Raw genomic sequence first — 115,343 nt, 5'->3', positions numbered from 1 at the left:
ACCATCCAAAAAATGAAAGGCTTCGATATCTCGTTGATCGACGGACACAAAATTTGTGATCATGGTCTTCCCTTCAGAAAAACTCATTCCCCCGATATTTAGAGAATCAATTCGGATACCACTTCGGACAATTTTCTCAACGTCTTTAGGATTAGTAAATAAAAGCATCACTTTCGTTCGCGCTAAGAGTCCACTCTCAAAGATCTGGATCATCTTTTCAACAGTGATGACATTTGCCATGATCCCTGGTGGAGCAGCTTCTTTTAAAAGAAACTTTCTTAACTTGTCTTTCGCTACTACGTCACTTATGACGATGATACGTTCAACGCCAGTCAATTTAGACCAGACAGTTGCAACTTGCCCATGGATCAAACGATCATCTATACGTGCTAATCGAATATCCATTCGTAAATCTCCTTTTTATTAAATCACTACTCAAAACATCTTCCCACTTCTGTCGGAAGCATTTCCGTTAAGCACACTTTATTAAAAGCAAGAACCGTGCCAACTTTTTAAAGATACACTACTTTATTTAACGGTTTCTTATACAATACACAAAAACGATACACTATTTTAGTGTATCGTTTTTGTGTATATCTTCATTAGTGTATTCTTTTTTCTCCAAATGGTTAGTGATCATTTTCAATAGATAATACACTTCTTCTAACGGAAACTTCACTTTGATCTTTTCTTCTAAATCATTTAGTGGCTCAACAATTTTAACATAGAGCGGATCGTTTTTAATCGAACGATTATCTTGATTTTCTAAAGAGAGCGGTTCATTTAAGATGACACGCTCAATCATTCCCGCCGCATGTAGAACAAGGTTGATCATAAATCCGTATTCTTTTACATCAATGCTTGCTGAATCCATTAACCCATCTGCAAATTTCCAGAGAGGATCGATTAACTTTTCTCCATTGATAAATGTAAAATTATCTGCGATAAATGACACACATGTACTTTTGGCTGTTTCTTCATTTAATAAAACATCTTCGGTTTCATCTAACTCTGACTCTAACAGTAATTGATCTAAAATCACCTCAATGTTTTGATCAATAAATCTTTCCAAAGGAATGAATGGTGCATCGATATGTGGGTCCGTAATCCCAGTCGTCGCAATGATTTGATAATTTTTTTGGATCTTTGGTAGCTTAGTTTTCAAATCAACGATGGACAAAGCAATTACTTCCAATTGAGCTTCTTGTCTTTTACTGACTGCACGCTCGATCAATGATTTGATTCGTTGTGCTGTTCCCTCTCCTGAGGCACAGATCGCCACTACGGCCTTTCGTTGTTTGTCGTCCGCTTCTGCAACATTTCCACTTGAGACTTCAGCATACCCTCGGAAATTCTTCAAGGATTCATAAAGCAAGTCAAGATCTGTTCCCAGCACCGACACTTTACGTACTGTTTCTAAAACTAAAGAAGTCGTGACCATATCGACTGTTCGGACAGGGATACCCGTATCTTGCTGTATCTGAGCATTGAAGGACGCAAGCGAACCCATGTCCACCAGAAGAATCGTTCCACTCCCCTCATCTACTTCTTGCACACTACGCTCAATCCGACTTAAAGCAGTTTTAGGGTCCATGTCTAGTGGCATATCCACTGCCCGGACGTTATCCGCATCTAGCAACTGTTGAACCACTTGCACCATACTGCTTGCGGTACTATTGCCATGTGCAGCCACAACGACCCCGATCCGACCACTTGCTTGATTAGCTCGTAATGAAACAAGTAATACAGTCAAATAGTAATCTTCACTTTCTGGGATCTCCACTTGGAAATACATTTCGATATGTTTCCGTACTTCTTTCGCCAGTGCGTATTCCTCAGGAAAATCAATGGCCATTTCTCGGATATTATCATTTGTATGCCGCTCTTCTCCTAAATGGATTCGTTTTAGAAAAGAGCTGATATGCAGACTCATCGCATAAATAAAATTTTGTTGAAACTCATATGGTAAAGATTGCTTCACCATGAGATAAATCTGATTCGTTACTTCAATAATTTTAGGGTCAACAAATTCCGCCAACTTATTATCTGCATTAAATGAAAAACCGTGATCTTTATAGAATGACTTTAAATGGATATTGATATCTGTTGAGATAAAGTGATTGATTGCTTCTTGGTCCAAGCCATCTGACTTGAGCAAAGCAGCTTTATCACCAATAATGTCATAAAGATTATAAGGCAACTCATAGGAGTCTGCCTGTAACTGCATCACATCATCGTTTGGAAAAACGGTGATTTTAGGATCAAGTATCTTGGATAACTCTGCCATTTCTTTTCGATTACTTGCTAGTTGGATCAAACCACTTCGAATCCCTTCAGTTAAATCATCGATCGTGATCGATATTTCAGGTTTGTTCATGTGGTTTAGAAATCCTCGCGCACATACCAATTGGATATTCGACTTCAACTGTCCAATGTTTCCATAAGTAACACTGCCTATTAGCGCTTTCACAACATCTTCTGTTAAAGAAATTTTTCTTTGCGTACGATTCGCTTCGTGAGCGATCATGATTTTGACTAAATCGATTTTTTCATTCGCTGGACGTCGGTCAAAAGCAGGCAACTTGATATTGATCGGGATACGGCGTACAAATGTCTCAAGTAATGCCGAACCTGGATCTTCAGTCGTTGCACCGACGATTCGAACATTCGCTTCATGAGATTTCGTTGTTTCGCCCAATCGACTATAGGTACCATGGTCCATAAAGTAAAAAATCATTTCTTGTCCTTCGGGTGGGAGTCGATGAATTTCATCCAAAAAAAGCATCCCGCCATCCGCTTGATCTATGATTCCCATTTTTTCTTCTTCCGCACCTGTAAACGCACCTTTGACATACCCGAAAAGATGACTCATCAGTAATTCAGGGTTGTTAGCATAGTCCGCACAGTTAAAGACGATCAACTCTGTGTCTTCTTCCACCACATGGTTGGTTTTAGCAAAATGAAACATCGCATGAGCAAAATAAGTCTTTCCAGAACCAGTCGGACCAGTGATCAAACAGTTCAACCCTCTGGGAGGATACAAAATGGCAGCTTTTGCTTGTTCCACTGAATTTTTCATACTACCATTGGCGCCAATGATTTTGGCAAAAATATCTTTCGTATCTACTTGAAGACTCGTTTTTTTCACGTGAGTCAATTCTTCTTTATAACTAGGTACATATTTGGATAATGGTTTCTCAATGGTCGGTCTTTCTTGATAGACATACCGAACTGGACGACCATCCATTTTCTTTAGTTTTCCTTCACGTACTAATTTGTTGAGATCTTTACTACTATTGGTACGTTGAATACCCAAAACTTCCGCGATCTCTTGGGTCGTTACACCTTGATCGTTTTCATCTATAGATAAATGAGCGGTCTTTTCTTTGACATACGTATAAATTCGGTCAATTCGTTTTGCCAATATTTTCGCCCCTCTTCTCTTGTCCTTAAAACCTAATACTATTGATTTAATCACTATTCGTCAACTATTTATATCAAAAAAGAAAACAAGACACGCTTAAAATAAAAAAGAACATTCGTTGTTTATTTATTAAGCAATTTAGACAAGTCTAAACGTGTACTATTTTTTCAGATAACAGATAACGATTATCTCTTTTTTACTTTGCGCGATATCTTTTTCCAGTTAGAACTAGCGAAAATAGTAAACCAACTATTTTTACAGCCAATCATTCTCCTAACGCAAAAAAAACCTGACTCTGTTTGAGCCGGAAATCATTATTGATTCAGAAAAAATGAAAAAACTCTATCCCTCGCTAGGCAAGGAATAGAGCCAACTGTTCATTAAGCTTCTTGAGCTACTGGATAAACAGACACTTGTTTTTTGTCGCGGCCTTTACGTTCAAAACGAACAACACCGTCAACTTTAGCAAATAAAGTGTCATCTCCACCAATACCTACGTTCACACCTGGATAAATTTTTGTTCCGCGTTGGCGGTAAAGAATTGATCCACCTGTAACTGTTTGTCCGTCAGCACGTTTTGCACCTAGACGTTTTGATTCTGAGTCACGGCCGTTAGATGTAGAACCGCCACCTTTTTTGTGGGCGAATAATTGTAGATTCATTGTTAACAACATGGTCTGCACCTCCTATTTATCATTAATTGTTTTTGTTTGGATATATTCTGGGTTTTCAGCTTCGATCGATTGTAAACCTAATAGGAGATTCTCCAATAAGATTTCCGCAATATTGTTTTGCTCTTGTGTCAATCGTGAAATTACTTCGACGTACAAATAGCCGCCTTCTTCTTCATTCATGTCAACAATCGGTTCAAAACCAGCTAATGATGAAATCCCATTGACAGTGCTGATCGCTAAAGCAGAAACACCTGCACAAACGATATCACTTCCGTAAGGACCGGCATCAGCGTGCCCAGTCAAAGTAAATGAAACGATTTGACCAGCGTCATTTCGTTTAAAAGTCCCTTTGATCATTGTTTAGGCCTTCTTTCTCAAACGCAGATTAAGCGTTGATCGCGTCGATAACCACTTTTGTGTATGGTTGACGGTGACCCTGTTTACGGTGTGAGTGTTTTTTAGGTTTGTATTTGAAAGTAACGACTTTCTTTTGTTTGCCATGTTTTTCAACTGTACCTTCAACTGTTGCACCAGAAACGGTTGGAGCGCCTACTTTCGTAGTTTCGCCACCTACTAGAATAACTTCGTCAAATACAACCTTTTCGCCTGCTTCAACGTCAAGTTTTTCGATGTAGATTGTTTGTCCAACTTCAACTTTTACTTGTTTACCACCTGTTTTAATAATTGCGTACATGCTTTAAAGCACCTCCTTATTTTCATACTTAGACTCGCCATCCAGAGTGACAGGGTGTCCTGTACTTAATCAAACTCATTCTGTGCGGTTGTAGCTGTGGAGACCACAATTACAACATTACTAGAATAACAAATCCTACTATAATAGTCAACAACTTTTTTATTTTGCCAATCATTCGTCAATTGAACGATTTCTTTCTATAATGGACAAGAATAGGAGTTGATACTATGGATTACCCAAAACATTTGATTGACGAAGCAACTCGGCGTATTCAAGGACACCGTGTGGAAGGATTTGTCGCTGGGCAAGGTCCTATCCGACCCAAATTGATGTTAGTTGGCGAAGCCCCTGGTAAAACAGAAATTGAAAATCACATTCCATTTAGCGGCCAAGCTGGCAAAGAGTTGATGAACGCACTAAAATCAGTCGGTTTATCTCGAGATGAAGTGTATATTACTAGCGCTGTCAGAAGCCGTCCTTATCGAATCGTCCAACGCATTAATGGACGGACAAAAAAATCAGAGATCGTTTATCCGAATCGAACGCCCAGTAAAACGGAAGTTTTTGCTCATGCACCAATCTTAGATTACGAACTGCAACATATACAGCCCTCTTTGATTGCCACGCTAGGCAATATTGGGCTACAACGTTTATTAGGTAACGACTATACGATTTCAAAAAATCATGGGAAACTGTATACCGGACCAGTCTTAGAGTTGAATCCACAGCATGATGCTTATCAATTTTCCACTAAACAGTATCGTGTTCTTCCCCTCTTCCACCCGGCGGCCATTTTTTATAATCGAACACTGACAGAAACGATTTTAGAAGATTGGCAAGAACTTGGAAAAATACTTGTTGAAAAAAAGTAAAGGCTACAAAAGAACCAACCAGTCTCTCAAATCATGATCGATTGGTTGGTTCTTGGTTTTAGCGACTAAATCAAGCTAAGATTGGATCTCCTTTGACCAAATCTTGGTTATAACGCGCGATTTTCTTTTGGAGACGTTCCTGACAAGCTTGCATCTCTGCAATTTTTTTTGCCAATTGTTCACTTTCTTCCATAAGAAGATCCCTACGAGCAAGAATTGTTTCATCGCCCGCGCTATATAAACGAATATATTCAGTCAAAGATTCAATCGATAAACCTGCACTACGCATACATAAGGTGAAATCGACCCAACGTAAATCTTCTTCCGTATAATCTCGGATACCTCCGTTTGTTCGGTTCACCGGTGGGATCAAACCGATTCGTTCATAGTAGCGTAACGTATCCGCAGAGATTCCTTTTTCTTCACTCACTTGTTTGATATTCATCCATTCCTACCTCCCGAACGTCTATAAACTTATTTTACCTTAGAACAGGCGGCAGCCACAATTTTTTTAGCGAATCCACTGACTATATTTCACTGTCTAACATATATTGTTTGTGTAAAGAGGTCAGCGCATGAGCCACCGTAAGATGTTGTTCTGTCTTTTGTTTTTCCCAAAGATGTTGCAATTGCTTTTCCACTTCTGGTTGTAACGAGGTGTAAATAATCGTTTGTTCTTTCATAGCAGCTTTTTCTTGAAATTCTTCAAATAAACTTTGCGCCGTCAAATCAATACTTGGCACCCCGCGCATTGAAAAAATGATTCCTTCTTTATCTGCTAATTCTGTTAACGTCGCTTTCAATCGTTCGGCGGACATGAAGAATAAAGGACCACTGATATAAACAACTGCCCAATTATCCAACTTTTTCGTTTCCGGTAAGCTCATTCGCTGCCAGTCGATTTCCTCCACTGAGATCGTGATGGCTGCACTCTTAACAATAAAAAATACACACCCACTAATAATTCCTATAACGATTGCAATACTTAGATCAAAAATCACTGTACACCCCATCGTCAAGAAAAATAGAAGAAGCGCTGACCAGTATCTTTTAGCGAATAGTTCTTTGATCGTTTCCCATTCATTCATATGCCAAGCTGTGACGATCAATACACCTGCTAATGCTGGCATCGGAATGTTCGACATGATTGGTGCAAAAATAAGCATGGATAGAAACAATACGATTGCATGGATCATTCCAGCTACTCTTGTTTGAGCACCGGATTTAATTGCGACACTCGTTCGAGCAATGGCTGCTGTAGCTGGAATCCCACCAAAAAATGGTAACAGTAGATTACCAATTCCTTGTGCGACCAACTCCTGATTACTATCTAACTGACGATTCGCCATTCGGCCTGCCGAAGCACCACACAACAAACTTTCGATCATACCTAACAGTGCAATGCTGATTGCTGGTACAATCACTGTTTGGATCGCTGACAAACTAAAATCACCAAGTACCAAACGGTTACTACTGATCAACGTTTGGGGAATTTCCCCTACGGTCGCAATTGGCCAATCAACGATCATCATCAACGCAGTTGTGAGGATGATTGCCAACAATGAGCTTGGGATCTTTTGCCCCCATTTTTTAGGATAGACCAACATCCCAATAATGACCAAACTTCCCATTAAAATCGTTGGCAAGGAAATTTCAAAGCCTAAGTTTTGATAACTAGCCAATTTTTCCATCACATTGGCCCCTTCTGAATGAACACCGAATAAATTATCGATCTGACCTAAAGCAATAATGATTGCAATACCAGAGGTAAACCCTGTGATGACAGGTGCAGGGATAAATGAAGTCAGCGTTCCTAATCGTAAGACACCCGCAGCGAGTAAAAGAACTCCAGCCAAAAAAGTAGCCAGTAAGACGCCTTGCATTCCTTGTTTTGCGGCAATCGACATCAAGATTGCTGCCATCGCGCCAGTAGGACCAGAAATCTGATAGAACCCACCAGATAAACCACCAATGACTAGACCAGCAATTACAGCAGTGATCAGACCAGCAGCTGCGTCTGCTCCACTTGAAACACCGAAAGCTAAAGCGAGTGGCAAAGCAACCGCCGCGACTGTAATACCTGCTAATAAATCTTTTTGAAATACTGAAAGATTATAACCAGAAAATTCTTTTTTCAATAAACCAATATAATTCTTTAACAACACTACTACCCCATTTTCATAAAAAATTGATAAAATGCACGTTACAGGATAGCATATTTTGTTGATTAAAGTAAGTTTTTTCACAAACTTTCATAATTTTTTTTCAGCAGTTATTCTTTTATATCCTAAAAGAATAACGTAATGAGTGCGATCGCTGCTAACCCACCTTGTTTGACGATGATCAAGCGATCACTAGTAAAGCTACCATAAGCCGCCACCAGCAAAATATAGATCAATAATAGCCCCGTGATTTCTTTTGGTGCATTTGAAAAATAAGCGCCGTACACCAATGCCACACCAAGTAACCCATTATAGATCCCCTGATTCTTAAATAAAGTCTGTACGGACTGACGTCCTAATTCTTCCTTTGGCATGTTGAAGACTCGACTAGTTGTTGCAGATTCCGTCGCAAAAGTTTCAATATACATGATATAAAGAAATTCCAAGGCAACAAGTGTAACTAAAATTTGAGATAATAATGTCATCTGTTTTCTTCCTTTCTAAAATCGGCGATCGACCGTCTTTTTTTAGCTGGATCATTGCTATGAGTACCAACCGAAAACGATCTCTCCTTGATTATAAAGGAACTGCTGTTTTTTTTCTGCAACTTACTCTCAAAAATCAAGAGTGTAACAATACAAACAAGTGACGGGGACATTACTCCTTTTGCATATTATAAAACTGAATAAACGGCGGGAACAGAAGTAACCTCTTCGGAAATAAGGCTAAACATTTCTGTCCCGACCTCTAGCAGTAGTCTTTATTTAGTCATAAGGTCGTGCTTAATAAGTAACAGGTTATTGATTCTCCTCCACCTAGATCGACTGGTTGGCGGCCAAAAATGGTAAATCCTTTTTTTAAGTAAAATTGGTAGTTGCAATTAGAGTCTGTATAGAGAAATATTCGCTTATTTTTATAGCGTCTCTCTATTTCTTCTAACAAGCGTGAACCAATCCGCTTACCCTTCAATGTGGGATCAACAGCAAAATAAGTGACTTCGCCTTCTGGATGAGTGGATGCAAATTCATGATACATTGTTTGATTGGCTTGGTCATAAGTTCCTATCGCCTCTCGATATCCGGTCAATCCCATCAATTTTTCTGCTACGTTGACAAACAAGCGTCTCCCCCATCCAACAGGCACTTTTGTTTCCCCATCGAAGCGAGCAAAAAGAAAGCCGACAAATTGACCGTCTAGATACGCACCTAATGTGACGGTTGATTTCATCAATGCGCCTGTAAGTGCATACTGACGATAGAGATAAAGTGCAATAGGATTTTCTGTATAGCTCGAAAAATTCATCCCTTGTGCTGCAAATTCACTTGCTTTGTTTAAGTCTTTTCTATCAATTGAACGAATCGTTAATTTTTCCATATCCATCTACTCCTTTTGAAACAAAACTTTCTTTCTTTACGTAACTTTATTATAATTACTTAAAAAGTGACTTCCTATAGGCAATGATTCAACATCTGTCCAATAATGAACACTTAGAAAGATACTGTCTAAAAAAGGAGATACAAATGGATCGTCGAAGCAAAAGAACGAAGCACGCAATCAAACAAGCCTTTTTAGATTTAACGAAAGAAAAACCCATCAATAAAATCACGATTGCGGAGCTTTCACAACAAGCAGATATCGGGAGAGGGACGTTTTATACTCACTATGAGGATATCTATGATTTGCGTTCAAAAATCATTGAAGAATCGATTTGTACACTGACAGATATCTTCGATCAAACTTACCCCAACAAAGAGCAATATGACTTTCGCCGATTCGTCCATACTTTAGTCAATCATGTAGATGAGAACAAAGCTGTTTTTCACTTTTTCTTTAATGATTTCATGGATGATGAACTCTCTGTCCAACTTACACAGATCCTGATAAAAAGAGTCATGGACGAAGAACAATTAGATATGAAAGATGTCAAAAATAAAGTAGAGATTCTTTTTTCTATTTCCGGCACTACTAGTGTCCTGACTGAGTGGATCAATGGAAATCTAAACGTGGAGAAAGAAGAATTGATTGCTATTTTAGATGACATCATCACACGGTTTTAATAAAAAAGAAGAACGACTATGCAACGACAATATCGTTGCTAGTGTTCTTCTTTTTTGTTCTTCTTTTTTTCGTAAGTGATATCATTACTCAAGTTGCATCAAAAATTCTCTTTGTTCATCACCTAAAGGGATGATTTTTTTCATAATACGAAACCGCCAGTGCTTTCTGCCAGCGGAAAAACGCCAGACCACGGATAATCCGCCACCTAATGCTACTTGTTCCTCTTCGATCACTGTTCGCTCATACGTGAGATGATCAATAACCTTCGTTTTAAAAAAATTCAAAAATAAAATCGTCACTTTGGTCTCATCGATCAATAAAATCACTTTACTACTGATACTGTCCAAACTCTGAGATTCCGCTAAACAGCGAAACATTCCTGATGATCGATACGGACCTGTTAAACGATCCATCCATTTTTTGGTGATTAACATAAGCGCTTCCCTTTATCCTCTCTTGAAATAAACCCATTCGATTTTCGATCTAAGGAACATCGGTCCTTATTAATCGTCCAGTTGATGTTGTTACTTTATTTTATCATAGATATCTACTTTCCCTATATTGATCCAAATGAAAAAACTTCAAAAAAATAGGTAATGATTAAAAAGATCCTTTTTTCCTTTTGATAAGCAAATTATTCTATTGTCAAAAAAGGCTAATTTACTGAGTACTCGTATTCATTCTATTTTTATCTACTTATTGATGTCTCTAATCAAACGCTAAAAATGACAGCAAATTATTTCTCGATATTCCATCTCAATGTTACAATCGCCCTTTGTTGATTTTATTTATAGGAGGAGTTATTTAATGTTCGCAATGTTTAAAACTGTCAAACTCAATCTGTGGCGGTCACTCTTAGCACTCATTATTTTAATTTTTGCTGATTGGGGAATGATGACATCTTATCCGATCTTCTCAGGTAGGTTAGATTGGACCTTTTTACCTATAGGGGGAGCGCTTGCTTTAATCATACTGATTGGTTGGAACAACACAAACACTTTATTCAAAAAAATCAATAAGAAAGATTGGCGTTGGATTGCTTTTATCCTTATTCTTGGTTCACTACTTTCAGATATTTTTATCTTGACTGGAAAGCTGCTGAATCAAACCATGGCCGCAAATGCTGGTGGAGATAATTAGTACGAAGGGTTAAACGTTGGTGAAATAATCCTATATTTATCACAGCTTAGCGTGAGCCTGATTGGAGAAGAACTTTATATTGCTGCGATTTTTGTTTTGATCTTTCTTTTACTTTCTACATTTATGCGTACTAAATTTTCTATTTGGGGCGCTAGTACGATTTCTCTATTGGTTTTTGGTCTCAGCCATTATGCCGTATACGATGGGAATCTCTATCAATGTATTTTTGTTATTGGTTTGGCTCATGCCCCTTCTCTCTATGCCTGGTTAAAAACACAAAACTTATTGATCCCTATGCTTGCACATATCTTATATGATTTGATTTTACTTTTTATCATTTTACTTTTTGGAATTTGAACCATCGATTTTTTATCCGATCAAGCTAGCACCTTCAACGTTCAGCGATGAATCAATCTTATTTAGCACAAGAGACAAAAAAACCGTTAGAAACAAAAGTTTCTAACGGTTTTTACGTCACAGGAGGGATTCGAACCCCCGACCGTCCGCTTAGAAGGCGGATGCTCTATCCAGCTGAGCTACTATGACAGCTTTAGCGGAACAAAAATAATTATAGATAAATTGAAAGCTTATGTCAATACAAAATAGTTATTTTATGAAACAAAAATTTTTATCGTACTTTTTTCTTACAGTTTTTACTGTAAAAATACAGCCACGATTTTCATATTATAATTTTTTGCTACGATCGACTTGTCATTTTATCATGGAACATGAAAGTCTGTTTCGTCCAACATAGTAAGGCAGAACTTGATTGGATAGATTCCCTACTTTCAACTTCTGCCTTGCTATCAATGAAATTGACTTAGCTACTCGCTTAGCTTAGCTAGCATTCTTTTGAATCTTTACTAAAAAATCTGGCAATTATAAGTCGATTGTTTCTGCCTCTTTCGTGATCAAAATCACACCATCACCCAAAGGTAACAACGTAGAGGTCAAATCCGGATGTTCCATAACCACGCGTAGAAATTCATTCAATTTACGATGGATCGCTCGTTTTCCTCTTGGGATCTCTTCATCTGACAGAAGAATCGTCCCTCCTTGAAAAATATCATCAACCATCAAGACGCCGCCTTTTTTCAATACACGAAGGCATTCAGGCAAGAATTCGATATATTTTGATTTTGCACTATCCATAAATATAAAGTCATACGGACCTGTCAATGTTGGCAAAATATCAGCCGCTTGGCCTTCTAATAATGTCACTCGATCCGTCATCTCTAAACGCTCATACGTTGCTTTCGCTTTTCTGATCATCACGTCAAAGCGATCGATCGTCGTCACATGACCTTCTTTTCCAATGACTTGTGCCATCAGACTAGAGGAAAAACCAATCGCAGCTCCAATTTCAAGTACTTCTTTTGGTTTGATCTGTCCTAATAAAAACTGCAAAAAGACGACCGTCTCATGAGGAATGATCGGCACTTCCGCCGCATGTGCTTCCTCTTCAACTTTCCCCAATTCTCCAGTTAACTGTTTTTGTTTTGTCCGCATAAAATCCAATAACTCTTCTTTTACAACGGGACGATGCATCATTTCATTACGCATACTTCCCCTCCTCTTCCAAACATTATACGAAGAAACCTATCTTTCGACAAGAGGGAGAAGCTGGTAAATAAAAATATGATTATTACATGTCAGAAAAAAAATCAGTTTCTTTCTCTCGACGTTGTTTCAGTTCAAGGTAGGTATGCCAAGCTGTAATGGAGGACAAGCACACAGCGATTCCTAGGAATACCCATTTCATCCAATTGAACGCATGCCGTGAGAACAATAACCCTATGTACGGGATCTTGAATATAGGCGTGCCAATAATATTACGATCTCGTACTGCTTCAACTTCGATTTGCGTTTTTCCATCAGCTTTCGTGTAAAAATACTGGTGTTGATCTTCAATAGCAACGACCCTTCTTGTCACGATATGTTTACCTGAATTTTCATAGTAGGTGATCACATCTCCAACTAAAATCGTATCTGTCTTTCTTTTCTGTACATAGATCAGACTTCCTTCTGCATAAGACGATGCCATCGCTTGGTCATCAATGATATGCGGTGTCAGCCCAAATACTCGAGGGAGCAGCACGACACACAAAATGATCGCTAGAAGAACCACTAACGAAATCGAACTGAAAAAAGTTATTTTTTTATAGATAGGCACATTGAACCTCCTTAAGAAACATTTTATTAAATCTATAATATAATAACGAAATTTTTTTGACAATATTAATACTCAGTTTGAAGATTCTCTATAAAAAAATAAACAAGCAAACAAAAAAAACGATAAAAATAGCTAAAAATTGACTGTTAAATGAAAAAAGTTTACTCTGGAATTAGATAATTTATTAAAGGAGATTTGTCTATGGTTATTTTTAATAACGGACGTAATAAAATTATACCATTCTCTATGAAAATCAAATGGAGCGTACTTATTATATTTGCATCGTTATTTATAATAAGTATCGCTTATTTTTTCATTACCTCTTCACGCCAATCGACAATAAACAAATGTCTCAGATTGATGATTCATGGGTCTATTATTCCGAGCACGATCCTTATTTTCAGTTCGACAGTAACCATATCGACTACATGCCGTCCATCGACAAGAATGAACCATTTATAATGGAAACTACTCTACATAAAGAATTGGCGGATGCCAATCTCTTGATCAAAGGCAATCATCAATGGTTAAGTGTCTCATTAGATGACGCGCTACTCTACAGTCGCTCCAAAGAAAGCGCACGAAACAATCCTGGATTGTCTTTATCGATCATCGATCTACCAGAACCCTATGTAGGCAAGACGTTGAAAATCGTTGTTTCCTCGCCTTATCAAAATTATGCTGGTCTAACACCCAAAGTTTATTTGGGGACCACCAGTCCAATGATCAGCTTCATTTTTTCACAATCGATCCCACAAGTCATCGCGATGATCTTGGCTTTCGTTATCGCCATCGGATTGTTGATCTGGACTAGCTATATTCTCTACAGGCATAATAGATTAGATCGTTCATTATTGATTTTGAGCCTATTTTCTTTCGTGCTTGGATTTGAATCGATTTCGGAAGATATCTTGAGTGGTGTTCTTTTTGAACCAATCGTACATTCGATTTTTTCACACTTATTTGCAATCTTGACTTCTATACTGATTATTTTTTACTATCAGTCCAAAATGACAAACTATCAGAAATGGTATGGTTATTTCTGCTATTTCCAAACATTTGTTTTTGCCAACATCTTGCTTTATGCATTATTTTCAGATTTTGAATTACCTGAATTGATGCCCTTCGCTAGTGTTGTTAGTGTTGTTAGTGTTGTAAGCACTCTAGTTACTTCTATAGCAAGTATCGGTGAAGCATATAAACAAAATCGTTTTTTCACTGTATGTAGTCCTTGGATCGTTTTGATCTCTATCTTTCATTGTATGTTTTATATTCAAACTGCCTTAGGGATTGGGCATTCGATCATCAACTGGTCCACGCTCTTATTTGCGATTCTCCTGATTGTTATTGTCGGATACAATATCATGGAGAATATCATGAAAATCGATAGTTACCATAAAGAACGTCTTTTCTTACAAACTAAAACAGATCTGATCGAAACACATTATGCAAAAATCCAAGCACAGATCCAACAAATCGATCAAGCAAAAAATGACTTTGTTGTACAAATGGAAGAATTGAGTCAATTGATTGATACAAATGAACAAGCCGAAGTGAAAACTTACTTAAAACGGATCGTAGACGAAACAAGACGATTGGATTTGTCTCTTTTTCCGACAGGTCACCAACTAACAAATTTGATTTTGGCTAGATATCAAGAAGTCGCTGCTAAAAAGAATATCAAGGTTGATTTTCACACCCACATCCCAGCTTCTTTACCGATCCATGATGAAGATTTCACACAATTACTCATCCATATTTTAGAGCATTCGTTTCGCGAAACACAAGCCATTGAAAATCCTTTGCATCGAGAAATCTATTTATCGATCCAAGAAATCAATTCTCACATCCAGATCCACTGTGAGCACAGTACACACTATGAGAAAAATATTTTTTCCAAACATGTGACAGAAGAATTGATACGACAAGAACAGTATGACTTGATGATGATTCAGACCACGCTCGACAAATACAGCAGCACCTTGGTCCAAGAAAAAGATAAGTGGGTCGATCGCCTAAAAATCAATATATCCTCTAATTAAAAAAGACCTTCAAAAGCAGTCAACAGGCTGTTTTTGAAGGTCTTATAATCTATTTCAGATTGTCGGGTCTGGGATATTGGCTATTCGTCAGCTTATCACCCTACAACCGAATAAATGATGTTCCAGAAGCGGACATTCAACATTAAACTAAAAAATTGTAAAATACGAAAAACTATTTTTCAATTTTCTATCTTACTTCCTAGGTCAAGACGCTTCTGTCACAACCTTATTTAGTACAATAACTCCAATAAATCTTGTGCTTCGATTGCACCAAAATACTTCTTGATATCGATCGTTTCCACTGCTTCTTGTAAAGTAGCTTTGTCATACTTTATACCTGTCAACACTTGTTCAACATCTTTGATATCTCCTAGACCAAAGAAATCGCCGAAGATTTTTACATCCTCGATTATCCCTTCTGAGACATTCAGATGTACCTCGATCGACCCAATCGAAAAGCGTTTTTGGCGTGAAAAGTTGAAATCTGGTGATTTTCCATAATTCCAATCCCAATTTCGATAATACTGCTCAGAAATTTGATTGATTTTTTCCCAATCTTTTTCTGTCAATTCATAGGTCTTTACGTCTTCTACTGAAGATACGCCGAAAATTTTCAAAAGAATGTCTTCACGAAATTCTTCGGTTGTCATCCCTTGTTTTTCCTCAGGTAAGAATGGTTTGATATTTGTAACTCGTGAACGAATCGATTTGATTCCTTTGGATTCGATTTTTTCTTTTTTCACTTTCAGCGCATTGACTACCTCATCAATGTCTGAATCGAACATGATCGTTCCATGTGCAAACATTCGACCATTTGTAGCATACATAGCATTCCCTGAAAACTTCAAGCCATCGATTACCAGGTCATTACGTCCTTTTAATTCGGCACCTGAAATACCTAATTCGTGTAACGCTTGGATGATTGGTTTAGTCACCTTCGCAAAGTCACGGAACGAATCCCCATCATCTGGCATGATGAAACTGAAATTCAAGTTACCAAAATCATGATATACTGCTCCACCACCGCTTAAACGACGTACCACATGGATGCCATGTTCTTCAACATATTCACGATTGATTTCTTCGATCGTGTTTTGATTTCGACCAATAATGATTGACGGTTCATTGATGTAAAAAAGCAAGATTGGTTCTTCTAATGGCATCTCTTGCAGTAAAAAGGTCTCGATTGCTAAATTTACTCTTGGATCATGGTTTTCATTTGGTACAAAAATCATTCTGCTCGTCCTCCTATATATCAAACACTTTATCGACTTCAGCTAAAGCAACTTCGATTTCTTCTCCAGCCGCTTCTTTTGCTTCATTCTCTAATTGTGTTAGGTCACCGAATTGTGGCAAGTGTGTCAAAACCAGTTTTTTGACTTTTGCCGCTTTTGCGATCTCTCCGGATTCTTTTGAAGTGAAATGCGCTTTGTGTCGCTCATTTCCTGCAAAAAGATACGTGTCTGCCAAAAAGAGATCCGCCTCTTTAGCGAAGGGAATAAAACTCTCTAAATAGCCAGAATCTCCTGTAAAAACAAGTACTTTTCCGGTGGCTCTTTCGACAATACGCATGGCATAACAAACCACTGGATGAATCGTTTCCAAGAACGTGATCGAAAATGGTCCGACTTCAAGTTCTTGGGTTGGATCATATGACACTCCTTGGGACACTCCTGGCATCGTCAATTGTTCAAAATGACTGGCATCTTTCGTATGTCCATAGATTGGTAATAGCTTTTCCTGATCTCTGTTTGGATGCAATTGCCATTCATATTGCAAAACACCTAGATCTGCGATATGGTCATGATGATAATGGCTGATGATCACAGCATCTAAAGCAAGCGGATCAAGATGGTCTTCCAATTTCACAAGCGTTGCGCTCCCTGCATCAATCAACAAATTAAATTGATCAGCTTGCAACAGATAACTCGTCGTTCCTTGTTTTTTATAAGGATATGCACCTAAGCAACCTAAAACGGTTAATTTCATGACTGATTCCCCCTCAAAAACTTATGCTACCACAATTTCTTATTTTCATAAGAAAAACTGCTTATTCGAAGTGAAAGTATTCCATTGGGCTGCCTTTTTCAATACGAGCTTGTTCGTAAAATTGTGCAATCGACACATTGACATAAGCAATTACCCAAAGTAGACCAAAGAACAGCGCAATAAATCCGAGAATATACCAACCAATAAATGAAAGTTGTAGAAGAAGATAGGTCCCAATACGATCTTTCAATAAAAACCAGGCATATTTCAAACTTTGGATAACTGTCAGTTTCGGATAGTCAAACTTTGTCCAAGCAGCAAATTGGAATAATCCTGCAACGATCGTCATCACAAATAGCGACACGAAGAATAGTAAAGTTGTAAAGACTGCAAAACTCAGATCAATCGTAAAATCATTTATCATCCCTTGCGGTGATGCATTTCCATTAAAAAGTAGATTGATATACGTATTGAATCCGCCAATCAAAAAACTAGGCAAAAGTATAATCCCGTTGATTAACCAATTAAATACGGTATTTAAAAGATTGATAAGCAGAATCGGTACAAAATATTCTTTTTGAAAAACAGCAAATAACAGATTGGATTTTGCTCGCCCACCTCTGACCACAACTAATGAGATATAATAGACCCCATAAGTAAACGCAAAGATCAATACGTGTTGGAGCAAAAAATTGAGTATGTTTGCCTGTGTGCTATCTGTTGGGAAGATACCTACAAAAAGCTGCTGGATGATCAACCCAATAAAGACTGAAAGGAAAATGATCCAAGCATTGATCCCCCACTGTCCTTCTAAAGATGCTCGGGCTTTTTTTCGATATTCAGAAACATTCTTCATTACTCATAACTCCTGATTTCTGCTACTTTTTCACTATCCAAACGTTTGACTACTTCAGTAACTAACTTCACTGTATTGAAGTAATCTTCTTCATGGATGATCGATGTATGTGAATGCAGATAACGAACGGGTACCGTGATTGCAATAGATGGCACACCATTACGTGACACATGCATTTGGCCCGCATCTGTTCCCCCACCGGTGATGACAGTATATTGGAATGGAATAGCCATTTCTTCTGCCACTTGGATCACAAAATTCAATAATTTTTTATGTGGGATCATCGAAGCATCGAAAATCAAGATTTGTGGTCCTTTACCTAAAACTGAATCTGCCTCTTTCGGTGTCATCCCTGGTGTATCTCCAGCAGTACCTGTATCTAAAGCAATCGCAATGTCAGGGTCGACCAAATGAGTACTTGTGCGCGCACCTCTTAAACCAACTTCTTCTTGTACATCACTTCCAGCAAATAAGACATTCGGATGTCCTTCTTTTGCTAGATTTTCAAGTACACGTAAAGAAACAGCTGTCCCAATACGATTGTCCCATGCTTTTGCTAACAAGAATTTTCCATCATTCATTCGACGATATTCAATATAAGGAGTGACCATATCACCAGGACGAATGCCCCATTCCGTCGCTTCTTCTTTGCTTGTCGCCCCGATGTCAATAAACATATCTTTGATATCATAAGGTTTGTTACGAACTTCAGCAGTCAAGACATGTGGTGGTTTTGAACCAATCACGCCATGGATGATTTTTCCCTCTTGGGTCTTGATTTCTACTTGTTGTGCCAACATGACTTGGCCCCACCAACCACCAAGTGTTTGAAATTCAATAAATCCTTTATCTGTGATCTTTGTAACCATAAAACCAACTTCATCCATATGTCCGGAGATAAATACTTTAGGGCCCTTGCCAGAATCATGTTTTGCGATGATACTACCTAGACCATCGTAAAAAATATCATCTGTGAACTGCTCTGCATATTTTTTATAGACTTTTCGTACCTCTTCTTCATTTCCTGGTACGCCACGCGCAGTTGTTAAATCAATCAATAATTGTTCTTCATTTTTATTCAAACGCTTTCCCTCTTTTCCATACTTAATAGTAGAATTATATCATTGTTCACTGATTTTTGGGCAGCATATTTGTTTGATTTATGCAGTCATATTATAACACCAGTCTTCTTTTGAATCTGCTAACATCTAAAAAACAACCCATAACATCCCCTCTATTGGGACGTTACAGGTCATTCCTCGAATTTCTTCATTCGTCTTTTATTTTGGTTCCAATGTATCGTTTATTTTTCTGGTAGTGTATCTGGGGTTTGCAATTGCCAATCCTTACTATAGAAAGAATCATCCATTTGATAATGAGACATCGGTTGCTTCTCTTCTAGGAAAGGTTGGATATACTGATCTGCAGTCAACCAGCCTTGCCACCCAAGATGGATCGTATCTTCCATAAAGTAGGGAACATTAGCCATTTTGGTTAAATCTGCGATGTGTTGAAATCCTTGTTTCTTTAATTGATACCTGATTTTTTTAGCAAATCCTTGCAACATTTCTTGAGACAAACCGGTATAATCACTCCACTTTTCATTCACTGGCGGAAGAATGAATAATGCTTCAGTATGTTCATTTGCTAGTTGCTGCAATAATAATTGAAAATCAGAATATTCCTTTGAAAAACGATAATCCCAGTCTTTCTGTGAGTCTTTCAACTCAGCTAAATGGTGTTTGATTCGGGTATTGTAGAAATCATCTTTTAGAGCAAAAGGATTATTCTTAGTTTTACTAGCACCAATCTGCGTAGCGAGCTTATTTAGTTGTTCTTTTTCATAGCTAGTCGGTAATGGTTTAGTCGCTTGATCGATCTGTTTTTGTTTATCCGTCAAACCAATCCCACTAAATAATTCATCCTCACGCTTCAAGATGTTCCATTTATCTTCCAAGCCTGCTAATTCTTTATCATTGGGTTTGATTCCTTTTTGTACTGTACTTAAAATCCGCGTGATGTCTTCATCTTTCGAAACGATTGAAAAACTTAATAAACGTCGCGCGAAATAGCGATCTGAAGCAGTCACTTTTTTTATTGAAAACAGCCAATCCAATGTCTGTAACTCTGAATAGTGGGTACTGAAATAGTCTTCCTTCACCCCGTCTTTTACGAACCACTGAGGAGACACGATGACCACTACTTTTTTATTTCTGAGATCCTTACTAGCTGAGCGCATCATCATGAACTGGCTCAGCGATTGAGTCCCAGGGGCACCTAATAAAAATGGTTCGTAGCTCCGTTGATATTTCTGGGCTAAAACAGAAGGATGAAAGGGACTGATCCTACTCAATTCACTCGAACCAAGAAAAGGCACATACTTTTTTTCAGCAAAAGCTGTATTTTTGATTACATCCCCTCGTAAGACGTTGTCTGACATCGAACTGGCTGCTCTATGAATGATTTCTGGGTCAGCTACATTCACGCGATAGGATGAAGTGAAAAAAATCGCAATCAGTATAAACGCAAGTATCACTGGACCAAAAATCGCAAACAGCTTTTTCTTCATCATTATCCCTTCAATTCGTTGACTTGATCAATGATTTTGTTTGGTGTTGCCCATTCTTCCCGATCAAATTCTGATACAGGAACTTGTACATCAAGCTGTCCATCCAGCTCAACTAATAATTGAACAGATCCTAGTGAATCCAATAAACCTTCACCAAACAAATCGATTTCTTTATTTTCTTTCACTTCATCTGTACCTGTAATCTCTGCTAAAATCGTTAAAACTTGTTCTTCCATATCTATTCTCTCCTTTAAACTCGTCATTTATTTAAAAAATAGTTGATCTAAAAATCCTGAAAAAATCAATAAGCTAGCACATACTGCTTGAAACGTCATGAAAACAGAAAATGCGTGGGTCAAGCGATTGGAAGGAAGTTTTTTCTTCCGTTTTTTCTTATAGCGAATCCATGAATCTGTCACACAAATCAGCGTTGCATGATAGATACCATACAAAATGTAGTACCATGTCAAACCGTGCCAGACACCCATCAATAGAAACAATGCAAAGTATCCGATATTTGAAGTCACGATCTTACTCTTGAACCATTTTTTCTTCATCAAGAAGAACATCAACCGCATATACACGTAATCTCTGAACCAGAAGGACAAAGACATATGCCAACGATTCCAGAACTCTTTGATGTTCCAAGCTAAAAATGGTTTGTTGAAATTGATCGGGGTATCATAGCCCATCAAATAACTCGTACCAACTGCAAACAAACTATAGCCAGCAAAATCGAAAAAGAGATACAAACTATAGACATACATGTAACCCAATAGCCACCATGAGATTCCGCCATGAGCCAAGGCACCTTTTGATACGATGGGTAACAGTACCTGTCCGAGATAATGACCGATGATGAATTTGTATAAAAAACCCATAAACAAATGATGGACCCCTTTTTCCAACATTTCCAGATATTGTTCCTTTGTTGGTGGTTGGAGCTGATCTTTTTCAAATCTTCGATAACGATCGATTGGTCCTGAAGAAATGGTTGGAAAAAACAACAAGAACTGAATATAACGGTAAGGATGATAGGTTTTGATCATACCGTCTCTCATTTCCATGATCATTTGTACCGATTTGAATGTTAAATAGGAAATACCCAGAAAACTAAGCAGTGATCCCTTACCAGATGTTAGAAATGGTGTGACTTTCGTAATTGCTAAAGGTAGAATTGCTAGAACTACCGCTAGATAAAACCATACACTCTGATTTCTTTTTTTTCGATAAGTGAAATAACACCAAACAAGTATACTTTGCCAGACCACATAGCTAATCAAAGCAAGTCCTTGTTGCCAATACGTTCCTCCAAAGCTGATGAACAAGAAAAAGAAAGTTACAAGAACTTGATAAGTTCCTAAACGTTTCTGGAAAAATAGTAGAGAAAAAATGATTGGCGCTAACGCAAAACTCAGTAATAGAAAATAATACGGCTCCGCATAAGGAATCATATGTGGGAGACTCATCACCTATTCACCTCAGCTGTCAATGCTTTTCGATCAATTTTCCCATTGTTCGTTTGTGGCAATTGGTCAATAAACGCCACTTTTTGTGGGATCATATAGTCCATTAGAAAATCGGTCAACCTTTGTTTGATCGAACGTATCAACTGATAATTAGTATCCGGAATCGCTTGGTTCAGTACAACAAACGCCACTAATTGTTGGACTTTCGACCCTTGATATTTGGGAACAACGATTGCTTGATTGATTCGTTCATCTTTAAGCAACGCATGTTCAATATCACCTAATTCAATGCGGTAGCCATGTAATTTCACCTGTTGATCGATTCTTCCCTCAATAAAAAGCAATCCGTCCTCTGCTAAATATCCTGCATCTCCTGTTCGATAGTTTTGATGCCCAGTTACTTGAAAGAACACTTCCTTCGTTTTTTCAGGATTGTTCAAATAGCCTTTTGACACGCTAGGACCAGTAATCAAAATCTCGCCACGATCACTTGCGCCATTTTTCAAAATAGATACGGTCGTATCGGACTTGACATAGCCAATTGGTAATCGTTCATACGTAGCTAATACTTCTCTTGTGATCAATATACTAGAGATGGCTACTGTCGCTTCTGTCGGCCCATACGTGTTGAAAATTTTGGCTGAAGGAAACCGTTCGAGTAACGCTTGCGCCGTTTTCTTCGTCAATTCCTCGCCACAGAAAATGAACGTAGCCAGCTCTGGTAAATGCCCCTCGTCAAAAGATGCGTCCATCAAGCAAATATCGACAAACGAAGGAGTCGATACCCAGATGTCCAGTTTTAATTGTGGTAAAATAGCAAATAATTTTTGAAAATCTTGGACGTTTTCCTTGAATAAAGGCTTGATGATCCCACCAGAAACTAATGCTGGATACAAAGTGAACACAGATAAATCAAAAGAAAAAGGTGCTTGTGCTAAAAAAGCTTGTCCCTCTTTGATTGGAAAGTCGCGCAAGACCCAATCGACAAAGCTCACCAAGTTATCATGACTGATTTGCACACCTTTGGGTTCTCCTGTGGTGCCCGAAGTAAAAATAAGATAAAAATTTTCATCACCTTTCACTACATGCTCAAATGGATAACCAACTATCGAGGCGATGATCGAGCGTAAACAATCTTTTTGGATGATTGGTATATCTGTCCCAATCTCCCAGTCACTTAAACTAATGATCATACTAGGTTGTGCGACACGTAAAATCGCTTCGATCCGCTCCTTCGGTGTTTGGGCATCAATCGGTAGATACGCATGTCCTGCTTTCACTGCGCCCAAGAATGATACCACCATCTCAAACTCTAGATTGCCGAACACGACGATTGGCCCCTTCGTAGTCAAACGCTTCTCTAAGTAATAGCCTAATGCATCTGAGGAGTGCTTCAGTTCTTGATATGTGTGTTGCTCCTCTGCTGTCTGATATGCGATTCTATCTGGGTCTGCTATTCCCCAAAAATCGATCGCAGCCACGATTCCTTTTTTCTTCATCGTTTCCCTCCTAGAATTCGTTATATATAAATGTTCCACCTTGAATATTTTTGTAATGATACAAATAAATGAGTAATAATAGTATCGTCGAATAAACAAGGGTTCGAAGCATAAAAGTTCGCCAATATCGAACCTGTGGTTGCTGCCACCATTGTTTCATCTCTTTTTCCTCCTATTTAGATCCTTAGTCAAATTCTACTCATTCTATCCACAAAAAAACATTTGTTTTACTAACAGAATGCGCTTTACAGCTAACAGTTTTGTCACTAACTAAAGAGAACAAAAAAAGAGCCGTACGAAAATAAATTCGTACAACTCGATTCTGTCCTTCGTTCAGCTAGAATAAGATCCCCTTTTTGCTCTATTTTTCTTATTCCTCAATGATCCGACAATATAAACGACTAGTCATAAAGTAAAAGAGTAGGTAAATGACGATCAATAAGCCACAGACAAAGTATGCCAACCAATAGTCTGCCCCTTCTACATATTGAGAAAACACATTGATGGCAAATACTGCATGAGTGATGCCCAAAATCATTGGTGGAAAAAACATCAACGCATTTTGTTTATAGATCATCCGATTTGTTTTGCGTTGAGCAATCCCTAATTTTGTTAGCAATTGATAATTGGTTCGTTCAATTTCAGCTTCGGATAATTGTCGCACCATCAAGATACTACCGGTTGCGATGATCACGATCATTCCAACAAAAAGGGCAACAAAGATATTGATCCCAATTTGGCGGTCGATGGCACGCAACCTAGGATAGCGCGCATTATAATTCAAACGTGATGTTTGTCCTGTCAATTTATTTTCTGAATATTCGTTTTCCTCTTCTTTAGAAGCATCTGTATGGATCGTCCCAACTATTCCTTGGTCAGTAATCTCATAACTATAATAAATCGTGTGTGTCCAATTAGTAGCTACTTCTTTATTTAATCGTTCGGTCATTTTTTCTTGATTACCGCCAGTCACATTCCAATTGATGATCTGATATTCTAATCCAGTGACACGGTCAAAGACTTCTTGAGCAACGACCAATGTCGGTCCATAATAGGTCATGCCCTCATCTCCTAAAAATCCAGGAAGAACCTGTTGGATCAAAAGTTCTTGTTTATCCGGCAGATAGATCTTTTTCCCATAACTGGAAAAATTACGAAACATCGTTTCTACTGAATCTAACATAATTGCATGGTCTTTCTCTGTAAGTTTGATGTTTGGCAGACTAGGTTTGATTTTGCGAAAGGCGCGGTATTCTTTTTCTGAAATCAAATTGACTGGCTTGATTTCATTGCCACCAGATACCGAACCGATACTCAGGTTATAATAGCTCCCTACTACTTTGTAATGAAAGACTAATTCGTCGCTGATTTTCTGATTCTCTTCTGTTAAGATCGGTCGCAGTTTATCTGCCGTTTGAGTATCTAATTGATAAGAAACAGGCGCATCAATTTCCTCACGATGAGCAATGAGCGTCGAGATTCCAATCATTCCGCCGATCATTGCCAAAGATAGGCCAATAACTAATGTGATCAACGAATTCATTCGCCAGCCTTTTAACAGATGGATTTGTGTATTCCCAATCAACAAAAAATTGGTTCCCCGGTACTTAAATCTCGATTCACTCAACAAATGGAGCAGTAATCGAAAAGAATAACGAAAGAACAGGTAGGTCCCTAATATGCAGACAAACAATATTGAAAAGGGAAAAGCAATCATCAATCCTAGATTGACTTTTTTTTCAAATAGCTGGCTAATTGTTTCTCTGAAGTTCAATGCAGCGAAATAGCTGCTAGAAATCATCAATACTCCGATCACGCCCAATAAACGATGCCTTGTGCGAATACGCAACATTGAACTTTCCACTTGTTCTCTTTCCCCAAAACTACGATTCATGGGATAACTCCAAATCTTCCATAGTGAATAAAGAGAAACTGCCGAAAGAATAACAAAAAATACCACAACGGTTTCAAAAATGGACGGGATAGAAATAAAAAAACGACTAGTAATGTCCATCTTCATCATTCGTACTAAAATCATTTGAAACAATTTTGAGAAAATACTTCCCAATAAAATCCCTAACATACAAGCAAAAAAACCAATGGTCATCGTTTCCAACACATAGATTGATGAAATCTGGAATTTGCTGATTCCGAATAATTGATAGATCCCAATCTCTTTTTGTCTCCGATTGAGAAAAAAGCGATTAGCACTGAGTACGAAAAAGAGTAAGACAACAGTAATGATCCAACTACCAAGCTTTAAAATATTATCTATCGAAACATCTTGACTTGCCCTTCGAATCAGTGATTGGTCATAGGTCATCGCGCTAAATGAGTAATAGATCATCGTCGATAAGGTCAAACTGAAGAAATAGACAAGGTAGCCCCTTGATTGTTTTAAAAAACTTTTTGCGGCTAATTTATAAAGCATTGATTTTACCGCCTCCTCCAATCGTCGCCTGCATATCGATGACTTTTTCAAAGAATTCTTTTCTCGTCCCACGGCGGATCACTTCTGAAAAAATCACTCCATCTTTGATAAATAAAATACGGTTGCAATAACTAGCTGTATAAGGATCATGTGTCACTAATAAGATCGTTGATTTTTCAACTTCGTTCACTGTTTTTAAATAATTCAACAATTCTGTTGCTGATTTTGAATCCAATGATCCGGTTGGTTCGTCTGCGAAAATCACCTCTGGTTCTACTACTAAAGCTCTAGCTGCCGCAATGCGTTGTCTTTGTCCAACTGACATTTCATCAGGATAACGTTTTAGTAATTCTTCGATCCCCAAAAGCTGGGCAACATGTAAAACTCTTCGGTCCATTTCATCTTTCGCCATATTTTCAACAGCCAAAGGAAGTAAAATATTATCTTTACCATTCAATGTATCAATAAGATTGAACGTTTGAAAGATAAAGCCAATTTTTTTTCGTCTGAAATCACTCAATTCATGTTTTTTCATTTTTGTGATTTCATTTCCTTGGATCATCACACTACCCATCGTCGGTAGATTGATCGTTGATAAGATATTCATCAGAGTAGTCTTTCCCGCTCCACTCGGCCCCATGATCCCAATAAACTCTCCTTCTTCAACTGAAAAAGAAACATTGTCTAATACTTTGACCGGTGATTTACTACTTCCATAACTTTTACTTAAATGTTTTACTTCGATTATTTTACTCATGCTAGTCCTCCACCTTTATCCTTAATTGAATAGTAGCACATCCTTTCCTTTTTTTCCCTTTTGATTTTGTCACCTGATCACTCACGAAAATTATCCTGGAAATTTTTTTATTCAATTTTTTTATTCAAAAAAAAATAATTCGTATTTTTCAAAAGCTGATACTGCACGTTTTCACTTTTTTTCACAAGATAATATACACCATATATAGTATACTCATTCAATTATACAGCGATAAAACACTATATGTAGCAGATAATTAGTTGCTCCTTTCTTCAATTTGTTTTATGATAGACAAGAACTATTTTTTGTAGGAGCTGAAGAAAATGAAACGAACAGATCAAGAAATGGCTGTGCTAGAAAAACAGCCTGAAACCAAAAAAATGACTGTCATCAAACGCGATGGACGCGAGGTACCATTTGATGAACAGAAAATAAATGCCGCACTGATCAAAGCAGAAAAGAAAATTCACGGTTCCTTATCTCCTATTACGTACGAAAAGATCCAATCAATCGCAGAACTTGTGATCAAAGAAATCAAAGATCGCTTCGCAAATAACGTAAAAATCTATGAGATCCAAAACATCGTTGAACATATCTTGTTAGAAAAAAACGAATATGCCTTAGCAGAAGAATATATCCATTATCGAACAAAACGTGATTTTGCTCGTAGTAAAGCAACTGACATCAACTTTTCGATCGAGAAACTGATCAATAAAGACCAAAGTGTTGTCAATGAAAATGCGAACAAAGATAGTAATGTATTCAATACGCAGCGTGACTTGACTGCTGGCATCGTTGGGAAATCGATCGGATTGAAATTACTTCCACCGCATATTGCCAACGCCCATCAAAAAGGCGATATCCATTATCATGATCTCGATTACCATCCGTATACACCAATGACAAATTGCTGTTTGATCGACTTCAAAGGTATGTTGAACAACGGGTTTAAAATTGGAAATGCAGAAGTCGAATCACCAAAATCGATCCAAACAGCAACGGCACAGATTTCACAGATCATTGCCAATGTTGCATCTAGCCAATATGGCGGATGTTCTGCCGATCGCACAGATGAATTGCTTGCTCCTTTTGCACAATTAAATTACAAAAAACATTTAATTGTTGCCAAAGAATGGATCGACACACCCGAACGGCAAGAAGCCTATGCAAAAGCAAAAACCAAAAAAGATATTTTTGATGCCATGCAAAGTTTGGAATATGAGATCAATACACTTTTCACTTCCAACGGACAAACGCCTTTTACTTCACTCGGCTTCGGTCTAGGTAAAAATTGGTTTGAACGAGAAATCCAAAAAGCGATTTTACAAATCCGAATCAATGGATTAGGCAGTGAGAAACGGACAGCGATCTTCCCAAAATTGATATTTACACTAAAAGACGGAATCAATCTTAAACCAACTGATCCAAACTATGACATCAAACAATTAGCCTTAGAATGTGCCACAAAAAGAATGTACCCAGATATTCTAAATTATGACAAGATCGTTGAATTGACAGGAAGCTTCAAAGTACCAATGGGCTGTCGCTCCTTCTTACAAGGTTGGAAAGACGAGAACGGTGAAGAAGTGAATGTCGGAAGAATGAATCTAGGTGTGGTTACGTTGAACTTGCCGCGGATCGCCTTAGAAGCAGACGGTGACCAAGAAAAATTCTGGCAATTACTTTCAGATCGCTTGTCGATCATGAAAGATGCCTTAGTTTATCGTGTCGAACGTTGTAAAGAAGCGATTCCAGCAAATGCACCGATCCTTTACATGTATGGTGCATTCGGTAAACGACTATCTCGTACAGATGCCGTAGATGAATTATTTAAAAATCGTCGAGCAACTGTTTCATTAGGCTACATCGGACTTTATGAAGTCGCTGCTTCTTTCTTTGGCGGTGAATGGGAAAATAATGCTGAAGCCAAAGACTTCACTCTAGATATCGTGAAAAAACTAAAAGCCAATGCAGACGCTTGGGGAAATGAATATGGCTATCACTTCAGCGTATATTCCACACCAAGTGAAAGCTTGACGGATCGTTTTTGCCGTTTAGATACAGAGAAATTCGGTATCGTTGAAAATATCACAGATAAGGAATATTACACTAACAGTTTCCACTATGATGTGCGTAAAAATCCAACGCCATTTGAAAAGCTTGAATTTGAAAAAGACTATCCAAAATACTGTTCTGGTGGCTTTATCCATTACTGTGAATACCCAGTGTTGCAACAAAACCCTAAAGCATTAGAAGCTGTTTGGGACTTTGCCTATGACAAAGTAGGATATTTAGGAACCAATACACCGATCGATCATTGCTACCAATGTGGTTTTGAAGGAGATTTCCAACCAACTGAACGTGGCTTTGAATGCCCAGAATGCGGCAATCACGATCCAAAATCATGTGACGTAGTCAAACGAACATGCGGCTATCTAGGAAACCCACAAGCCCGCCCAATGGTCCACGGCAGACACAAAGAAATCTCATCACGCGTGAAACATATGAAGTAAGGTTGTGAAAGAAGCGTTTAGCACTGAGTAATAAGACAGAAAAATCAAAAATAGTTCTTTCATTTTAGATTTTTTTGACTTATTACCGAAGTGTTGCTTCTTGAACACCGTAGATAAGGTTGTGAGAAAAGCGTCCTGACCTGAGCAGTAAGATGGGAAATCAGAAAATAGCTTCTCATATTTTTTGATTTTTCAGCTTAGTGTTGAAGGTCAGCTTTTCGAACACCGTAAATGAGATTGTGAGAAAGTCGTTCAACTCCAAGTCATACGAGAGATAGCATCCCTTCCTCTGGCTATTTTCTTATGTCTCCTACGACCGTCAAGAATTTTTTATAACGGATACCATTTTATAATGAAAGAAGTTTTGCTATGAGAAATCCTAAACCTAAAGAATGGCTGGCTCAAGATTATAGTCATGACTATATCGCCGATTATAAACCGTTCAACTTTGTGGATGGCGAAGGTGTTCGTAATAGCTTATATGTAAGTGGCTGTTTATTTGCCTGTGAAGGTTGTTTTAACAAAGCCGCTCAGAATTTCCGTTACGGCAAACCATTCACTCCAGAACTGGAAGAACAGATCATGGCTGATCTACGTAACGATTACGTCCAAGGATTGACACTCTTAGGTGGTGAACCTTTTTTGAATACGAATGTTTGCCTACGTGTAGTTGATCGAATCCGGCAAGAATTTGGTCACAGCAAAGACATCTGGTCTTGGACCGGTTATACCTTCGATGAATTATTACAAGATTCGGAAGATAAATTAGAACTGCTCTCGAAACTCGATATTCTTGTTGATGGCCGTTTTGAATGGTCAAAAAGAGATTTCAAATTACAATTTCGTGGAAGCAGCAATCAGCGTATCATTGACGTGCAACGATCGCTTGCTGAAAAACAAGTCGTCATCTGGGAAAAATGTACAGATGCTACGCAAACATATGAGCAAATAAAAAAACAAGAACTGATTTAACTATACTCAGTTTTGATTGAACACAATAAAAAATGCTCCATCTAAAAGACCAAGACAGAAGTGAATTCCGCTTTTGTCTCAAAGTCTAAGATGGAGCATTCTTTATTCTATTTCTGGTTCTATCGCTTGCGTTTCCCACAAAGGTAACACAATATTCTCATAAGTCATCGGATCTAAATTCGTCAGTGTGATACCTAATAAACGAATCCCCTTCCCTATCCCTAAAATCTCTTCCCATATCAGACTAGCTTGATAAAACAGTGCTTCTTTTTTATAGACATATTCTGGTAATGTCACTCGTTTCGTTACTGTAGAATAATCGGTATAACGGACCTTCAAGACAACTGTTTTTCCATGTTTCTGAACACGCCGGAGAGAATCTTCCACTTTCTCAGCCAGCTGACGTAACTGACCAAGAACTTCTTCTTCTGTTCTTAGTGGTTGTCCATACGTATGCTCTTTCCCAACTGACTTACGCTCTCGGGTAACATTGACCGGCGAATCATGGATACCTCGTACTTTTCGATACAACGAATACCCCATTTTACCAAACTGTTGGATCAACATCATTTCAGTACATTGATACAGATCTTCTCCTGTAAAAATACCTAATTCATGCATTTTAGGAACAGTTTTCTTGCCGACACCATGAAATTTTTCGATTGGTAATGCTTTTAAGAAATCGACAGCTTCTTCGGGGGTGACGACCGTCATTCCTTTAGGTTTTTGAAAATCTGATGCAAGTTTCGCTAAAAATTTATTATAGCTGACACCAGCCGAACAAGTCAGATGCACCGTTTGCCAAATATCAAGTTGAATCATTCGGGCGATCTTAATCGCTGATTTACAATTGATTTTATTATTCGTGACATCTAAATAAGCTTCATCAATACTAACTGGTTCGACTAAGTATGTATAGCGATAAAAAATCTCCCTCACTTCTTTTGATATCTCACTATATTTTTGGTGGTCTCCCGGTTTGAAAATCGCTTCTGGACAAAGTTCATAGGCTTTTTGGGCACTCATTGCTGAATGGATGCCGAACTTACGTGCTTCATAGTTAGCCGTCGTCACTACCCCACGCCCGCCAGTATCACTGGGATGTCTGGCGATCACTAAGGGTTTTCCACGAAGTTCAGGGTGATCTCGTTCTTCAACGGACGCGAAAAAAGCATCCATATCGATATGAATGATTTTTCTAGACGTATCATTATGTAAAGGAAACTGTAATTCCATCAGACTCACCCCACTATCATTATACACGAACTTTTGTTCCCTTTCAAGAAAAGATCTTTCCTTAAATCCTGTGAATACGCGCTGTCTTTTCTTTGGCACACGTCTCTATTTGTGCAAGTCTACTTATTCGTTTGGACATGCTCAATATTAAATAACAATTATTATGATTTTAAAACATCATTATATTATGCTATTATCTGTTTGTAAAAGACTGGCCAGTCTTAATTAAAATTAATGGAGAGTATCCATGTTAAATAACTTAAAAAATAACGTTAGCCCCGTTTTAGAAAAAGAGTTTTAAAAAATCAATCAGTTCAGAACTAAATTCTTAAAAAAAAATTTGACAAGAACTACTCCCGATAATACTCTACCATCCAATCATATTGTGAGTACTTCTGATATTTTTACTTTGACTCCTGATAGTGCAAAAAAAATTGTCAGCAAATCAAATGTCCTGATGTTCAGACTCTCAAACTATTGACTGGAACGCCAGATTTTCTATTTGAAAATGAGTTAACAACCGAAGATGAACGCTTCAAAGTACTACCAGATATCAATTTAAAAGAAAACCGTACAAGTCAAAATCTATGTACTGTTCTAAAAGCTTATGTATATGGTAATTCTAATGATGCTCAGGTGTACGAGGAAATGTTGAATCGCTTTATCTTCCCTATGACTCTCCAGCATTATGGCAGCAAGGAGCAAAATCTCACAATCAAAGAAAACACTAGTTTTGTGATTGATTCTGGCGATACGGTCTCCCTTTCTTTTAAGTCGGTGACATTAGAAAAGAACGCTAGTCTCGTTTGTGCACACATGTCCACTTTCAAACTGAACAGATGACTCAATTGGAGCATACTTCCTTGAATAATGGAATTGTCGTCATTGGGACACATGGAGGAAATGGCGGGAATGGCGGGAATGGAGCAGCTGGAGCAAACGGCGGAAACGGTGGTTCCGATATTAATAAAAAATTGGGTGGAAATGGGACTGAGGGTGCAGATGGCTCTCCCGGAACAGAGGGTGGCAACTCATCTGAATGTAAGTTTTATATCAAAAAACTTACAGGAGATACTCCTTTTGGCAGCTATGGTGGGAATGGTGGAAATGGTGACAGTGGCGGAGACGGCGAAGCCTCAAAGAGCTGCACGGATGGCGGAAACGGTGGAAACGGAGCAAATATAGTTATCTATATAGAGGAAGGAGTGGAATATATTCTTACAGGTACACATGACGTTTCCCCTGGACAAGGTGGAAAAGGCGGTGCTGCTGGAAAAGGCGGGTCTAAGAAAAGTGATGGCAAGCCGGGCTCACCGGGAACAAGTGGCAGTGCTGGAAAAAGTGGTAGCGCTGGGCAAGCCGGACAAAGCGAGAATATCTCTATTTTACCTTATCGTGATCCTGTAGATTAATCCGGTTAACCCTTCTTATATCACTTAGATGCAATCAAACGAACAAGCTGTCGAAATAATTTCTGCATCAAAAAAGAGTGGAATCATCGCAGTAAACTAAATAGCTGTATTGTTCCCTTCTACTCTTTTCAAAATACGAAAACTATAATTTAAGAAATGATTCATCAATAATAAGCGGAGAGACGAAAATCTAAACCTAATTTCCGTCTCTCCGCTTCATTTATCTAGAATAGTTGATGTAGCTTGTTCTTCTTATTTCGTTTAATTATCCAATTCATGGAACTGACGATAAACTTCTTGTTTCTTGATTCCGTTTTTGACTGCAATCGTTTTGATTGCCGCATTCGGTTTTTCTCCTTGATCGATCAATTGTTGTACTTGTTCTTTCAAGCTACCTTGAAGCTGTTCAGTTGGAACTATTTCCTCGTTGCTTCCCTCAACAAGTAAACAGCATTCTCCCTTGATCGGCTGTTTTTCTAAATAACCAAGTAATTCTTCGATGTCTCCGCGTAGGTATTCTTCATGGATCTTCGTCAATTCTCGACAAAGCACCACTTGACGATTGCCGAACACTTCCAACATGTTAGTCAACGTTGCGGCTACGCGATAAGGTGATTCGTAAAAAATCAATGTTGCTTTCTGTGCGACAAGAGATGCTAGTATGTCCTGTTGTTCCTTTTTCTTTCTAGGTAAGAAACCATAGAATAAAAATGGTTGCGGAACAAGCCCAGAGGCAATCAATGCGGTTATACCCGCTGTAGGACCTGGCAATGCTACAACTGGGATATCTTCTTTGATACAAGCAACAACAAGCTCATGTCCAGGATCACTGATAGATGGCATGCCCGCATCGCTTACTTGTGCTATCGTTTTTCCTTCTTTTAGCCAGTCGATCAATTGAGGAATACGTTCTTTATAATTATGTTCGTGCAAACTTTTTTGGGGAGTTTGGATCTCGAAATGATTCAATAGCTTTTGTGTATTGCGTGTATCCTCACTCGCGATCAAATCCGCTTCTTGTAATGTCCGCACACTGCGAACAGTCATATCCTCCAAGTTTCCGATCGGTGTTGGAACGAGGTAAAGTGTGCCAAACACGTGATTTCCTTTAAAGCTCTTTTGGTTATACATATGATTCTCCTTATCAAACAGAGTAAAGGAAGCTACTCTAATTAAAAAATTTATCCTGGTAGTTCAACGACGAATACCGCAAAACAAGAATGCTTTGCGGTATTCATTGACTGTGATAGAAGCCACTAGATCCTTTGATTTAGCGTCCACTTTCACGATAGATCACTTCTAAACAGAACGCACAAGGTTCATCATTTTCACGTCTTGAACCATACAAATCATAACAAACATGAAATCCTTCTTCGTAAATCTTTTCAAGATTCATTCGGGATTTTGATAGTTCTTGTTTGGCATTTTCAGCTGGAGCTTGCGCCACTTGGTTCAATTCACGAAGATGTTCACGTAATCGTTGATTTTCCATCTCTAAGGTGGTATTTTTCTCAACGATCTCATGCAGTGCATGTTTCATCTCTACTAATTCAGTCAATGTATTTCGTAACTCTGACTCCAATTGGTTCAACCCATCATATAATGATCTCTTATCCATTCATCTCACCTACTTGGATGAAATTTTTTAGTTCATCCCATTCATATTCAACAGGATTCTCCCGTCCGTTCAGTCGCACACTAACTAAGCAACTAAGCAGGTTCAATCCTACGACTTTCCCTTTACCATCAGGAGTTTCAAGTGTTTTCCCAAAGTCAGGGAGTTCTTTTTTTGCGGCTTCATATGCTTCACTTTCATACTGTAGACAGCACATCAAGCGACCGCACAAGCCAGAAATTTTAGTTGGGTTCAGTGATAATCCTTGTTCTTTTGCCATTTTGATCGAAACAGGGACAAAATCTCCTAAGAAAGAAGAACAGCAAAGTGGTCGCCCACAAGGCCCGATACTTCCGATCATCTTCGCCTCATCCCGAACACCGATTTGTTTCAATTCGATCCTTGTACGAAAAACGGCCGCCAAATCTTTCACTAATTCACGAAAATCAATACGTCCATCTGCCGCAAAATAAAAAGTCAATTTGCTTCGATCAAAAGTATATTCAACTTGGACGATCTTCATTTCTAGTTTTCTCTCTCTAATTTTTTCTTTCGCAATCAAAAAAGCTTTTTTTGCATCTTCTTCATTTTTGTTGCATTTTTTAAGCTCAGCAGTTGTTGCTTTATGCAAAATGGGATTGATGGTTTCAGGTAAATCTTCCAGATCAATATCTCTTTTGGGAATAGCAACCGTTGCGATATGTAAAGTTTGCTGAGACTCGACTAACACTTTATCATTGTATGCATATTCTGAATCTCCGGGTGTAAAATAATAGACATGACCAGCATCTCTATAACGGACACCTACTACTTCTACCATTTGTGGCCTCCTTGATTACGCAAAATATAAATTGACAAATCAAAAAATCGTTTGTAATACAAATTGCTCAGCAACGGCTTGAAAACTCACATTGCTACGCAGTTTTTGTTCTGCTAACAAAATACGTTCAATCGTTTGATTCAGCCGTTTGACTTTACCATACTCCCCAGATGTTATCGCCTGTTTTTGAGCTTCCTGATAATAATACATTAAAATTGAAAAACCAGTAAATTGTTGTTTTTTTTCTTTAAATACTTTCACCAATCGTTTTTGGACATAGATAAAGGCTTGTGTATCTCTTTTATCTAAGTAGACAAACCATTGATAAATCAAGTCCTTAGCCTCATTAAACCATTCATCTTCTGAGATTTCAACTGCTTTTCCTAAACTGTTTGTCAAGAATGACAAAAGTTTTGCTTTTTCCGCAGAAATTTGCTGATCTTGTAATTTTTGAATCAATGAATCCTTTGACAATTCTTGGAAATGCAAGGTTTGACAACGAGATTGGATCGTAGGTAAGATCCGACCAATGGCTTCCGTTTCTAAAATCGCTAGAAAATCACCAGGTGGTTCTTCTAAAAATTTCAATAGACTATTGGCCGCACTCGCGTTCATTTTTTCTGCTTCCTGGATCAAGAATACTTTTTTCCTTGATTCATATCCACTACGACTAAACTCTGTCTGTAAGCGCCGGATCTGATCGACCTTGATCGACTGACCATCGGGTGCAAGAACGAGTACATCCGGATGTTCTTGATTTTTGATCCGTTGACAATTATTGCATCTACCACAAGGTTGTTGGTTGTTCATATTCGTACAATATAAATGTTGTGCTAACCAAATGCCTACCTCATGCTTTCCTGTACCTTTTTCACCTTCAAAAAGATAAGCATGAGCGAGACGCCCATGCTCAAAACTTCGTTGAAGTTGTTGATACACGAGAGGTTGCATTTGCGCAAGTATGTTTTCTTGAGCCATAGTTCCTCCTAGAAATGGTGGAATCCTTCAACTGGTAAGACAAAGACTGTTGCTCCGCCCACTTCTACTTCTACAGGATAAGGAACGCCACCGTCCATTGAAATATCTAACGTTACTGGAGTAGAAACAAATTGTTTTCTTGACTCACATGTTTTTTTGATGATCTCTAATGCTTCTTCGACACGATCGTCCTCAATACCAACGATAAATGTGCTGTTTCCCGCTTTAAGGAAACCACCAGTAGAAGATAATTTAGTCGCACGAATGTTTGCATCGATCAATTCATTGGACAAACGGTTGCTATCTTTATCTTGAATGATTGCTAAAATGATTTTCATTTACGTTCACCTTCCTGACTTTCAAAATATTGTGGAAATTGGTTGATAATTGCGTGGTAACTCAATTGTAACACTTCTTCAAAACTATTTCTTGCATCGATCTTATGGATGCGGTCTGGATGCTCCTCTACCAATTTCAAATAGGCATGACGGACACGCTGGTGGAACTCTAATCCCTCTGAATCTAAGCGATCGATTTGATTCTGCCGATTTTTAGCGATGCGACGTAATCCTGTGTCAGAATCCACATCAAGATAAAGAGTAAAATCAGGAGTCGTTCCTTCTGTAGCAAATTCATTCAGTTCAGCAATCTCGTTTACGCCGATCCGACGACCCGCACCTTGGTAGGCTAACGAACTATCGACAAAACGATCACACAAAACGATTTTCCCACTCGAAAGTGCAGGTAAAACTTTTTCGACCAAGTGCTGTCTTCGAGCAGCTGCGTATAATAAACTTTCTGTTCGCTCGTCCATGCGATCATTTTTGGGATCAAGAATCACTGCACGAATCTGTTCAGCAATTGGTATCCCACCTGGTTCCCGAGTTTGAATGATCTCTGTTTTTGCTACTTGTTGTAAAAGAGGATATAGTTCTTTGATGATACTCGTTTTACCTGCACCATCAGGTCCCTCGATCGTAATAAATAAGCCGTTCACACTTGTTCCTCCATCTCTTCTCTTGCTTTTCTATTGTATCTGAAAATCTTTGTTGATCAAACTACCGCGATCTGACTCGTAGAAAAAAATCATAGTTCACGTCTGCCTTCGACCGCTTTCATTAAAGTCACTTCGTCTGCATATTCGATATCGGAACCAACAGATAAGCCATGAGCTAACCGTGTGACTTTGATACCAGCAGGCTTGATCAATCGTGAAAGGTAGATTGCTGTTGCTTCTCCTTCAGTGGTCGCATTCGTTGCGATGATCACTTCTTGGACCTCTGCATCATGCAAACGTTGTAAGAGAGGAGGAATATTGATATCTTCTGGACCCGTACCTTCCATTGGTGACAATACACCATGTAGCACATGGTACAAGCCACGATACTCACGCATCTTCTCCATCGCCATGACATCTTTTGGTTCTTCAACGACTAAAATGATGCCACGATCTCTCGATGGATCTTTACAGATCTCACAAGGATCTTCTTCTGTGATATTTCCGCAAATACTACAAAAATGTAGATCGCGTTTGACGCTCAATAAAGCTTTGGCAAATTCATTGACCACTTCATCTTTCATATCGATCGTATAAAAAGCCAGTCTTGTCGCTGTTTTTTGACCAATACCTGGAAGTCTCATATAACTGTCGATCAGTTTGGCAATTGGTTCTGGATATTGCATGTTCATTTCCCCTTCAGGAAAATTTAAAAGGGTAAGCCCTTAGTGTATTTTCCCATTGTTTTTTCTGATTCTGTATCGATTTTTTCTAATACGTCATTTACAGCCATCACAATCAAATCTTGTAGCATTTCTGTATCTTCTGGGTCAACTACTTCATCATTGATCTGGATATCTTTCATTCGACGATTACCAGTAAAGACGACTTTGACTAGATCATTCGTAGAACTACCAGTAAATTCTGTTTCATTTAGTTTTTCTTGGGCTTCGCCCATTTCTTTTTGCATTTTTTGGACTTGCTTCATCATCCCTTGCATATTTCCCATTCCGCGCATCATTAATATCGCTCTCCTTTTCTAATCATCGATTACTGTGACTGCTGAACCGAAAAGTTCTTCAGCTTTCGTCACTACATTTTCTTGGTTTGTTTGTTCTTGAGGAAGCAATTCGATCTCGTCTGATTCATCATCAGACGCAAACGATTCTTCTGCTTCTCCATCCTTTGCTTGGACGAGATAATTTTTTCTTAGACCAGGCCAACTTTCCCGTGTGATATAGACAGGCTCTGGCGCATAATCTTTGATCATGCGACTAAGTTGGTTGTGGATCGCTAATTGAAGCTCTTCGTCATTAGCTGCGCGCTGACAGACGATTTCATAATCAAAAGCAATCACTAGTCCATTAGGCCCTGCCGCAACTGGTTCACTTGCTTTGAGCATCGCTCGCTGGGTCACTGACAAACTCATCAAAAGATCATCCCAGACTTCTTTTACTTCATTCAAGTGTTTCCTTGTCGCCTCTTTTAGTACATTATACACCCGTTCCGTAGGAATACGGTATGTACTTGGCTGTTTTTTCTGAACAGGTGATTGCGGCGTTTGCTGATTCGCAGTGACTTTCACCGTGCCATTTTTGATTTCTTTGATTTCCTTTTTCAGCTCTTGGATCTCTTGTTGCAATTGTTTTACTTGTTGCTGATCGATTTCACTAGGCACTTGCTGACTTTCATTTGCTGAAGATTGAGCTAGTTTCACTGTCGCAACCTCTAAATAAATAGTCGCACTATTTGTAAAACGCACCTCATTTTGTGTATCGCTCAAAATTTGGATCATTTGAAACAAGCGTTGTGCCGGGATTTCTTTCGCCAATGTCGTGAATGTTTCTGTTTTGACATGTGAGGTTTCCTCTAATAGATTTGGTGCTTGCTGAAACATCAATAGATCACGGCAATAAGACAACAGATCTTCTAAAAAGCGCCGTGATTCTTTTCCTGCCGCTAAAATTTGATTCAATTCTTGTAAGGCTTGTGGGATCTCTTTGCTAAAACAAGCGGATAGATACGCATCCATCATCTCATTCGTCAAACTCCCCGTGACTTGCATTGCATCATCCAACGTGATCGTGCCATCACTGAAAGAAATCGCTTGGTCAAGAATACTTAACGCATCTCGCATCCCACCTTCTGCTGCTCGTGCGATGACTGTCAACGCAGGCGCTTCGTAAGCAATCTCTGTTTGATCCAAGATATATTCTAAATGTTCGGTAATATCTGCTGCATTGATCCGTTTGAAATCAAAACGTTGTGTTCGAGAGATGATCGTTGCAGGGATTTTGTGCGGTTCAGTGGTTGCTAAAATAAAAATAACACTTTCTTTTGGTTCTTCCAGTGTTTTCAGTAAAGCATTGAACGCTCCAGTCGAAAGCATGTGGACTTCATCAATGATATAAATTTTGTAAGCGGCTTTTGTTGGTGCATAATTTGCTCGATCTCTGATGAAACGGATCTCCTCGACACCATTGTTACTTGCCGCATCGATTTCAATGACATCTTCTTGTGTCCCAGTCGTGATCGACTGACACATCTCACAATGATTACAAGGTTCACCATCTTTGCTGTTTGGGCAATTGATCGCCTTGGCAAATATTTTTGCCGCACTTGTTTTCCCTGTCCCTCTTGGTCCTGTAAACAAATAGGCATGTGAGGTTTTATGGGAAACAATCGCATTTTTCAATGTTTGTGTCACAGCTTTTTGTCCAACGATATCCTCAAATCGCTGTGAACGCCACACACGATAAAGTGCTTGATATGCCATAAGGATCCCCCTTCTTTTGAAAAATTCACTAACTTTTATTATACGTGATTTAGCCAAAAAAAACTACTATACTTTATTCGGTTGTAACAGAAGTGAGCAACACTTAGAAATAAGCCTTAACATTCAAAAAAGCTGCTCGTATTTTGGGATGTTTCGGCTAAATACCAATTTCGAACATCGTTTGTCTAGGTTGTGAAAGAAACCTTAAACTCTAGACTATTAGACAGAAACAGCAAAAATAGCTATTTCATCGTTGATTTTTTGAGCTGTGTCCAAAGAGTTGCGCCTTGAACAGTATTTATCCAGATTCTGAAAAAAAGTTCAGTTCTAAAACGTATGGCTGAATGTGGGAAATAGGTGCTCTGGTTTTCTACATCTTTCGACTGAGAGCATTTTCAGTCTCCTATGGTATAATACAAACATATACGTAGTAAAAAAATACTTGCTCACAGGGAGGACTTTTTATGGGACTTATTAAAGCAGCAACTAGCATGATCGGCGGCGGATTAGCAGATCAATGGATCGAAGTCATTGAACCAGACAATATGAGCGACACCACAGTCATGACAAAAGGTGTCAAGGTACGTAAAGACGATAAAAGAGGATCCAATCGAAAAGGTACAGAAGATGTATTGACAGATGGCACAGTCGTTCATGTCTATCCGAACATGATGATGCTTTTGGTAGATGGTGGAAAAATCATCGATTACACAGCTGAAGAAGGCTATTATACGATCAAAAACGATGCTGCCCCTTCCATGTTCAATGGTTCATTGAAAGGTGCAATCGCTGAAACCTTTGACCGCTTTAAATTTGGTGGCGTAACTCCACAAAAACAACAAGTATTCTATATCAATCTACAAGAGATCAAAGGAATCAAATTTGGCACAAGCGCGCCATTAAATTACTTTGATAATTTCTATAATGCAGAATTATTCTTACGTGCGCATGGAACGTACTCTATCCATATCACCGATCCAATCTTATTCTATACAAATGCAATTCCTAAAAATAAGACGCAAGTTGAAATTGCAGATATCAATGAACAATATTTAGCAGAATTCTTGACTGCTCTTCAATCAGCGATCAACCAAATGTCTGCTGATGGGCAACGTATTTCCTATGTCCCATCAAAAAGTTTAGAACTAAGCAAATATATGGGCACAGCGTTAGACGATTCCTGGCGTGAGCTTCGTGGGATGGAGATTGTTTCTGTCGCAGTTGCTAGCATCTCTTACACAGATGATTCGGTCAAACTCATCAACATGCGCAATGAAGGTGCCATGTTAGGTGATCCTAGTGTCCGTGAGGGCTATGTGCAAGGTTCGATTGCTCGTGGGATGGAAGCTGCAGGTAAAAATGATGCCGGTGCGATGACTGGCTTTATGGGTATGGGAATGGGCATGAATGCCAATGGCTCCTACTTAGCTCAGTCCGCACAAAATAATCAAGAACAAATCAAGCAACAACAAGAAAAACAAAACCAACAAACAGCTCAAGGTACTAACGATACATGGACTTGCCCTGTCTGTGGTACCGAAAACACCGGGAAATTCTGTTCAAACTGTGGTGCTGCAAAACCAGTGGCAAACAGCCAACCAAAGCTTGAAATGAAATGTAGCGAATGTCATGAAGTAGTGGATCTTTCAAATGGAATTCCTAAGTTTTGTCCAAATTGTGGAAAACCATTCAAAGGTATCCCACTCGACTAGTTGAAAGGGGTGCCTGAATGGATGCTTTAACACATAAATGCCCCAATTGTGGCGGACCATTGACCTTCGATCCAAAAGATCAAAAATTTCATTGCGACTATTGCCTAAATATTTATACAGAAGCAGAAGTCAGTCAATATGAAGAGGAACAAAAAGCGGCCCGCGACATCAATGGGACTCAAGATCAACCAGTTGCAACGGATGAGTTCACCTTTACAGCAGAAGAACAGCTCGATCAAATGGATGAAACAGAACGTCAAGCATTTGCCGATGCTGGTGGAATGACTGATACAGAGGCAACAGCTGAACAGACGGCTACTGACGAACAAAGCAACATGGAACTATTTTTATGTCCAAACTGCGGTGCAGAAATCGTCACAGAAGCCACTACAGCTGCTACCTATTGTTACTACTGTCATAATCCAGTCGTGCTATCCGGACGACTAAGTGGTGACTTCTTACCAAATAAAGTTCTGCCTTTTGCTGTAGAAAAAGAAGAAGCAATTAAACAGTTTCTCGCATGGACGAAGAAAAAATGGTTTGTACCAAAAGCATTTTTCAATCAGGAGCAAATCGACAAATTAACTGGCGTTTATTTCCCATATTGGGCAACCGACGCTGAACTAGATGGTTCTTTACAAGCCAACGGGACAGTTGTCAGAATCTGGCGTGTCGGTGATATCGAGTATACCGAAACAAAACAATATGCCGTACACCGTGAAGGAAAGCTTTTCTTCAAAGAATTAGTAAAAAATGCTTTGTCAAAAAATACTCAACAAAAAATGGTGGAAGCTGTCCAACCATTTCCTTTAGCTAAAGCTATCGGATTCAAAAGTCAATATCTCGCTGGATTCCAAGCAGAGAAACGTGACATTGAGTACCAAGCAATCAAAGCAGATATCCAAAATGAGTTACGTGACTATTCCGAAAAATTGTTGCGAGATACAGCCAATGGCTATACTACTTTGACCGGAGTACGTGCTTCTGCAGAAATCACTGGCGAACAAAATGAATATGTCTTGTTACCGGTCTGGCTTGTTACTTACCGTAGCAACGATTCTAACAAGAAAGTCTATTATTATGCAATGAATGGCCAAACGGGTAAAGTTAGCGGTGTATTACCGATCAGTCATAAAAAACTCGCTTTGACCTCTTTCGGGATATTCACTGTTTTAGCGATCCTCTTTATGATTGGAGGCTATTTGATATGATGAGTAAAAAAAGTCTCTCCATTTTCTTTTTATTAGCCATTAGTTTACTGTGGACACCGATCGTAGGAGCTGCTACCCCAACAATCAATGACGAGGCGAATTTATTTACAAGCGAACAAGTCAACACACTGAGCCAACAAGCGAAAGAAATCAATGACAAGATCAAAGGACAAGTATTTATTGTCACGACTACCTCAAATACTGCAGAACCTAGAGACTTCGCTGACAACTATTTAAGAACCGCAATAGGAAATGATCAAAATGGTTCTGTTTTACTTTTAGATATGGGGCAACGAGAAATCTATATCTCCACTTCTGGAAATATGATTGACTATTTGACGGATCGCCGGATCGATTCGATTTTAGATGATGTCTATGATCAGATGACGAATGCAAACTATTATGCAGCAGCCCAAGCCTATTTGACCAAAGCTTCTACTTATGTAGATGAAGGAGTGCCTGGCGGTCATTATCGTATAGATGAAGCCACAGGTAAAATCACTCGGTATAAAGTTTTGACTACCGTCGAAATAGTGATTGCGGTGGCTTTGGCAGCTATCTTAAGCATCGCTTTTTATATGATCACCGCCTCACGATACCAATTGAAATCCGGGACATATAAATACCAATTTCGTGAAAAGGCAAGTATCAAATTGACGGACAAAACAGATCGTTTAACGAACTCCTTTGTCACGACTCGTCGTATCCCTAAAGCGCCACCCCCAGGAAGCGGTGGTGGTGGCAGCACGACTCATTCGAGTGGTGGCGGTACCTTTGGCGGCGGCGGCCGAAGTTTTTAATTAAACGAAAACAGAACACAAACCAAAACATGGATCAGATTATGAGGGACTCCCTCTATCTGATCCATATTTTTTGATTCTTTCATCAAATACTTACACACTTGTCCATACTTCATAGGTATAGAAATAAAATTACGTTAGATAGATAAATATATTGATTTTTAATTTCATAAATGTATACTTGATTTATGAAAGCGTTTCAAATAAACAAAAGGAGGTCTCACCATGAATAATAAAGAAACAGTTCCATCAATCATTCATTTTGGGATGAAATCGGCTTGTTACTTGCTTCTTGCTTGTATCGTCAGTGGTATCTTCATTCCCTATTTATTCTATTTATTGCACTGGGAAGTTCGACTGGGTGTCTTTCTCTTTCTTCCTCCCTCTTTAGCTGCTGTCATCACTGGCAATTATTATTTTATTTCAACTAATACAGGTTTTACTAAAGGATGTATCCGAACATTTCTTATCGCTACAGTCTGTCTGATGTTCGTCGCTTATCTATGGTTGTATCAAGGCATCATCTTCTAAATTCTATCGATAAAAAAGGAGTGTCAATATGTTAACAAAGTTTACAGAAATCATTGAGCGTTATTTGGCAGGTCCAATGGCTACAATTGCCAACCAAAGACATTTACGTGCCATACGTGATGGGATCATCGCTACATTGCCACTAATTATCGTCGGTTCGTTTTTCTTGATCATTGCTTTTCCGCCCTTACCGCCCAGTTGGGGGATCTATCAGTTCTTGTCCGAAAATGCAGCAACTATTTTATTACCTTATCGCATGACCATGTATATCATGTCTCTATATGCGACATTTGGCATCGGTGCCAGTTTAGCCAAAACCTATAAACTAGATGTTGTTTCTGGTGGGTTACTCGCTACGATTGCTTTTTTGTTGACCTTTATCCCTGTCAATATTCCTCTTGAGGCTGCGGAAGCTGCTGGTACTTCTGGTTTTGTTTTGCCTATGGCCAATCTTGGCGGTGGTGGGATGTTTGTCGGAATCATTACTTCAATTTTTGCAGTCGAAGTGTATCGTTTGACGGATAAATCGAAATTTAAAATCACAATGCCTGAGCAAGTACCTCCTGCGGTCGCTCGTTCTTTCGAAGCATTAACGCCAACCTTGATCGTGATTTTAGTCATGGCATCGATCAGCTATTACATCGGCTTTGATTGGCACACTGCCGTTTCAAAAATTGTCAGCCCTTTGATCAGCGCAACCGATACGTTGCCGAGTGTCTTGTTGCTGATTTTTCTAATCACTTTTTTCTGGGCATTCGGTATCCATGGCGTATCCATCATTGGTTCACTTGCTCGCCCCTTATGGTTGCAGATCTTAGAATCCAATACAACTGCAGCAGCAGCTGGTGAGGCTTTACCCAATATTGCAGCTGAACCTTTTTATCAATGGTTTGTTTGGATCGGTGGCGCAGGTTGTACGATCGGTTTAGCGATTCTGCTTGCCTTCACAGCCAAATCAAAATATGCTTCAAAATTAGGTAAAGCAATCATCACTCCTTCTATTTTCAATATCAATGAGCCAGTTATCTTTGGCGTACCGATCGTATTGAATCCAACACTGATCATTCCGTTTATCTTTGCTCCAATGGTTTGCGCAACCATCGCTTGGTTTGCGACTAAACTAGGTTTAGTCAGTGCTGTTACCATCACCGCACCATGGACGCTCCCTGGTCCTATTGGTGCTTACTTAGCTACAGGTGGTGACTGGCGGGCAGCCGTATTGAACATTTTATTGATCATTCTTTCCATTTTCATGTATTATCCATTTGTTAAGATTTATGATAAAAATGAATTAGCAAAAGAACAGGCTTTAGAAACTGGAACACCAAGAGAGACACCACTATCTAACTAATTTGAGAAATACTTAAAGTAAGTTTGAGTCAACTTCTTTTATTTCATAAAAACAGCACCTACTTTCCTTAAAGAAAGAAGTAGGTGCTATTTTTCATTACTGTTTTTTCATTCTAGCGAAACTGATTTGTTGTAACTTATTATTTCAATACCCAGACACTGCTTGTTTCGGGATTGCTATTGGTATTCCACCATTTTGCTTCATAGGTCTTTCCTTTGTAGACGACTCGGTCACCACCAGAATATGCTTTGATTGTTCTCCATTCTTCTGTTTGTGTTTTATCTACTTTCTCCCATGCCTGAGATGTATCAGGACGTTCACCTCTGACCCACCATTTAGCACGGTATTGGATGCCGTTATAAATCACTAAATCTCCTGCTGTGTAAATTTGGTCACTGCGCCAAGTATCTTGAATAACATTTTGCTCATTGGTCTTGATTATCACTGCCGGACTTTTTCCTGACTCATTACCTGCTCCATCATAAGCACTGACTTGATAAGTATAGCTAGTATTGCTTGCTAGATTTGTATCGGTGAAATTCAAGCCTGTTACTGAATTGATTTTCACCCCATCACGATAGATATTGTAGCCAGCCACACGTAAATTATCTGTCGCAGCAGTCCAAGTGATCTGTGCGGTATTTGTAGTAACAGTGCCTTGTGTCAAACCTGTAGGGATGCTTGGTGCTTCGTCATCTTTTTCTTCTTGTCGTGTAACAACCGTCAAGAAGCCCGTTTTTGCTGATTCATTACCTGCTTCATCATAAGCACTCACCTGATACACATATACTTCGTTACTCTTTAAATTTTCATCTAAATACTCTGGCTTATCCGTTGTTCCCACTTTTACGTTGTTCCGATAAACATTATACCCTTTGACTTTTGTGTTGTCTGATGATGGATTCCATGTTAATTTGACAGAATGACTTGTTACCTCATTCGCCGCAAGATCTGATGGGATCGTCGGTGCTTCTTTGTCATTATTGTTCGTACCACCATCGATATCTCCTACTTCACCTGTCATCTCATCTCGATACTCCCAGATTTTTTTAGTCAAGCTTGGTAGTTTTTCCATTTCAAGTCGACTTTCAGCAGTTACTTGAATACCCCATTTTTCAAAGAAAGGTTGTAAGTTCTGACCACTGATTTTTGAAGCCGCAACGACAAAATACTGACGTTTATCTTGTTCCGTAGGAAGGGCGCGTTGTTCATTTCGATACATTTTATGTAAATTAGGATAGAAATCTTCACCAAATGCTAATTCCAATTGCCAGAACATTCCTAATTTTGTCCAGATATCCTGGTCATCAAATTGTTTCTGTCCTGTTCCATTCAAATAGTTGAAAATAGTTGGATAACGATTATCTCTTTCTAGACGACTACGCTCGCTCAGTCCTTTTTCTGCGCGCAGAGAATAAATATTTACTGTGACCTCCGTCAAGTCTTTCCAATTCATTCGTGATAATTGATACGTATGACCAAGTTCATGCCAAATTCCCCATTGTCCGATAGTCGTAGGATTCAGTACTGCTCTCATTGCATCTGAGGTGCTGTTATAAGCTGTATGTTGATAAAAAGCATACATATAATAGCCAGACTGAATGGTTTCTCGCAAATGCTGGAACAAACCAACTGGCTTTCGATGGACAGCAGAACTACCATCTAAACCAGACGTTTGATTATGGAATGTAATGACTTTCTCATGTGCATTAAGAATCGTCTCAGGATCCTTTGCATCCTGGAGTGTTCGATTCGATCCTGTCACTAACACACGGTCACTGACTAGTTCATAGCCTACTGCTGTCGGATTATCGGCAATCATTTTTGTCCATTCCTGCTGGGTTGTTTTACCAAGAATAAACCGAGGAATCTTTATCCCACCTTTGATTTCAATACTTAGTTTTCCTTGCGCTGTTTGACCAGATTCATTTCGAATGTGGATCAGACCGACTTGCGAACCAGAAATCACATTACGTCCCTTAACCAGTTGTGTTCCATTTGCCGACCCTTCCGAAAAACTCGTTAAAGCAGGTGTAGTAACTGTATATGTCGGCAGTTGTGTTTGATCAGTTGATTCATCTACGTATATCTCGATCACATCATTCCCACGCTTATATATTCCGGTCGATTGATTAGTACTCGGACCAAATGGATTATCTAAAATAGTTGATCTATATGTATTTAGATTCTCACTCTGTTTGAGTTCCAGTTTAGTAGAAATATTTTGATTTGTTTGTACGATTGCAGATATGGTAGCTTTTTCATTATCCCTCGAATGAATAACTTCATCTGCAGTAGTTATATCAGAAAACATAACTATCCCTAACAGCGCAGCGCTAAATAATAAACTTTTCTTCATTTTTAAAATAACTCCCCTAAAATTAATTTTTATTACAAAATAACTATAACATCTGAAAGAATATGTTATTTACCAATTTTTCATCACATCTAAAAAAAATGAAAAAAAATTTATTTTATTTATGCTTCAACTGATAATTACCTATAAAATTGCTGTTTATATCACTATCCTTATCAAACAATGATTTAAAAAAATAAGGAAAGAATAAACATGTTTTGTATATTTTGCCTATATAATAAAAAAACAGACTACTTGAATGACCTAGCCTCTGATAGAAACAGTTTTAGAATGTTTAAGCAAATAGATTTTTCTTATCTCTGGAATGTCCGCGTCTGATATGCATTCGACAGCAAGTATCTTTTCTTCTGATGTCGAATGCTGAATCATCGTTACTTGCAGAATATTCTTTATTTGGAAAAAGATTCTGAGCATACATCTACACATTAAAAAACTTAATTCATAAACCTATTATTATTTTTGAAAACGTAGGAAATTAACACGTACTTCTGTATACCAAGCGAATAAACCTAATGTTTAGAATTCTTCGTTAACAGCCAACCAGTGATCAGAAGAAACAGTAAATCGTTTTGCTGTTTTCATGAGTGGTACATTGGTATTTACAAAAGATCAAAAGCAAAAAACAGACTATCCTGATAGGATAGTCTGTTAAACCTTGACTTAACAATGGTTTGATTATTCTGCAGCGTTTTCGTCTTTGAGACCGTATTTTTTGTTGAAACGGTCCACACGTCCGTCTGCTTGTGTGAATTTTTGACGTCCAGTGTAGAATGGATGTGAGTCAGAAGTTACTTCGACACGGATGACTGGGTATGTATTACCGTCTTCCCATTCAACTGTTTCTTGTGAAGTTTTTGTTGAACCTGACAAGAATTTGAAACCAGTTGTAGAATCCAAAAATACGACTGGATGGTAATCTGGATGGATATTTTCTTTCATGCTATTCGCTCCTTTGCCCTGCTTCATTTGCTGAACCAGAGTTGATTTGTCGATTTACAACATTTACATCTTACCATGTTTCCTATAAGCTTGCAATTATCTTTTTAAATTTCTTGTGGGATTTTTTTTGCCAAAAGAAACATCTTGGAAATCTTTAAAAAATTGTTGGTTATTTTTAGTTTTTCGCAAGAAACGGATCAATTGTTCCGTATATTCTAATGAGTCGCCAATCATATGCTTACGGAGTTTCCAGATTTCTTCTAGCTGATCACTATCCATCAATAACTCTTCTTTACGAGTACCTGATTTTTTGATGTCGATGGCAGGGAAAATACGGCGTTCTGATAATTCACGAGATAGTTGTAATTCTAAGTTCCCTGTTCCTTTGAATTCTTCGTAGATGACATCATCCATCCGACTCCCAGTATCAACTAATGCCGTAGCCAAAATCGTTAAGCTACCGCCTTCTTCAATATTTCTGGCAGCGCCAAAGAATTTTTTCGGTTTGTACAATGCTGCAGGATCGATTCCTCCGCTCAATGTACGACCACTTGGTGGTACCACTAGATTATAAGCACGAGCTAAGCGAGTGATACTGTCCATCAAGATGACGACATCCCGTTTATCTTCAACTAAACGCATGGCACGCTCTAAAACCAATTCAGAAACCCGCGTGTGGTTTTGTGGTTGCAGATCAAATGTGGAAGAAACCACATCGCCTTTGACACTACGCTCAAGATCGGTTACTTCTTCAGGTCTTTCGTCGATCAATAGAACGATCAACTCCACTTCTGGATGATTTTCAGTGATCCCATTAGCGATTTCTTTTAAGATGGATGTTTTTCCTGCTTTCGGCGGTGCAACGATCAACCCACGTTGTCCAAAGCCAATCGGCGAGAAAATATCGATCATGCGTGTTGCAATTTGTTGCGGTGTCGTTTCTAAACGAAGTTGCTTCTCCGGATAAAGCGGTGTCAATGCTGGGAAATGCGGGCGCTCTTTCGCATCTTCAGGATCTCTCCCATTGACACTTTCAACGTGCATCAATCCGTAATATCGTTCTGATTCTTTAGGCGGTCTTGCTTTACCAGCTACTTTGTCACCGTTTCTTAAACTGAAGCGACGAATTTGGGAGGCAGAGATATAAATATCTTCGACACTTGGACCATAGTTGATCGGACGCAAAAAACCATAGCCGTCTTGTCCAACGATATCTAAAATCCCCTCCATATAGTAAAAGCCTTGTTTTTCAGCCTGAGCTCGAATAACAGCTAGGGATAATTCCTTTTTGTTCATCTTACTGTAATAAGGAATCTTGAATTCTTTTGCATAACTGTAAACATCTTTTAGTGTTTTGTTTTCCAGTTCGGCCATTGTCAAATAATCGCTCATTCGGCTTCCACTTCCTCCACCATTTTGATACTTGCTCCGATTGCTGTTAATTTCTCGATGATATGATCATAACCACGCAAAATATATTCGACATTATAAATCGTTGTCGTGCCTTCTGCCATCAATCCTGCAATCACTAAACAAGCCCCTGCGCGTAGATCTGAAGCAACAACTTCAGCGCCATGGAGTTTATTCGGCCCATTCAGGATGATCATATTACCTTCTACTGAGATATCAGCACCCATTCGTGCTAATTCAGGAACATGATTCACTCGCTTCGAATAGATCGTATCCACGATCTCAGCAGTTCCAGTAGTCATCAATAATAACGGTGTCAACGGTTGTTGTAAGTCTGTGGCAAAACCTGGATACGGATAAGTCATCACATTCGCGGCTTTTAAATTCTTTGAAGGATAAACTTCGATCTCGTCTTCACTGATTTTCATGCTCACACCGATTTCTTGAAGTTTAGCAATAAAACTTTCAAGATGCTCATAGATCACATTCTTGATTTTTACGCCATTTCCTGCGGCAGCAGCTACAGCCAAATAAGTCCCTGCTTCGATACGGTCAGGAATCATGAAATGGCGGCAGCCATGCAGTTCTTCTACTCCTTCAATACGAATCACGTCAGTACCTGCTCCACGTATCTTGGCACCCATATTGTTCAATAATGTCGCAACATCAATGATTTCAGGTTCACGCGCCGCATTTTCGATTGTCGTCTGTCCATTTGCTTTCACTGCTGCTAACATGATATTGATCGTTGCACCAACAGAAATCACATCCATAAACACACGATTTCCATTAAGCGTTTTGTTTTCTGTTCGTAAGTACATCGCACCATGTTCATTTGTGACTTTTGCTCCTAACGCTTCAAACCCTTTGATATGAAGGTCGATTGGACGCGGACCAAGGTAACAGCCGCCTGGTAGACCAACAACTGCTTCGCCAAATTTAGCTAATAAGGTGCCCATAAAATAGTAAGAAGCACGCAAGCTATTGATCTTCCCACTTGGCATCGGTACTGAAACGACACCACGTGGATCGATTTCTAATACATTGTTTTCAAAACGGACAGTTGCGCCCATGATTTCTAAAATTTCTATCAATGAATGAACATCTTGAATGTCAGGTACACCTTCCAAGATCACAGGAGAATCTGCTAAAATCGCTGCTGGTATCAAGGCAACTGCACTATTTTTAGCACCACTGATCGTTACTTCACCAGTCAATGGACGATTTCCTTCGATGATTATTTTTTTCATTTGTTCCCCACCTTGTTTATTCCTCAAATTTTATACATATGCTTGTATTTTATCATAGATGAAACGAAGAAACGAGTATCGTTCCTTTTATTTAAATAAAAAAAGAGAACAATCGCCGGATCGGCACATTGTTCTCTTCTATCAGTTATCTCGTTCGATCTAACTTTTATCGATTATGCTTTGTTAGCAGAACCGAACCAGTCGATATGAGATTCAGCATCTTTAACGATTGCTGCTTTACCTGGTGCTAATAATTTACGAGGGTCAAATCCTTTACCTTCGCGGTCTTTACCAGCTTCGATATATTCACGAGTTGCTGCAGCAAATGATAATTGGAATTCAGTGTTCACATTTACTTTAGAAATACCCATTGAGATAGCTTTTTCGATTTGATCTTGAGGAATACCAGATCCGCCGTGTAATACTAAAGGTACATCTGAACCTACAGCATCAGCAATTGCTTGTAAGTGATCAAATGCTAATCCGCTCCAGTTTTCTGGATATTGACCGTGGATGTTACCAATACCACATGCTAAGTAGTCAATACCTGTTGCTACCATTTGTTTACATTCTTCGATGTCTGCTAATTCACCTGTTCCGATGATTCCATCTTCTTCTCCACCGATTGAACCAACTTCACACTCAACTGAGATTCCTTTAGCGTGAGCTTTTTCAACAACGTCTCTAGCTAATTTCAAGTTTTCTTCGAATGGTAAATGAGAACCATCGAACATAACTGAAGTATAGCCAACTTCGATACATTCTAATGCAGCATCGTAGTCACCGTGGTCTAAATGGATTGCCACTGGAACAGTGATGTTCATTGATTCAACTAAATTAGTGATCATGTCTTTACATACTTTGTAACCACCCATGTATTTAGCTGCACCCATTGAAGTTTGGATAAGTACTGGTGCTTTTTTAGCTTCAGCTGCTTCTAAGATCGCTTGAGTCCATTCTAAGTTGTTTGTGTTGAACCCGCCGACAGCATAACCGCCTTTACGAGCAGCTTGTAAAAATTCAGCTCCTGATACTACTGGCATAATAAATTCCTCCTAAATTTTGTGAAAACTAAATTTGTTAAGATGATCCTTAACCAACGAACCTATTTTACCAAACATTTCACTAGTTTTCTACTAAAATCAATAAAAATGAAAATTTTCAAGACGCTTTTTTCATTAAATAAATAAAATCCACCGAAATATCGTAGGTAAAAGGTTCTCTATAAACATTTAAAATATTTATTAATAACAATTCTAATAATTTGACACTCGCTGATTTTGACGGATCAATTCCTAGTATTTTTTATTTTGATTCGCGTTCCGTTAACGAAGCACCAACAAATGCTTTGATCAATTTTTGCGGACGGTTTGGACGTGAAATCAATTCTGGATGGAATTGACAACCAACAAAGAATTTCTTATCTGTGATCTCAACGATCTCAACTAAACGATTGTCTGGAGATACACCTGAGAAGACTAAGCCATGTTCTTCAAATTGTTGACGGTATTTATTGTTGAATTCATAGCGATGACGATGACGTTCTTGAACCACTTCTGCCCCATCATAAGCTGTAGCAGTAGTCGTGCCTTTTTTGACTTTACATGGGTAAAGCCCTAAACGTAATGTTCCACCAAGATTTTCAATGTTTTCTTGATCTGCCATCAAGTCGATGATGTTGTTTGCAGTTTCTGGAATCGTTTCTGCTGAAGCAGCGTCTTCTAGACCTACAACGTTACGTGCAAATTCAACACACGCCATTTGCATCCCTAAACAAATTCCTAAGAATGGGACATCATTTTCACGAGCATAACGAATGGCTTCGATTTTCCCTTCGATTCCTCGATCACCAAAACCACCTGGTACTAAGATCCCATCGGCCTCTTTCAATCGTTCATCCACATTTTCACTCGTTAACTCATGGGCTTTTACCCAATCCAATTCGATATCCGCATCAAACGCAAAACCTGAGTGTTTCAATGCTTCAACAACTGAGATATACGCATCAGGTAATTCAACATATTTCCCTACTAAAGCAATGCGAACTTTTTTCTTCAAGTTCAAGACACGATTTTCTAATGCTTTCCATTCGGTCATATCTGCTTCTGGTGTTGAAAGCTTCAAATGATCACAAACGATCCGATCCATTCCTTGTGATTGCAATAATAACGGGATTGAATATAGTGTATCTACGTCTGGTGATTCGATTACTGCTTCTGGTTCAACGTCACAAAATTGTGCCAATTTATTTTTGACATCTTGAGATACTGGTTGCTCTGTGCGCACGACTAAGATGTTTGGTTGGATACCTAATCCACGTAACTCTTTCACGCTATGTTGTGTTGGTTTAGTTTTCATTTCACCAGCCGCTTTTAAATAAGGAATCAACGTTGTATGGATATACATCACGTTATCAGAGCCAACATCAGCTTTCATTTGACGCAATGCTTCTAAGAATGGCAGTGATTCAATATCCCCAACTGTGCCGCCGACCTCTGTAATAATGATATCTGAGTCAGTCATTTTAGCTGCACGCATGATTTTTTCTTTGATTTCATTCGTAATATGCGGAATCACTTGGACAGTTGCGCCTAAGTACTCCCCTTTACGTTCTTTACGCAAGACTTCTGAATAAATTTTTCCTGTCGTCACATTGGAGTATTTGTTCAAGTTGATGTCAATAAAACGTTCGTAGTGGCCTAAGTCCAAATCCGTTTCTGCTCCATCATCTGTAACGAAAACTTCTCCGTGTTGGTATGGACTCATTGTTCCTGGGTCCACGTTGATGTATGGATCAAATTTTTGGATCGTTACTTTCAATCCACGATTTTTCAACAAACGGCCTAAAGATGCTGCTACGATCCCTTTACCAATCGATGAAACCACGCCGCCTGTCACAAAAATGTATTTTGTCATATGTTCAAAAACTCCTTCTTGTTTTATCTGCAGGAAAAGTCTAAGAAAATAAATAAGGCTCCCTATCCTTCTAAAGAATAGGGAGCGTTGATTTCTGTAAACTTCTGACCCTCTAAAAGGGTGCCCAAGGTGTATATTACAAGCTATCTAAACGAAAGTCAAGTATTCAATTACGTTTATACCTACTTGATGGATAAAAGCACTTTCACTGACGTCAATACATTAAGTCCTATGAAACGGAATAAAAATAGTGAAAAAAATATTACTATATATATCGAAATAGTTGGAACAAAAAATCTCATAAACGATCAAATAATCGCTTTATAGGAAAATTTTATTTGGATGTCACCCTTTTTACTCCTTTCCATACTCTATCAAAGCAGGTAATAGGAAAGTTTTCTCAGGATCCACTGCAAGCGAGCCACAAGGCCAAAAATTCACACTCCAGTGATGAAGAAAAAAAGCGTCTGAGACATTAGTCCTCTTGTACCACCTAAAACCGAATAAACGGCAGAAACAGAAGTAACCTCTTTGGAAATAAGGCGCCATCCACAAAAATTTGAAGAACAATTTTCGTGGATGGCGCCTTATTTCTCGAGGCTGAACACTTCTGTCACGACCTCTTCTATACTTTTCTTTGATTTAATGGGATTTTATTAGTAAAGCTCTAAATATTGTTCTCTTTCCCATTCAGAAACGGTTTGTCTAAAGGCAGCCCATTCCAGACGTTTTGCTTCCACAAAGTTTGCAAAGATATGATTGCCTAACGCATCGATCATCACTTTGTCTTTGCGCAATTCTTTAATGGCATTGTGGATCGTTGATGGAAGATCTTGGATTTGCGCTTCTTCACGTTCTTCTTCGTTCATCACGTAGATGTTACGATCAACAGCCGGTGGTGGTGTCAATTCATTACGGATACCATCTAAACCTGCTTGTAGTAAAACAGCCATTGCTAGGTATGGGTTCGCTGCTGGATCGACAGAACGTAATTCTAAACGAGTGGATAAACCACGAGATTCCGGTACACGTACCAATGGCGAACGATTACGTCCACTCCATGCCACGTAAACAGGTGCTTCGTAGCCTGGAACTAAACGTTTATAAGAGTTGACCGTTGGATTGCAGACCGCTGTATACGCGCGCGCATGTTTCAGTAAGCCACCTAAGAAATGATACGCAGTTTGACTTAATTCTAAATCTCCGTCTTTATCGTAAAAGGCATTTCCATCTTCATTGAATAAAGACATATTGCAGTGCATTCCAGAACCGTTGATCCCGAATAATGGTTTTGGCATGAAAGTCGCATGCAAGCCATGTTTACGAGCAATGGTTTTCACGACTAATTTAAACGTTTGGATATTGTCACAAGCATCCACGACATCTGCATATTTGAAGTCGATCTCGTGTTGTCCAGGAGCCACTTCATGGTGAGAAGCCTCCACTTCAAAACCTAAGCTTTCTAATTCCAATACGATATCTCGACGGCAATTTTCGCCTAGATCCGTTGGTGCAAAATCAAAGTAACCACCTTTGTCATTCAACGTCGTAGTGATGCCACCATCTTCATCTAATTTGAACAAGAAGAATTCTGGTTCAGGCCCTAAGTTGAATGAGGTAAAGCCAAGTTTTTTCATATCATTTAATGAACGTTTCAGATTGCCACGAGGGTCACCAGCAAATGGAGTACCATCTGGATTATAAATGTCACAAATCAGGCGCGCCACTTTGCCGTGGTCGCTTTCCCATGGGAAAATCATCCAAGTAGAAAGATCAGGATACAAGTACATATCACTTTCTTCGATTCTGACAAATCCTTCAATCGAAGAACCATCAAACATCATTTTATTCTCAAGTACTTTGTCGATTTGACTCACTGGAACTTCAACATTTTTGATTGTTCCTAATATATCTGTAAACATCAAACGTAAAAAGCGTACGTTCTCATCCTCAATAATTCGTTTAATTTCTTCGCCTGTGATTTGTTTCTTTACCATGGTATCCCTCTTTCTTTTTTTTATTTCATTCAGTCAAAGTATTGACGTTGTTGCAAGCCTTGTGACTGATAATGTCCTGTTTTGGCTAACCCACCTTGAGCTAATATCTCATCACGGAAAATTTGACGAACGTCGTGATCGGTCAGCGGTTTTTTACTTTTTTCTTCTTGTTTTTTCGCCTGTGCCATTTCATAGACACGTTTGATTCCAGCCATATTCAATCCTTCTGAAAGATAATCCTTGATTTCTAATAGAATATCGATATCATTCAATGAATACATGCGTCGATTTCCTTCACTTCGCTCGGGATGAACAAATTCCTGTTCTTCATAATACCTGATTTGTCGAGCAGTCAAGTCTGTTAGTTTCATAACTGTACCAATTGGAAATACTGACATTGAACGACGTAATTCCTTTTCTCCCATCTGACGTCTCCTTTCGTCCTATCAATTGAATAAAGTATACCAATCACAAAAAAGACTGTCAACCTCCCATGTTAGGTTTTCTTACATAAGGAGCAGTTTTTTTTATAAAAAAACTTGATCCACTTCTATATGAAGTCGATCAAGCTCGTTTTTTCTTATTATTTCATTTTTAAAATAACTCATCTTTTTTTAGCCATTTTGAATTTTTATTCGCAAACCCACGTACTTCATAGCTATTTTGTTCTTCAATGAAGTGTTCATCTAATACAAGTGTCTGCCGTCTCAACTCACTTAATGTTTGTCCTTGATCACTCGGCACAATTTTCGTATAAGGAAGCATCAACTCCATCAATTGCCGTTTGACGGCCTCGATCAAGCGTTCTTTCCCCTCTTGTGTCTGAGCAGAAATCAAGACATTCGGAAATAAAGTCGGTGTAAATCCTGCTGTGTCGATCTGGTCTGATTTATTATAGACAGTCAATACAGGCATTTCTTTCATATCTAACTCGTCCATCAACTTTAAAACTGTTTGTTCTTGCAAGATTCGATCAGAAGAACTTGCATCGACAACATGAAGCAAGAGATCCATCCCTTGACTTTCTTCAAGGGTTGAATGGAACGCATCAATCAACTGGGTGGGCAGATCTTGGATAAAACCAACGGTATCCGTTACAGTCAATTCGAATCCTTCCGCAAAACGCCATTTTTTCGTCAGCGGATCAAGGGTGGCAAATAGTTGATCTTTCGCATATGATTCAGCTTGCGTCAATAAATTAAGGATTGTTGATTTACCCGCATTTGTGTAACCGATCAAACCAATTTGAAACACTTCGCTACTTTGTCTTTTTTGCCGATTACGTTCTCGATGGGCCTCCACTGCTTTTAGCTCTCTTTTTACGCCTAAGATCTTGTTGCGGATATGCCGACGATCCGTTTCCAGTTTCGTTTCTCCTGGTCCCCTTGTACCGATCCCACCACCAAGACGAGAAAGCGACTCACCTTGTCCAGCGAGACGAGGTAGTAGGTATTGCAATTGCGCCAATTCGACTTGCAGTTTCCCTTCTTTAGATCGCGCACGCATCGCAAAGATATCCAAGATCAATTGGACTCGATCAATGACCGGCGCCCCTACCGCATCGGTAATCAGCTGACTTTGACGCGGAGTCAATTCGTGGTTGAATATGACAAGATCTGCCTCATAAGCATCTGCTAATTGGGTCAATTCTTGAAGCTTTCCTTTACCGATCAACGTTTGACGATCCACTTGCGGTCGTTTTTGCGTGAGTCTATATACGACTTCACCAGCTGCTGTATCGATCAATTGTTCCAATTCTTTCATTGATTCAGCAAAATATCGCTGATTTTCTTCCGTTTCTACACCAACAATGATTACTTTTTCTTTTGCTTCTCTCATGTTCCCACCTCTTTCAGCCAACCTTCGATGGCATTTTCGATCTCTGCTAGATCTGTCGGTTTTTTCAAGAGATCGAACCAATGCGCCGTCAAACGATTACGAAACCAAGTCAGTTGTCGTTTGGCATAGCGCCGAGAGTTCAATTTGATTTGTTCGACTGCCTCATCTAGAGTGATGTTTTCTTCAAAATAAGGAAAGAATTCTTTATAGCCGATCCCTTGACTGGCTTGAACCGCCCCTAATTCATAGACCTTTCTTGCTTCTGCAATCAATCCCTCTGTGAGCATTTGATCCACTCGTTGGTTGATTCTACTATAAAGGAACTCACGCTCCGTATCCAGACCGATCATATAATAATCATACAAGCACTCAGGTCTATCTTTCGGTGCCATGATACTATAGCCTGTTGTCTCAAATACTTCTAATGCGCGAATCACTTTTCGCTGATTATTCCAATGGATTTTCCCCGCTGCAAGCGGATCGCGTTCATTCAAATAAGCCCAAAGTTTTTCTTTTCCTAGTTCTTCAGCCATTTTTTCATATTTCTCTCGAACAGTAGCATCCGTTTCTTCATTTGCTCCTAATTGAAAATCGTACAATAACGATTGAATATATAAACCGGTGCCACCAACGATGATCGGCAAATGTCCTCTTTCGGTGATTTCCTTGATCAACTTGCGACCTGCCTGTTGAAAATCCGCTGCCGAATACTGCTGGTCTGGCTCGATCACATCAATCAAATGATGAGGAATCCCCATCATTTCAGTTGGCTTGATTTTTGCCGTACCGATATCCAGATGTTTATAAATTTGTAAGGAATCTCCACTGATGATCTCGCCGTTGAATTTTTGGGCAAGTGTCACACTTAACGCTGTTTTACCAACTGCTGTGGGTCCTACGATCACTAATACTTTTTCCATATGGCTCCTACTTTTTCATTAATTGTTTAACATACCAAGCACGTTCAGGAAAGTCTGTGATGAGTGCATCCACAGGTTCCTTTAATCCTCTTTCAAGCTCTTCTGTCGTATTGACTGTCCAAAGACGAATACGCTTTGGAAACTCCTGTATTTCCTGAGGATGCGCAAATGCCCAAGTTGCTTTAGGGTGAAGACCTTCAATAAAAGGTAAGGTCTTAGCTAGATCTAATTTTTTCATTGAATCACTCATTAAAAGATCCAGTTGTGCGTCTGGTTCGATGACGGATAAACGTTCTAAGGAACGAAGGTTGAAACTACAATAAGCATGACGAAACGGCCACTCATTTTTTGTCATAAGTTCAGATACTTGTGCTTCGATCCCTTCATACTCATACTTGTCCGTTTTGATTTCGATCATCAATGTTCCTCGATAATTTTTTTGGAGAAGTAGCGAGAGTACTTCTTTTAGCGCAGGGATTTTCGCTGCTGGGAAATCTTTACTAAACCAACTGCCTGCATTCAATTTTTTCAGCTCTTCGAGAGTCTTTTCTCGAACAAGGCCTTTTCCATTGGTTGTTCGATCAACGGTTTCATCATGGATAACAATCAGTTGACCGTCCTTACTAAGATGGACATCTAGCTCGATCCCATCCACCCCCACTCTTACTGCTTCAGAAAAGGCGGGCAATGTATTTTCCGGATGGGTTCCTTTACTTCCTCGATGTGCATAAATCTGTACCATAGTCCTCACTCCGATCATCCCTATTTTACCACAGGAACAAAAAAGAAAAAGCTTGGACTCATTGTAAGTGCCCAAACTTTTACTTTATCAAAATGTTTAGTTTCTCTTATCCTTGAGTAAACAATATGTTTTGTTTAGCTCCACACATCATCTTTTGAGAAAAAGCCGATTGGTTGTCTCGTTGTATTTTTCAACTGGGATTTTTTCTCATTGATCATTGCGGTCAAATTATCTGTGAAATTTTCCAAAATGACACGCCCACCTTTGTAAGCATAGCCGCCGATCTTCATCGTTTCATCCGGTGAAAGAATCACTTTGCGATGAGCGATATTTTGGAATAATTCATCTAAAATGTAATTTGGTAAATAAAAATTATTTTGTGCAGAAAATGATTGCAAATACGCAAAGTCATCGATTGTGATATAACAATCGTCAAAAGCATCAAAGCTGACATATTCTTCCAACAAGCTCGCACGCTTTTGGAGAATCTCATTGATTTTTTTATTTAATTGATTCAATGTTTCGATTTCTTTGACTTTCAGTTCCAATTCGCGTCTACGTTGCTCTTTATTCTCAAGATGACGCATTTGGATCGCCATCCCTAAGTAGACTAAGATTGCTCCTACTAATACACCGATAAAACCTGTGATAGCAATTACCAATTACGGTTCCTCCTTCTTATTGATTTCTTTTTTATCATAACATAAACTCACTTTATGAGACTAGCTCTCGGAAAGTTTTTTCATTTGACCTTTATTGACCAAAAATGTATACTACTTTGTAGGTAATCAAAATCAATTTATGTTACACTATTTCTAAACAAATCAAGGAGGAACCTTATTATGAATTTAATTCCTACAGTTATTGAACAATCCTCACGTGGGGAAAGAGCCTACGATATTTACTCACGTTTATTGAAAGACCGCATCATCATGTTGAGTGGACAAGTAACAGATGATTTAGCAAACTCAATCATCGCACAATTGCTATTTCTAGATGCACAAGATTCTGAAAAAGACATTTACATCTATATCAACTCACCTGGTGGTTCTGTGACTGCTGGAATGGCCATCTATGACACAATGAATTTTGTCAAAGCAGATGTCCAAACAATCGTTATGGGGATGGCTGCTTCAATGGGAAGTTTCTTATTGACTGCCGGAACAAAAGGAAAACGATTTGCTTTACCAAATGCTGAAATCATGATCCACCAACCACTTGGTGGCGCACAAGGACAAGCAACAGAAATCGAAATCGCTGCACGTCATATCTTACAAACCCGCGAACGTTTGAATAAAATCTTAGCGGAACGTACTGGTCAACCAATCGAAGTGATTGAAAAAGACACAGATCGTGACAACTATATGACTGCTGAACAAGCCAAAGCATATGGCTTGATCGATGAAGTCATGGAAAACAGTGCTTCATTAAGCTAATCAACCTATCAAGATCAAAAAAGAAGGCCTTCATCCTTGGATGACAGACCTTCTTTTTTTGCTGTAAAAACATGTGTTAAAACTATTGTTGCCATTCTTTGAAGAATCCATCTGCATGTTTTTGTCCCATTTCGATATAATGTGTGATATTCTGTTTATTTTTTTGGATTTCTTCTTCTGTTAACGGACGGATTACCTTGGCTGGTCGACCAAAAGCTAAAACATTCGGTGGGATGATTTTTCCTTCTGTCACAAGTGAGCCTGCTCCGATCAAACTATTCTCACCGATGACTGCATGGTTCAAAACAGTCGCTCCCATACCGATCAACGCACCCTTTTCGATTTTACAACCATGCAGCATACATTGGTGTCCGACTGTGACATTTTCAGCGATCTCAACTGGTGCATCATGATCAACGTGTATGACTGTTCCGTCTTGTATATTGGTTCCTTTGCCGATCTTGATCCAATTGCTGTCGCCACGAACCACTGCTTGGTACCAAACTGTGACATCTTCTCCTAATTCTACATCACCGATAACCGTCGCATTATCTGCTATAAACCTTGCCATCTTTTTCCCTCTTTTCATTTATTGAAGAAAAAAGGTCCTAGAAGGCTGTTCGCCCCTAGAAACCTCTTGTCATTATTCCGCTGCTTCAGCAAATTGGCTGTTATAAAGTTTCTCATAGAAACCGCCTTTTGCTAATAAACTTTCATGTGTTCCTTTTTCAATGATTTGACCTTGATCCATCACTAAGATCAGATCGGCTTCACGGATCGTTGATAGACGGTGAGCGATCACAAAACTCGTTCGTCCTTCCATCACTTTATCCATTGCTTTTTGGATCAACGCTTCAAGTCTTGTATCAACGGAACTAGTCGCCTCATCCAGAATCAATATCTTCGGATCGGAAACAACCGCACGAGCAATCGTCAGCAATTGTTTTTGTCCCAACGAGACATTATCTCCTTCTGAATTGATCTCCATTTCATAACCATCAGGCATCGTTCGGATAAAATGATCGACATTCGCTGTTTTCGCTGCATCAACGATCTCATAATCCGTTGCATCTAATTTACCAAAACGAATGTTGTCGGCAATCGTTCCCTCGTACAACCAAGCATCTTGCAGTACCATCCCAAACATGGAACGAACATCACTTCGGCTCATCGCTTTCGTATCAATACCATCAATTTTGATCGCGCCATGCGTCACATCATAAAAACGCATCAATAAGTTGATCAATGTTGTTTTCCCAGCGCCCGTCGGTCCGACAACTGCCACCATTTGTCCAGCTTTCACCTCAAAGTTCAAGTCTTGGATCAAAGGTTTCTTCGGATCATAAGCAAAATCGACATGTTCAAACGAAACATTTCCATGGATCGTTTCTGGCAAAGGAACATCGGTCTTGTTTTCTTTTTCCTCAGGTTCATCTAAAATCTCAAATACCCGTTTCGTGGCTGCGGATGCACTTTGCAATACGGAGGATAATTGCGTCACATTACCCATTGGTTGGCTGATTTGCCAAATATATTGGATAAAGGCTTGTAATTGCCCAACCACAATGACTCCAGAAATTACATAAAAGCTTCCTAAAACTGCCATACCGATATACGTAGCGTAGGCAGTTAATTGTACTAACGGCATCATCAATCCAGAAATAAAGGCTGCTCGAAACCCAAAATGTTTCAAGCTATGGTTGACCTTATGAAATCCTTCAAATGTTTCTTTCTCACGACCGTATACTTTTAACACACTGAATCCAGTCATGTTTTCCTGAACATAGCCATTTAATTCACCTAAAGAATTTTGCATTTCTTGGAAATATTTTTGAGAAGCATTGATCACTCGTTTAGATATCCAAATTGACGCTGGAATCATGATCATTGAAATCAACGCCATGACCGGTTGGATATAAAACATCATCGCTGCTGCCATCGTGATGCCCAAAATAGCATTGACAATACCGATAAAGGCTTGTTGCAAGGCGCCACTAACTGCATCTACATCATTCGTTACACGAGATAAAATATTTCCTTGTTGATTTTTATCGAAATAAGAAACCGGCAAACGATTGATTTTTTCTTCAATATCTCTACGCAAGTCTTTCATGGCACTCTGAACAACATTTGTCATCAATACCCCAGAAAGCAATTGAGAAATACTATAACCGGTACCAACCACCGCGATCCAAATCAAACAGTTGATGATATAAGAAAAATTGATTGCCTCATTATTCACTAGATTTTTGCTGATTTCTGTTGTTGGAAGCCCGACGACATAAGGCAATGCCGCATTGAAAGCCACCGTTAAAAATGTAAATAGTAGCACTAAGATAAACGTCAATCGGTAAGGACGGATATAGCGAGCTAAACGTTTAAAAGAAGCGAAGGTTTTTTTCATGCTAGTTCCTCCTTCGATAATTGAGAAGCGGCAATGTCGTAATAAATCGGACAATTTTCTAGTAGTTCACGATGCGTGCCCATACCTACTACTTCTCCTTCATTTAATACGATGATCTTATCGGCGTGCATGATAGTACCCACACGTTGGGCAACAATCAATACGGTTGATTCAGTTGTTTCTTTTTTCAATCTTGCACGAAGTTTTGCATCCGTTTGATAATCAAGTGCTGAAAAACTATCATCGAAAATATAGATTTCTGGTCGGCGGATGATTGCCCGAGCAATGGCTAACCTTTGTTTCTGCCCACCTGAGAAGTTTGCGCCACCTTCAGAAAGATGTTCATCATAACCGTCCGCTTTTTTAGAAATAAAATCAGTCGCCTGCGCAATATCAGCCGCACGTTCCATTTCCTCTTGCGTTGCATCTTCTTTTCCGTATCTCAAGTTTTCAGCGATCGTCCCAGTAAACAATAGTGCTTTCTGTGGAATAAACCCGATTTTTTGTCTTAGTTTACTCAACTTGTACTTACGCACATCTACACCGTCAATCAGGATCTCACCATGAGTAACATCATAAAAACGTGGAATCAATTGGATCAATGTAGACTTCCCACTACCTGTACTACCAATAAATGCCACTGTTTCGCCAGGTGAAGCAGTAAAGCTGACGTTACGGATCACTGGTTCTTGCGAATGTCCAGGGTAAGCGAAGGTCACATTTTTAAATTCAATGTAGCCTTTCGTTTTTGTTTCCGCTATGCCATTTGGATCTTCAACAATAGCAGGCGTAGCATTTAAAGCTTCTTGGATACGACTAGCAGAGACTGCTGCTCGCGGATACATCATAAACACACTCGCAAACAACATAAATGAAAACAACGCGTGGAAAATATATTCAATAAAAGCAATTAGATTCCCTACTTGCAACTGTCCATCTGCAATTTGTAGCGTACCACTCCAAATAATCAAAATCATCACGATATTGAATAAAAAGAAAAAGCCAGGTTGGGCAACTGCCATTAAGCGAAAGAGACTTTTAGAACTTGAAGCATAGTTCTCGTTGACTTTTTCAAATCTTTTTTCTTCGAATTTTTCATTTACAAACGCGCGGATAACGCGTAGACCTGATAGGTTTTCACGTAAGATACTATTGATTCTGTCTAAATTCTTTTGTTGGATTTTTGATAAAGGTTCAGAAAATTTAGCAATCCCAACAACAGCTAATAATAAGAATGGTAATGCACCAATCACGTATAAACCAAGAGATGGACTTGTTCGCATAACCATATACAAACTAACAACAAACATCATCGGTGCCATAAAACCGATTCTTAAAATATTTTGTAGAAACAACATGATTTGATACGCATCATTGGTCGTACGAGTGATCAATGATGATACGCCTAGTGTTTCATACTCTTGATGTGAATACGTTTGGATATGTTTGAACAGATCATCACGAATGTCTGCAACGATATTCGTCGTGATCCTTGACCCAAAATAACCTAAAAATATATTCATTATGATCCCGATCACAGTGATCACGATCATCAATAGTCCTTGTTGTTTCACATAGTCAAAATCATCGTTGAGGATTCCAACATCGATCATGCGTGCTAAAATAGTTGGTAGACCTAGTTCGATCAGAATAAAGCCGAACACACAAATAAAATTCAACACCAAATATTTTTTGTAGCGCATGGTGTAATGCCACATTAACTTCACTTTATCATCTCCTTTAAATATTCTATCTTGCCATTACTTTCAATAGTAGCACAATCTACTACTTTATAGAACACTACATTTTTTAAAAAGAAATTTTTCTGAAAAATATTTTCTCTTCGTACGTTTTTTCATTTTACAGTGACCGTTTTCTATACTTATCTCTTGATTTATGCTAGAATAGCAATTAACTATTGTATGTTTCATACAGAGGATCCGAGTAAAAAATATTCCAATTGGATAAGCAAATGCGAGGCTTGTCTCTTTAAGGAGAATCAAGTATTTTTCTTAAAGTATAAAAAAACACAGGTGGCTTGTCCCCTCGTTTTGTGTTGTCCAAAAAATACGCTAAATTACTGCTTTAAGCAGATAAAGGAGACATAAACCATGATTTACAAAGTTTATTATCAAGAGTCAAAAATCCGTAACCCAAAACGTGAAGAAACACAATCGCTATACATCGAAGCAAACAGCGATGTTGAAGCACGCCAACGAGTGGAAGAAAATACCCCATACAATATCGAATTCGTACAACTTCTAGAAGGTAACCATCTAGAATACGAAAAAGAAAACCCAGCATTCACATTAGTGGAGTTTTAAGATGAAACTTTCCATCAAAAATAATGAGACAGGCGTCTTTGCGATTGGTGGATTAGGTGAAATCGGGAAAAATACGTATGGGGTACAATTCCAAGATGAAATCATTATCATCGACGCTGGAATCAAGTTTCCAGAAGATGAACTGCTTGGCATTGACTACGTCATTCCTGATTACAACTATATCGTACAAAACATACACAAAATCAAAGCTTTAGTGATCACTCATGGACACGAAGACCATATTGGTGGGATACCTTACTTATTAAAGCAAGCAAATATCCCGATCTACGCTGGCCCTCTAGCTTTAGCTTTGATCACAAATAAACTGGACGAACATGGCTTACTTCGTGACGCTGTGCTAAATGAAATCAATGAAGACACTGTGATCCGTTTCAGAAAAACATCCGTCAGCTTTTTCCGAACGACCCATAGTATTCCGGATGCTTTAGGTGTGGTTGTCAAAACACCTTCTGGTAACATCGTGGCTACTGGAGATTTCAAGTTCGATTTTACACCTGTAGGAGAACCAGCAAATTTGCATAAAATGGCTCGTATCGGAGAAGAAGGCGTTCTTTGCCTCCTTTCAGATAGTACCAATGCAGAGATTCCAACGTTTACGAAATCAGAAAAAACGATTGGCCTTTCTATTTTGAAAATATTTGAGAAAATCGAAGGTCGGATCATTTTTGCCAGCTTTGCTTCTAATATCTTCCGTCTACAACAAGCAGCGGAAGCCGCTGTAGCAACGGGTAGAAAAATTGCTGTTTTCGGGCGTAGTATGGAAAATGCGATCGTCAACGGACAACGTCTCGGCTACATCAAAGTGCCTGACGGTACCTTTGTCGATGCGCATGAAATCAATCGTTTGCCTGCAAATGAAACAATGATCCTATGTACAGGTTCGCAAGGTGAACCAATGGCTGCATTGAGCCGCATTGCGAATGGTACCCACCGTCAAATCCAAATCCAACCAGATGATACAGTGATTTTTTCTAGCTCACCGATCCCAGGGAATACAACAAGTGTGAACCATTTGATCAACTTGTTGTCTGAAGCTGGCGCTGAAGTGATCCATGGAAAAATCAATAATATCCATACATCTGGCCACGGTGGTCAAGAAGAACAAAAATTGATGCTTCGCTTGATGAAGCCAAAATATTTTGTACCGGTGCATGGTGAGTTTCGGATGTTGAAGATCCATGCCTCTCTTGCACAAGACACAGGTGTACCAGCTGAGAATTGTTTTATCATGGAAAACGGTGATGTATTAGCATTAACAAGTGATTCTGCTCGTTTAGCTGGAAAATTCGTCGCTGGCGATGTCTATATCGATGGCAGTGGAATCGGTGATATCGGTAATGTTGTTTTACGAGATCGTCATTTACTTTCAGAAGAAGGACTCGTTCTTGCAGTGACAACTGTCGATATCAAGAAAAAAGAGATTCTAGCTGGACCAGATATCCTTTCTCGTGGCTTCGTCTATATGCGTGAATCAGGGGATATGATCAATGAAGCACAACGTATTTTGTTCCACGCATTGCGTGATGTGCTAAATGCCCCCGACTGTTCGGAGCATAAATTAAAAGAAGCGATGGTCGGTGCATTACAACCTTACTTGTTCGATCGTACAGAAAGGCATCCAATGATCATCCCTATGGTGATGACACCGGATCAAAACTAACTTAAAACCGAGGTTGCGACATAAGTGTTCAACCTCGATAAACAAGGCGCCATCCACGAAAATTGTTCTTCAATTTTTTGTGGATGGCGCCTTGTTTATCGAAGAGGTTCTTCTGTTACCGCCGTTTATTCGGTTTTAGGTGGTGAGAACTAATGTCCTACTCGCGGTTTTTTATAAAAAAAAGTGAGACCCACAAAAATGTGAAAGAACAATTTTTGTGGGTCTCGTCTTATTTTTCGAGGGAAACACGTTGGTTTCGACCTCTGTCATCAATTATTTGGTTCGCTCCATGACAAAGCAAGCCTCATAACAGTATATTTTCGTATAGATTACGCTTTTTCAACGTTTGTAGCTTGTGGGCCACGATCTGAATCTTCTACGTCAAAAGTAACTGCTTGACCTTCTTCTAATGTTTTGAATCCGTCACCTTGGATTGCTGAAAAATGTACGAATACGTCGCTTCCATCTTCACGTGAGATAAAACCAAATCCTTTTTCAGCGTTGAACCATTTAACTGTTCCGTTTTCCATTAATAATACCCTCCTCGTGCCAAAGCACTTATTTGATTGTAACATTGCTCGTGTACGATAGAGGTGCAACAGATGTTTCAACTTCTATTCCCAAACAAAATTACATTATAATTGTACACTTGGTTGTTTTTTTTTGCAAGAAAGCTACATCATTCTTTTTCCATTAATCCTTCTTCACGTAAACTAAAGTATTGTTTGCTGCCAATAATCAGATGGTCAAGAACTTCGATCCCCATCATCTCTCCACATTCCTGGATGCGTCGTGTCAATCGCATGTCTTGCTTGGATGGAAGAACGTTGCCGCTAGGATGATTATGAGCAAGGACAAGCCGTGCTGCTGAATAGCGGACTGCGTAATGGAACACTTCACGTGGATGCGCGATCGTCTGATCCAATGACCCGATGAATAAGGTTTTCTTTAGTAAGATTTGATTTTTGGTATCGAGATAGATGCAAACTAAATGTTCTTGTTTTTGATCTTTTAGTTCTAGGATCAATTCTTTTGCCAATTCATAACTCGCATGGACAGTCGTTGTTTGACGCAACTGATCGACTTGTATCCGTCGCCCCAGCTCGATCAATGCTTTGATCTCTAAGGCTTTGACCCGACCAATCCCACGAACCGCTTCTAATTCTGCTAGTGTTGCTTGTCTCAAGAGCGCTAAACCACCAAATTTCTTCAATAACGTACCCGCAACTTCTAATACGTTATATGGATGCTGACCAGTCCGAAGCAAAATGGCTAAAAGCTCTTGATCTGATAACGCACCCTCTCCATAAGTCTCCATCCTCTCCCTTGGTAGAGACGTGGCGGGTACTGTTTGAAGCAAATTTTTTTCCATAAAAAACCTCCTTTCCCGTGCGCTCAAAATAAGATACGAAAAAGGAGGATATTTATTTTATTTTTATTTGATCAATGCCGGAACTTCATGAAGTGAAGAAACAATCGCTGTTGTCTTAGCGGCTAATTCATCAGAAGGCGCTAGTAAATCTGGCACCATGATTACTGGGATTCCTGCACCATACGCCGCTAGTACCCCATTTTGTGAATCTTCTAATATCAATGTCTCCGCTTTTTCAGTACCTAATAACGCCTGGGCATGTAAAAAGATTTCTGGATCTGGTTTTGCACGTTTGACATTTTCAGCTGAGACGATCATATCAAAACGATGACGTAGATTATTTTTTTCTAGCAACAGTTCAATGACATGTCGCTGATTACTTGATGCGACTACTTTTGGGATATCTTTTTCTTCCAAAAAGTTCAAGAATTCTAAAACACCTGGTTTTAATTTAACTTGACCTAAAGCAAAACGATCAAGCGTTTCTTGATAGGAATCGTCGATAAATTTTTGGACAGTTTCTCGACCAAAGTTTGCAAAAATAGTATGGTAGTTCGCCCAAACTTCTTCATCAGAAACGCCTAAAAATCGCAAGTAAAGATCTTTGTCATAGGGAAACCCCATCCGATCGGCTACTGTTTGGGATGCCTCATAATAAACGATCTCTGTATCAAATAATAAGCCATCCATATCAAAAATCACTGCATTAACTTTCATTTTTTCCTCCCAACTGTACAAGCAAACGTCGCACTTCCGAAATAAAATAGAGTGAACCTGTCACTACAAGAACATCCTCAGCCGTCATCTTCTCCAAGATCTCTGCAAGCCCAAATTGCCACATTGAAACAATCGTAACTTTCTCATCACTCGTTGCTTGGATATCCGACAGCTCAATGGCTTTAGGATAATCAAAAGTAGTGACGTAGATTGTTGCATCTGGTACTTCTTGTAATTGGTGTAACATTTTATCAACCTCTTTTGTTCGTAAAGCAGAGAACAAAAGATGGATATGATAGCCTTTGAATTCTTGTTTAAGATTTTGGACTAAACGTGCCATCGCATGGGTATTATGCGCCCCATCTAAAATCACTAAGGGTTCTTCACTTAATCGTTCCATACGTCCTGGCCATTGCGCCTTTTTCAAGCCATTGATCACGTCTTTTTCACGGAATGGAAGATTCATCATTCCACAATAGATTTGATACATTTCAATCGCCATACCAGCATTTTCAACTTGATGTTTCCCGATCATATGGATCGTCAACTTAGGGATTTTGCCAAATTCATTTTGGAATGAAAAAATTTCGCCCCACTCTTCTGCCGGATGTTTGTAACTGACTGTGTAAGCCTCTCCCCATGCGTGTTGTGTAGCATTTTTTAATTTTGCTTGTTTTTCGATCACTGCCAAGGCTTCAGGTACGATATTTCCAGTGACCAGTGGCACATTTTGCTTGATGATCCCTGCTTTTTGAGCAGCGATTTCTTCGATCGTGTCGCCCAAAATATCTGTATGATCCATACCAATCGTTGTGATACCCGTCAACAAAGGTTTCGCTACGTTTGTTGAGTCGAGTAAACCACCTAATCCCACTTCAATGATCGCGACGTCCACTTGTTCTTCCAAGAAATAATCAAATGCCATAGCAGTCAACGTTTCAAATTCGGTAATACCAGCTACTGCTTCAAATTGATCCATCTGCTCAACTAGCGGTTGATATTTCTTTACTAGTCGAATCAATGATTCATCAGGAATGCCTTGTCCATTGATCGAAATGCGCTCATTGAAGTATTCGATATATGGGGAAGTAAATGTTCCGACTGTCAAGCCGGCTTCTTCTAATAAATATCTTAAATAAGTCACTGTTGAACCTTTGCCATTCGTCCCTGCAATATGGATCGTTTTGACTTTTTCTTCTGGGTGTCCGACTACCTCTAATAAGGCCTCTACTCTGTCTAATCCAGGACGTGAGCCAAATGGTAATCGGCTATGGATCCAATTGATTGCTTCTTCGATTTTCACGTTACTATCCCCCCATTCCTCTTCATTATAACAAAAAAGCTTACGTAGGAAACAATGAAATCCAGAAGAGCTCTTTTTACTTAAAAAAGAGAGGCAACTTCCGTCACCTCTCCCTTTCGTTTTATTTGATTGATTTTAATTGCGCAATACGTTCATTGACAGCTGCTTGTTTTTCTGAATAATCTTTTTCTTTTGCACGCTCTGCTTCAACTACATCATCCGGTGCATTCGATACAAAACGCTCATTACTTAATTTTCCTTGTACACGTTTCACTTCGCCTGTCCATTTTGCTAGTTCTTTTTCTAAACGTTGGATTTCTTCTTCAATGTTGATCAGCCCTTCTAAAGGTAAGAAGATTTCCGCGCCAGTCAAGACCGCTGACATTGCTAGATCCGGTGCAGTTACGTCACTTGAGATCGTCAACTCTTCTGGATTACAGAAGCGCTCGATATAGCTAGTGTTTTCATTTAAGAATTGATCGATCTTCGGATCATTTGTTTTGATCAGTAACGTGATTGGTTTTGATAATGGTGTATTCACTTCAGAACGGATATTACGTACAGAACGAATCAATTCTTTCAGTACTTCCATCCCTTTTGAAGCAGCTTCATCATCGTATTCCGGTTGCACGACTGGATAATCAGCCACTACTAAAGATGTTCCTTTATGAGGGATGTGTTGCCAGATTTCTTCTGTAACAAATGGCATGATCGGATGCAATAAGCGTAAGATCTGATCCAACGTATGGACAAGAATACTACGGTTCGTTTGTTTCGCTACTTCGTCCTCACCGTAAAGTGTTTCTTTACTCATCTCGATGTACCAGTCACAGAAATCATCCCAGATAAAGTTATACAATTGGCGACCAGCCTCACCAAATTCAAATTGTTCAAATAAGTCAGTCACTTTAGCGATTGTTTCATTCAAACGTGTCAAAATCCAACGATCGGCTACAGTCTTCTCACCCGAAAGATCAATATCTTCTACGGTCATCCCTTCAACATTCATGATAACGAAACGAGATGCGTTCCAGATTTTATTGATGAAGTTCCAAGAAGCATCCATTTTTTCGTAACTAAAACGTACGTCTTGTCCTGGTGCTGAACCATTAGATAAGAACCAGCGTAACGCATCAGCACCATATTTTTCAATGACTTCCATTGGGTCGATCCCATTTCCAAGAGATTTACTCATCTTGCGTCCTTGTTCATCACGAATCAATCCATGGATCAGTACATTCTCAAATGGACGACGTTCTGTAAATTCCAAGCTTTGGAAAATCATTCGGCTTACCCAGAAAAAGATGATATCATAGCCTGTTACTAATGTACTTGTTGGGAAGTAACGTTGGTAATCTTCATTGTCTTCGTCAGGCCAGCCCATTGTTGAAAAAGGCCATAGCGCTGAACTGAACCAAGTATCCAACACATCGGGATCTTGTAACCAGTTTTCACTGTCTGCTGGTGCTTCCATGCCCACGTACATTTCACCAGTTTCCTTATGATACCACGCAGGGATCTGATGTCCCCACCATAGTTGACGTGAGATTACCCAGTCATGAACATTTTCCATCCAGCGTAAGAAGGTTTGGTTGAAACGTGGTGGGAAAAACTCAACTGCATCATCAGTTTCTTGATTTTGGATCGCCTTTTCAGCTAAAGGTGCCATTTTTACAAACCATTGTGTTGATAAACGAGGTTCAACAACTACCCCTGTACGCTCAGAATGGCCTACATTGTGGATCATCGTTTCGATCTTGATCAGACGACCAAGTTCTTTTAGATCCGCAACGATCGCTTTACGTGCTGCAAAACGGTCCATTCCTTGATACTTACCTGCTAATTCATTCATCGTGCCATCTTCATTCATGACATTCACTCGTGGGAGGTCATGACGGTTACCGACTTCAAAGTCATTTGGGTCATGTGCGGGCGTGATTTTTACAACCCCTGTTCCAAATTCCATGTCGACATATTCATCTGCTATGATCGGTATTTCTTTATTCACTAGTGGTAAAATGACTTTCTTACCAATCAATGCTTGGTAACGCTCATCTTCTGGGTGAACAGCGATTGCCGTATCACCAAGCATCGTTTCTGGACGGGTCGTTGCGATTTCCACCACACCTGAACCATCAGCCAATTCATAGCTCATATGATAAAAGGCACCTTCGATTTCTTTGTGGATCACTTCGATATCAGAAAGAGCTGTGCGTGCTTGTGGGTCCCAATTGATGATGTATTCGCCACGATAGATCAACTCTTTTTCGTATAGGCTAACGAATACTTTACGAACAGCTTCAGACAAGCCATCATCTAAGGTGAAGCGTTCACGGCTATAATCCAAAGATAAACCCATTTTTGCCCATTGTTCACGGATATGACCGGCATATTCTTCTTTCCATTCCCATACTTGATCAATAAATTTTTCGCGACCTAGATCATAACGAGAAACACCTTGCTCACGTAATTTTTCTTCTACTTTTGCTTGTGTTGCGATCCCTGCATGATCCATCCCTGGTAACCATAACGTATCATAGCCTTGCATTCTTTTTTGACGAATCAACATATCTTGCAATGTTGTATCCCAAGCATGACCTAAATGGAGTTTACCAGTCACATTGGGAGGTGGGATAACGATTGAATAAGGTTTTGCTTTTTTGTCGCCACTAGGTTTGAACAAATCTTCGTCTAACCAGTTTTGATAACGCCCCGCTTCAACTTCTTGCGGATTATACTTTGTCGATAGATTCTTTTCTTCCGTCATACTGTCTTCCTCCTTTGAAATAAAAAAAAAGCCCTAAATACTTTCGTATTTAGGACGTATAAATTACGCGGTACCACCTAATTTGTAATAGTTGCCTATTACCTCTCAAAGTGAGTTAACGATCACTACTCGTTCATCTCTACTCGATTCAAGACAAAAACTCCCAAGCTACCTTCACTAGCTTTCGTTAAGAACGTTCCACCATTCGTTCTCTCTCTCTAAACGTCGGACTAGTTACTCCTCTTGATCAACATCTTGACTCATTTTACAATGGTTAGTAGCCAAAGTCAATAAAAGCTCTTGATGAATCGCTGTTCGATTCACATAAAAACGCCACTTTTGCACGATCTTCCCACTTAGTTTTTACTTGGAAGGAAAGACTTGCGAATAATTTTCATCAAAATAGATCAACGTCTGTAGTTCAGTTGTCAGATCGATGTATTGCATATGGACATGTGGCGGAACGTTGACACGATCTGGTGCAAAGTTCAAGATCGCAGTAATGCCTCCTTTGACGATTTCGTCGATGGCTGCTTGTGAATACTTACTTGGCACAGTTGATATCGCCACTTTGATTCCTTCTTTTTCAACGATTTCACTAAAGCGATCCATAGGATAAACCATCACACCTTCGATTTCTTTTCCGACGATGGCTGGATCATTGTCAAATACACAAACAATATTCAAATTTGCATTTCTTCTGAAATTGTTGTGTTTCAATGCTTTTCCTAAATTCCCAAAACCAACTAAAGCGATTCTTTTTTCTTCCTCTGTGTTCAAAATTCGATCAAATACTTCAATCAAATAGGGAACATCGTACCCATAACCGCTTCGTCCTAATTCTCCTAAATGAGAAAAATCTCTGCGGATCGTGGCAGAAGGTACTTGTGTAATCTCACTAAATTCATTTGATTTGATTCGTTGAACACCAGAATCATTCAACATATTTAAATAGCGCAAATATAAAGGCAACCGTTTCGCTGTTGCTTTGGGTAACGTTTCTGATTTTTCTCGCATATCGTTTCTCCTTGTTAATCATTTCACATAATTTTAGTTTAGCATGGAACAAGGAACCTCGCAATAGGAGGAAACTTAACTCCATGAAAAACAAGAAAAATAAGGTACCATCCACAAAATTTGACATACAATTTTCGTGGATGGCGCCTTATTTCTCGAGGCTAAACAATTGTCTCGTCCTCTTTCACGTGTCTACTTCTTGAGTCTGGATCTTTTATTACGAATGATCGACTCGTACAAGAAGTACAAGTTCCTTCGTTTAAAGTAAATCAGAAAATTCTTCTACTTGTTCTTTTGCTGTTTCTGTGTGGATCGTTTCGATCTTTAAGCCTGCCAAAGCACGTTCGATCATCCCATCGATATCCAAACGTTCTTCGTATTGATGCACTTTTTCTAGTCGTGGACGAGTCTTAGGCTGTGGCGGTGCAAAAATCGTGCAGCAGTCTTCAAATGGTTGAATGGACAAATCAAACGTATCGATTTGTTCAGCCACTTCGATGATCTCTAATTTATCCATCGTCGCTACAGGACGAATGATCGGTGTATTCGTGACCTCATTGATTGCCACCATACTTTGGAGTGTTTGGGAAGCCACCTGTCCTAATGATTCACCATTTAAAATCACTAGTCCATGACGAATACGGCGGATCTCATCTGTCAAACGAAGCATCATCCGACGTGTGATCGTCATCCAGTAGCCTTGGGGCACCACTCGTTTGATCTCTTCTTGCACTTCTGTAAACGGTACTTCGATAAATTCGATTTTACCAACATAGGGTGTCAGCTTCACTGTTAAGTCTTTCGCTTTTTGCAAGGCTTGTTCACTCGTGTAAGGTGGACTAGCAAAGTGGACAGCTTCAATTTCTACCCCACGTTTCATGGCATAATAACCGGCAACTGGAGAATCGATCCCTCCAGAAAGCATCAACATACCTTTTCCGCTTGTACCGACAGGCAGACCGCCAGCTCCTTTGATCGTTTCATAGGAAAGATAAGCCCCATCGCGGCGGATTTCCACACGCAACGCAATATCTGGCTTTCTCATTTGTACTTGGATATCCGGAAAAACATCGATGACTGCATTTCCTAATGCTTGGTTTAGTTCATTGCTGTCCAATTCAAAGCTATGATCACTACGTTTTGCAATGATCTTGAATGTTTCTTTTCCTGTATAGATTTCTTGCATGATTTCCTGAACCGCTTGTTTTAAACTTTGTACTTCTTTTTCTACTCGTACGCTAGGTGAAAAGTTTTGGATCCCAAATATCTTCGCTAACTTAGGGATAACTATGTCTCCGTCTACACCATTCAACAGTAGATGCATCCGATCACGCTCTGCGTGGATCTTGATTTCAGGAAAATCGCTCAATGCCTGTCTGACATTTTGTGCCAACTGCATAATAAAACTTCGACGATTTTTTCCTTTTGTTGAAAGTTCACCATAGCGAACCATGATTTCACTGTACTTCACAAAAACACTCCTCTGTTTCTTAATTGATGACTGAAAATTTCTTGTACAACTGTTTAAAGATGATCATGAATTGTTCGACTTCTGCCATCGTATTGCTTTCATCTAAGCTGACGCGAATCGCTGAAGTAGCTAAATCATTGGGTACTTGCATCGCATGCAGCGTACTACTTGCCATGTGCTTTCTAGAAGAACAAGCGCTTGTCGTAGAGACAAATATTTGTTTTTCTTCTAATGCATGGACCAATACCTCACCACGAATACCTTTTAATGAAAAGCACAAAATATGGGGTGCGTAATCTTCACCTTCAGAAAAAATCGTTACTTTATCATACGTATGTAAAGCTTCAATCAATGCTTGTTTAAGATAGGCAGTTTGGTTTGGTTTTTGTGCTTTAATATCTAGAGATAAACGCAGCGCTTTTGCCATCGCGACGATCCCCGGCACATTCTCTGTTCCACTCCGTTGATTTTTCTCTTGTCCGCCTCCAGTGAACAGCGGTGCTAAACGTCGGCCTTTTTTCCAATAAACAAAACCAACACCACGAGGCCCGTGGAATTTATGGGCAGAAAAAGTGGCAAAATCCACACGTTCTGTCAACCATTCCTCTAAAGGAACTTTACCAATCGCTTGTACCGCATCCACATGGAAATGGATTTTAGGAAAATCATTTAAAAAACTACTGATTTCTTTGATTGGTTGAATCGCACCTACTTCATTATTCACTGCCATAACGGAAACCAAAATCGTTTCTTTACGTACTAATTTTTTCAACTCATCTACGCGGACGATCCCTCTTTTATCGACAGGAGCAATACTCACTTCGATACCGAGTTTTTTTAACTGCTCAGCTGTTTCACTGACAGCAGGATGTTCAACGCCTGATATGATCATGTGGTTACCGTAACCTAGTTTTTCAAGCATCGTTCCTTTAAGCACCCAGTTATTTCCTTCTGTTCCACCTGACGTGAAATACACTTCTTCAGGAGACACAGCAATCAGTTCAGCGATTTGTTTTCTCGCTTGTTGTAGCAGACGGTTCGCCTGATTGCCTAAATCGTGTAGACTTGATGGATTCCCGATGATCCGTTGACTTGTTTTGACATACGTATCCAAACTTTGCGGATAGATCGGTGTTGTCGCACTATTATCGAAATATATCATATTTAAACCTTCTTTTTTTGAAATTCTTACCTATTATAACGGTTGTCCCTTGTGCTTTCAAGTGGCGTTTTCTCCGAGTTGGACTCTATAAAAAATCGCTCGAATCAATGTATTCCCTGCCCAACAGTTACTCATCAATGACTTCCAAAAAAAGACAACACTCGGCACTTGCCTGTGTTGTCTTTTTTGATCGCAGGATTATACTAAATCAGGATGATTGAAGTAAAAATCTTCGATTCGTTTGAATGCACCTGGTTCTGTGCGCTCTAATGCTGTGCCGATCTCATCCAAAGCCTCTTGATAGTGATATTCTTTATTGAATAAGTAATAACTCTTTTCAATGGCTTCTTTCACTTCTTCATGTGTGTGACGGTAACGGTTCGCATATTGCAACATTTGTTCGGTTAATGCTGCTGCATCCACTAGATCGTGGGTTTTCTTATCGAGTAACTCTAGATCTTCTTCACATAATGCTACAAGACGTTCGACCTCATCCATGTTGACTCTGATTTTATTCAACACAGTACTCAATTCTTCGATACGTTCTGTTGCCACAAAGAAAAACTCTAGATAATCATTTGGCAAACCTGGTAAACGTTGTTTTTCAACAAACCGTTTAAGACTGCGCAATTTAAATTCGAATGTGTCGATTTTTTCTTGCGCTTCTTTTTCACCTTTTCTTAGTTCGTGTAAAGAATCGCTGATTTCAACCTGTTGGTTTTCAATATCTTCTAATACTTTGAAGACTTTCTTATAGAACGTTCTTACTTCTGAGTAAGGCACTTCATGTTGTTGTAACTGTGGTTTGATTTGTTCGTTTTGACGTTCGATTTCTTCCACTTCTGTTTGGAAACCACGTACACGCCCGATTTCGTTATGGTTCAATGTATAACTTTGAGCGGTATGATCTAATTCGATCAATAATTGACGATTGTTTTTCGTCGCATGTTTGATATATTGTTCGATCGTTGCTTGATTTTTAGTCACAAATACTTGTGCTTCCATCTCACGTTCTAAAATATCGTATAATACATCGATCAGATTAGCCGTTTCACGATTTTCAAATTCAACAGTTTCAACTTCCGTTTTCTCAATATTGATCAACGAACGTTCGATTCGACGATTGATCGTTTCGATATCGCCAGACAGGCTTTCTTCTGGAAAAACATACTCCTCTTTGATTAAGCGGTCATAGGTCTCTTGAATCTCTTCCACTTGCGCCGGGAAAGTCGTATTCAAATCTTCAAATAATGGCGGGATTTTTTTCATTAACGTATCCACTTCATACGTGTGTTTTTCCGCTTTATCCAGCACTTCACGGGCTTCAACTGGATCACCTGAAGTATTTAACGTAACAAATTGTGTAAACTCATTTTCAATCGTTTTCACTTGCTTTTGTAACTCAGGTAAAGCTGGACCGTATTGCTGTTCTTCTTCTCGGATCGTTGCTTTTAGTTCCTCATAAACGTCTAAAGCTTGTTGAACAGCTAAGGAATTACGTTCTTCTGTTTCACGCAATTCTTTTAAGCCGTCACGAATCTCCGCAACTTCTTTTTCCATTTGGTTCATGGTTGCTTCGGCTTCTTCTACTGCTTTTTTCCCTTTTAAGAATCTAAAGCTCTCGTTGAGATTTTCAACTTCAAAGATCTGACTTTCTAACTCGGCAAATGATGAGGTAGAGATGTCATTCCATTTTTGACTCCATTCACGAAAGGTATTTTGGCTTTGCCCCACTAGATGCATTTTTTTGACATCGTCAACTTCTTCAATCACAGGCAAGTCGAATAATTCTTCCTTGCGTTTTTCTAAGACGTCCAATCGATCTTGGTTTTTTTTCTTCATTACGTAACTAACCAAAAAAGCCAGAATGGCGACTATAATGATTGCAATGACGATCCCGATGATAACATTATTTCCCATTTAAGGTTCCTCCGTTTTCAATATGCATCTACTGTCTCTATTTGTTTGTGATCAGACGAATCTGATTTGCATAACATTGTAAATACGTCTTTCGTGCAAAAAGACATCTATTTTATATTATAACATACTATGTTCAGTCATACACTACCTACATAAAAAATCTTTTTTGCTATCTTTCTACCAACTAAAATGAGAAGACCTTATCAAAGACTCGTTGAAGAATTTTCTTCGGCAAACTTTACTCGCTCTGCCTTCTTCATTTGTTCATTGATTTCCTTTGCGATCCTTTCTTCAGGTGCATAATCCTTTTGCCAATTGTCTGGCTTCAATACTTTGTTTGTAATAGGATCGTAGTGAGGTTTTCCATCTGGAAACAGTTTTCCCATATTCGCTTGATGGACAATATCAAAAATCCTCGTAGGATCAACGCCCAGCAAAGAAAAAGAGCCATACGTAAAATAAAGCAAATCAGTCAGCGCATCTACTTGCTCAACGAGACTTTCCTCTCCCCAATTTTGTTTTGTGAGAATCTTTTTTTCTGCTTGATCAAGTGCATCATGCAAATATTGGACGGAATCATGCAATTTTTTTGCATCACCGTCACTGGCTGCTGCCACAAATTCAACTAACTCTTCGATTTTAAAACCCGCTCGGTCATCGGCATGTTTTTTTGTAAATGCAGTGGGTCGCTCTGGTATTCTTGGATCGAACGTCCGATGGAATCGTTCTACTTTTTGATAAGGTGTTTCTGGCTCCATAACGATTTTAGTCCTCCTAACTGACACACATTCAATCAACTATCCCAAAATGCTTCAAACCTATATAAATACCATCCGCTTCATTCGAAGCCGTGACAAAATCAGCTTGCTGCTTCACACCAGTTGGCGCATTGCCCATTGCAACACCAATTCCAACTCCTTTTAGCATTTCAACATCATTGTAATGATCGCCAAACGCCATGATTTCGGACAATGCAATTCCTTTATTTGTCGCAAATTGTTGGATTCCTAACAATTTGGACCCTCCTTTAGGAATAATATCGACCGTATAAGGATTGGAACGTTGGAACGAACACTCTGGGAATCGTTGGTCAAGCTTTTCTTGCTCAGATGTTTGGCTCAATAAAATACATTGATAAATCGGCTCGTTTAAGATCGCTAATGTTTCATATCGTTTTCGTTGCCGATGGGGACTGAACACTTGCAAGATTTTTTTCAATAGACGTACAGGGAATTTTTTGGGTAAGTGATTGACGATTTTTTTGATGATGATCGATTGTCCTAGCATCATTGTCGTTGAACCATCTAGTTGATCTCGCCCACCAAAAATGATTTGTCGGTGATGGGCATCCGAAAAGTGGACGATATCCGCTAATACTGTTTTATCAAAAGGATGGTCGACGATCGTTTGATCACGGTCAAAGACTAATTGACCATTATAGACGACGAACATGTCTAGTTCAAGTTCATCGATCACTTCTTTGATTCTTACAGGGCTGCGCCCAGTGGCAACACCGCATAATATGCCCTTTTTTTGTAGTTGATCAATCGCATATTTAGTTGAAGCCAACGCTTTTGCTTGGTTGTTGACTAATGTGCCATCGATATCAAAAAAAACTGCTTTGATCATGTCGTTCCATCACCTCTTCCGATTATTATTTAGTAAAAATTTCTAGTTGAACAGTTTCATTTCTTATTGGTAAGGCGTGCTTGCTACTTTTTATATAGAGTGGTTACAAAAGCCAGGTCTTCAAAACAAATCGATTTGTTTTGGGTTAAGCTCATCTGGTTCGATCCCTAAGATTTTTTGTAATGCCAAAGCATTTTCAGCCGCATCTCCACCAGAGTTATTATTGAAGATCACCCCAACATGTTTTGTTGCACCGTCTACTTTTTTGATGGCTGCTGCTAATTCCTGTAATTCTTCTTCAGAATAGCGATACAACGTTCTTTTTTTACGCCAATCCTGATCATTTGCTTGCCAACCTTGCTCATTTCTTCCATGAAAACGGAAAAGGGTAAAATCCGTATTTGTCACATTAGGATCGAAAGGAATCGTCGTATTCAATAATTGTGGTTCATCAATGATTGCTAAGGAAAACATTGCACGAGTCATAAACTGTCTCGTGCGTGACAGAAATTGGTCGCTGTACCAAGAATAGTCACGTAACTCAATAGCTACCGGATAGCCATTGAACCATTTTCTTAGTTTTCTTAAATAGGCAACATTTTCTTTGGTGCATTTAAATGAAGCAGGGAATTGAACTAAAAAACAAAAGAGTTTACCTGACTCGCTCATCGGTGCCATCACATCTAAAAAGCGTTCAATCATCTCTTCTTCGGATTGATAATACTTCTGCCAGTCGCCTTGACCACTGATTCCTTGGTAAGCTTTCATCACGAAGCGAAAAGATGCTGGTACTTCATTCACCCACTTCTCCACAGATGACTTTCTTGGTATACCATAATAGGCGGTATCTAATTCGACTAATGAAAGGACACTCGCATAATCGTAAAGAGTATTATTCTTTTTTCCTGTTAATTTTTCATGTTCTTTAAATGAAGTCAAGCCAATTTTGATCACGACGAATCACTTCCATTCGTTTAAATTCATTTTATCTTTGTTCCCAAATTGTTCTGTTTGATTCATTCATAGCAAAACTCTTTTATATAGTATACAATAAGCTAGAAACCCTATGCAAAATTATTCGTGAGGAAGTTCTGAAAATGAAAAAAATTCTTATCTTACACACAGGCGGCACAATCGCCATGAAAGAAAATTCTTTAACAGGTGGCGTGAGTCCAGATGTGGCTAACCCACTATTAGATGCAGAAGTAACGATTCCAGAAAATGTTGATTTGATCATGGAAGATATCTTTAATCTTCCTTCCCCGCACATCATGCCTAAACATATGTTACAACTTAAAGAAAGAATCAATCAAGCCGTTCTTTCTGACATCCAAGGTGTCGTGATCACGCATGGGACAGATACGTTGGAAGAAACAGCATTTTTTCTAGACTCAACGATTGGTGATAAATTACCGATCGTCTTAACAGGAGCGATGCGTTCAAGTAATGAGTTAGGTAGCGATGGTCTATATAATTTTGAAAGTGCGATTCGGGTAGCAAGTTGTGATGAAGCAAAAGACAAAGGTGTTTTGGTCGTGATGAACGATGAGATCCACTCAGCACGCTATGTCACTAAAACCCACACGACTAATGTTGCTACTTTTCGTACTCCTACGTTAGGACCAATCGGTTTGATCACTAAAAATCGTATATTGTTTATGCAAGAATTACTTGAAGCGCAAAGACTAGATATCGCATCAGTCAAAGGAACGATCCCAATCGTCAAAGCCTATGCGGGTATGCAAGGTGATTTATTAGAAGCACTTGCCCATTCGAAAGTCGACGGTCTGGTCATTGAAGCTTTAGGCGCTGGGAACCTGCCTCCGCAGGCATTAACAGCATTAAAGAAACTCTTGATACAAAAAATACCAGTAGTCTTGGTTTCTCGTTGTTTCAACGGAATCGCTGAACCCGTCTATGATTACGAAGGTGGCGGAAAAGAACTCGCAAGTATGGGCGTTATTTTTTGTAATAGTATCAATAGCCAAAAAGCTAGAATAAAACTTTTGATTGCCATTAACGGTGGCTTGTCAGAAGAACAGTTGATCAAATTTATGACACAATAGAAATCAAATTGAGTAATACAGGGCTTGTTCGCCTCTTCATATGGAAAACTCAATAGACGCTACAATCACATCATTGTTAAACGGAGTTCCAAATGAAACTCCTTTAGAAATAAGCGCGAAAAACCAAAAATTGGAAGAACAATTTTCGGTTTTTCGCGCTTATTTATCGAAGCAAAATATCTCACAATCTTATCTCACTCGATTTATTTTGTTTCTTCATTTTTCTCCCATAAGATATTCGCTGCACAATAAAGTTGCTCTTGCATTCTGATCTCATGTCTCGTTTTTACCTCTGTTCCAGACACCGTTTGTTCATAATGACTCTCGATCTCATTGCCATATTCAACTTCTTTATCAAAACGGATCAACACATGTTTAGGTGTATGTGTTGTCAAAAAATCGTAACCTAAAACATCAATGATCCAGTTGAAGTACATCGCATTGTTCACATGTTGATTGCTGTCAATATCATAAAATCGCACACGATATGGCAACATCAAGCCTGATTCGATTGGCTCGATTTTTTCTTGTCGTTTGATTTTCTTGATTTTTTCACTTTCAAAAGGTGCAATGATTTCTTCATTCACACTACTCATCTTACGGTTCACTAGATCCATCAAAACAAATACTGATTCGATTTCAACTAATTCATTTCCTTCCTCATCATGAATCCAAAAATTACGATAACAAAAGAATTTATTATACTGCATCGCTTGTGTGGTAACATCGATTTTTTCACCGACATGAGGCAAGCGATTGATGTTCATCGAATAGTTCGTGATTACCCAAGTCAAGCCAAAGCTACTGACAAAGTCGGTTCCTCGGCCTAAATGATCACTTTGTTCTTCCGAAGTCTTGATGACCACACCCAGCATGGACGGAAAAGTCATTGTTTTGTTGATATCACATTCATAATAAGATACTTCATGTTTTTTTGTATATTTTTGTGCCAAAAGAAAACCTCCAATTACTTCTTCATTAATATATGATCGACCTGTGTCCCATAACTCTCTCCAAACATATTGAGATGCGCCAACAAGTAATAGAGTTGATAGAGTGGCAAACGACTCTCCCAGCCCTCTTCCAATGGCCAGCTTTCTTGGTAAGCTTCCAGGAATTCAGGACGAAAGCCACCGAACAACTGACTCATCGCAATATCTTGCTCGCGATTCCCATAAGAAACTGCTGGATCGATAAACACTGGTCTTCCTTGCTTATCATAGAAAACATTACCACTCCATAAATCTCCATGCAAGAGGCTAGGCGTAATCTTCCGATGATCGTCACGATTTAGTAGTTCTTTTTTTAACCGTTGATACTCTTTTTCACGTGTTTCATTCCATCGATTGTTTTTCTCCGCTATGTCGATTTGAGCCTCCAAGCGATTTTTGAAAAAGAAGGTCCACCAATCTTCTTCAAATGTATTGAGCTGTGGTAAACTCCCTAGATAATTGTCCTTGCGAAAACCAAACTGTGGTGCAGTTGAACGATGGATTTTTACTAAGTCTTTTGCCAGTTCTCGAGGATCACCTTTCCCTGGTTCGATCCATTCCATCAATAGATAGGCACCTTCATTTGTTTCGCCTAACATATAAGTTTCAGGTACTCGTACATGTGGTGCAAGCTCTTTCAGACCATCCACTTCTGCTTCAAAAAAGCGTTTGGTCACATGAGGATGGATTTTTAGAAAATAGGATTTTTGCTGTTCATCAATTCGATAGTTTTGATTCACATCTCCCCCAGTAATCGGTATCACTTTACCACTCAAACGAATCTCTGTTAACACTTCTTGGATATCCATTTTCACTCCTCCTTGCTATTTCACAAGATCGATGATTAATCGATCAAGTACGCCCGCAACAACTCCTATATCATTTTAAAGTATAACACAGGTATTTATAAAATCCTGAAATCAAGAAATCAACAAAAAACAGATACAGAAAACTATCAAGTCTCTGTATCTGTTTTGATTGATATTGAAATTAAGCTAATGCCCCCATTGGGTCCCAAGGAGCTAATAAAATTGGTTCAGCATTAAATGCGGCTAGCTGTTCTTCCGTCAATAAATCTTTGCGGACAACGATTTGATACGTATATTCATCCATCCACTCGTCACTCATCACAAAGAATCCTTTATCTCCGACTTTTTCTCCCCAGCTATTTTCGACTTTCCATTTCGTTGATTTTCCATCAACTAAATCGACACCAGTCAAGACCATCGCGTGAGTCATCAAACTTTCGCCATGATCCAAACGCTCCGCTTTCGTCATAGAAAAATCTAAATCAAATAATTCATCCATCTCATAAACGTCTGTTGCCATGATGCCGCTATCTCTTGTAGAAGATTGACCAACATCACACCCAAACCACACAGATTCTCCTTGTTCCAATTGAGCAATCGCTAAATTTTTGAACGTTGTCATATCGACATTAAGATATTTGACTTCTTTTCCTCCCACAACATTCCCTAACATTTCAACCGTATAAGAGCGATCATACGGTTTGTCTGCGGTCGGTGCATTGATGATACTTACATAATCATCCAAATTTACACCTATATATTTATCGTAAAACATTTGTGGAGTCAATTGTTGATCGATATGGTAATTTTTTTCTTCATCTCGATACTCAAAATCAAATTCAGTTGGTGGCGTACCTAAAGAAGTTGTTAGAAATTGATAGATCCCAGCTAACATCTTTTCTTTTTCTACTTGGATCTCTTCATTTGTTTTTCCTTCTGCCACTAATTGACGTAGTTTAACGGCGTCTTTACGCAATAATTTATTTAAGTAGTTATTCAAATCACGAGAATTTGAGCTATTCGCGCTTTCTGGCATCACTGATTTTGGTACAACACCATATTTTTGGAATAATGATACGATCATATCCCATTGTCCACCATCTTGTTGGGGAACAGCCAGTAAAAAAGCGACTTTACGACTGTCTAATGCTTCATTACCAGTTGCAAGAATATTTTCATAAAAATAGTTTGCTTTCTCGTATTTATCCCAAAAGAAAGTATAATTTTGTGATAATTCAAATTCCTTTAAGTGGAATTGATTCAACAATTTGTGACGGAATGTATTCAACGCCGCAAACATCCAGCAACGGCCAGATTGTTTTTGGTTTGAGACTTTTCCAGTCGCTAGATCTACAGAAAATACCGGGGTGTTTTTTGTATGTGAAGCAATATTTTCTGCTGAAGCTGTGATCCCATTCTTTACAACAGCATTTTGTAAGGCTTGTTGCTTTTTATTCGTTTGAAATTGATCGGCAAATTTTTTTGTCATATCTGGTGTAATTGCGTTCATTTAATCATCCTTCCCGATTGAAAATATATCTCCATTTTACTCTTTAACCCTTTGAATTACAACGTGCTATTCTGAAAATTCAGAACAATCATGCGATTCAATCTGCGTATTTCCATTGAAAAACAAAAAAAGTCTAGGAGAACTCTCCTAGACTTTTTGTATTACTCCGGCAGTAGGACTCGAACCTACGACATCATGATTAACAGTCATGCGCTACTACCAACTGAGCTATGCCGGAATCAAATTACATAAATATAATATCAATTTTCATCATATAACGCAATACTTTTTTTCAATTTTTCAAATAATCACTAATTAACCATCGTTATTTTATATTTGTGAAAAACAACTCAATTTCTTTTAAAGGTCGTCTGTTCATAGAGAAAAGTTATTGACAAATGACTATAAATTAGTTATCCTATTTAGGTAGTAAAAATGCCGCTTTAGCTCAGCTGGTAGAGCGCTTCCATGGTAAGGAAGAGGTCGACGGTTCAAGCCCGTCAAGTGGCTTTGTAGAGGTTGTGACAGAAGTGTCCAACTCCGAGAAATAAGCAGAGGACCCAAAAAAATTATCCATTAATTTTTTTGGGTCCTCTGCTTATTTCTGAAGGAGTTACTTCTGGAACACCTTTTATTCGGTTTTAAGGACAGAATCAAAAATGACTTTATTTTTGTACCATGCACTAAAAAAAAGAGATAGTATCTCCTTAAAAAGACACTATCTACTGATTTTAAGCAAATCGTTTTCTTTAATATTTTAGGCATTTCCAAAATAATGTGCAATGAATCTTTGATTTGAAACTCGATTAATCCTATTAGGTTGCCCTAGCTTAATGGTAGCTCGTGGATTAAATGGCGTTACAGTTTGGTTAACCATAATTATAATTGTATTTTCAATGGAAACTGTGTTTCCTAAAGAATATATCCCGACTCTATAAATCAGCCATTTGTCACTATTAATATTCCTGCGATTATCTACTAAAGAACCCACGATTCTCTATTGCTGAAAGATTAGCAGTCCTATATCCCCCTTCAGCATTTAAAGGACCACCAACAATTTGATAAGTATCAGCAACATTACTTATGAATCGATCGATTTTTAATTTGAGGGTCTACTATATTTCCATCCGTACTTACAATATGCGAATCTAGCATTATACAAAATGTTGTAGCTAAAAAATTGCAAGTCGAATTTTAAGCGTTTCCTAAAACTCGGATAATAAATCGCTGACTAGTACCTCCATTAACTACTTCAAGTGGTCTCAATATAAGCGGACTACCCAGCCAGGCAGCAGGATAAGTCATAATACGATTTTCACTCACATTTTGAATGTATACTGTATTTCCATTCGCATGTGATCCAAAACGGAAAATTCGCCACTTATCGCTATTGATATTCCAACGTGTATCAATATTCTGCCCATTTGCTGATAGATATGCTGCTCTGAATGTCCCTCCAGCATTAAGAGGACCTCTTACAATTTGATAAGTATCATCTTCATTGTTATAGAACATGACCCATCTTTGATTTGGAAGGCCCTGGTCTTGGCGCATAAATACACGACTGGTAGTGAACATATTCCACTCTACAACATTTCTCGGATTTTCTAACATCTGAATTGATACAATTCTGTGATGGTAGATATTTCCTACGTTAGTAGCTCGATTTATAATTTGAGGCTCTGCGGTATTTTCATTCGCACTTACAGTACTTCCAATAATTATTGCACTAAATATCGTACAAACAAAAATTCCGAAAATCAGTTTAGTAATTTTTTTCATAACTTAGTCTCCTTTATTCCGATTTGCTTAAATATAGTATCTCATTTTTTTGTCTAAAATTACATTTAAATTAGTATTGCAACAAAAAAATACTTCGAAAACAAATTTTAAATTAATTTAATTTTAATAAAGAAGCAAGAACAATTTTATACTCATATTTATCTGAACACATCCATCCACATACTCAAACGAGCTTCCTATGGCTTTCAATCATTTGAGGATATGTGGGACCTTTTTGATGATATCAATCCATTCAAAATAAAGAGTTCGGGACAAAAGTCATCTCGCACAATCAAAAACTGAATAAACAGCTGGAACAGAAGCAACCTCCTTCACTTGATTGAACTCATCAGTTCTTATTGACAAAGAACCAGTCTTCCAAGATTAATCCGGAATAAAAAAGAATCAATCTAAGCTTCTTACTGCTTCGATTGATTCACGATGAAATTCTCTCAATTTTGAATTCACCAAACTACTTGACAAAGAGCCATTTTTTATGTAGAAACGACAAAAAAACACAACAGATTTTGTTGTGTTTCAAGTACTCCGGCAGTAGGACTCGAACCTACGACATCATGATTAACAGTCATGCGCTACTACCAACTGAGCTATGCCGGAATAATAATACCAGCGTGGCGGCGTCCTACTCTCACAAGGGGCAACCCCTCACTACAATCGGCGCTAAGAAGCTTAACTTCTGTGTTCGGCATGGTTACAGGTGTATCCTTCTCGCCATCGCCACCACACTTGGTGTTATCTATATTGAGTAAATCTTGTTCACTCAAAACTGGATTTGAAGTATTAGTAAGAAACTCTCCGAGTTTTTCATTTTATTTTGGTTAAGTCCTCGATCGATTAGTATCAGTCCGCTCCATACATCACTGTACTTCCACTCCTGACCTATCTACCTGATCATCTCTCAGGGATCTTACTTTCTTAAAGAAATGGGAAATCTCATCTTGAGGTGGGCTTCACACTTAGATGCTTTCAGCGTTTATCCCTTCCCTACATAGCTACCCAGCAATGCCCTTGGCAGAACAACTGGTACACCAGCGGTAAGTCCATCCCGGTCCTCTCGTACTAAGGACAGCTCCTCTCAAATTTCCAACGCCCGCGACGGATAGGGACCGAACTGTCTCACGACGTTCTGAACCCAGCTCGCGTGCCGCTTTAATGGGCGAACAGCCCAACCCTTGGGACCGACTACAGCCCCAGGATGCGACGAGCCGACATCGAGGTGCCAAACCTCCCCGTCGATGTGGACTCTTGGGGGAGATAAGCCTGTTATCCCCAGGGTAGCTTTTATCCGTTGAGCGATGGCCCTTCCATGCGGAACCACCGGATCACTAAGCCCGACTTTCGTCCCTGCTCGACTTGTAGGTCTCGCAGTCAAGCTCCCTTCTGCCTTTACACTCTTCGAATGATTTCCAACCATTCTGAGGGAACCTTTGGGCGCCTCCGTTACTCTTTAGGAGGCGACCGCCCCAGTCAAACTGCCCATCTGACACTGTCTCCCACCACGATTAGTGGTGCGGGTTAGAGTGGCCATAACGCAGGGGTAGTATCCCACCAGCGCCTCCATCGAAACTAGCGTTCCGATTTCTACGGCTCCTACCTATCCTGTACATGCGGTACAGACACTCAATATCAAACTACAGTAAAGCTCCATGGGGTCTTTCCGTCCTGTCGCGGGTAACCTGCATCTTCACAGGTACTAAAATTTCACCGAGTCTCTCGTTGAGACAGTGCCCAAATCGTTACGCCTTTCGTGCGGGTCGGAACTTACCCGACAAGGAATTTCGCTACCTTAGGACCGTTATAGTTACGGCCGCCGTTTACTGGGGCTTCAATTCGTACCTTCGCTTACGCTAAGCACTCCTCTTAACCTTCCAGCACCGGGCAGGCGTCAGCCCCTATACTTCATCTTACGATTTTGCAGAGACCTGTGTTTTTGATAAACAGTCGCTTGGGCCTATTCACTGCGGCTGATCTGACGATCAGCACCCCTTCTCCCGAAGTTACGGGGTCATTTTGCCGAGTTCCTTAACGAGAGTTCTCTCGCTCACCTTAGGATTCTCTCCTCGACTACCTGTGTCGGTTTGCGGTACGGGTCGTTGTTTTCTCACTAGAAGCTTTTCTCGGCAGTGTGACGTCAGGAACTTCGGTACTATTATTTCCCTCCCCATCACAGCTTGTCCTTAAAGTTAGAAGCATTTGACTCCTATCAAGACTTACTGCTTGGACAGACATTTCCGATCGTCTGCATTCCTTAGCCTCCTGCGTCCCTCCATTGCTCAAACAAAAACAACGAGTACAGGAATATCAACCTGTTGTCCATCGCCTACGCCTGTCGGCCTCGGCTTAGGTCCCGACTAACCCTGGGCGGACGAGCCTTCCCCAGGAAACCTTAGTCATTCGGTGGACAGGATTCTCACCTGTCTTTCGCTACTCATACCGGCATTCTCACTTCTAAGCGCTCCAGCAGTCCTCACGATCTACCTTCAACGCCCTTAGAACGCTCTCCTACCAATACACCTAAAGGTGTACTCCACAGCTTCGGTAATATGTTTAGCCCCGGTACATTTTCGGCGCAGGGTCACTCGACTAGTGAGCTATTACGCACTCTTTAAATGGTGGCTGCTTCTAAGCCAACATCCTAGTTGTCTGTGCAACCCCACATCCTTTTCCACTTAACATATATTTTGGGACCTTAGCTGGTGGTCTGGGCTGTTTCCCTTTCGACTATGGATCTTATCACTCACAGTCTGACTCCCGGATATGAATGAATGGCATTCGGAGTTTATCTGAATTCGGTAACCCGAGATGGGCCCCTAGTCCAAACAGTGCTCTACCTCCATCATTCTCAATTCCGAGGCTAGCCCTAAAGCTATTTCGGAGAGAACCAGCTATCTCCAAGTTCGTTTGGAATTTCTCCGCTACCCACACCTCATCCCCGCACTTTTCAACGTACGTGGGTTCGGTCCTCCAGTGCGTTTTACCGCACCTTCAACCTGGACATGGGTAGATCACATGGTTTCGGGTCTACGACTACATACTCAAACGCCCTATTCAGACTCGCTTTCGCTGCGGCTCCGTCTCTTCAACTTAACCTCGCATGCAATCGTAACTCGCCGGTTCATTCTACAAAAGGCACGCCATCACCCATGAACGGGCTTTGACTTGTTGTAGGCACACGGTTTCAGGTTCTATTTCACTCCCCTTCCGGGGTGCTTTTCACCTTTCCCTCACGGTACTGGTTCACTATCGGTCACTAGGGAGTATTTAGCCTTGGGAGATGGTCCTCCCGGATTCCGACGGAATTCCTCGTGTTCCGCCGTACTCAGGATCCTCCTAGGTGCCTTCCAAATTTCATCTACGGGGCTTTCACCCTCTCTGACTGACTTTTCCAAGTCATTCGACTATCTGAAAGAACTACCATATTGGAGTCCTACAACCCCAATGAGCAAGCTCATTGGTTTGGGCTTTTCCCGTTTCGCTCGCCGCTACTCAGGGAATCGAATTTTCTTTCTCTTCCTGCAGGTACTTAGATGTTTCAGTTCTCTGCGTCTACCTCGTATACGCTATGTATTCACGTATACGTAACATCCTATAAAAGATGCTGGGTTCCCCCATTCGGAAATCTCTGGATCATAGCTTACGTACAGCTCCCCAAAGCATATCGGTGTTAGTCCCGTCCTTCATCGGCTCCTAGTGCCAAGGCATCCACCGTGCGCCCTTATTCACTTAACCTTATCAACCTTGCGGTTGGGTTTTGATCTTTCTTCTAGCGATAGAAGTCCAATCAAGAAAAATAAGCAATTGAACTTATTAAAAAACTCATTCAACGCGGTGTTCTCGGTTTGTATTACTTACATTTTTACTTCAATATCCAGTTTTCAATGAACAAAATTTTGAGAGTAGACCTCTCAAAACTGAACAAAGTATCGACAAACGTGTGTAGTCTCCGTAATATTCCTTAGAAAGGAGGTGATCCAGCCGCACCTTCCGATACGGCTACCTTGTTACGACTTCACCCCAATCATCTATCCCACCTTAGGCGGCTGGCTCCAAAAAGGTTACCTCACCGACTTCGGGTGTTACAAACTCTCGTGGTGTGACGGGCGGTGTGTACAAGGCCCGGGAACGTATTCACCGCGGCGTGCTGATCCGCGATTACTAGCGATTCCGGCTTCATGTAGGCGAGTTGCAGCCTACAATCCGAACTGAGAGAAGCTTTAAGAGATTAGCTTAGCCTCGCGACTTCGCGACTCGTTGTACTTCCCATTGTAGCACGTGTGTAGCCCAGGTCATAAGGGGCATGATGATTTGACGTCATCCCCACCTTCCTCCGGTTTGTCACCGGCAGTCTTGCTAGAGTGCCCAACTAAATGATGGCAACTAACAATAAGGGTTGCGCTCGTTGCGGGACTTAACCCAACATCTCACGACACGAGCTGACGACAACCATGCACCACCTGTCACTTTGCCCCCGAAGGGGAAGCTCTATCTCTAGAGTGGTCAAAGGATGTCAAGACCTGGTAAGGTTCTTCGCGTTGCTTCGAATTAAACCACATGCTCCACCGCTTGTGCGGGCCCCCGTCAATTCCTTTGAGTTTCAACCTTGCGGTCGTACTCCCCAGGCGGAGTGCTTAATGCGTTAGCTGCAGCACTGAAGGGCGGAAACCCTCCAACACTTAGCACTCATCGTTTACGGCGTGGACTACCAGGGTATCTAATCCTGTTTGCTCCCCACGCTTTCGAGCCTCAGCGTCAGTTACAGACCAGAGAGCCGCCTTCGCCACTGGTGTTCCTCCATATATCTACGCATTTCACCGCTACACATGGAATTCCACTCTCCTCTTCTGCACTCAAGTCTCCCAGTTTCCAATGACCCTCCCCGGTTGAGCCGGGGGCTTTCACATCAGACTTAAGAAACCGCCTGCGCTCGCTTTACGCCCAATAAATCCGGACAACGCTTGCCACCTACGTATTACCGCGGCTGCTGGCACGTAGTTAGCCGTGGCTTTCTGGTTAGATACCGTCAAGGGGTGAACAGTTACTCTCACCCTTGTTCTTCTCTAACAACAGAGTTTTACGATCCGAAAACCTTCTTCACTCACGCGGCGTTGCTCGGTCAGACTTTCGTCCATTGCCGAAGATTCCCTACTGCTGCCTCCCGTAGGAGTTTGGGCCGTGTCTCAGTCCCAATGTGGCCGATCACCCTCTCAGGTCGGCTATGCATCGTGGCCTTGGTGAGCCGTTACCTCACCAACTAGCTAATGCACCGCGGGTCCATCCATCAGCGGCACCGTAAAGCGCCTTTCAAAACGAAACCATGCGGTTTCGATTGTTATACGGTATTAGCACCTGTTTCCAAGTGTTATCCCCTTCTGATGGGCAGGTTACCCACGTGTTACTCACCCGTTCGCCACTCCTCTTTTCCCGGTGGAGCAAGCTCCGGTGGGAAAAGAGGCGTTCGACTTGCATGTATTAGGCACGCCGCCAGCGTTCGTCCTGAGCCAGGATCAAACTCTCATAATAAAAGTTAGAACAATCTTTCGATTGTTAAGCTCAATTGTTTGCTAGCATATTGCTTGTTAAAAATGTTTGTTGTCTTGAATTGAATCAAGACGCCCTGCACATTTGGTTTGTCTTACTTTGTTCAGTTTTCAAAGGTCTACATGACAATTGAAACACAACTGCCTCAACTTATCGTTTGTCATTGCCGTAGCAACTTTTATATCTTAGCAAACTCTCGAATGATTGTCAACTATTTTTAAAAGTTTTTTGAACTCGTTTTTCACGAGGTCGTTTTAGCAACTCACTTATCATAACTTGTCGTATGTTATTTGTCAACACTTTATTTGGCTTTAAATTCTTATATACAAGCGTCTCACAAAGCGCTGAAATAATTCAACTTCGTTATATTAACATGGTTTTATCCAGCGGTCAATAGTTTTTTCGATGTTTTTCTGAATATTTTCAAAAGAACTTTTTTTCGAATCAACGTTTTCTAATTTACCATGCTACACACCTAGCGTCAATACTTATTTTTAAGTAAAAAAAAAAGACAAGGTTTCCAATTATTTTATGATCATTCGGATTATACATGTATTTAAGTGCTTTTTTTATAAAACAGGTAAAAAATCAATTGAATCCTGAACATTCTCTTCTACTTTTCTTTTAAAATAGACAAAAAAAAGAAGTTTGAAAGATATTCAAACTTCTCTGAAAGTCCTGCTTGGTTCCAAAAAATGATCTCCTATTTTATTCGTTGATTCTCAAGTAGTCAACGATACACCTGCGAACGGTATTCATTTCTCTTTGGTAGAGGTACTTGAATCAATTTAAAAAATCGGTACACCATCTACTTCATAAATCCCTAGTACCGTACGCATTTGTCCTGGATCTTCCCAATGATAACCTTCGCCTAACTGTTCTTGTTGATTTTTTTGTTCCGTTTCAAAAACAAAAAGTGGAACATTTTCTTGATTGATATGGGTATTCGTCAACTCCATCAAGTTGATTTTACTCACATCAATATGAACGTTTTCTTTTAAGAAACTAAGTATGTTTGCTAAACCAGTCTTATCATTTGAGTGGTCTGCGCATGCGAACTCTAATTTATTCTCTCTTGAATGAACTAAAAATTTTTTAGATCCATCCTCCAAATGCAACATAATTGTACCAGCGACTCTTTTGTTTGCCAAAATTTCCACCTCGATCAACTTGTTTATGGCTTACAAGAGAATTTTAGCATATTTTCAGAAAAAATACACTTTTATTTCCTTGATTCTTTTTTATCTAATTGGATCAATGCTTCCTTGATCCATATAGGTAACTGTTTTTCAATCGTTGCAAACCCGATTTTTTTATTTTTATTAGTGAAGTATCGTTTTCTTCGGTATGGGATCGATGGTACTTTCTTTTCTAAGGTACGTAACGACAGACTGATTTTATTCGAATACTCATCAATATCAATGATTTGTACAGTCACCGGTTGCCCCACCTTCAATAATGTATGAATACTCTTCGTATAACCAGATTGCACTTCTGATACGTGGATCAACCCTTGTGTCTCTTCATCTAATGAAACGAACGCTCCATATGGTTGTATTCCAGTAATTTTCCCTTTGATTATTTCGCCTATTCTATAAGTCATATACTTCCCTCTCTTCGCATTTATCATTATACTGTAAATATTAAAAAAAAAGAAGTTCTGTTCTTGCATCTAGATATGGAGGTCTTATAGATGGAACAATTTGATGAAATAGTTTCAAGACTAAACACAGATAGCGTAAAATGGGATGCCATCTCACAAACTTATCATAGGAATGATCTTTTACCTTTATGGGTAGCGGATATGGATTTTCTTGCCCCTCAAGGAGTAACAACCGCTTTTCAAAACTATCTGCAAAAAGGCATTTTTGGTTATTCGATCGTACCGGACGGTCTCTACCGATCAGTGATTGATTGGGAAGAAAGGCGCCATCATGTGACTCTAACTAAAGACCACATTCTTTTCACTAGTGGAGTCTTAGCTAGTCTCTCCTTGGCGATTCAAGCATTTACAGCTCCAGGTGATGCAGTGTTGATTCATGATCCAGTTTATCCGCCATTTGGTGCAATTGTTGAAAATAATGAGCGTCAATTGATTCGCAGTCCTTTAAATAAAGCAGCCGATCATTTTGAAATGGACTTTCAAGATATGGAAGAAAAAATCGTCTCAAACAAGATAAAAGCAATGATTCTATGTAACCCGCATAATCCAGGTGGTCGTGTTTGGACTAAAAAAGAGCTCAAACAGTTAAGTGAACTCTGCTTAACATACGACGTCTTCTTATTTAGTGATGAGATCCATCAAGATATCGTCTTTTCCGGACATGGATTCACCTCGATTCAAACAATTGATCCTGCCCTTTCTCGATTATTGATCACATTAACTTCAGCAACTAAGACATTTAATCTAGCTGCAATAAAAAATTCAATGGTTTTCATCAAAGATCATGATTTAAAAAGTCGCTTTACGAAACAATTAGAAAAAAATCAACATCAAGGAATCAATACTTTCGGACTTTTAGGCACTCAAGCCGCTTACGAAACTGGTGAGGAATGGTTAAATGAGTTATTAGTTTATCTGGAAGAAAATGTCCAAGAAGTCATTACCTTCTTTACTAAGCATCTCCCTGATGTCAAAGTGATGAAGCCAGAAGGAACGTACCTTATATGGCTTGATTTTTCTGCCTATACGGACGATGACCGACTACTTGAAAAGAAGTTGATTGAAAAAGGCAGAGTCGTCTTGAATCCTGGGATCAGTTTTGGACCAAGTGGTCATTGCCATATGCGTTTGAATGTCGCTTGTCCAAGATCAGTATTAAAAGAAGGGCTTTTACGTATCCAACGTGCTTTAAGTTAGAAAACGAAAGAAGTCATTGGACAAAAAATGTTAGTCTTCCCTACTTTGTTACCACCCCAACCAAAAAAGCACCGAACAGCAAAAGTATTTTCTGCTTTTGCTGTTCGGCGTTTTTTAAGAGCTTGGTATGTTTAAAATTTTACTTTATTCAGAAATCTCAATCGTTTCGATCACTACATCATGTACTGGACGATCTTGTGGTCCACGTTGCGCATTTGCGATATCATCGACTGTATCCATTCCTTCAAGTACATGGCCAAACACTGTATGACGGAAATCAAGCCATGGTGTTCCCCCATTTTTATACGCTTCAATGATTTCTTTAGGGAATCCTGCTCCTTCTAATTGACTAAGCATGTTTTCTGGCACATTTGTGTTGTTGACGATAAAGAATTGGCTCCCATTTGTATTTGGACCAGAGTTAGCCATTGATAGTGCGCCACGTAGATTGAACAATTCGCGGCTGAACTCATCTTCAAAACTTTCGCCGTAAATGCTTTCGCCTCCCATACCTGTACCGGTTGGGTCGCCTCCTTGAATCATGAAATCAGGGATCACACGATGAAAAATCACGCCATCATAGTACCCTTTTTTTGCTAATTCAACAAAGTTTTGGACTGTTTTAGGTGCTAACTCAGGAAATAGTTTTACTGTAATATCTCCGCGGTTCGTTTTTATAAGAGCTTTAGGCCCCTTCTCATTCATAAGATCAAGTTGTGGAAATGCCATTTTTTCTTCCTCCTAAAAAATTCTGTCTTCCTGTGTAATCATAACATATTCTATTGATATACGGTAAAGATGAGCCACAAGAAAATCAAAAAAACGATGTTGTAGAATGCAAAGACGAATAAATACTTTTTTCTCCATTCCGGATATTGCTTGATGACTAATTTGTAAGAGATCAAACTTGCCATTGAAGCAATCAATGTCCCTAATCCTCCCAAGTTCGTCCCAATGATCAAACCCTTGATATTTTCTGTATAACTTGATAACAGGAGCGCCGCAGGAACATTACTAATCAATTGACTTGCAAAAATGCTTGCACTGACTTCATGATGCGCCACACTTTTTTCAAAAAAGGCTCGGACAACATCTACTTGTTTGATATTCCCGATGAATATAAAAAGAAAAACAAACGTAAATAATAAGGAGTAATCGATATGTTTAAAGAGTCGGCGATCATTGCCTAGGATACTGACACTCACTAAGACTAATACGACATAATGAGGGATGATGCCACTTACAGCTAGAAGACATATTAAAAATAGACCAAAATAAAAAATGAGTTGTTTTCGCTTTAACATTATCTCTTCTGTATTCGCCAAATCGATGGTATTATTCTTGATTCTCCCATAGATCAACACCACCAATAATATGGCAGCAGCCAGTGTATAGGGAAGCATCAACTGTAAAAATTCGAACAGTTGTAAGTGTGATTGTGCGAATAAATAAAGATTTTGTGGATTACCGATCGGAGTGAACATACTTCCTAGATTACCCGCAATCGTCATCAAAGTTATGACGAGAGGAATCAATGTTCGCATGCCGATCCTTTCTACTATCAATAGACCAAATGGTACAAAAATGATCAGTGCCACATCATTCGTAATCAGCATACTACTGATAAACGTGAGAAACACTAAAATCAAAATAATCCCTCTCGTATTTTTTGTCTGGGTGATCAAATAATTGCCTAGATAATCGAAAAACTGTTGTTGCCGTATCCCTTCTACAATCAACATCAAACAAAAAAGAAGAATCAATGTGTGAAAATCGATATAAGAAAAATAATTGAAGTTTGGCGGGATGATGAACATGGTACCTATTGCTAAAAGAAAAGACAGCGTCAATACTCCGTCTTCTTTTGCATTGCTTGTTATTCTTTTAATCATAAAATTCTACCTCTTAGATTCAAACACTTCGTACTAGTAAAATAACTCTTTTTAGCTAATATTGAAAGTAAATAAACTATATGTTAGATCACTCCTTATATTTTAGTGACTGCTCGTTCCATAATTAAACTATTTGAGAAGAATTCTCAATTAAATTCTGTTATAGTGTCACCAAGGGAGGAATTTCAAATGGAAATTTACGATATTACAATTATTGGTGCAGGGCCGGTTGGCATGTTTGCAGCTTTTTATGCTGGTATGCGCCAAGCGAAAACCAATATTATTGATAGTTTGCCTCAACTTGGTGGACAGTTAACTACCTTATACCCTGAAAAATATATTTATGACATTCCTGGTTATCCAGCAATCAAAGCGGTTGATCTTGTTAATAATTTAAAGAAACAATTGACCACTTTTAATCATACATTTCATTTAAATGAAGAAGTTCTCTCACTTTCCAGAGAAGATGAGATCATCGAGATCACTACTACGAAAGGTATCCATTATTCAAAAGCTGTGATCCTGACGCTAGGAAGTGGTTCTTTCCAACCAAGAAAGCTGAATTTAGAACATGCTGACCGATACGAAAACCATGGGTTAGATTATTTCGTGAACGACTTGATGAAATATGCAGGAAAGAAAGTTGCCATTGCTGGTGGTGGGGATTCAGCAATCGACTGGGCACTGATGCTTGAACCTATTGCGAGTGAAGTTTATTTGATTCATCGTCGAGAGGCATTTAGGGCTCATGAACATAGCGTCAATCAGTTGAATCAATCCTCTGTAAATGTATTAACACCTTATTTGATTGAGCGTTTATCTGGTTTAAATGGAGAGTTGTCAGACATTCGTCTAAAAAAAGCTAAGACGGATGAAACGATTGATCTCATGGTTGACTCATTGATCGTCAATTATGGGTTCACTTCTAATTTAGAGCATTTATCTTCTTGGGGACTTGAAAGTTCCAGAAATGCGATCACCGTCCACTCTGATATGTCAACTTCAATTCCTGGTGTGTATGCTGCTGGCGACATTTGTAGCTATGAAGGAAAAGTGAAATTGATTGCCACGGGATTTGGAGAGGCACCGACTGCTGTCAATAACGCGTTACATTTCATCAATCCAAAAGAACGTACGCAGCCTGGTCATAGTACAAGCCTTTACGATAAAACATTTGGACCAAAATAACTTAGCTGCTTTTTTATAAAAGAAATGATTCTTGCTTTTTGTACGTACTACGTTACCATTATAGATAGAAAGAAGAGACGGAGGAATCAAAAATGGTCATAAAAACAGAAACCTTAGAAGAAAAAGCGCGAGATCTCCTAAAAGAACGTGGCGTAACAATTGAGGATATCGCTGAATTAGTCATGTTTTTACAAAAAGACTATATCTCAGATTTAAGCTTGGAGGATTGTGCGGAAAGTATTAACGCAGTCTTGACAAAGCGTGAAGTCCATAACGCGATCATTACTGGCATCCAATTAGATATCTTGGCAGAACAAAAACAATTGATGAGCCCTCTTCAGCATATCATTGAAGATGATGAAGGATTATACGGAATAGATGAAATTTTAGCCTTGTCGATCGTCAATGTTTATGGAACGATTGGTTTTACCAATTATGGCTATATCGATAAAGTAAAACCTGGGATCTTGAAAAAGTTAAATAGTCACGATGGCAAAAATGTCCATACATTTTTAGATGATATCGTGGGAGCAATTGCTGCCTCTGCCGCAAGCCGCTTGGCCCACCAAGAACCGGAAAAACGGAGCCGTTTGACACAATAATCAAATAAAAATAAAAAATCATCCATAAAAATCGCAAAAGGATTTTTATGGATGATTTTTTGCTATATCCGAAAAAGCAATCAACGCGCTACACGAAAGTGATTGTTTAATTGTTCCCCTTTTTCAATTCTCTTTTGCCAACAAGAACCATCAAAGCGAAAAATAATTCGATAAGCACAAAAAACAGAATGAAACAATGCATGAAGTATTGCTCAGGTAACACATTGATGATTGGATCAGTTTGAGGATCAAACAACCAGTCATCATTATTGAAAAATGTTTCGTGAAAAAGAATAAAAAAACGATCAAAACCAATCAACATAAAAAAGCCAAAAACAAATGGTAGGATCATGCCGATTTGGAATGGGCGGATTAGCCGCCACAAACGCTGATTTCTTTTCAACTGGCGAAGGAACAAGCCACTTGGGATCAATGTAAGTAACAACACCGCATAATTGAGCATGAATAATAACTTGACTTCATAAAAATGATGTAAGCCACTCGCTGACATTGGAAAGTCGGGAAGTGCCAACACTTGCTCAAAAGGATTATTCAGATACCTCATCAGTTGATCATAATTTTGGAGTAATGTTGGCTGCTCTACGGTAGTGTAATCCAAGATACCTAGATGCCCGATATCAAACACATATAGTGGGCGGAAATTGATCGTTATTGCAATTGCTAAAGTGAGCAACGTCAGGAACAAACTAACCATCCCCGCATATTCCACCCATTGCCATCGTTTATTTTTCATTGTTTTAGAAACTCCATTCATCTAACGATTGCAAAACGAAGGTAGCTGGTGTTGGTAGATCTGGAATGTCTTCTTCTTTGGTAAAACCTGATAACACAAGCAGTGTGTCGATACCATTACGAATCCCTGCTTGGATGTCAGTTTCATAATTGTCCCCTACCATGATGACTTCTTCTTTGTTCAATCCTAAAAGTTCCACTGCTTTATCCATAATGATTGCTTCTGGCTTACCAATATAGACTGGTGTGGTTTGTGTCGCTGTCTCTACAAAAGAAACAACCGAGCCAGCTCCAGGTAATAATCCTCTTTCTGTAGGGATATTTTTATCAGGATTTGTACCGATGAACGTTGCTCCCTTTTGGATCGCTAAGGTTGCGGTCACCACTTTTTCGTAAGTCAAGTGATTATCTAAACCTACTACGACATAATCAGGATGTTCTTCTTCCCATACAAACCCTGCCTCCAAGATCAAATCTGTCAAGCCAGCTTCACCGATCACATACACTTTATTTCCTTTAGCGTCTGATTTCATGAAATCAATGGTCGCTAGAGATGCTGTATAGATCGTTTCTGGTGAGACATGGATATCAAACTCAGTGGCTAAACGTTGTGCCACTGTTCTCGGTGTTTTTGTCGTATTGTTGGTTACAAATAAAAAGGGCGTCCCATTTTCCTGTAACTGTTCGACGAATCGTTTTCCTGCCGGTATCGGCTCCGTTCCACGATAGATCGTTCCGTCTAAATCGATCAAATAGCCTTTATAATTCATAGAATCATTCTTCCCTTTGTCTAATAGTAAAATTCTTTTTAGAAGTTGATTTTGTTGGGCGTTCTGATGTTTTTTCAGTTCCCTTTGGTGTTGCCTTAGTAGTTGCTGGTTTACGATTTTTGATCACAGGTTGTTTGCGTACCGATTCAACGGGCGCTTTTTTTTCATCGATATGCGCTTGATTGTTGCGATTCGGATTTTTTTTCTTTTTACGTCGTTGGGTATTTTTTTCTTTTTTTCCACCAATGCGTTCAATGACAAAATATGCACAGCCAAAATTACAATATTCGTATAAATAGTCTTCTAATGCATCAATTCGCTGATCTGGGTGAGCACGTCGATTCGTGGCATCAAAAAAGCCTTTCAAACGTAGCTGTTCGTAACCCCAGTCACCTACGATGTAATCGTATCTGGAAAGCACTTCGCTATATCTCTCACCAAGCTTCTCAGCATTGAAACCTTCCCGGTAATCCGTTACGATACGATAAGGTCTATCACCAATCAAAAGATTCGTTTCATCTGTCAATGTGACGATTTCTCCTTTGACTTTCTCTGGCTTCGTTTCCTCGATTATTTCTTCTAAAACTGCCGTCACTTCTTCGGTCACTGTTTGTTCTTGTGAGCGATCGACCGTTTCTTGACTCTCTTTTTTGTCACTGTTGTGTTGTTTATTTTGTTTCGTCGACATGCTTTCACCACCTATTTCTCTATTATACCTTCTTTTTCATTGGTTGGGTAGTGAGCATTTAAGTAGTCTCCCACTACTGTACGAATAAATTCGGGAAATAAAAAATCGACCTGTCCAACAATTTCGATGGTTGGGAAAAAAGGAACAAACATCAGATGGTCGACCGTAGTAACGGTATAATTCTTTTCCTCTTCGATTGGTTGTTTTTGCCACAAAACTTCTCGATTGACCGCATCATACGTGATCCCACTATAGAAAATCTCACCGAATATCTGACCACGAAACCCCATTCCCCTGATAGGAAAATTCCGTAAAAAAAGGCGACTTTTTTCGATTTCCAACACTAAGCGAATCATATCTGACCCTTTCAGCGTGACGTTGATCAAATGCATCGGATGTGGCAGTGCACTATGGAGTTGATCTTGGTCAACCAGCCCCTTAGGTACGCTATTCAAAAAAAGACCACTATTCAGAAACGATGCTTCTGTGTTCCCTCTTTCTTTTACCGCTTCTAAAGCGATCTGGATAAAGGAATGTTCATCAAATAAATCAAGTGATAAGTCAAATGGTAGATCTGCCACTTTCTTTTGAGCTAAAAGACGATGTCCTTGTTCAAGATAACCGGCGATTTCTTTCTCATCCTCTACGAATGCAGTCATTGTATCTGTCGGAATCGCTTTAGCGTAGTGTCCGACGATTTTTTTATTTTCCAATGAAAGATGTACTTCCCCTACATATTGCCCAAATTTTCCGGCAGCGGCTAATTGTACCTCATTCACGACTTTCCCATCAATAAAAAGATGATGGGTATGTGATCCTAAAATCACATCGATTGCAGGGATTTCTTTTGCAATCTGTAAATCATCTTGAATGCCTAAATGACTCATTAAAACAATTACGTCTACCTGTGGACGTAATTGCTCAACTAACTCTGGCAACAGATCATAAGGCTGACGGATATCCCAGCCATTTGGATTATACGTCAAAGGAAATGGTGCAGTAAAAGCAATTAACCCAACTTTTGTTCGTTGCTTTGTTTCGATGATTTTATATGGCTTTGTCCATACTGGTGATTGCAAAGTATTTTTATCGAATAAGTTGCTCAGTAGCACATCAAAATTCGCGTGATCATATAAATGATTCAACTCATTCTTGGAATTACCTACACCTTCATTATTCCCTATAGTTGCTGCATCATAGCCGATTTGATTCATTAGTTCAACATTGGCATGGCCATTCGTTGCTTCTGACAAAGGATGCCAACGATCAACGAAATCCCCAAGATCGACCGTGAGAGTTGTCGTATTATTTTTTTTCTCATTTTCACGCTTTTTTTGCTCAAGGAATCTTCTGATCCGTGGCCAGTTTTCAAGATGAGAATGTAAGTCATTCGTGTGTAAAAGAACGATTTCTTCCACTGTTAGTTCCACCTCACTTTTTTTCATCATACCATAGGGTTCCCCTTTGTTCACATGGAAAGTTTTTGCACAAAAAAAGGTACTTAGACTTTTTTACAAAATCTAAATACCTTAAACTTGCCTCTAATAAAAAAAGCCCTTTAGGCTTAATAAATCCAATCAATCAGACACATGGCGGCACCTGCTTAGTGCTGCTTCCTTCCGGATCTGACACGCTTCACAAGCCCACCATTGTCCTAGCCTTTCGGCAAGGAATAGTATACCGCATTTTGTTATCCTTGGCTAGTCCTTTTTTAATTTCTTTTTCTTTGCTCGCAAATTTCTAAAAAACACAGATAAAAGTTCACCACATTCTTCTTCTAATATCCCGCCCTCCACCTCGGCCTGATGGTTGAAACGTTCATCCTCAAGTAAATTCATCAATGTCCCTGCGGTTCCTCCTTTTGGATCATAGGCACCAAAGTAAACTTCTTTTACGCGAGAAAGAATCATGGCACCGCTACACATTGGACACGGTTCTAACGTGACATATAATTGTGTTTCTTCTAAACGCCAACTTCCGATGGCCTTGCATGCTTCTTGGATCGCAATCATCTCAGCATGTGTTGTTGCATTTTGTGTTGTTTCCCTCAAATTGTGTCCACGCCCAATAATCTGTCCTTGGTGAACCACGATGGCGCCGATTGGTACTTCTACTAACGCTTCTGCTTTTTTGGCTTCTTCAATAGCCACACGCATCCATTCTTCTGTTATTCGCTGTTGTTCTGTTTCTTCCACTTGTACTCCTACCTTTTTTAGATTTACTTATCTTCTCTATCAAACATAGTATAACTGGCTTTTTAATGAAGTACAAAGAGTTTTTCCTTATCGCCATGTCCTATGGTAAACTAGGGGATGAGGTGAAGTAAATGAACACAGAAAAGTTACTTGGATTATACCCAAATGCACAAAAAAAGAATTCTCCTTCTTCTGATGATCGAATTCTTTCACTGGTTGTAGAAGATTACTTCTTGTGGATCGATAAAAGTTCCTTGTCCGTTCAAGAAGAAAAACTTTTGAAAGCGTTATTCCAGAAAACAAACACCTTAGACAGCCATCCTTGGTATCAATATTTATTTGAGGAAAAGGTATATGTATGTGAAGAAAGCTGCCGAATCATTCAGTTACATTTTGAAAAGAGATCAGATTTCTTACAAAAAGAATGGCGAGAAACAATTTCCGGATTATTTCCCGAAGCTCTTGATTTTTTTCTTTACACAGAGACAGATGCGTTGATCATCGAAAGAAAGCATGCCAATTATTTGAGTACGGCAGATCTTAAAGGCATCTTTTTATCTCTTGATGTCGATTTTGATATGACGACACAAGCCTTTATCGGTTCATTCCATTCAGCTGGACAAAATCTAACCGCTATGTTCAATGAAGAACGAAAAATTTTCCTGAATAAACGAACACACATACAAGTAGCCGACCAAACGACTTCCATACAAGAAATTGCCTTATATTATTATACAAAAGAATTAGTTACATCCAGTCAGCTAACAAATGAATATCAAGAAATAATCCGTAGTTTTAAAATGGAAGACATCATTATCGAACTGTGGAAAAATTTCGGGAATATCAGTTCAGCGGCTAAACAACTTTTCATGCATCGAAACACTCTCCAATATCGGATCGAAAAGTTTGACGAACAAACAGGCTTCAATTTAAAAAAAGCAGATGACTTACTCTTTTGTTATCTCCTTTTGTTACACATATAAAAAAGGAACAAGCAGCAATAAACATCGCCTTGCTTGTTCCTTTTTTCGATCAATTCAAAGAGAATCGTTTTTAGATCATTTTCTCAACAAGTGACATCAGACGACCTTTTGCATCTTCTGTTGAGTCTTTGATAGAGTCACCGTAGACAGAAATTTTCTTTTTGCCAGATTTAATCTTTGCTAGCATGCCCATCAATGAATCTAAATCGCTATCTGATAAATGGTCGACGACATCTAATAACTTTTCATTCCCATCAAATTTGTCATACACGAATTTTTTTACTTTTGTGCGGTTACTTAGATGATGGATTTTTTCGATCACTTTGCCAGAAACAACTACAGCTGTCGCCACACTTGCTGCTGCTACGACACTTAATCCAATCGTTACTTTTGTTGATGTTTTCATAATTATCAGCTCCTTTTTATCTACTACAATCATATCACAGTCAAATAGATAAGCGAACTAATTGCTATGAGCCCTGCCCGATGAATAGCAAAAAAATTTACAAAAAGCACATACTGTCTTGTTTTATTATTTACTTTTGTACGACGCCTCATTTGGCATTTTCGGTTTCAAGCAACCTTAGTTTGATGCGTTAAAAAAAGCACCTCCTTTTTGGAGATGCTTCATACGAACAACTAAAGTAAATCATCCATACTAAGAAATGTAAGATCAATTAACCGGAACGTATTGGATATTTGTTAGCATTTCAGGCAAATCATCTTCTAATTCTGCTAACTTATTCCAAATCAATGTCATTGTCTCAAAAAATTCCTTTGATGATTTATCTGAATTTAAACTTCCTAGTGCGTTCAGCCAAAGAAGTTCTAATAAATATGCTTCTTTGATTCCCGTATGTTCTCTGACAAATTCTGAGAACGTTCGTTTGAACAACGAGGCCATGTCTAATTCGGATTTGATAACTACTCCTCTAATACTCTCATGAATCGAGAAAAACTCCTTCAATAAATGAACGACACTGAAAAAATCGTCAATAACGTATTCAGCTAAATATCGATCAAAACATATCGTGATCTCTTCGATAATTTTTTCTTTTAGTATACGGATTGATTTAAAATGTGCATAAATCGGGTAAGTAGAACAGCCACAAAAAGAAGCTAAACTTCTCGCTGTGATTGTCGATAACCCATTTTCTTCAGCATATACCATACTCTTAAATAGTAAATATTCTTTACTAAAATTCGTCACTCTTCCCACGAAACCATCCATCCTTTCCGATTATCTTATTCATATCCGGCAATGATTCTTTTTTTAATTTCCCATGACGATCCAGCGCATTCGCTAGTAGGAAAAACTTATGTAAACCATGAAGAAACAAGTTTTGATAAAAAAAAACGATAATAACATATTTCGGGGGTTAAAATATGTCTCTTTGTAATAGAAGCTTGATTTATCTAATGCTTCGCCAAAAATAAGATTTAAAAAATAACGATATCCTCAATTAAATAACATTGTATTCCCTTATCCAAGATTATTTAAATGATTCCAACTTGACAAAATAAGCAAAGAAATAAACAATAGAATAGATAACTGATTATCATTTCTTAAAATAACAAGTTATATAATCAAATTCTATTACTATGTGAGAATATCATACATTGAAAACACTTTCCACTCACATTTTATGTCACCACTAGTACACTAATTGTCAGAAAGGAGTCCATCATGTTAATCGATGCAAAAAAGAAAGAGTTATTAGTCCTCTATACGATCGCTCAAAAAAGTCAATGTACGTTAAAAGAACTTGCGGATGAACTGACTATACCTAAACGGACAATCAAAGAATTGATTCGAAAGTTGAACACTACGATTGAACAGCAATTGAGCATTTCTACTTTTATTTTCTCTACACACAAAGGAGAAATAACTATATCCGATGAACACCAAGAAATAAAAATGATGATTTATCACAAACTCAAACTTTTTTATTTAAGAGAATCCAATCGTTTCAACTACTTATTACTTATGGTCAATTATCCCAAAGCGTATGTTCCGAAAAAATATTTATTGGAGCAATTATACATATCCCACTCTTACTTAGAAAAATTAACACACCAATTGAATGAAACACTTCAAGATTTTGAAATCGAGATTGTTTCATCTCAGGGCTGTTATTTGTTCAAAGGAAACGAATTATTTATCCGACTCTATTTGTTTTTTATTCTATCTGATGCTTTTCAAGGGTTGGAATGGCCTTTTGACAAATTCAAATTGAGCCAACTAAAAAGAGAGCGGCGATTATCCAAAAAATTGCTCGTTTCAAAGCATTCATTGAAATATCAAGAAAACCTGTATTTGCTGATTGCTATCTTTACGCTTCGTACACAACAATCATCATTGATCACCTCTGAATCTAGTGAGGTCTATGCTATTTTAGAATTGCTACAACAGGTACAAGATGTCTCCGGTAGTTTTAAACATCATTTGTTTCATCTTTTACCACATGAAATCGCCATTGATGAACTATTGCATTTCAATTTTTTGATTTATTGCTTTTTTCCTAATCTCATTTCAAGCCAGCAGAAGAGTTTGATTGGTTATACTTTGACGAATAAACGTAATCATCTATGTATGAAAATCACCTCACTAACAAAAGAGTTAGCTCAAACCTTTCCAGTGATCGCATCATCTGAAAAAAGGTTTTTCTACAATTACTATCTTATGCTTTCTTTAATTTCTATTTTGATGTTGGGAAATACAACTCCCTTTTTCTACTCGTTGCATTTTCCTAAACCAGCACTTGAGATTGATGAATCGAATGAACAAATACAACAAATCCAACAAATTATCTCTGAAGTTTTTCATGACCACCAAAAAAAAACATTGATTATTTATTATTTGAGTAACTTGATTTATAACCTCTTGCAGTCGGAAACAAATGAAAAATTATTGATCTATGTACAAATGAATAAAACGCTGACAGGAAATTATCATATCCAAAATCGATTACGACAAGTATTTGACGAAAAAATGATTCGCTTGACAGAAAATCCAGAACAAGCAGATTTGATCGTCACCGATTGGTTTGATAAATTTCATCAAACGAGTAAAATTTTTTACCTTGATCCTAGTAAAGAAAAAGATTTATGGGTAGACTTAGTCACAAAAATTCAACAACTCTATGTCAATAAAATGATTTGATTTAAAGAAAAGATAGGAGAAGCAAGCGGTCTCCGTCTGAACTTTTAAATTAATACTAATTTTTCCAAAATAAAAAGTGAGTGGATCAGTCCAATCGACTGTCCCTCACTTTTTATTGGTTTGTTCTAGTCTCGACGGTTACCGCCAAAAATCAAAATCAAACGTAGCAATTGTAAGAAAGTAGATAGCGCTGCAGCAACATAGGTCAAAGCCGCCGCAAATAGCACATGTTTCGCCATTGGTACCTCTTCTTCTGTCAGTAAGCCACCTTCACTTAAAATTTGGATCGCTCGTCTTGACGCATTGAATTCTACTGGTAGCGTAACAAGTTGAAACAATAGTGCCAATGAAAAAGCGAAGATACCAATATTGATCAACGTCGTATTCCAACTAAATAATACACCTACCATGATCAACGGAAACGAAATCATCGAGCCAAAATTAGCGACAGGCACTAATGAAGCTCTGATTTTCAACGGCGCATAACCAACGGCATCTTGCACTGCGTGTCCGCATTCATGGGCAGCTACCCCAATTGCAGCGACTGATGTAGATTGTGCTGTAGCTTGCGATAAACTCAACATCTTGTTCCCTGAATTATAATTGTCCGTCAAATCACCGGCGATTTGTTGGACGCCAACGTTATTGATTTTCTGACTTTGTAAAATGAACTGGGCGGCTTGTGTACCAGTCACATTATTTTTGCTTCTGATTTTGTCGTATTTACGAAAAGTACTATTGACGTAAGCAGAAGCGATTCCGGAAATAGCTAATCCAGCAATAACTAAAAGAAACGTTGGATCTAAGCCATAAAAACCATATCCATACATAATCGTTTCACCCTTTCCTCATTGCTTTTATTTTACCATTGTTCGAGTAGAATAATTGTGAAAAGAGATTGAATATTTTAATTCTTTTTGACAAATTCTGATTTCAGCTTCATCGGACCAAACCCTTCGATTTTACAATCGATATTGTGGTCTCCTTCAACTAAACGGATATTCTTCACCTTTGTTCCTTGTTTGATAGGTGAGGAAGCTCCTTTAACTTTTAAATCCTTGATAACGGTCACACTGTCGCCATCTGTTAAACGATTGCCGTTTGCATCAGTTACTACTAGGCCTTCTGCTTCTGTTTCTTCAGATGGTGTCCATTCGTTTCCACATTCAGGACAAATCAATAATCCCCGATCTTCATAAGCATATTCTGAACCACATACTGGGCAATTTGGTACTGTCATGTTGTTTCTCCTTTTTGTTCGTTATTGAGCAATATTATAACGGAAAAATAACAGTTTGAAAAGAGCAACTTCTTATCGGAGATCCTAAACTGCCTACGCTGATTCAATCTCACTGACCTTGATTGCACATACACCTGATAAAAAGACAATCAACTTCGATGAGTAAAAGGTCAAGGCAGAAGTAACCTGATTGCCGAAGAGGTCACTTCTGCCCCCACCATTTATTCGTGCCAAAGGGAATAGATAAAAGAGCATGTAACGTTTGCTTAAAATTCTCGATTGACTACTTGGAGTACACTTTTAACGTGCATAATTGGTGCAAGCTTCTTGTATTTCTTTGTAGATCTCTGCTACTTCTTGCAGGTCTTTTGCATTTGCGCCACTTGCCAAGGGATGGCCGCCACCATGATGTCGTTTGGCGATCTCGTTGATGACTGGTCCTTTTGAACGTAAACGTACACGATAATAGCCCTCTGGTTGTTCGACAAAAATCGCCCAAGCTAACACTTCGTCAATCACACCAGGTAAAGAGACGACAGCTGCGGTCTCTGAATCGACGATGCCATACTTGCCTAACAATTCTTGTGACAAAATTACTTTTCCAGCACCTTTTTCGTCAACTACGATCGTTTGATAGACACAACCGGATAATTTCGCTACTTTCATGGTGATTTGTTCAATTTCACGATTCAATTGGCTTGCATCGAAAGAATACTTTCTTAACTCTGCTGCTAGTTCTAACGTACGACCTGTTGTTGAAGGATACAAGAACCTACCAGTATCTCCAACGATTCCCGCATACAATAAGCGAGCAGAATCGCTGTTCATTTTCAGCTCATTAGGGAACATCAAAGCAAACTCAGCGATCATTTCACTACAGCTGCTAGCTTTCGTATCCACCCAAAGTAAATCGCCATATGGTTCATCATTCGGATGATGATCGATTTTGATCACTTGATCCCCTAAGGAATAGCGATTATCATCAATACGCGGCGCATTCGCTGTGTCTGTCACGATGACTAATGCTCCTTGATAGAAAGCATCGTCGATTTCTTGCATTTCTGTTAAATAACGTAAGCCTTCAACGTCTTTTCCAACTTGACGAATTTCTTTTTCTGAAAAACTATTACGTAATAACTCGGCTAATCCTACTTGTGAACCTAAAGCATCCGGATCTGGCCTTTGATGTCGGTGGATCACGATTTTTTGATATTTTTTGATTTCATTCAAAATCTCTTCTTGTATGGTCATTTTCTTTCCTACTCTCTACGAACGTTCCATCACTTGGCAGACGACAATGGCTTTAGCCACGATCGTGTTTTCTATAAATACTTCTACATCAAGTTTAGCGGACCTTCTACCGATTTCTAAAACTCTTGGACGAATATCTAACTCACTTTCGATCTGGATCAGACGAAGGTAATGTAGATTCATTTGCTCCAACAAGATATTTCTTCGTTGATTCATGATCATTGTTTTTTGCGCAACATCTGAAATGATTTCACTTAACACCCCAAAAGAAATCGTTCCAACACCTGTTACCATTTGTGGTGAAACCTCAAATTTGAACTTAGGCGTCGTCAATCGATTGCCTTCACGATCTGTATCGATCGTTTGGATGGCTCCTGAAATCTGATCAGAAATCGTATCAGCAATTTGCGGTTGACGTTGCACCAATTGCATCGCCTTCATGACATCTTGCCGTGTGATCAATCCTTCTAACGTCAAATCATCGGAAACGACTGGCATGACTTCTAAACCATCCCAAATCATTTGATGTCCGACAGAAGCGACGCTCATCGATTTCTTGACACTGATTGGATCTTTGGTCATGACCCGATCAATGACTTGTGTCGGTGCTTTACCTACGACATCTTTTGCCGTAATGATCCCCATCAAACGCATGTGATGATTCACCACTGGGAAACGAGAATGTTGGGTTTCTTCTGAAATCCGTTGATAATCAGCCACCGTATCCGACTGTAACAAATAATGTGTTTTCTGGGCAGACAGATAAATATCACCGACGAGCATGATATCTTTTTTGATCAGTTGGTCACTAAGCGCTCGGTTGATCATCGTTGCTACAGTAAAGGTATCATAAGTCGTACGTAAAATCGGCATAGCTAATTCATCGGCTAATTTAGCAATCTCAGGCGTCGTATCAAAACCACCCGTGATCAACACTGCTGCGCCATCCTCAAGTGCTAACTTTTGCACTTCTGTACGGTTACCGACGATCATCAATGAACCTGGAGTGATATAGCGTTCCATTGCGTGCTCGGTCATCGCACCTATGACAAATTTATTCAAAACTTTATCTAGACCAACTGCCCCGCCTAAGACATCGCCTTCAATGATCCGCACGACTTCGCCAAACGTCAATCGTTCGATATTTTTCTTCAACTTACGTTCGATCCGTATCGTTCCTACTCGTTGGATCGTTGACACTAACCCTACGTTTTCAGCATCTTTAATTGCTCGATAGGCCGTTCCCTCACTGACATTCAATTCTTTGGCTATACTACGGACAGATATTCGATTCCCCACTGGTAGGCTTTCGATATATTCTAAAATCAAATCATGTTTTGTCGCCATCTCTTTCCCCTACACTTCCAGCGTTTCCGAAACGCTCATTATTTTTCCTTCGGTATCTGTTAATAAATCCATGAATACTTGCGGATCTTGTTCAATGACAGGAAAGGTATTGTAATGGATCGGCACGACTTTCTTCGCTTTGATTCGCTTCGCCGCACGAGCCGCATCCTCAGGTCCCATTGTATAATTGTCGCCAATCGGTAAAAAGGCTACATCGATCATAAACTGTTCACCTAAGAGCGCTAAGTCGCTAAAATCTGCGGTATCACCCGCATGATAAATCGTCTTCCCATCTGCTTGGATCAGAATACCACTAGGCTCTCCCATATAACGCGAAACACCATCGATTTCAATACTTGAACTATGCTGTGCATGGACAAATTTGACTGTGCCAAAAGGAAACTCCCTTTTGCCACCGATATTCATCCCAAAAGAGTTTGCTCCTTGCTGTTGTGCATAATCAGCGATTTCGACAATACTGATGATGGTCGCCTCATTGTTCTTCGCAATCGGCAACATGTCTCCAATATGATCAGCATGTCCATGGGTGATCAATATCCAGTCCGTCTGGACTTCATCCACTTTTAAATCAGTCATAGGATTCCCAGTAATAAATGGATCTATCAGCACTTGCTGGCCATTTTGCATTTCAAGAGAAATACAAGAATGTCCATGATAAGTAATCTTCATCTTCTCACTCCTCAACATTTTGGTCACTGACTCTTTCGTTTTCGTTTCGAACATTTACACAATTAGTAGTACAGTATATCCTATTCAATTGTAACAGATAATACAGGTTGTACCAAGTATCAAGTGAGCGTGTACTTACGACTGAATCCCCAGATAAAAGAATGTTTCGTCTATAATTGACAGTTTCTGTTTAGTGTTTGATTTCTGTGAATAAATCTAGAATGACTACGAATCTGTAATAATACTCAAAATAAAAAATACCCATAGTAGAAACTAAGACGCCAGTTTCTACTATAGGTATTTTTATTACAGTTTAGATGCCTTATAAGGCTTACAAGATTGAATAAATCCGCAACACTTTTTTAGATAGAGGAGTGATAAAAAAAAACGAAGTTTGCTAACTATTTTGATAATTTCTTCTTTTCCAGTTTAGTGATGGAGAAATTTTTTTAAGATATTCTCGGCATTTAGCAGACCATAATCTTTCATGTCTATCACTTCAATAACCTTTGTAGGATAATCTTTTACGATACTTTCTCGCATAGAAGAAAGCTCTGGAGATAATAGAATAACATCGGCAGCCTTTGCATACTGATCTAACTTAGAAATGCTATGCATGTCAACATGCACAAGTAAATGTTGTTTTTTTGCTAGGTTGTTCATCTTTGTTATTAACAAATTGGTATAAAGGGTACTATCTGTACTCATTGAAGTTACGCCAAAAACGATGATCTGTTTCTCTTTCATTTGATTATTTTCCAAAACAAGTTCCTTTTCCATTACAGACACTTCCACCTTTCCATAATATATCCAATGCTCTTACTGCTATAAAATAAAAGCTATACCAAACATATTCATTATCTGAACATCTTTTGATACAGCTTTTCATTTTTTATCTTTTGCCGCGACGTTGTGTCGCTTCCATGATGACTGGTAAAATCACTGGGCGGCGTTTGGTTTGTTCAAACAAATAGCGACCTAATTGATCACGTATTTCTTGTTTCAGCTTGCTCCACTCGAAATCATCGCTTTCTAAATGTTTGCCTACAATGGTTTCGATCATGTTGCTACTTTCATTGATCAAATCACGACTTGCTTTGACATAAACAAATCCTCGTGAAGTGATTTGCGGTTTTGAGACAATTTTCTTTTCGCGACGACTAATTGTCACTACTGCAACAAAAATACCGTCTTCAGATAAGATTTTACGATCGCGTAAGACGATGTTTCCAATATCGCCAACACCTAGTCCGTCGATCATGACATTTTCAGCACTTGTCGTACCTGCCACACTCATCCGCTTGTTTTTATATTCTAAAATATCCCCACGTCCTGTGATATAGATATTTTTATAGGGGATACCTACTGCATGGGCTAAGTCTGCATGGGCAGCTAGTTCACGGTATTCTCCTTGAACTGGGATGAAATATTTAGGTTTCATGAAGTTCAACATCAATTGTAAGTCATTTGGATTTGCATGACCGGAAACCCGCAAGTTGTCAGAGATTTGTTTGACTATTCCACCTGCTCGGTAAATGATGTCTTCTGTCTTAGCAACCATTGTTTCCATCGCAATACTTGGTGTCGTTGTGATATAAACAAGATCGCCTTCTTTGATCTTGATATGGCGATGCGCGCCATTCGCCATTTTTTGTAAAGACTTGATTGGTTCACCCA

General features: G+C 39.1%; 104 protein-coding genes, 4 tRNA genes, 3 rRNA genes, 1 other RNA gene, 1 pseudogene and 2 other annotated features (2 of these 115 cut by a window edge). Of the genes and pseudogenes, 24 read left to right on the top strand and 89 right to left on the bottom strand.

Translation table 11 applies throughout. From position 1 onward, the window contains the following. The 5 genes from IGJ95_RS04205 to rplU all read right to left on the bottom strand — a co-directional run. Nucleotides 1-405, bottom strand: partial view of a mannose/fructose/sorbose PTS transporter subunit IIB gene (locus tag IGJ95_RS04205; protein WP_010736009.1) — the 5' portion only. The gene continues 87 nt to the left of window position 1, outside the view; the window shows 405 of its 492 coding nt (coding positions 1-405); the start codon lies at nucleotides 403-405; the stop codon falls past the left edge of the window. A 163-nt stretch (nucleotides 406-568) separates the two neighbouring features. After that, the gene (locus IGJ95_RS04200; protein ID WP_010736010.1) at nucleotides 569-3,424 is read right to left on the bottom strand and encodes a sigma-54-dependent transcriptional regulator; all 2,856 of its coding nucleotides are present in this window, start codon (nucleotides 3,422-3,424) and stop codon (nucleotides 569-571) included. Nucleotides 3,425-3,804: 380 nt separating this feature from the next. Then, on the bottom strand, nucleotides 3,805-4,098 hold the full coding sequence (gene rpmA, locus IGJ95_RS04195; RefSeq protein WP_010736011.1) for a 50S ribosomal protein L27: 294 nt from the start codon (nucleotides 4,096-4,098) through the stop codon (nucleotides 3,805-3,807). A gap of 12 nt (nucleotides 4,099-4,110) precedes the next feature. Beyond that, nucleotides 4,111-4,455, bottom strand: a complete 345-nt coding sequence (locus IGJ95_RS04190; protein WP_010736012.1) for a ribosomal-processing cysteine protease Prp — start codon at nucleotides 4,453-4,455, stop codon at nucleotides 4,111-4,113. A gap of 28 nt (nucleotides 4,456-4,483) precedes the next feature. After that, nucleotides 4,484-4,792, bottom strand: coding sequence for a 50S ribosomal protein L21 (gene rplU / locus IGJ95_RS04185; RefSeq protein WP_019723824.1), 309 nt, complete (start codon nucleotides 4,790-4,792; stop codon nucleotides 4,484-4,486). A 20-nt stretch (nucleotides 4,793-4,812) separates the two neighbouring features. Next, nucleotides 4,813-4,892 (bottom strand) — a sequence feature (ribosomal protein L21 leader region). Between the two features lie 127 nt (nucleotides 4,893-5,019). On the opposite strand from rplU, the gene IGJ95_RS04180 reads away from it, so the two are divergent. Further along, on the top strand, nucleotides 5,020-5,664 hold the full coding sequence (locus tag IGJ95_RS04180) for a uracil-DNA glycosylase (protein WP_194179767.1): 645 nt from the start codon (nucleotides 5,020-5,022) through the stop codon (nucleotides 5,662-5,664). A 70-nt stretch (nucleotides 5,665-5,734) separates the two neighbouring features. Here the strand turns inward: IGJ95_RS04180 and IGJ95_RS04175 are convergent, their stop codons facing one another. The 4 genes from IGJ95_RS04175 to IGJ95_RS04160 all read right to left on the bottom strand — a co-directional run bounded on the left by IGJ95_RS04175 (nucleotide 5,735) and on the right by IGJ95_RS04160 (nucleotide 9,200). After that, nucleotides 5,735-6,109 (bottom strand): MerR family transcriptional regulator, encoded by a 375-nt coding sequence (locus IGJ95_RS04175; RefSeq protein ID WP_010736015.1) that lies wholly within the window; start codon nucleotides 6,107-6,109, stop codon nucleotides 5,735-5,737. An 82-nt stretch (nucleotides 6,110-6,191) separates the two neighbouring features. Further along, nucleotides 6,192-7,826 carry a SulP family inorganic anion transporter gene (locus IGJ95_RS04170; protein WP_023519344.1) on the bottom strand — a complete coding sequence of 545 codons (1,635 nt, stop codon included), beginning with the start codon at nucleotides 7,824-7,826 and terminating at the stop codon, nucleotides 6,192-6,194. 125 nt (nucleotides 7,827-7,951) lie between these two features. Then, nucleotides 7,952-8,311 (bottom strand): DUF1304 domain-containing protein, encoded by a 360-nt coding sequence (locus tag IGJ95_RS04165; RefSeq protein WP_010736017.1) that lies wholly within the window; start codon nucleotides 8,309-8,311, stop codon nucleotides 7,952-7,954. A 283-nt stretch (nucleotides 8,312-8,594) separates the two neighbouring features. Then, nucleotides 8,595-9,200, bottom strand: coding sequence for a GNAT family N-acetyltransferase (locus tag IGJ95_RS04160; protein ID WP_010736018.1), 606 nt, complete (start codon nucleotides 9,198-9,200; stop codon nucleotides 8,595-8,597). A 146-nt stretch (nucleotides 9,201-9,346) separates the two neighbouring features. On the opposite strand from IGJ95_RS04160, the gene IGJ95_RS04155 reads away from it, so the two are divergent. Further along, nucleotides 9,347-9,883 (top strand): TetR/AcrR family transcriptional regulator, encoded by a 537-nt coding sequence (locus IGJ95_RS04155; RefSeq protein WP_010736019.1) that lies wholly within the window; start codon nucleotides 9,347-9,349, stop codon nucleotides 9,881-9,883. Nucleotides 9,884-9,967: 84 nt separating this feature from the next. Here IGJ95_RS04155 and IGJ95_RS04150 read toward each other — a convergent pair whose 3' ends face one another. Beyond that, nucleotides 9,968-10,318 carry a hypothetical protein gene (locus IGJ95_RS04150; protein WP_010736020.1) on the bottom strand — a complete coding sequence of 117 codons (351 nt, stop codon included), beginning with the start codon at nucleotides 10,316-10,318 and terminating at the stop codon, nucleotides 9,968-9,970. Nucleotides 10,319-10,691: 373 nt separating this feature from the next. Here IGJ95_RS04150 and IGJ95_RS04145 point away from each other — a divergent pair, with 373 nt between their 5' ends. Both IGJ95_RS04145 and IGJ95_RS04140 read left to right on the top strand, forming a co-directional pair. Next, nucleotides 10,692-11,024 (top strand): hypothetical protein, encoded by a 333-nt coding sequence (locus IGJ95_RS04145; RefSeq protein WP_010736021.1) that lies wholly within the window; start codon nucleotides 10,692-10,694, stop codon nucleotides 11,022-11,024. Nucleotides 11,025-11,048: 24 nt separating this feature from the next. Beyond that, complete coding sequence (locus IGJ95_RS04140; protein ID WP_080637939.1) at nucleotides 11,049-11,381, top strand: CPBP family glutamic-type intramembrane protease; 333 nt, start codon at nucleotides 11,049-11,051, stop codon at nucleotides 11,379-11,381. 115 nt (nucleotides 11,382-11,496) lie between these two features. Here the strand turns inward: IGJ95_RS04140 and IGJ95_RS04135 are convergent. The 3 genes from IGJ95_RS04135 to IGJ95_RS04125 form a co-directional block, all read right to left on the bottom strand. Beyond that, nucleotides 11,497-11,570 (bottom strand) — tRNA-Arg (locus tag IGJ95_RS04135). Nucleotides 11,571-11,903: 333 nt separating this feature from the next. After that, nucleotides 11,904-12,587, bottom strand: a complete 684-nt coding sequence (locus IGJ95_RS04130) for an O-methyltransferase (RefSeq protein ID WP_010736023.1) — start codon at nucleotides 12,585-12,587, stop codon at nucleotides 11,904-11,906. An 82-nt stretch (nucleotides 12,588-12,669) separates the two neighbouring features. Next, nucleotides 12,670-13,197 carry a signal peptidase I gene (locus tag IGJ95_RS04125; protein WP_023519280.1) on the bottom strand — a complete coding sequence of 176 codons (528 nt, stop codon included), beginning with the start codon at nucleotides 13,195-13,197 and terminating at the stop codon, nucleotides 12,670-12,672. Nucleotides 13,198-13,398: 201 nt separating this feature from the next. On the opposite strand from IGJ95_RS04125, the pseudogene IGJ95_RS04120 reads away from it, so the two are divergent. After that, nucleotides 13,399-15,239 (top strand): annotated as a pseudogene (locus IGJ95_RS04120) (hypothetical protein). A gap of 230 nt (nucleotides 15,240-15,469) precedes the next feature. Here the strand turns inward: IGJ95_RS04120 and IGJ95_RS04115 are convergent. The 11 genes from IGJ95_RS04115 to IGJ95_RS04065 form a co-directional block, all read right to left on the bottom strand. Beyond that, on the bottom strand, nucleotides 15,470-16,474 hold the full coding sequence (locus IGJ95_RS04115; protein WP_010736027.1) for a lipoate--protein ligase: 1,005 nt from the start codon (nucleotides 16,472-16,474) through the stop codon (nucleotides 15,470-15,472). Between the two features lie 13 nt (nucleotides 16,475-16,487). Next, nucleotides 16,488-17,228 (bottom strand): MBL fold metallo-hydrolase, encoded by a 741-nt coding sequence (locus tag IGJ95_RS04110; RefSeq protein WP_010736028.1) that lies wholly within the window; start codon nucleotides 17,226-17,228, stop codon nucleotides 16,488-16,490. 61 nt (nucleotides 17,229-17,289) lie between these two features. Further along, a complete protein-coding gene (locus IGJ95_RS04105) occupies nucleotides 17,290-18,084 on the bottom strand; it encodes a DUF975 family protein (RefSeq protein ID WP_010736029.1) in 795 nt (264 codons plus the stop codon). Then, nucleotides 18,084-19,166, bottom strand: coding sequence for a M42 family metallopeptidase (locus IGJ95_RS04100; protein WP_010736030.1), 1,083 nt, complete (start codon nucleotides 19,164-19,166; stop codon nucleotides 18,084-18,086). Before IGJ95_RS04100 ends, IGJ95_RS04105 begins: the two co-directional genes overlap by 1 nt. 221 nt (nucleotides 19,167-19,387) lie before the next feature. Next, nucleotides 19,388-20,653, bottom strand: coding sequence for a D-alanyl-lipoteichoic acid biosynthesis protein DltD (gene dltD / locus IGJ95_RS04095; RefSeq protein ID WP_438761482.1), 1,266 nt, complete (start codon nucleotides 20,651-20,653; stop codon nucleotides 19,388-19,390). Nucleotides 20,654-20,655: 2 nt separating this feature from the next. Beyond that, nucleotides 20,656-20,889, bottom strand: a complete 234-nt coding sequence (gene dltC / locus IGJ95_RS04090) for a D-alanine--poly(phosphoribitol) ligase subunit DltC (protein ID WP_010736032.1) — start codon at nucleotides 20,887-20,889, stop codon at nucleotides 20,656-20,658. A gap of 27 nt (nucleotides 20,890-20,916) precedes the next feature. Beyond that, on the bottom strand, nucleotides 20,917-22,122 hold the full coding sequence (gene dltB / locus IGJ95_RS04085; protein WP_153830330.1) for a D-alanyl-lipoteichoic acid biosynthesis protein DltB: 1,206 nt from the start codon (nucleotides 22,120-22,122) through the stop codon (nucleotides 20,917-20,919). Next, nucleotides 22,122-23,621 carry a D-alanine--poly(phosphoribitol) ligase subunit DltA gene (gene dltA, locus IGJ95_RS04080; RefSeq protein WP_062805532.1) on the bottom strand — a complete coding sequence of 500 codons (1,500 nt, stop codon included), beginning with the start codon at nucleotides 23,619-23,621 and terminating at the stop codon, nucleotides 22,122-22,124. Before dltA ends, dltB begins: the two co-directional genes overlap by 1 nt. A 10-nt stretch (nucleotides 23,622-23,631) precedes the next feature. Further along, entirely contained in the window at nucleotides 23,632-23,781 is a 150-nt protein-coding gene (locus IGJ95_RS04075; RefSeq protein ID WP_010736035.1) for a teichoic acid D-Ala incorporation-associated protein DltX, read from the bottom strand. Between the two features lie 210 nt (nucleotides 23,782-23,991). Beyond that, nucleotides 23,992-26,052 (bottom strand): ABC transporter permease, encoded by a 2,061-nt coding sequence (locus IGJ95_RS04070; protein ID WP_062805533.1) that lies wholly within the window; start codon nucleotides 26,050-26,052, stop codon nucleotides 23,992-23,994. Further along, on the bottom strand, nucleotides 26,042-26,809 hold the full coding sequence (locus tag IGJ95_RS04065) for an ABC transporter ATP-binding protein (RefSeq protein WP_019723768.1): 768 nt from the start codon (nucleotides 26,807-26,809) through the stop codon (nucleotides 26,042-26,044). The genes IGJ95_RS04070 and IGJ95_RS04065 overlap by 11 nt, the downstream gene beginning before the upstream one ends. Before the next feature lie 323 nt (nucleotides 26,810-27,132). Here IGJ95_RS04065 and nrdD point away from each other — a divergent pair, with 323 nt between their 5' ends. Together nrdD and nrdG are read left to right on the top strand one after the other, a co-directional pair. Continuing rightward, nucleotides 27,133-29,322: an anaerobic ribonucleoside-triphosphate reductase gene (gene nrdD, locus IGJ95_RS04060; protein WP_438761480.1), complete on the top strand. Its 2,190-nt coding sequence runs from the start codon at nucleotides 27,133-27,135 to the stop codon at nucleotides 29,320-29,322. Nucleotides 29,323-29,691: 369 nt separating this feature from the next. Then, complete coding sequence (gene nrdG / locus IGJ95_RS04055; RefSeq protein WP_010736040.1) at nucleotides 29,692-30,294, top strand: anaerobic ribonucleoside-triphosphate reductase activating protein; 603 nt, start codon at nucleotides 29,692-29,694, stop codon at nucleotides 30,292-30,294. A gap of 102 nt (nucleotides 30,295-30,396) precedes the next feature. On the opposite strand, the gene dinB is transcribed toward nrdG, so the two are convergent. Beyond that, nucleotides 30,397-31,533: a DNA polymerase IV gene (gene dinB, locus IGJ95_RS04050; protein ID WP_438762192.1), complete on the bottom strand. Its 1,137-nt coding sequence runs from the start codon at nucleotides 31,531-31,533 to the stop codon at nucleotides 30,397-30,399. 474 nt (nucleotides 31,534-32,007) lie between these two features. On the opposite strand from dinB, the gene IGJ95_RS04045 reads away from it, so the two are divergent. Both IGJ95_RS04045 and IGJ95_RS04040 read left to right on the top strand, forming a co-directional pair. Further along, nucleotides 32,008-32,373 (top strand): hypothetical protein, encoded by a 366-nt coding sequence (locus tag IGJ95_RS04045; protein ID WP_153830328.1) that lies wholly within the window; start codon nucleotides 32,008-32,010, stop codon nucleotides 32,371-32,373. Nucleotides 32,374-32,393: 20 nt separating this feature from the next. After that, nucleotides 32,394-32,942, top strand: coding sequence for a hypothetical protein (locus IGJ95_RS04040; RefSeq protein ID WP_153830327.1), 549 nt, complete (start codon nucleotides 32,394-32,396; stop codon nucleotides 32,940-32,942). Between the two features lie 261 nt (nucleotides 32,943-33,203). Here IGJ95_RS04040 and rsmI read toward each other — a convergent pair whose 3' ends face one another. The 9 genes from rsmI to dnaX all read right to left on the bottom strand — a co-directional run bounded on the left by rsmI (nucleotide 33,204) and on the right by dnaX (nucleotide 40,128). After that, on the bottom strand, nucleotides 33,204-34,073 hold the full coding sequence (gene rsmI, locus IGJ95_RS04035) for a 16S rRNA (cytidine(1402)-2'-O)-methyltransferase (RefSeq protein ID WP_010736044.1): 870 nt from the start codon (nucleotides 34,071-34,073) through the stop codon (nucleotides 33,204-33,206). Nucleotides 34,074-34,212: 139 nt separating this feature from the next. Further along, entirely contained in the window at nucleotides 34,213-34,560 is a 348-nt protein-coding gene (locus IGJ95_RS04030) for a DNA replication initiation control protein YabA (protein WP_010736045.1), read from the bottom strand. Then, complete coding sequence (locus IGJ95_RS04025) at nucleotides 34,553-35,377, bottom strand: PSP1 domain-containing protein (protein WP_010736046.1); 825 nt, start codon at nucleotides 35,375-35,377, stop codon at nucleotides 34,553-34,555. The genes IGJ95_RS04030 and IGJ95_RS04025 overlap by 8 nt, the downstream gene beginning before the upstream one ends. A 39-nt stretch (nucleotides 35,378-35,416) precedes the next feature. After that, nucleotides 35,417-36,355 carry a DNA polymerase III subunit delta' gene (gene holB / locus IGJ95_RS04020; protein ID WP_010736047.1) on the bottom strand — a complete coding sequence of 313 codons (939 nt, stop codon included), beginning with the start codon at nucleotides 36,353-36,355 and terminating at the stop codon, nucleotides 35,417-35,419. An 8-nt stretch (nucleotides 36,356-36,363) separates the two neighbouring features. Then, complete coding sequence (locus tag IGJ95_RS04015; protein ID WP_010736048.1) at nucleotides 36,364-36,693, bottom strand: cyclic-di-AMP receptor; 330 nt, start codon at nucleotides 36,691-36,693, stop codon at nucleotides 36,364-36,366. Continuing rightward, nucleotides 36,690-37,352 carry a dTMP kinase gene (gene tmk / locus IGJ95_RS04010; protein ID WP_010736049.1) on the bottom strand — a complete coding sequence of 221 codons (663 nt, stop codon included), beginning with the start codon at nucleotides 37,350-37,352 and terminating at the stop codon, nucleotides 36,690-36,692. The genes IGJ95_RS04015 and tmk overlap by 4 nt, the downstream gene beginning before the upstream one ends. An 89-nt stretch (nucleotides 37,353-37,441) precedes the next feature. Then, complete coding sequence (recR, locus tag IGJ95_RS04005; RefSeq protein ID WP_019722633.1) at nucleotides 37,442-38,038, bottom strand: recombination mediator RecR; 597 nt, start codon at nucleotides 38,036-38,038, stop codon at nucleotides 37,442-37,444. Nucleotides 38,039-38,061: 23 nt separating this feature from the next. Next, a complete protein-coding gene (locus IGJ95_RS04000; protein ID WP_010736051.1) occupies nucleotides 38,062-38,373 on the bottom strand; it encodes a YbaB/EbfC family nucleoid-associated protein in 312 nt (103 codons plus the stop codon). 18 nt (nucleotides 38,374-38,391) lie between these two features. Next, entirely contained in the window at nucleotides 38,392-40,128 is a 1,737-nt protein-coding gene (gene dnaX, locus IGJ95_RS03995) for a DNA polymerase III subunit gamma/tau (RefSeq protein ID WP_010736052.1), read from the bottom strand. A 464-nt stretch (nucleotides 40,129-40,592) separates the two neighbouring features. Here dnaX and IGJ95_RS03990 point away from each other — a divergent pair, with 464 nt between their 5' ends. The 5 genes from IGJ95_RS03990 (at nucleotide 40,593) to IGJ95_RS03970 (ending at nucleotide 45,733) form a co-directional block, all read left to right on the top strand. Next, complete coding sequence (locus IGJ95_RS03990) at nucleotides 40,593-41,840, top strand: SPFH domain-containing protein (RefSeq protein WP_010736053.1); 1,248 nt, start codon at nucleotides 40,593-40,595, stop codon at nucleotides 41,838-41,840. Nucleotides 41,841-41,857: 17 nt separating this feature from the next. Next, nucleotides 41,858-43,051: a hypothetical protein gene (locus IGJ95_RS03985; RefSeq protein ID WP_010736054.1), complete on the top strand. Its 1,194-nt coding sequence runs from the start codon at nucleotides 41,858-41,860 to the stop codon at nucleotides 43,049-43,051. Beyond that, nucleotides 43,048-43,851 carry a TPM domain-containing protein gene (locus tag IGJ95_RS03980; RefSeq protein ID WP_153830326.1) on the top strand — a complete coding sequence of 268 codons (804 nt, stop codon included), beginning with the start codon at nucleotides 43,048-43,050 and terminating at the stop codon, nucleotides 43,849-43,851. The genes IGJ95_RS03985 and IGJ95_RS03980 overlap by 4 nt, the downstream gene beginning before the upstream one ends. A gap of 225 nt (nucleotides 43,852-44,076) precedes the next feature. Continuing rightward, complete coding sequence (locus IGJ95_RS03975; protein WP_010736056.1) at nucleotides 44,077-44,382, top strand: hypothetical protein; 306 nt, start codon at nucleotides 44,077-44,079, stop codon at nucleotides 44,380-44,382. A 28-nt stretch (nucleotides 44,383-44,410) separates the two neighbouring features. Continuing rightward, the gene (locus IGJ95_RS03970) at nucleotides 44,411-45,733 is read left to right on the top strand and encodes a PTS sugar transporter subunit IIC (RefSeq protein ID WP_010736057.1); all 1,323 of its coding nucleotides are present in this window, start codon (nucleotides 44,411-44,413) and stop codon (nucleotides 45,731-45,733) included. 139 nt (nucleotides 45,734-45,872) lie between these two features. Here the strand turns inward: IGJ95_RS03970 and IGJ95_RS03965 are convergent, their stop codons facing one another. The 12 genes from IGJ95_RS03965 to IGJ95_RS03910 all read right to left on the bottom strand — a co-directional run bounded on the left by IGJ95_RS03965 (nucleotide 45,873) and on the right by IGJ95_RS03910 (nucleotide 60,722). After that, nucleotides 45,873-48,092 carry a M60 family metallopeptidase gene (locus IGJ95_RS03965; protein ID WP_023519263.1) on the bottom strand — a complete coding sequence of 740 codons (2,220 nt, stop codon included), beginning with the start codon at nucleotides 48,090-48,092 and terminating at the stop codon, nucleotides 45,873-45,875. Between the two features lie 693 nt (nucleotides 48,093-48,785). Then, nucleotides 48,786-49,049, bottom strand: a complete 264-nt coding sequence (locus tag IGJ95_RS03960) for a type B 50S ribosomal protein L31 (RefSeq protein ID WP_010736059.1) — start codon at nucleotides 49,047-49,049, stop codon at nucleotides 48,786-48,788. Between the two features lie 96 nt (nucleotides 49,050-49,145). Next, entirely contained in the window at nucleotides 49,146-50,441 is a 1,296-nt protein-coding gene (rho, locus tag IGJ95_RS03955; protein WP_010736060.1) for a transcription termination factor Rho, read from the bottom strand. Beyond that, nucleotides 50,438-51,709 (bottom strand): UDP-N-acetylglucosamine 1-carboxyvinyltransferase, encoded by a 1,272-nt coding sequence (locus IGJ95_RS03950; protein WP_137072045.1) that lies wholly within the window; start codon nucleotides 51,707-51,709, stop codon nucleotides 50,438-50,440. The genes rho and IGJ95_RS03950 overlap by 4 nt, the downstream gene beginning before the upstream one ends. A 173-nt stretch (nucleotides 51,710-51,882) precedes the next feature. Beyond that, on the bottom strand, nucleotides 51,883-52,752 hold the full coding sequence (locus IGJ95_RS03945) for a class II fructose-bisphosphate aldolase (RefSeq protein WP_010736062.1): 870 nt from the start codon (nucleotides 52,750-52,752) through the stop codon (nucleotides 51,883-51,885). 262 nt (nucleotides 52,753-53,014) lie between these two features. Then, nucleotides 53,015-54,625 carry a CTP synthase gene (locus tag IGJ95_RS03940; RefSeq protein WP_010736063.1) on the bottom strand — a complete coding sequence of 537 codons (1,611 nt, stop codon included), beginning with the start codon at nucleotides 54,623-54,625 and terminating at the stop codon, nucleotides 53,015-53,017. A gap of 656 nt (nucleotides 54,626-55,281) precedes the next feature. Then, entirely contained in the window at nucleotides 55,282-56,622 is a 1,341-nt protein-coding gene (gene glnA / locus IGJ95_RS03935) for a type I glutamate--ammonia ligase (protein WP_010736064.1), read from the bottom strand. A gap of 29 nt (nucleotides 56,623-56,651) precedes the next feature. Next, on the bottom strand, nucleotides 56,652-57,047 hold the full coding sequence (locus tag IGJ95_RS03930; RefSeq protein ID WP_010736065.1) for a MerR family transcriptional regulator: 396 nt from the start codon (nucleotides 57,045-57,047) through the stop codon (nucleotides 56,652-56,654). Between the two features lie 169 nt (nucleotides 57,048-57,216). Continuing rightward, entirely contained in the window at nucleotides 57,217-58,461 is a 1,245-nt protein-coding gene (hflX, locus tag IGJ95_RS03925) for a GTPase HflX (RefSeq protein ID WP_010736066.1), read from the bottom strand. Next, complete coding sequence (miaA, locus tag IGJ95_RS03920; protein WP_010736067.1) at nucleotides 58,458-59,381, bottom strand: tRNA (adenosine(37)-N6)-dimethylallyltransferase MiaA; 924 nt, start codon at nucleotides 59,379-59,381, stop codon at nucleotides 58,458-58,460. Before miaA ends, hflX begins: the two co-directional genes overlap by 4 nt. Nucleotides 59,382-59,388: 7 nt before the next feature. Next, complete coding sequence (locus IGJ95_RS03915; RefSeq protein ID WP_010736068.1) at nucleotides 59,389-60,123, bottom strand: glycerophosphodiester phosphodiesterase; 735 nt, start codon at nucleotides 60,121-60,123, stop codon at nucleotides 59,389-59,391. Between the two features lie 134 nt (nucleotides 60,124-60,257). Beyond that, nucleotides 60,258-60,722 carry a hypothetical protein gene (locus IGJ95_RS03910; protein ID WP_371740687.1) on the bottom strand — a complete coding sequence of 155 codons (465 nt, stop codon included), beginning with the start codon at nucleotides 60,720-60,722 and terminating at the stop codon, nucleotides 60,258-60,260. A 243-nt stretch (nucleotides 60,723-60,965) separates the two neighbouring features. On the opposite strand from IGJ95_RS03910, the gene clpP reads away from it, so the two are divergent. Continuing rightward, nucleotides 60,966-61,559: an ATP-dependent Clp endopeptidase proteolytic subunit ClpP gene (gene clpP / locus IGJ95_RS03905; protein WP_010736070.1), complete on the top strand. Its 594-nt coding sequence runs from the start codon at nucleotides 60,966-60,968 to the stop codon at nucleotides 61,557-61,559. A gap of 82 nt (nucleotides 61,560-61,641) precedes the next feature. On the opposite strand, the gene IGJ95_RS03900 is transcribed toward clpP, so the two are convergent. The 3 genes from IGJ95_RS03900 to efrA form a co-directional block, all read right to left on the bottom strand. Then, on the bottom strand, nucleotides 61,642-62,130 hold the full coding sequence (locus IGJ95_RS03900; protein WP_010736071.1) for a gamma carbonic anhydrase family protein: 489 nt from the start codon (nucleotides 62,128-62,130) through the stop codon (nucleotides 61,642-61,644). Nucleotides 62,131-62,202: 72 nt separating this feature from the next. After that, nucleotides 62,203-63,963 (bottom strand): multidrug efflux ABC transporter subunit EfrB, encoded by a 1,761-nt coding sequence (gene efrB / locus IGJ95_RS03895; RefSeq protein ID WP_062805557.1) that lies wholly within the window; start codon nucleotides 63,961-63,963, stop codon nucleotides 62,203-62,205. Next, on the bottom strand, nucleotides 63,960-65,690 hold the full coding sequence (gene efrA, locus IGJ95_RS03890) for a multidrug efflux ABC transporter subunit EfrA (RefSeq protein ID WP_010736073.1): 1,731 nt from the start codon (nucleotides 65,688-65,690) through the stop codon (nucleotides 63,960-63,962). The genes efrB and efrA overlap by 4 nt, the downstream gene beginning before the upstream one ends. Before the next feature lie 384 nt (nucleotides 65,691-66,074). On the opposite strand from efrA, the gene IGJ95_RS03885 reads away from it, so the two are divergent. Further along, nucleotides 66,075-66,287 (top strand): DNA-directed RNA polymerase subunit epsilon, encoded by a 213-nt coding sequence (locus tag IGJ95_RS03885; protein WP_010736074.1) that lies wholly within the window; start codon nucleotides 66,075-66,077, stop codon nucleotides 66,285-66,287. A 1-nt stretch (nucleotide 66,288) separates the two neighbouring features. Beyond that, the gene (gene rnjA / locus IGJ95_RS03880; RefSeq protein WP_010736075.1) at nucleotides 66,289-67,968 is read left to right on the top strand and encodes a ribonuclease J1; all 1,680 of its coding nucleotides are present in this window, start codon (nucleotides 66,289-66,291) and stop codon (nucleotides 67,966-67,968) included. Between the two features lie 329 nt (nucleotides 67,969-68,297). On the opposite strand, the gene IGJ95_RS03875 is transcribed toward rnjA, so the two are convergent. The 12 genes from IGJ95_RS03875 to IGJ95_RS03820 all read right to left on the bottom strand — a co-directional run bounded on the left by IGJ95_RS03875 (nucleotide 68,298) and on the right by IGJ95_RS03820 (nucleotide 82,280). Beyond that, on the bottom strand, nucleotides 68,298-68,498 hold the full coding sequence (locus IGJ95_RS03875; RefSeq protein ID WP_010736076.1) for a cold-shock protein: 201 nt from the start codon (nucleotides 68,496-68,498) through the stop codon (nucleotides 68,298-68,300). A 149-nt stretch (nucleotides 68,499-68,647) separates the two neighbouring features. Then, nucleotides 68,648-69,340: a RadC family protein gene (radC, locus tag IGJ95_RS03870; RefSeq protein WP_194180139.1), complete on the bottom strand. Its 693-nt coding sequence runs from the start codon at nucleotides 69,338-69,340 to the stop codon at nucleotides 68,648-68,650. A gap of 63 nt (nucleotides 69,341-69,403) precedes the next feature. Next, entirely contained in the window at nucleotides 69,404-70,057 is a 654-nt protein-coding gene (locus IGJ95_RS03865; RefSeq protein ID WP_062805560.1) for an HAD family hydrolase, read from the bottom strand. Then, nucleotides 70,047-71,360 (bottom strand): bifunctional folylpolyglutamate synthase/dihydrofolate synthase, encoded by a 1,314-nt coding sequence (locus IGJ95_RS03860; RefSeq protein WP_194180138.1) that lies wholly within the window; start codon nucleotides 71,358-71,360, stop codon nucleotides 70,047-70,049. The genes IGJ95_RS03865 and IGJ95_RS03860 overlap by 11 nt, the downstream gene beginning before the upstream one ends. 121 nt (nucleotides 71,361-71,481) lie before the next feature. Further along, entirely contained in the window at nucleotides 71,482-74,127 is a 2,646-nt protein-coding gene (locus IGJ95_RS03855) for a valine--tRNA ligase (protein WP_023519258.1), read from the bottom strand. 47 nt (nucleotides 74,128-74,174) lie between these two features. Beyond that, nucleotides 74,175-74,387: a binding site (T-box leader), on the bottom strand. Between the two features lie 103 nt (nucleotides 74,388-74,490). Beyond that, nucleotides 74,491-75,144 (bottom strand): redox-sensing transcriptional repressor Rex, encoded by a 654-nt coding sequence (locus IGJ95_RS03850; RefSeq protein WP_010736081.1) that lies wholly within the window; start codon nucleotides 75,142-75,144, stop codon nucleotides 74,491-74,493. 259 nt (nucleotides 75,145-75,403) lie between these two features. After that, entirely contained in the window at nucleotides 75,404-76,615 is a 1,212-nt protein-coding gene (gene thiI / locus IGJ95_RS03845) for a tRNA uracil 4-sulfurtransferase ThiI (RefSeq protein WP_010736082.1), read from the bottom strand. A 19-nt stretch (nucleotides 76,616-76,634) separates the two neighbouring features. Continuing rightward, a complete protein-coding gene (locus IGJ95_RS03840) occupies nucleotides 76,635-77,777 on the bottom strand; it encodes a cysteine desulfurase family protein (protein ID WP_010736083.1) in 1,143 nt (380 codons plus the stop codon). A 198-nt stretch (nucleotides 77,778-77,975) separates the two neighbouring features. After that, the gene (locus tag IGJ95_RS03835) at nucleotides 77,976-79,697 is read right to left on the bottom strand and encodes a septation ring formation regulator EzrA (protein ID WP_438761476.1); all 1,722 of its coding nucleotides are present in this window, start codon (nucleotides 79,695-79,697) and stop codon (nucleotides 77,976-77,978) included. A gap of 203 nt (nucleotides 79,698-79,900) precedes the next feature. Next, nucleotides 79,901-80,455 carry a cof family protein gene (locus IGJ95_RS03830; protein WP_010736085.1) on the bottom strand — a complete coding sequence of 185 codons (555 nt, stop codon included), beginning with the start codon at nucleotides 80,453-80,455 and terminating at the stop codon, nucleotides 79,901-79,903. A 31-nt stretch (nucleotides 80,456-80,486) separates the two neighbouring features. Continuing rightward, nucleotides 80,487-81,326 carry a Cof-type HAD-IIB family hydrolase gene (locus tag IGJ95_RS03825; protein WP_010736086.1) on the bottom strand — a complete coding sequence of 280 codons (840 nt, stop codon included), beginning with the start codon at nucleotides 81,324-81,326 and terminating at the stop codon, nucleotides 80,487-80,489. Nucleotides 81,327-81,446: 120 nt separating this feature from the next. Further along, complete coding sequence (locus IGJ95_RS03820) at nucleotides 81,447-82,280, bottom strand: DUF72 domain-containing protein (protein WP_010736087.1); 834 nt, start codon at nucleotides 82,278-82,280, stop codon at nucleotides 81,447-81,449. Between the two features lie 143 nt (nucleotides 82,281-82,423). Here IGJ95_RS03820 and IGJ95_RS03815 point away from each other — a divergent pair, with 143 nt between their 5' ends. Further along, nucleotides 82,424-83,392 carry an asparaginase gene (locus IGJ95_RS03815; protein ID WP_010736088.1) on the top strand — a complete coding sequence of 323 codons (969 nt, stop codon included), beginning with the start codon at nucleotides 82,424-82,426 and terminating at the stop codon, nucleotides 83,390-83,392. Between the two features lie 203 nt (nucleotides 83,393-83,595). Here IGJ95_RS03815 and IGJ95_RS03810 read toward each other — a convergent pair whose 3' ends face one another. The 4 genes from IGJ95_RS03810 to IGJ95_RS03795 all read right to left on the bottom strand — a co-directional run bounded on the left by IGJ95_RS03810 (nucleotide 83,596) and on the right by IGJ95_RS03795 (nucleotide 86,941). Next, nucleotides 83,596-84,345 carry an acyl-ACP thioesterase domain-containing protein gene (locus IGJ95_RS03810; RefSeq protein WP_010736089.1) on the bottom strand — a complete coding sequence of 250 codons (750 nt, stop codon included), beginning with the start codon at nucleotides 84,343-84,345 and terminating at the stop codon, nucleotides 83,596-83,598. A gap of 14 nt (nucleotides 84,346-84,359) precedes the next feature. Continuing rightward, the gene (locus IGJ95_RS03805) at nucleotides 84,360-85,193 is read right to left on the bottom strand and encodes a fructosamine kinase family protein (protein WP_062805567.1); all 834 of its coding nucleotides are present in this window, start codon (nucleotides 85,191-85,193) and stop codon (nucleotides 84,360-84,362) included. Nucleotides 85,194-85,374: 181 nt separating this feature from the next. Further along, nucleotides 85,375-86,703 carry an aminopeptidase C gene (locus IGJ95_RS03800; protein ID WP_023519252.1) on the bottom strand — a complete coding sequence of 443 codons (1,329 nt, stop codon included), beginning with the start codon at nucleotides 86,701-86,703 and terminating at the stop codon, nucleotides 85,375-85,377. Nucleotides 86,704-86,867: 164 nt separating this feature from the next. Then, nucleotides 86,868-86,941: transfer RNA gene (locus IGJ95_RS03795), tRNA-Asn, on the bottom strand. Nucleotides 86,942-87,140: 199 nt separating this feature from the next. Between IGJ95_RS03795 and IGJ95_RS03790 the strand changes: the two genes are divergently transcribed. Then, nucleotides 87,141-87,213 (top strand) — tRNA-Thr (locus IGJ95_RS03790). A gap of 684 nt (nucleotides 87,214-87,897) precedes the next feature. Here the strand turns inward: IGJ95_RS03790 and IGJ95_RS03785 are convergent. From IGJ95_RS03785 to IGJ95_RS03755, 7 genes are all read right to left on the bottom strand, one after another. Further along, nucleotides 87,898-88,485, bottom strand: a complete 588-nt coding sequence (locus tag IGJ95_RS03785) for a hypothetical protein (protein WP_096081416.1) — start codon at nucleotides 88,483-88,485, stop codon at nucleotides 87,898-87,900. 544 nt (nucleotides 88,486-89,029) lie between these two features. Beyond that, nucleotides 89,030-89,103 (bottom strand) — tRNA-Asn (locus tag IGJ95_RS03780). 12 nt (nucleotides 89,104-89,115) lie between these two features. After that, nucleotides 89,116-89,231, bottom strand: a 5S ribosomal RNA gene (gene rrf / locus IGJ95_RS03775). A gap of 89 nt (nucleotides 89,232-89,320) precedes the next feature. Further along, nucleotides 89,321-92,235, bottom strand: a 23S ribosomal RNA gene (locus IGJ95_RS03770). 230 nt (nucleotides 92,236-92,465) lie between these two features. Then, nucleotides 92,466-94,026, bottom strand: a 16S ribosomal RNA gene (locus IGJ95_RS03765). The 16S, 23S and 5S rRNA genes sit together here with 1 tRNA gene alongside, the layout of an rRNA operon. Nucleotides 94,027-94,832: 806 nt before the next feature. Further along, nucleotides 94,833-95,195, bottom strand: a complete 363-nt coding sequence (locus IGJ95_RS03760; protein WP_010736093.1) for a hypothetical protein — start codon at nucleotides 95,193-95,195, stop codon at nucleotides 94,833-94,835. A gap of 71 nt (nucleotides 95,196-95,266) precedes the next feature. Beyond that, nucleotides 95,267-95,647: a CvfD/Ygs/GSP13 family RNA-binding post-transcriptional regulator gene (locus IGJ95_RS03755; protein WP_019724010.1), complete on the bottom strand. Its 381-nt coding sequence runs from the start codon at nucleotides 95,645-95,647 to the stop codon at nucleotides 95,267-95,269. Between the two features lie 90 nt (nucleotides 95,648-95,737). On the opposite strand from IGJ95_RS03755, the gene IGJ95_RS03750 reads away from it, so the two are divergent. After that, nucleotides 95,738-96,904 carry a MalY/PatB family protein gene (locus IGJ95_RS03750; protein WP_438761473.1) on the top strand — a complete coding sequence of 389 codons (1,167 nt, stop codon included), beginning with the start codon at nucleotides 95,738-95,740 and terminating at the stop codon, nucleotides 96,902-96,904. A gap of 144 nt (nucleotides 96,905-97,048) precedes the next feature. Here IGJ95_RS03750 and IGJ95_RS03745 read toward each other — a convergent pair whose 3' ends face one another. After that, nucleotides 97,049-97,633: a peptidylprolyl isomerase gene (locus IGJ95_RS03745; protein WP_010736096.1), complete on the bottom strand. Its 585-nt coding sequence runs from the start codon at nucleotides 97,631-97,633 to the stop codon at nucleotides 97,049-97,051. Between the two features lie 50 nt (nucleotides 97,634-97,683). Beyond that, nucleotides 97,684-98,796: an SLC13 family permease gene (locus tag IGJ95_RS03740; protein ID WP_019724008.1), complete on the bottom strand. Its 1,113-nt coding sequence runs from the start codon at nucleotides 98,794-98,796 to the stop codon at nucleotides 97,684-97,686. A gap of 189 nt (nucleotides 98,797-98,985) precedes the next feature. Here IGJ95_RS03740 and IGJ95_RS03735 point away from each other — a divergent pair, with 189 nt between their 5' ends. Further along, on the top strand, nucleotides 98,986-99,984 hold the full coding sequence (locus IGJ95_RS03735) for an NAD(P)/FAD-dependent oxidoreductase (RefSeq protein WP_023519245.1): 999 nt from the start codon (nucleotides 98,986-98,988) through the stop codon (nucleotides 99,982-99,984). A 92-nt stretch (nucleotides 99,985-100,076) separates the two neighbouring features. Beyond that, nucleotides 100,077-100,586, top strand: a complete 510-nt coding sequence (locus tag IGJ95_RS03730) for a phosphatidylglycerophosphatase A family protein (protein ID WP_010736099.1) — start codon at nucleotides 100,077-100,079, stop codon at nucleotides 100,584-100,586. 106 nt (nucleotides 100,587-100,692) lie between these two features. On the opposite strand, the gene IGJ95_RS03725 is transcribed toward IGJ95_RS03730, so the two are convergent. The 6 genes from IGJ95_RS03725 to tadA all read right to left on the bottom strand — a co-directional run bounded on the left by IGJ95_RS03725 (nucleotide 100,693) and on the right by tadA (nucleotide 104,992). After that, the gene (locus IGJ95_RS03725) at nucleotides 100,693-101,340 is read right to left on the bottom strand and encodes a TIGR01906 family membrane protein (protein ID WP_438761471.1); all 648 of its coding nucleotides are present in this window, start codon (nucleotides 101,338-101,340) and stop codon (nucleotides 100,693-100,695) included. Nucleotides 101,341-101,344: 4 nt separating this feature from the next. Beyond that, nucleotides 101,345-102,109, bottom strand: a complete 765-nt coding sequence (locus tag IGJ95_RS03720; protein WP_153830502.1) for a TIGR01457 family HAD-type hydrolase — start codon at nucleotides 102,107-102,109, stop codon at nucleotides 101,345-101,347. A 4-nt stretch (nucleotides 102,110-102,113) separates the two neighbouring features. Continuing rightward, complete coding sequence (locus IGJ95_RS03715; protein ID WP_019723195.1) at nucleotides 102,114-102,797, bottom strand: YutD family protein; 684 nt, start codon at nucleotides 102,795-102,797, stop codon at nucleotides 102,114-102,116. 11 nt (nucleotides 102,798-102,808) lie between these two features. After that, entirely contained in the window at nucleotides 102,809-104,215 is a 1,407-nt protein-coding gene (locus tag IGJ95_RS03710; protein ID WP_194179896.1) for a bifunctional metallophosphatase/5'-nucleotidase, read from the bottom strand. A gap of 157 nt (nucleotides 104,216-104,372) precedes the next feature. After that, nucleotides 104,373-104,457: signal recognition particle sRNA small type (gene ffs / locus IGJ95_RS03705), an RNA gene on the bottom strand. 40 nt (nucleotides 104,458-104,497) lie between these two features. Continuing rightward, entirely contained in the window at nucleotides 104,498-104,992 is a 495-nt protein-coding gene (gene tadA / locus IGJ95_RS03700) for a tRNA adenosine(34) deaminase TadA (RefSeq protein WP_324186888.1), read from the bottom strand. 131 nt (nucleotides 104,993-105,123) lie between these two features. On the opposite strand from tadA, the gene IGJ95_RS03695 reads away from it, so the two are divergent. Further along, entirely contained in the window at nucleotides 105,124-105,975 is an 852-nt protein-coding gene (locus IGJ95_RS03695) for a helix-turn-helix domain-containing protein (protein ID WP_153830500.1), read from the top strand. A 70-nt stretch (nucleotides 105,976-106,045) separates the two neighbouring features. Here the strand turns inward: IGJ95_RS03695 and IGJ95_RS03690 are convergent, their stop codons facing one another. Next, a complete protein-coding gene (locus tag IGJ95_RS03690; protein ID WP_010736106.1) occupies nucleotides 106,046-106,381 on the bottom strand; it encodes a hypothetical protein in 336 nt (111 codons plus the stop codon). Between the two features lie 267 nt (nucleotides 106,382-106,648). Continuing rightward, a complete protein-coding gene (locus IGJ95_RS03685) occupies nucleotides 106,649-107,194 on the bottom strand; it encodes a hypothetical protein (protein WP_019723190.1) in 546 nt (181 codons plus the stop codon). A gap of 468 nt (nucleotides 107,195-107,662) precedes the next feature. Here IGJ95_RS03685 and IGJ95_RS03680 point away from each other — a divergent pair, with 468 nt between their 5' ends. Continuing rightward, nucleotides 107,663-109,138, top strand: coding sequence for a helix-turn-helix domain-containing protein (locus IGJ95_RS03680; RefSeq protein ID WP_438761468.1), 1,476 nt, complete (start codon nucleotides 107,663-107,665; stop codon nucleotides 109,136-109,138). Between the two features lie 125 nt (nucleotides 109,139-109,263). On the opposite strand, the gene IGJ95_RS03675 is transcribed toward IGJ95_RS03680, so the two are convergent. The 7 genes from IGJ95_RS03675 to IGJ95_RS03645 form a co-directional block, all read right to left on the bottom strand. Then, nucleotides 109,264-109,968, bottom strand: a complete 705-nt coding sequence (locus tag IGJ95_RS03675; RefSeq protein ID WP_010736109.1) for a zinc metallopeptidase — start codon at nucleotides 109,966-109,968, stop codon at nucleotides 109,264-109,266. 77 nt (nucleotides 109,969-110,045) lie between these two features. Then, the gene (locus IGJ95_RS03670) at nucleotides 110,046-110,378 is read right to left on the bottom strand and encodes a zinc ribbon domain-containing protein YjdM (protein WP_023519238.1); all 333 of its coding nucleotides are present in this window, start codon (nucleotides 110,376-110,378) and stop codon (nucleotides 110,046-110,048) included. Between the two features lie 300 nt (nucleotides 110,379-110,678). Further along, nucleotides 110,679-111,629 (bottom strand): DHH family phosphoesterase, encoded by a 951-nt coding sequence (locus IGJ95_RS03665; protein ID WP_010736111.1) that lies wholly within the window; start codon nucleotides 111,627-111,629, stop codon nucleotides 110,679-110,681. A 15-nt stretch (nucleotides 111,630-111,644) separates the two neighbouring features. After that, nucleotides 111,645-112,976, bottom strand: a complete 1,332-nt coding sequence (locus tag IGJ95_RS03660; protein WP_010736112.1) for a DRTGG domain-containing protein — start codon at nucleotides 112,974-112,976, stop codon at nucleotides 111,645-111,647. Nucleotides 112,977-112,985: 9 nt separating this feature from the next. Further along, a complete protein-coding gene (locus tag IGJ95_RS03655) occupies nucleotides 112,986-113,666 on the bottom strand; it encodes a metal-dependent hydrolase (RefSeq protein WP_023519237.1) in 681 nt (226 codons plus the stop codon). A gap of 429 nt (nucleotides 113,667-114,095) precedes the next feature. Further along, complete coding sequence (locus tag IGJ95_RS03650; RefSeq protein ID WP_023519236.1) at nucleotides 114,096-114,446, bottom strand: PTS sugar transporter subunit IIB; 351 nt, start codon at nucleotides 114,444-114,446, stop codon at nucleotides 114,096-114,098. A 112-nt stretch (nucleotides 114,447-114,558) separates the two neighbouring features. Continuing rightward, nucleotides 114,559-115,343 carry the end of a ribonuclease J gene (locus tag IGJ95_RS03645; RefSeq protein ID WP_010736115.1) on the bottom strand. The gene runs 895 nt beyond the window's last position, so 785 of the gene's 1,680 nt are visible here — the last part of the coding sequence; its start codon lies off the right edge, out of view — the gene reads right to left on this strand; it ends in the stop codon at nucleotides 114,559-114,561.

Origin of the sequence: Enterococcus sp. AZ156, assembly GCF_051714165.1 — a bacterium.
GTDB lineage: Bacteria > Bacillota > Bacilli > Lactobacillales > Enterococcaceae > Enterococcus_B > Enterococcus_B pernyi.
Note: the sequence above shows the minus strand (reverse complement) of the source record. Positions and strands in the feature narration are given on the sequence as shown.

Bases quoted from the DNA above. Each gene is read 5' to 3' on its own strand.
- IGJ95_RS04065 (WP_019723768.1), bottom strand. From the start codon at position 26,809: ATGAGTAAAATAATCGAAGTAAAACATTTAAGTAAAAGTTATGGAAGT.
- IGJ95_RS03650 (WP_023519236.1), bottom strand. From the start codon at position 114,446: ATGGAAAAGGAACTTGTTTTGGAAAATAATCAAATGAAAGAGAAACAG.
- IGJ95_RS03990 (WP_010736053.1), top strand. From the start codon at position 40,593: ATGGGACTTATTAAAGCAGCAACTAGCATGATCGGCGGCGGATTAGCA.
- IGJ95_RS03885 (WP_010736074.1), top strand. From the start codon at position 66,075: ATGATTTACAAAGTTTATTATCAAGAGTCAAAAATCCGTAACCCAAAA.
- IGJ95_RS04150 (WP_010736020.1), bottom strand. From the start codon at position 10,318: ATGTTAATCACCAAAAAATGGATGGATCGTTTAACAGGTCCGTATCGA.
- IGJ95_RS03970 (WP_010736057.1), top strand. From the start codon at position 44,411: ATGTTAACAAAGTTTACAGAAATCATTGAGCGTTATTTGGCAGGTCCA.
- dltC (WP_010736032.1), bottom strand. From the start codon at position 20,889: ATGGAAGAACAAGTTTTAACGATTTTAGCAGAGATTACAGGTACAGAT.
- IGJ95_RS03680 (WP_438761468.1), top strand. From the start codon at position 107,663: ATGTTAATCGATGCAAAAAAGAAAGAGTTATTAGTCCTCTATACGATC.
- IGJ95_RS03670 (WP_023519238.1), bottom strand. From the start codon at position 110,378: ATGACAGTACCAAATTGCCCAGTATGTGGTTCAGAATATGCTTATGAA.
- IGJ95_RS03735 (WP_023519245.1), top strand. From the start codon at position 98,986: ATGGAAATTTACGATATTACAATTATTGGTGCAGGGCCGGTTGGCATG.
- IGJ95_RS03900 (WP_010736071.1), bottom strand. From the start codon at position 62,130: ATGGCAAGGTTTATAGCAGATAATGCGACGGTTATCGGTGATGTAGAA.
- IGJ95_RS03730 (WP_010736099.1), top strand. From the start codon at position 100,077: ATGGTCATAAAAACAGAAACCTTAGAAGAAAAAGCGCGAGATCTCCTA.
- IGJ95_RS03985 (WP_010736054.1), top strand. From the start codon at position 41,858: ATGGATGCTTTAACACATAAATGCCCCAATTGTGGCGGACCATTGACC.
- IGJ95_RS03830 (WP_010736085.1), bottom strand. From the start codon at position 80,455: ATGGAGCCAGAAACACCTTATCAAAAAGTAGAACGATTCCATCGGACG.
- nrdG (WP_010736040.1), top strand. From the start codon at position 29,692: ATGAGAAATCCTAAACCTAAAGAATGGCTGGCTCAAGATTATAGTCAT.
- IGJ95_RS03980 (WP_153830326.1), top strand. From the start codon at position 43,048: ATGATGAGTAAAAAAAGTCTCTCCATTTTCTTTTTATTAGCCATTAGT.
- IGJ95_RS03690 (WP_010736106.1), bottom strand. From the start codon at position 106,381: ATGAAAACATCAACAAAAGTAACGATTGGATTAAGTGTCGTAGCAGCA.
- IGJ95_RS04115 (WP_010736027.1), bottom strand. From the start codon at position 16,474: ATGATTTTTGTACCAAATGAAAACCATGATCCAAGAGTAAATTTAGCA.
- dnaX (WP_010736052.1), bottom strand. From the start codon at position 40,128: ATGGCATATCAAGCACTTTATCGTGTGTGGCGTTCACAGCGATTTGAG.
- IGJ95_RS04130 (WP_010736023.1), bottom strand. From the start codon at position 12,587: ATGCGTAATGAAATGATGCATCGTCCCGTTGTAAAAGAAGAGTTATTG.
- efrB (WP_062805557.1), bottom strand. From the start codon at position 63,963: ATGAAAAAAACCTTCGCTTCTTTTAAACGTTTAGCTCGCTATATCCGT.
- IGJ95_RS03725 (WP_438761471.1), bottom strand. From the start codon at position 101,340: ATGAAAAATAAACGATGGCAATGGGTGGAATATGCGGGGATGGTTAGT.
- IGJ95_RS03695 (WP_153830500.1), top strand. From the start codon at position 105,124: ATGAACACAGAAAAGTTACTTGGATTATACCCAAATGCACAAAAAAAG.
- IGJ95_RS04180 (WP_194179767.1), top strand. From the start codon at position 5,020: ATGGATTACCCAAAACATTTGATTGACGAAGCAACTCGGCGTATTCAA.
- rsmI (WP_010736044.1), bottom strand. From the start codon at position 34,073: ATGTATAACCAAAAGAGCTTTAAAGGAAATCACGTGTTTGGCACACTT.
- IGJ95_RS03910 (WP_371740687.1), bottom strand. From the start codon at position 60,722: ATGGCGATCCAAATGCGTCATCTTGAGAATAAAGAGCAACGTAGACGC.
- IGJ95_RS03750 (WP_438761473.1), top strand. From the start codon at position 95,738: ATGGAACAATTTGATGAAATAGTTTCAAGACTAAACACAGATAGCGTA.
- IGJ95_RS03825 (WP_010736086.1), bottom strand. From the start codon at position 81,326: ATGATCAAAGCAGTTTTTTTTGATATCGATGGCACATTAGTCAACAAC.
- hflX (WP_010736066.1), bottom strand. From the start codon at position 58,461: ATGAGAGAAGCAAAAGAAAAAGTAATCATTGTTGGTGTAGAAACGGAA.
- dltD (WP_438761482.1), bottom strand. From the start codon at position 20,653: ATGAAGAAAAAGCTGTTTGCGATTTTTGGTCCAGTGATACTTGCGTTT.
- recR (WP_019722633.1), bottom strand. From the start codon at position 38,038: ATGCAATATCCAGAACCAATTGCCAAACTGATCGACAGTTATATGAGA.
- IGJ95_RS04075 (WP_010736035.1), bottom strand. From the start codon at position 23,781: ATGAAACAATGGTGGCAGCAACCACAGGTTCGATATTGGCGAACTTTT.
- IGJ95_RS03675 (WP_010736109.1), bottom strand. From the start codon at position 109,968: ATGTATGGATATGGTTTTTATGGCTTAGATCCAACGTTTCTTTTAGTT.
- holB (WP_010736047.1), bottom strand. From the start codon at position 36,355: ATGGCTCAAGAAAACATACTTGCGCAAATGCAACCTCTCGTGTATCAA.
- IGJ95_RS04110 (WP_010736028.1), bottom strand. From the start codon at position 17,228: ATGAAATTAACCGTTTTAGGTTGCTTAGGTGCATATCCTTATAAAAAA.
- dltA (WP_062805532.1), bottom strand. From the start codon at position 23,621: ATGAAGAAAAAAGGAATCGTGGCTGCGATCGATTTTTGGGGAATAGCA.
- IGJ95_RS03945 (WP_010736062.1), bottom strand. From the start codon at position 52,752: ATGCCAGTAGTATCAGGAGCTGAATTTTTACAAGCTGCTCGTAAAGGC.
- IGJ95_RS04025 (WP_010736046.1), bottom strand. From the start codon at position 35,377: ATGGTAGAAGTAGTAGGTGTCCGTTATAGAGATGCTGGTCATGTCTAT.
- nrdD (WP_438761480.1), top strand. From the start codon at position 27,133: ATGAAACGAACAGATCAAGAAATGGCTGTGCTAGAAAAACAGCCTGAA.
- dltB (WP_153830330.1), bottom strand. From the start codon at position 22,122: ATGAGTCTCCCACATATGATTCCTTATGCGGAGCCGTATTATTTTCTA.
- IGJ95_RS03720 (WP_153830502.1), bottom strand. From the start codon at position 102,109: ATGAATTATAAAGGCTATTTGATCGATTTAGACGGAACGATCTATCGT.
- IGJ95_RS03840 (WP_010736083.1), bottom strand. From the start codon at position 77,777: ATGATATATTTCGATAATAGTGCGACAACACCGATCTATCCGCAAAGT.
- IGJ95_RS03950 (WP_137072045.1), bottom strand. From the start codon at position 51,709: ATGAAAAAAATAATCATCGAAGGAAATCGTCCATTGACTGGTGAAGTA.
- IGJ95_RS03740 (WP_019724008.1), bottom strand. From the start codon at position 98,796: ATGATTAAAAGAATAACAAGCAATGCAAAAGAAGACGGAGTATTGACG.
- IGJ95_RS03785 (WP_096081416.1), bottom strand. From the start codon at position 88,485: ATGAAAAAAATTACTAAACTGATTTTCGGAATTTTTGTTTGTACGATA.
- IGJ95_RS03965 (WP_023519263.1), bottom strand. From the start codon at position 48,092: ATGAAGAAAAGTTTATTATTTAGCGCTGCGCTGTTAGGGATAGTTATG.
- IGJ95_RS04165 (WP_010736017.1), bottom strand. From the start codon at position 8,311: ATGACATTATTATCTCAAATTTTAGTTACACTTGTTGCCTTGGAATTT.
- IGJ95_RS03715 (WP_019723195.1), bottom strand. From the start codon at position 102,797: ATGTCGACGAAACAAAATAAACAACACAACAGTGACAAAAAAGAGAGT.
- rpmA (WP_010736011.1), bottom strand. From the start codon at position 4,098: ATGTTGTTAACAATGAATCTACAATTATTCGCCCACAAAAAAGGTGGC.
- IGJ95_RS03800 (WP_023519252.1), bottom strand. From the start codon at position 86,703: ATGAACGCAATTACACCAGATATGACAAAAAAATTTGCCGATCAATTT.
- IGJ95_RS03915 (WP_010736068.1), bottom strand. From the start codon at position 60,123: ATGGTACAGATTTATGCACATCGAGGAAGTAAAGGAACCCATCCGGAA.
- IGJ95_RS04145 (WP_010736021.1), top strand. From the start codon at position 10,692: ATGTTCGCAATGTTTAAAACTGTCAAACTCAATCTGTGGCGGTCACTC.
- IGJ95_RS04160 (WP_010736018.1), bottom strand. From the start codon at position 9,200: ATGGAAAAATTAACGATTCGTTCAATTGATAGAAAAGACTTAAACAAA.
- IGJ95_RS03835 (WP_438761476.1), bottom strand. From the start codon at position 79,697: ATGGGAAATAATGTTATCATCGGGATCGTCATTGCAATCATTATAGTC.
- clpP (WP_010736070.1), top strand. From the start codon at position 60,966: ATGAATTTAATTCCTACAGTTATTGAACAATCCTCACGTGGGGAAAGA.
- IGJ95_RS03855 (WP_023519258.1), bottom strand. From the start codon at position 74,127: ATGACGGAAGAAAAGAATCTATCGACAAAGTATAATCCGCAAGAAGTT.
- IGJ95_RS04030 (WP_010736045.1), bottom strand. From the start codon at position 34,560: ATGGATAAGAGATCATTATATGATGGGTTGAACCAATTGGAGTCAGAG.
- IGJ95_RS04105 (WP_010736029.1), bottom strand. From the start codon at position 18,084: ATGAAGAATGTTTCTGAATATCGAAAAAAAGCCCGAGCATCTTTAGAA.
- IGJ95_RS03745 (WP_010736096.1), bottom strand. From the start codon at position 97,633: ATGGCATTTCCACAACTTGATCTTATGAATGAGAAGGGGCCTAAAGCT.
- IGJ95_RS04070 (WP_062805533.1), bottom strand. From the start codon at position 26,052: ATGCTTTATAAATTAGCCGCAAAAAGTTTTTTAAAACAATCAAGGGGC.
- IGJ95_RS03850 (WP_010736081.1), bottom strand. From the start codon at position 75,144: ATGCGAGAAAAATCAGAAACGTTACCCAAAGCAACAGCGAAACGGTTG.
- IGJ95_RS03960 (WP_010736059.1), bottom strand. From the start codon at position 49,049: ATGAAAGAAAATATCCATCCAGATTACCATCCAGTCGTATTTTTGGAT.
- IGJ95_RS03655 (WP_023519237.1), bottom strand. From the start codon at position 113,666: ATGAAGATTACTTATCATGGACATTCTTGTATTTCTCTTGAAATGCAA.
- rplU (WP_019723824.1), bottom strand. From the start codon at position 4,792: ATGTACGCAATTATTAAAACAGGTGGTAAACAAGTAAAAGTTGAAGTT.
- IGJ95_RS04190 (WP_010736012.1), bottom strand. From the start codon at position 4,455: ATGATCAAAGGGACTTTTAAACGAAATGACGCTGGTCAAATCGTTTCA.
- IGJ95_RS03815 (WP_010736088.1), top strand. From the start codon at position 82,424: ATGAAAAAAATTCTTATCTTACACACAGGCGGCACAATCGCCATGAAA.
- IGJ95_RS03755 (WP_019724010.1), bottom strand. From the start codon at position 95,647: ATGACTTATAGAATAGGCGAAATAATCAAAGGGAAAATTACTGGAATA.
- IGJ95_RS03875 (WP_010736076.1), bottom strand. From the start codon at position 68,498: ATGGAAAACGGAACAGTTAAATGGTTCAACGCTGAAAAAGGATTTGGT.
- miaA (WP_010736067.1), bottom strand. From the start codon at position 59,381: ATGGAAAAAGTATTAGTGATCGTAGGACCCACAGCAGTTGGTAAAACA.
- IGJ95_RS03865 (WP_062805560.1), bottom strand. From the start codon at position 70,057: ATGAAAGTTAATGCAGTGATTTTTGATATGGATGGCTTATTATTTGAT.
- IGJ95_RS03975 (WP_010736056.1), top strand. From the start codon at position 44,077: ATGAATAATAAAGAAACAGTTCCATCAATCATTCATTTTGGGATGAAA.
- IGJ95_RS03660 (WP_010736112.1), bottom strand. From the start codon at position 112,976: ATGGCGACAAAACATGATTTGATTTTAGAATATATCGAAAGCCTACCA.
- IGJ95_RS04015 (WP_010736048.1), bottom strand. From the start codon at position 36,693: ATGAAAATCATTTTAGCAATCATTCAAGATAAAGATAGCAACCGTTTG.
- IGJ95_RS04000 (WP_010736051.1), bottom strand. From the start codon at position 38,373: ATGATGCGCGGAATGGGAAATATGCAAGGGATGATGAAGCAAGTCCAA.
- IGJ95_RS04175 (WP_010736015.1), bottom strand. From the start codon at position 6,109: ATGAATATCAAACAAGTGAGTGAAGAAAAAGGAATCTCTGCGGATACG.
- IGJ95_RS03805 (WP_062805567.1), bottom strand. From the start codon at position 85,193: ATGGATATCCAAGAAGTGTTAACAGAGATTCGTTTGAGTGGTAAAGTG.
- rnjA (WP_010736075.1), top strand. From the start codon at position 66,289: ATGAAACTTTCCATCAAAAATAATGAGACAGGCGTCTTTGCGATTGGT.
- IGJ95_RS03665 (WP_010736111.1), bottom strand. From the start codon at position 111,629: ATGACCATACAAGAAGAGATTTTGAATGAAATCAAAAAATATCAAAAA.
- IGJ95_RS03940 (WP_010736063.1), bottom strand. From the start codon at position 54,625: ATGACAAAATACATTTTTGTGACAGGCGGCGTGGTTTCATCGATTGGT.
- IGJ95_RS03930 (WP_010736065.1), bottom strand. From the start codon at position 57,047: ATGGGAGAAAAGGAATTACGTCGTTCAATGTCAGTATTTCCAATTGGT.
- IGJ95_RS04155 (WP_010736019.1), top strand. From the start codon at position 9,347: ATGGATCGTCGAAGCAAAAGAACGAAGCACGCAATCAAACAAGCCTTT.
- rho (WP_010736060.1), bottom strand. From the start codon at position 50,441: ATGAGCGATTATTTGACAATGGCCGAACTGGAAAACAAAACACTAAAA.
- glnA (WP_010736064.1), bottom strand. From the start codon at position 56,622: ATGGTAAAGAAACAAATCACAGGCGAAGAAATTAAACGAATTATTGAG.
- radC (WP_194180139.1), bottom strand. From the start codon at position 69,340: ATGGAAAAAAATTTGCTTCAAACAGTACCCGCCACGTCTCTACCAAGG.